Annotated in this window: 94 protein-coding genes and 3 tRNA genes (2 of these 97 running past the window's edge); 33 read left to right on the top strand and 64 right to left on the bottom strand. The window is 65.6% G+C overall.

The window, feature by feature from the left end; all coding sequences use genetic code 11:
• Positions 1–6,572, top strand: the 3' portion of a protein-coding gene (locus ACAG21_RS07370) for a BTAD domain-containing putative transcriptional regulator (RefSeq protein ID WP_370495489.1). The gene continues 4,117 nt to the left of window position 1, outside the view; only the last 6,572 of its 10,689 coding nucleotides appear in the window; its start codon lies beyond the left edge, outside the window; it ends in the stop codon at positions 6,570–6,572.
• Between the two features lie 39 nt (positions 6,573–6,611).
• Here the strand turns inward: ACAG21_RS07370 and ACAG21_RS07365 are convergent, their stop codons facing one another.
• Positions 6,612–6,794, bottom strand: coding sequence for a hypothetical protein (locus tag ACAG21_RS07365; protein WP_370495289.1), 183 nt, complete (start codon positions 6,792–6,794; stop codon positions 6,612–6,614).
• A gap of 260 nt (positions 6,795–7,054) precedes the next feature.
• Here ACAG21_RS07365 and ACAG21_RS07360 point away from each other — a divergent pair, with 260 nt between their 5' ends.
• Entirely contained in the window at positions 7,055–7,216 is a 162-nt protein-coding gene (locus tag ACAG21_RS07360; RefSeq protein WP_165796427.1) for a hypothetical protein, read from the top strand.
• A gap of 261 nt (positions 7,217–7,477) precedes the next feature.
• A complete protein-coding gene (locus tag ACAG21_RS07355) occupies positions 7,478–8,017 on the top strand; it encodes an N-acetyltransferase family protein (RefSeq protein WP_370495288.1) in 540 nt (179 codons plus the stop codon).
• Between the two features lie 37 nt (positions 8,018–8,054).
• Here ACAG21_RS07355 and ACAG21_RS07350 read toward each other — a convergent pair whose 3' ends face one another.
• Complete coding sequence (locus ACAG21_RS07350) at positions 8,055–9,656, bottom strand: MFS transporter (RefSeq protein ID WP_370495287.1); 1,602 nt, start codon at positions 9,654–9,656, stop codon at positions 8,055–8,057.
• 298 nt (positions 9,657–9,954) lie between these two features.
• Here ACAG21_RS07350 and ACAG21_RS07345 point away from each other — a divergent pair, with 298 nt between their 5' ends.
• Complete coding sequence (locus ACAG21_RS07345; protein ID WP_370495286.1) at positions 9,955–10,665, top strand: Type 1 glutamine amidotransferase-like domain-containing protein; 711 nt, start codon at positions 9,955–9,957, stop codon at positions 10,663–10,665.
• A gap of 47 nt (positions 10,666–10,712) precedes the next feature.
• On the opposite strand, the gene ACAG21_RS07340 is transcribed toward ACAG21_RS07345, so the two are convergent.
• From ACAG21_RS07340 to ACAG21_RS07330, 3 genes are all read right to left on the bottom strand, one after another.
• A complete protein-coding gene (locus tag ACAG21_RS07340; RefSeq protein WP_370495285.1) occupies positions 10,713–11,042 on the bottom strand; it encodes an STAS domain-containing protein in 330 nt (109 codons plus the stop codon).
• Positions 11,042–15,178 (bottom strand): SpoIIE family protein phosphatase, encoded by a 4,137-nt coding sequence (locus ACAG21_RS07335; protein WP_370495284.1) that lies wholly within the window; start codon positions 15,176–15,178, stop codon positions 11,042–11,044. Before ACAG21_RS07335 ends, ACAG21_RS07340 begins: the two co-directional genes overlap by 1 nt.
• A 177-nt stretch (positions 15,179–15,355) precedes the next feature.
• Positions 15,356–16,252: a transglycosylase SLT domain-containing protein gene (locus ACAG21_RS07330; protein WP_370495283.1), complete on the bottom strand. Its 897-nt coding sequence runs from the start codon at positions 16,250–16,252 to the stop codon at positions 15,356–15,358.
• Positions 16,253–16,394: 142 nt separating this feature from the next.
• Here ACAG21_RS07330 and ACAG21_RS07325 point away from each other — a divergent pair, with 142 nt between their 5' ends.
• Positions 16,395–17,402: a LacI family DNA-binding transcriptional regulator gene (locus ACAG21_RS07325; protein WP_370495488.1), complete on the top strand. Its 1,008-nt coding sequence runs from the start codon at positions 16,395–16,397 to the stop codon at positions 17,400–17,402.
• Between the two features lie 138 nt (positions 17,403–17,540).
• Positions 17,541–18,947, top strand: coding sequence for an aldehyde dehydrogenase family protein (locus ACAG21_RS07320; RefSeq protein WP_370495282.1), 1,407 nt, complete (start codon positions 17,541–17,543; stop codon positions 18,945–18,947).
• An 86-nt stretch (positions 18,948–19,033) separates the two neighbouring features.
• Here the strand turns inward: ACAG21_RS07320 and ACAG21_RS07315 are convergent, their stop codons facing one another.
• Positions 19,034–20,089 carry an alpha/beta hydrolase fold domain-containing protein gene (locus tag ACAG21_RS07315; RefSeq protein WP_370495281.1) on the bottom strand — a complete coding sequence of 352 codons (1,056 nt, stop codon included), beginning with the start codon at positions 20,087–20,089 and terminating at the stop codon, positions 19,034–19,036.
• Positions 20,090–20,193: 104 nt separating this feature from the next.
• Between ACAG21_RS07315 and ACAG21_RS07310 the strand changes: the two genes are divergently transcribed.
• Positions 20,194–20,267: transfer RNA gene (locus ACAG21_RS07310), tRNA-Cys, on the top strand.
• Between the two features lie 5 nt (positions 20,268–20,272).
• Here the strand turns inward: ACAG21_RS07310 and ACAG21_RS07305 are convergent.
• The 12 genes from ACAG21_RS07305 to ACAG21_RS07250 form a co-directional block, all read right to left on the bottom strand.
• Entirely contained in the window at positions 20,273–21,418 is a 1,146-nt protein-coding gene (locus ACAG21_RS07305) for a zinc-binding dehydrogenase (protein ID WP_370495280.1), read from the bottom strand.
• 58 nt (positions 21,419–21,476) lie between these two features.
• Positions 21,477–21,878, bottom strand: coding sequence for a YchJ family protein (locus ACAG21_RS07300; RefSeq protein WP_370495487.1), 402 nt, complete (start codon positions 21,876–21,878; stop codon positions 21,477–21,479).
• A 29-nt stretch (positions 21,879–21,907) separates the two neighbouring features.
• Positions 21,908–22,636 (bottom strand): hypothetical protein, encoded by a 729-nt coding sequence (locus ACAG21_RS07295; protein ID WP_370495486.1) that lies wholly within the window; start codon positions 22,634–22,636, stop codon positions 21,908–21,910.
• Positions 22,636–23,556, bottom strand: a complete 921-nt coding sequence (locus ACAG21_RS07290) for a hypothetical protein (RefSeq protein WP_370495279.1) — start codon at positions 23,554–23,556, stop codon at positions 22,636–22,638. Before ACAG21_RS07290 ends, ACAG21_RS07295 begins: the two co-directional genes overlap by 1 nt.
• Positions 23,553–24,419, bottom strand: a complete 867-nt coding sequence (locus tag ACAG21_RS07285) for a hypothetical protein (protein ID WP_370495278.1) — start codon at positions 24,417–24,419, stop codon at positions 23,553–23,555. Before ACAG21_RS07285 ends, ACAG21_RS07290 begins: the two co-directional genes overlap by 4 nt.
• A 101-nt stretch (positions 24,420–24,520) precedes the next feature.
• Positions 24,521–24,994 (bottom strand): hypothetical protein, encoded by a 474-nt coding sequence (locus ACAG21_RS07280; protein WP_370495277.1) that lies wholly within the window; start codon positions 24,992–24,994, stop codon positions 24,521–24,523.
• Positions 24,984–25,850 carry a DUF58 domain-containing protein gene (locus ACAG21_RS07275; protein ID WP_370495276.1) on the bottom strand — a complete coding sequence of 289 codons (867 nt, stop codon included), beginning with the start codon at positions 25,848–25,850 and terminating at the stop codon, positions 24,984–24,986. Before ACAG21_RS07275 ends, ACAG21_RS07280 begins: the two co-directional genes overlap by 11 nt.
• Before the next feature lie 14 nt (positions 25,851–25,864).
• Entirely contained in the window at positions 25,865–26,866 is a 1,002-nt protein-coding gene (locus ACAG21_RS07270; RefSeq protein ID WP_370495275.1) for an AAA family ATPase, read from the bottom strand.
• Between the two features lie 291 nt (positions 26,867–27,157).
• Complete coding sequence (locus ACAG21_RS07265) at positions 27,158–28,381, bottom strand: hypothetical protein (protein WP_370495274.1); 1,224 nt, start codon at positions 28,379–28,381, stop codon at positions 27,158–27,160.
• Positions 28,382–28,442: 61 nt separating this feature from the next.
• A complete protein-coding gene (locus ACAG21_RS07260; protein WP_370495273.1) occupies positions 28,443–28,934 on the bottom strand; it encodes a hypothetical protein in 492 nt (163 codons plus the stop codon).
• Between the two features lie 19 nt (positions 28,935–28,953).
• Positions 28,954–30,657, bottom strand: a complete 1,704-nt coding sequence (locus tag ACAG21_RS07255; protein WP_370495272.1) for a serine/threonine-protein kinase PknH/PknJ — start codon at positions 30,655–30,657, stop codon at positions 28,954–28,956.
• Between the two features lie 68 nt (positions 30,658–30,725).
• Positions 30,726–31,658 carry a TPM domain-containing protein gene (locus ACAG21_RS07250; protein ID WP_370495271.1) on the bottom strand — a complete coding sequence of 311 codons (933 nt, stop codon included), beginning with the start codon at positions 31,656–31,658 and terminating at the stop codon, positions 30,726–30,728.
• A gap of 734 nt (positions 31,659–32,392) precedes the next feature.
• On the opposite strand from ACAG21_RS07250, the gene ACAG21_RS07245 reads away from it, so the two are divergent.
• Positions 32,393–32,866 (top strand): hypothetical protein, encoded by a 474-nt coding sequence (locus ACAG21_RS07245; protein WP_370495270.1) that lies wholly within the window; start codon positions 32,393–32,395, stop codon positions 32,864–32,866.
• Between the two features lies 1 nt (position 32,867).
• Here ACAG21_RS07245 and ACAG21_RS07240 read toward each other — a convergent pair whose 3' ends face one another.
• Positions 32,868–33,518 (bottom strand): HAD-IA family hydrolase, encoded by a 651-nt coding sequence (locus ACAG21_RS07240; RefSeq protein ID WP_370495269.1) that lies wholly within the window; start codon positions 33,516–33,518, stop codon positions 32,868–32,870.
• Positions 33,519–33,980: 462 nt separating this feature from the next.
• Here ACAG21_RS07240 and ACAG21_RS07235 point away from each other — a divergent pair, with 462 nt between their 5' ends.
• On the top strand, positions 33,981–34,901 hold the full coding sequence (locus ACAG21_RS07235; RefSeq protein ID WP_370495268.1) for a class I SAM-dependent methyltransferase: 921 nt from the start codon (positions 33,981–33,983) through the stop codon (positions 34,899–34,901).
• 14 nt (positions 34,902–34,915) lie between these two features.
• Here the strand turns inward: ACAG21_RS07235 and ACAG21_RS07230 are convergent, their stop codons facing one another.
• The 3 genes from ACAG21_RS07230 to ACAG21_RS07220 form a co-directional block, all read right to left on the bottom strand.
• Positions 34,916–36,229, bottom strand: coding sequence for an NtaA/DmoA family FMN-dependent monooxygenase (locus ACAG21_RS07230; protein WP_370495267.1), 1,314 nt, complete (start codon positions 36,227–36,229; stop codon positions 34,916–34,918).
• 118 nt (positions 36,230–36,347) lie between these two features.
• Entirely contained in the window at positions 36,348–37,436 is a 1,089-nt protein-coding gene (locus ACAG21_RS07225) for a BTAD domain-containing putative transcriptional regulator (RefSeq protein WP_370495485.1), read from the bottom strand.
• 51 nt (positions 37,437–37,487) lie between these two features.
• On the bottom strand, positions 37,488–38,897 hold the full coding sequence (locus tag ACAG21_RS07220) for a serine/threonine-protein kinase (RefSeq protein ID WP_370495266.1): 1,410 nt from the start codon (positions 38,895–38,897) through the stop codon (positions 37,488–37,490).
• Positions 38,898–39,117: 220 nt separating this feature from the next.
• Here ACAG21_RS07220 and ACAG21_RS07215 point away from each other — a divergent pair, with 220 nt between their 5' ends.
• Genes ACAG21_RS07215 through ACAG21_RS07200 form a run of 4 tightly spaced genes read left to right on the top strand, consistent with a single transcriptional unit; the run spans position 39,118 to position 43,450 of the window.
• A complete protein-coding gene (locus ACAG21_RS07215) occupies positions 39,118–40,377 on the top strand; it encodes a hypothetical protein (protein WP_370495265.1) in 1,260 nt (419 codons plus the stop codon).
• 15 nt (positions 40,378–40,392) lie between these two features.
• On the top strand, positions 40,393–41,820 hold the full coding sequence (locus ACAG21_RS07210; protein ID WP_370495264.1) for an NHL repeat-containing protein: 1,428 nt from the start codon (positions 40,393–40,395) through the stop codon (positions 41,818–41,820).
• Complete coding sequence (locus ACAG21_RS07205) at positions 41,820–42,710, top strand: NHL repeat-containing protein (protein WP_370495263.1); 891 nt, start codon at positions 41,820–41,822, stop codon at positions 42,708–42,710. The genes ACAG21_RS07210 and ACAG21_RS07205 overlap by 1 nt, the downstream gene beginning before the upstream one ends.
• Entirely contained in the window at positions 42,710–43,450 is a 741-nt protein-coding gene (locus ACAG21_RS07200; protein WP_370495262.1) for an esterase, read from the top strand. Before ACAG21_RS07205 ends, ACAG21_RS07200 begins: the two co-directional genes overlap by 1 nt.
• A gap of 25 nt (positions 43,451–43,475) precedes the next feature.
• Here ACAG21_RS07200 and pstS read toward each other — a convergent pair whose 3' ends face one another.
• The 3 genes from pstS to ACAG21_RS07185 form a co-directional block, all read right to left on the bottom strand.
• Positions 43,476–44,591: a phosphate ABC transporter substrate-binding protein PstS gene (gene pstS, locus ACAG21_RS07195; RefSeq protein ID WP_370495261.1), complete on the bottom strand. Its 1,116-nt coding sequence runs from the start codon at positions 44,589–44,591 to the stop codon at positions 43,476–43,478.
• 188 nt (positions 44,592–44,779) lie between these two features.
• Positions 44,780–45,322 carry a hypothetical protein gene (locus ACAG21_RS07190; RefSeq protein ID WP_370495484.1) on the bottom strand — a complete coding sequence of 181 codons (543 nt, stop codon included), beginning with the start codon at positions 45,320–45,322 and terminating at the stop codon, positions 44,780–44,782.
• 109 nt (positions 45,323–45,431) lie between these two features.
• A complete protein-coding gene (locus ACAG21_RS07185) occupies positions 45,432–45,638 on the bottom strand; it encodes a hypothetical protein (RefSeq protein ID WP_370495260.1) in 207 nt (68 codons plus the stop codon).
• Between the two features lie 233 nt (positions 45,639–45,871).
• Between ACAG21_RS07185 and ACAG21_RS07180 the strand changes: the two genes are divergently transcribed.
• Positions 45,872–47,140, top strand: a complete 1,269-nt coding sequence (locus tag ACAG21_RS07180) for a sensor histidine kinase (RefSeq protein ID WP_370495259.1) — start codon at positions 45,872–45,874, stop codon at positions 47,138–47,140.
• Positions 47,141–47,228: 88 nt separating this feature from the next.
• Here the strand turns inward: ACAG21_RS07180 and ACAG21_RS07175 are convergent, their stop codons facing one another.
• A complete protein-coding gene (locus tag ACAG21_RS07175; protein ID WP_370495258.1) occupies positions 47,229–48,467 on the bottom strand; it encodes a hypothetical protein in 1,239 nt (412 codons plus the stop codon).
• A gap of 346 nt (positions 48,468–48,813) precedes the next feature.
• On the opposite strand from ACAG21_RS07175, the gene ACAG21_RS07170 reads away from it, so the two are divergent.
• Positions 48,814–48,987, top strand: a complete 174-nt coding sequence (locus ACAG21_RS07170; protein ID WP_370495257.1) for a hypothetical protein — start codon at positions 48,814–48,816, stop codon at positions 48,985–48,987.
• A 59-nt stretch (positions 48,988–49,046) separates the two neighbouring features.
• On the opposite strand, the gene ACAG21_RS07165 is transcribed toward ACAG21_RS07170, so the two are convergent.
• The 9 genes from ACAG21_RS07165 to ACAG21_RS07125 form a co-directional block, all read right to left on the bottom strand.
• The gene (locus tag ACAG21_RS07165) at positions 49,047–51,980 is read right to left on the bottom strand and encodes an RND family transporter (protein WP_370495256.1); all 2,934 of its coding nucleotides are present in this window, start codon (positions 51,978–51,980) and stop codon (positions 49,047–49,049) included.
• Entirely contained in the window at positions 51,977–52,522 is a 546-nt protein-coding gene (locus tag ACAG21_RS07160) for an MmpS family transport accessory protein (protein ID WP_370495255.1), read from the bottom strand. Before ACAG21_RS07160 ends, ACAG21_RS07165 begins: the two co-directional genes overlap by 4 nt.
• Before the next feature lie 208 nt (positions 52,523–52,730).
• Entirely contained in the window at positions 52,731–54,917 is a 2,187-nt protein-coding gene (locus ACAG21_RS07155) for an arylsulfatase (protein WP_370495254.1), read from the bottom strand.
• Positions 54,918–55,088: 171 nt separating this feature from the next.
• Positions 55,089–56,549: a hypothetical protein gene (locus tag ACAG21_RS07150; protein ID WP_370495253.1), complete on the bottom strand. Its 1,461-nt coding sequence runs from the start codon at positions 56,547–56,549 to the stop codon at positions 55,089–55,091.
• A gap of 151 nt (positions 56,550–56,700) precedes the next feature.
• Positions 56,701–56,774, bottom strand: a tRNA-Ile gene (locus ACAG21_RS07145).
• A gap of 58 nt (positions 56,775–56,832) precedes the next feature.
• Entirely contained in the window at positions 56,833–57,048 is a 216-nt protein-coding gene (locus ACAG21_RS07140) for a DUF3072 domain-containing protein (protein ID WP_370495252.1), read from the bottom strand.
• A gap of 38 nt (positions 57,049–57,086) precedes the next feature.
• Complete coding sequence (locus tag ACAG21_RS07135; protein WP_370495251.1) at positions 57,087–57,944, bottom strand: carboxymuconolactone decarboxylase family protein; 858 nt, start codon at positions 57,942–57,944, stop codon at positions 57,087–57,089.
• A 16-nt stretch (positions 57,945–57,960) separates the two neighbouring features.
• On the bottom strand, positions 57,961–59,334 hold the full coding sequence (locus tag ACAG21_RS07130; protein WP_370495250.1) for a metallopeptidase TldD-related protein: 1,374 nt from the start codon (positions 59,332–59,334) through the stop codon (positions 57,961–57,963).
• A complete protein-coding gene (locus tag ACAG21_RS07125) occupies positions 59,331–60,848 on the bottom strand; it encodes a TldD/PmbA family protein (protein ID WP_370495249.1) in 1,518 nt (505 codons plus the stop codon). Before ACAG21_RS07125 ends, ACAG21_RS07130 begins: the two co-directional genes overlap by 4 nt.
• A gap of 60 nt (positions 60,849–60,908) precedes the next feature.
• Here ACAG21_RS07125 and ACAG21_RS07120 point away from each other — a divergent pair, with 60 nt between their 5' ends.
• Genes ACAG21_RS07120 through ACAG21_RS07110 form a run of 3 tightly spaced genes read left to right on the top strand, consistent with a single transcriptional unit; the run spans position 60,909 to position 63,929 of the window.
• Complete coding sequence (locus tag ACAG21_RS07120; protein ID WP_370495248.1) at positions 60,909–61,784, top strand: carbohydrate ABC transporter permease; 876 nt, start codon at positions 60,909–60,911, stop codon at positions 61,782–61,784.
• Positions 61,771–62,595, top strand: a complete 825-nt coding sequence (locus ACAG21_RS07115) for a carbohydrate ABC transporter permease (RefSeq protein WP_370495247.1) — start codon at positions 61,771–61,773, stop codon at positions 62,593–62,595. Before ACAG21_RS07120 ends, ACAG21_RS07115 begins: the two co-directional genes overlap by 14 nt.
• Complete coding sequence (locus ACAG21_RS07110; protein WP_370495246.1) at positions 62,592–63,929, top strand: sugar ABC transporter substrate-binding protein; 1,338 nt, start codon at positions 62,592–62,594, stop codon at positions 63,927–63,929. The genes ACAG21_RS07115 and ACAG21_RS07110 overlap by 4 nt, the downstream gene beginning before the upstream one ends.
• Before the next feature lie 69 nt (positions 63,930–63,998).
• On the opposite strand, the gene ACAG21_RS07105 is transcribed toward ACAG21_RS07110, so the two are convergent.
• The 3 genes from ACAG21_RS07105 to ddaH are packed head-to-tail and all read right to left on the bottom strand — an operon-like array spanning position 63,999 to position 67,569.
• The gene (locus ACAG21_RS07105) at positions 63,999–65,429 is read right to left on the bottom strand and encodes an APC family permease (protein ID WP_370495245.1); all 1,431 of its coding nucleotides are present in this window, start codon (positions 65,427–65,429) and stop codon (positions 63,999–64,001) included.
• Positions 65,430–65,458: 29 nt separating this feature from the next.
• Complete coding sequence (gene rocD / locus ACAG21_RS07100; RefSeq protein WP_370495244.1) at positions 65,459–66,694, bottom strand: ornithine--oxo-acid transaminase; 1,236 nt, start codon at positions 66,692–66,694, stop codon at positions 65,459–65,461.
• Positions 66,691–67,569: a dimethylargininase gene (gene ddaH / locus ACAG21_RS07095; protein WP_370495243.1), complete on the bottom strand. Its 879-nt coding sequence runs from the start codon at positions 67,567–67,569 to the stop codon at positions 66,691–66,693. Before ddaH ends, rocD begins: the two co-directional genes overlap by 4 nt.
• Before the next feature lie 121 nt (positions 67,570–67,690).
• Here ddaH and ACAG21_RS07090 point away from each other — a divergent pair, with 121 nt between their 5' ends.
• Positions 67,691–68,137 (top strand): Lrp/AsnC family transcriptional regulator, encoded by a 447-nt coding sequence (locus ACAG21_RS07090; RefSeq protein ID WP_342928035.1) that lies wholly within the window; start codon positions 67,691–67,693, stop codon positions 68,135–68,137.
• Between the two features lie 86 nt (positions 68,138–68,223).
• On the opposite strand, the gene ACAG21_RS07085 is transcribed toward ACAG21_RS07090, so the two are convergent.
• From ACAG21_RS07085 to ACAG21_RS07070, 4 genes are read right to left on the bottom strand one after another with little or no spacing between them, the layout of a single operon-like run.
• Positions 68,224–70,020: a sulfatase-like hydrolase/transferase gene (locus tag ACAG21_RS07085; RefSeq protein ID WP_370495242.1), complete on the bottom strand. Its 1,797-nt coding sequence runs from the start codon at positions 70,018–70,020 to the stop codon at positions 68,224–68,226.
• Positions 70,013–70,465, bottom strand: coding sequence for an SRPBCC family protein (locus tag ACAG21_RS07080; RefSeq protein WP_370495241.1), 453 nt, complete (start codon positions 70,463–70,465; stop codon positions 70,013–70,015). Before ACAG21_RS07080 ends, ACAG21_RS07085 begins: the two co-directional genes overlap by 8 nt.
• A gap of 23 nt (positions 70,466–70,488) precedes the next feature.
• Complete coding sequence (locus ACAG21_RS07075) at positions 70,489–71,352, bottom strand: CbiQ family ECF transporter T component (RefSeq protein ID WP_370495240.1); 864 nt, start codon at positions 71,350–71,352, stop codon at positions 70,489–70,491.
• Entirely contained in the window at positions 71,349–73,391 is a 2,043-nt protein-coding gene (locus ACAG21_RS07070; RefSeq protein ID WP_370495239.1) for an ABC transporter ATP-binding protein, read from the bottom strand. The genes ACAG21_RS07075 and ACAG21_RS07070 overlap by 4 nt, the downstream gene beginning before the upstream one ends.
• Positions 73,392–73,520: 129 nt before the next feature.
• On the opposite strand from ACAG21_RS07070, the gene ACAG21_RS07065 reads away from it, so the two are divergent.
• Together ACAG21_RS07065 and ACAG21_RS07060 are read left to right on the top strand one after the other, a co-directional pair.
• Positions 73,521–73,997 (top strand): MarR family winged helix-turn-helix transcriptional regulator, encoded by a 477-nt coding sequence (locus ACAG21_RS07065; protein ID WP_370495238.1) that lies wholly within the window; start codon positions 73,521–73,523, stop codon positions 73,995–73,997.
• Between the two features lie 101 nt (positions 73,998–74,098).
• On the top strand, positions 74,099–76,678 hold the full coding sequence (locus ACAG21_RS07060; protein ID WP_370495482.1) for an ATP-binding cassette domain-containing protein: 2,580 nt from the start codon (positions 74,099–74,101) through the stop codon (positions 76,676–76,678).
• Here ACAG21_RS07060 and ACAG21_RS07055 read toward each other — a convergent pair.
• Positions 76,637–77,758 carry an esterase-like activity of phytase family protein gene (locus ACAG21_RS07055; protein ID WP_370495237.1) on the bottom strand — a complete coding sequence of 374 codons (1,122 nt, stop codon included), beginning with the start codon at positions 77,756–77,758 and terminating at the stop codon, positions 76,637–76,639. The two genes, ACAG21_RS07060 and ACAG21_RS07055, sit on opposite strands and share 42 nt — an antisense overlap.
• A gap of 190 nt (positions 77,759–77,948) precedes the next feature.
• Between ACAG21_RS07055 and ACAG21_RS07050 the strand changes: the two genes are divergently transcribed.
• Complete coding sequence (locus tag ACAG21_RS07050; protein ID WP_370495236.1) at positions 77,949–79,895, top strand: acyl-CoA dehydrogenase; 1,947 nt, start codon at positions 77,949–77,951, stop codon at positions 79,893–79,895.
• A 9-nt stretch (positions 79,896–79,904) separates the two neighbouring features.
• Here ACAG21_RS07050 and ACAG21_RS07045 read toward each other — a convergent pair whose 3' ends face one another.
• Positions 79,905–81,410, bottom strand: coding sequence for a nitrate/nitrite transporter (locus ACAG21_RS07045; RefSeq protein ID WP_370495235.1), 1,506 nt, complete (start codon positions 81,408–81,410; stop codon positions 79,905–79,907).
• Positions 81,411–81,599: 189 nt separating this feature from the next.
• Entirely contained in the window at positions 81,600–82,088 is a 489-nt protein-coding gene (locus ACAG21_RS07040) for an LppP/LprE family lipoprotein (RefSeq protein WP_370495234.1), read from the bottom strand.
• Between the two features lie 321 nt (positions 82,089–82,409).
• Here ACAG21_RS07040 and ACAG21_RS07035 point away from each other — a divergent pair, with 321 nt between their 5' ends.
• The 5 genes from ACAG21_RS07035 to ACAG21_RS07015 all read left to right on the top strand — a co-directional run bounded on the left by ACAG21_RS07035 (position 82,410) and on the right by ACAG21_RS07015 (position 90,808).
• Entirely contained in the window at positions 82,410–86,606 is a 4,197-nt protein-coding gene (locus ACAG21_RS07035) for a molybdopterin-dependent oxidoreductase (protein WP_370495481.1), read from the top strand.
• A 101-nt stretch (positions 86,607–86,707) separates the two neighbouring features.
• Positions 86,708–86,974 (top strand): hypothetical protein, encoded by a 267-nt coding sequence (locus ACAG21_RS07030; protein WP_370495233.1) that lies wholly within the window; start codon positions 86,708–86,710, stop codon positions 86,972–86,974.
• Between the two features lie 478 nt (positions 86,975–87,452).
• Positions 87,453–88,385 (top strand): cysteine synthase A, encoded by a 933-nt coding sequence (gene cysK / locus ACAG21_RS07025; protein ID WP_370495232.1) that lies wholly within the window; start codon positions 87,453–87,455, stop codon positions 88,383–88,385.
• A gap of 2 nt (positions 88,386–88,387) precedes the next feature.
• On the top strand, positions 88,388–89,074 hold the full coding sequence (gene cysE / locus ACAG21_RS07020) for a serine O-acetyltransferase (protein WP_370495231.1): 687 nt from the start codon (positions 88,388–88,390) through the stop codon (positions 89,072–89,074).
• A gap of 87 nt (positions 89,075–89,161) precedes the next feature.
• The gene (locus ACAG21_RS07015) at positions 89,162–90,808 is read left to right on the top strand and encodes an NAD-dependent malic enzyme (RefSeq protein WP_370495230.1); all 1,647 of its coding nucleotides are present in this window, start codon (positions 89,162–89,164) and stop codon (positions 90,806–90,808) included.
• 8 nt (positions 90,809–90,816) lie between these two features.
• Here ACAG21_RS07015 and ACAG21_RS07010 read toward each other — a convergent pair whose 3' ends face one another.
• The gene (locus tag ACAG21_RS07010; RefSeq protein ID WP_370495229.1) at positions 90,817–91,140 is read right to left on the bottom strand and encodes a DUF3349 domain-containing protein; all 324 of its coding nucleotides are present in this window, start codon (positions 91,138–91,140) and stop codon (positions 90,817–90,819) included.
• A 168-nt stretch (positions 91,141–91,308) separates the two neighbouring features.
• Positions 91,309–91,381: transfer RNA gene (locus ACAG21_RS07005), tRNA-Asn, on the bottom strand.
• A 176-nt stretch (positions 91,382–91,557) separates the two neighbouring features.
• On the opposite strand from ACAG21_RS07005, the gene ACAG21_RS07000 reads away from it, so the two are divergent.
• Entirely contained in the window at positions 91,558–91,836 is a 279-nt protein-coding gene (locus ACAG21_RS07000) for a hypothetical protein (RefSeq protein ID WP_342928062.1), read from the top strand.
• Here the strand turns inward: ACAG21_RS07000 and dnaG are convergent.
• From dnaG to ACAG21_RS06985, 3 genes are read right to left on the bottom strand one after another with little or no spacing between them, the layout of a single operon-like run.
• Positions 91,811–93,736: a DNA primase gene (gene dnaG, locus ACAG21_RS06995; RefSeq protein ID WP_370495228.1), complete on the bottom strand. Its 1,926-nt coding sequence runs from the start codon at positions 93,734–93,736 to the stop codon at positions 91,811–91,813. The genes ACAG21_RS07000 and dnaG overlap by 26 nt on opposite strands.
• A 55-nt stretch (positions 93,737–93,791) precedes the next feature.
• The gene (locus ACAG21_RS06990) at positions 93,792–94,400 is read right to left on the bottom strand and encodes a superoxide dismutase family protein (protein ID WP_096289087.1); all 609 of its coding nucleotides are present in this window, start codon (positions 94,398–94,400) and stop codon (positions 93,792–93,794) included.
• A 30-nt stretch (positions 94,401–94,430) separates the two neighbouring features.
• Entirely contained in the window at positions 94,431–95,708 is a 1,278-nt protein-coding gene (locus tag ACAG21_RS06985) for a deoxyguanosinetriphosphate triphosphohydrolase (RefSeq protein ID WP_370495227.1), read from the bottom strand.
• Between the two features lie 65 nt (positions 95,709–95,773).
• On the opposite strand from ACAG21_RS06985, the gene ACAG21_RS06980 reads away from it, so the two are divergent.
• Complete coding sequence (locus ACAG21_RS06980) at positions 95,774–97,756, top strand: TPM domain-containing protein (RefSeq protein WP_370495226.1); 1,983 nt, start codon at positions 95,774–95,776, stop codon at positions 97,754–97,756.
• 108 nt (positions 97,757–97,864) lie between these two features.
• Here ACAG21_RS06980 and ACAG21_RS06975 read toward each other — a convergent pair whose 3' ends face one another.
• The 3 genes from ACAG21_RS06975 to ACAG21_RS06965 all read right to left on the bottom strand — a co-directional run bounded on the left by ACAG21_RS06975 (position 97,865) and on the right by ACAG21_RS06965 (position 101,491).
• Positions 97,865–98,125: a hypothetical protein gene (locus ACAG21_RS06975; RefSeq protein WP_370495225.1), complete on the bottom strand. Its 261-nt coding sequence runs from the start codon at positions 98,123–98,125 to the stop codon at positions 97,865–97,867.
• A gap of 644 nt (positions 98,126–98,769) precedes the next feature.
• Positions 98,770–99,945 (bottom strand): PPE family protein, encoded by a 1,176-nt coding sequence (locus ACAG21_RS06970; RefSeq protein WP_370495224.1) that lies wholly within the window; start codon positions 99,943–99,945, stop codon positions 98,770–98,772.
• 154 nt (positions 99,946–100,099) lie between these two features.
• Positions 100,100–101,491 carry a glycine--tRNA ligase gene (locus ACAG21_RS06965; RefSeq protein ID WP_370495223.1) on the bottom strand — a complete coding sequence of 464 codons (1,392 nt, stop codon included), beginning with the start codon at positions 101,489–101,491 and terminating at the stop codon, positions 100,100–100,102.
• Between the two features lie 180 nt (positions 101,492–101,671).
• Here ACAG21_RS06965 and ACAG21_RS06960 point away from each other — a divergent pair, with 180 nt between their 5' ends.
• Positions 101,672–102,076 carry an ArsR/SmtB family transcription factor gene (locus tag ACAG21_RS06960; RefSeq protein WP_370495479.1) on the top strand — a complete coding sequence of 135 codons (405 nt, stop codon included), beginning with the start codon at positions 101,672–101,674 and terminating at the stop codon, positions 102,074–102,076.
• Positions 102,073–102,465 (top strand): Fur family transcriptional regulator, encoded by a 393-nt coding sequence (locus ACAG21_RS06955; RefSeq protein WP_370495222.1) that lies wholly within the window; start codon positions 102,073–102,075, stop codon positions 102,463–102,465. The genes ACAG21_RS06960 and ACAG21_RS06955 overlap by 4 nt, the downstream gene beginning before the upstream one ends.
• 40 nt (positions 102,466–102,505) lie before the next feature.
• Here the strand turns inward: ACAG21_RS06955 and ACAG21_RS06950 are convergent, their stop codons facing one another.
• The 3 genes from ACAG21_RS06950 to recO all read right to left on the bottom strand — a co-directional run bounded on the left by ACAG21_RS06950 (position 102,506) and on the right by recO (position 104,787).
• A complete protein-coding gene (locus tag ACAG21_RS06950; protein ID WP_370495221.1) occupies positions 102,506–102,934 on the bottom strand; it encodes a hypothetical protein in 429 nt (142 codons plus the stop codon).
• Complete coding sequence (locus tag ACAG21_RS06945; RefSeq protein WP_370495220.1) at positions 102,934–103,803, bottom strand: decaprenyl diphosphate synthase; 870 nt, start codon at positions 103,801–103,803, stop codon at positions 102,934–102,936. Before ACAG21_RS06945 ends, ACAG21_RS06950 begins: the two co-directional genes overlap by 1 nt.
• A gap of 162 nt (positions 103,804–103,965) precedes the next feature.
• Complete coding sequence (gene recO, locus ACAG21_RS06940) at positions 103,966–104,787, bottom strand: DNA repair protein RecO (RefSeq protein WP_370495219.1); 822 nt, start codon at positions 104,785–104,787, stop codon at positions 103,966–103,968.
• A gap of 61 nt (positions 104,788–104,848) precedes the next feature.
• On the opposite strand from recO, the gene ACAG21_RS06935 reads away from it, so the two are divergent.
• Together ACAG21_RS06935 and ACAG21_RS06930 are read left to right on the top strand one after the other, a co-directional pair.
• A complete protein-coding gene (locus ACAG21_RS06935) occupies positions 104,849–106,324 on the top strand; it encodes an amidase (RefSeq protein WP_370495218.1) in 1,476 nt (491 codons plus the stop codon).
• A 227-nt stretch (positions 106,325–106,551) separates the two neighbouring features.
• Positions 106,552–107,448 (top strand): manganese catalase family protein, encoded by an 897-nt coding sequence (locus ACAG21_RS06930; protein ID WP_370495217.1) that lies wholly within the window; start codon positions 106,552–106,554, stop codon positions 107,446–107,448.
• 61 nt (positions 107,449–107,509) lie between these two features.
• Here the strand turns inward: ACAG21_RS06930 and ACAG21_RS06925 are convergent, their stop codons facing one another.
• From ACAG21_RS06925 to ACAG21_RS06890, 8 genes are all read right to left on the bottom strand, one after another.
• The gene (locus ACAG21_RS06925) at positions 107,510–108,088 is read right to left on the bottom strand and encodes a hemerythrin domain-containing protein (protein WP_370495216.1); all 579 of its coding nucleotides are present in this window, start codon (positions 108,086–108,088) and stop codon (positions 107,510–107,512) included.
• A 115-nt stretch (positions 108,089–108,203) separates the two neighbouring features.
• A complete protein-coding gene (locus tag ACAG21_RS06920; protein WP_370495215.1) occupies positions 108,204–108,518 on the bottom strand; it encodes an ESX-1 secretion-associated protein in 315 nt (104 codons plus the stop codon).
• A gap of 66 nt (positions 108,519–108,584) precedes the next feature.
• Entirely contained in the window at positions 108,585–109,706 is a 1,122-nt protein-coding gene (locus ACAG21_RS06915) for an EspA/EspE family type VII secretion system effector (protein WP_370495214.1), read from the bottom strand.
• A 248-nt stretch (positions 109,707–109,954) separates the two neighbouring features.
• A complete protein-coding gene (locus ACAG21_RS06910) occupies positions 109,955–111,916 on the bottom strand; it encodes a secretion protein EspK (protein WP_370495213.1) in 1,962 nt (653 codons plus the stop codon).
• Complete coding sequence (locus ACAG21_RS06905) at positions 111,913–113,382, bottom strand: hypothetical protein (RefSeq protein ID WP_370495212.1); 1,470 nt, start codon at positions 113,380–113,382, stop codon at positions 111,913–111,915. The genes ACAG21_RS06910 and ACAG21_RS06905 overlap by 4 nt, the downstream gene beginning before the upstream one ends.
• A gap of 159 nt (positions 113,383–113,541) precedes the next feature.
• On the bottom strand, positions 113,542–114,441 hold the full coding sequence (era, locus tag ACAG21_RS06900) for a GTPase Era (protein ID WP_096289121.1): 900 nt from the start codon (positions 114,439–114,441) through the stop codon (positions 113,542–113,544).
• Positions 114,438–114,758: a cytidine deaminase gene (locus ACAG21_RS06895; protein ID WP_370495211.1), complete on the bottom strand. Its 321-nt coding sequence runs from the start codon at positions 114,756–114,758 to the stop codon at positions 114,438–114,440. Before ACAG21_RS06895 ends, era begins: the two co-directional genes overlap by 4 nt.
• On the bottom strand, positions 114,751–115,343 hold the final stretch of the coding sequence (locus tag ACAG21_RS06890) for a hemolysin family protein (RefSeq protein ID WP_370495210.1). Its footprint extends 712 nt past the window's final position; the window shows 593 of its 1,305 coding nt (coding positions 713–1,305); the start codon falls outside the window, past its right edge — the gene reads right to left on this strand; the stop codon is at positions 114,751–114,753. Before ACAG21_RS06890 ends, ACAG21_RS06895 begins: the two co-directional genes overlap by 8 nt.

The following is a 115,343-nucleotide window of genomic DNA, read 5'->3' as shown; positions in this document are numbered from 1 at the left end:
TTTGGTTCGACGTCGAAGACATCGACGTCGCGCTTGCCGAACTTGATGCCATGCAGGCGCAATTCGAGCGCGATGCGCAGCCGCAAGCACCGAGACCTGAAAATGCGGCCGCACGCGCATTCCGGGATGTCTGGTCGCACATGGCGACTCGTGACTGGGACGCGATGGCCCAAAGCGTGGCCGATAACTACGTCGGCATCGATCACCGGCGAGTCGTGAGCGCCGAGACACAACACAGTCGCGACGTGGTGATCAGAGACCTGCAGGCGGCCAGCGAGGTTGGCTTCACGATCTCGATGGTGAACGCCGTCGCTGTTCGCGGGGAGCGCCTCGTCTTGGCACAAACTCGCGCCTGCGGCAACGACCCGGAAGCGGCGCAAAACGATGCTCTCAACGTCGTCGAAATCGACGCCGACGACCGGATCGCAACCGTCGTAACGTACGACCTCGAAGACTTCGACGCCGCCATTGCCGAGCTCGATGCGCGCTACGTTGCGGGAGACGCTGCCCCCTATGGGCACACGTGGTCAACAATCGCGGAATCCTTTGCCTCGATCCGCCGCGGGGACATGCCCGCAACCACACCTGACTGCGCCAGCGTGGATCACCGCCGTGCCGCGGCGTTCGCGCCCGGCGAGCTGGTCGAATATGTCCGCGCCGGATGGGAACTCGACCAACACATCAATCCCTACTTCGAGTCTGTGCAGCGGATTAACAGCCTCGGAGCGGTGGTCACTTTTTCCGCTCACGGTGGCTCGCGAGAGGGCTTCGACGCCGAATGGCGAGGTGTCAGCCTTTCGACGGTCGACGGTGACAAGATCAACCGCTGCGAAATATTCGATGAGACAGACCTAGATGCCGCACTCGCGCGGTTCGAACAACTCACCCGGCCAGCGCCACGGCTAGAAAACGCGGCAACACTCGCATTCGAGCGCTTCCGGTCGCAGTTCGCCGCACGCGACTGGGAAGCCATCGCTGAAACCTTGGCCGAGAACGCTTTCCACGACGATCGTCGGCTGGTGGTGGGCGTCGGAGTCCGAGCGGGCCGCGATGCCGTGATCGCCGAGATGTCGGCACTTGCCGAAATCGGGGTAAAGCGTCTTGACTCAAATATCACTGCTATCCGCGGCGGCCGGCTCCTCCTCAACCGTTCGCATGCTTCAGGCCATGACCAGCGGCCCGATTCATTCCGCACCGATGTCCTCAATATCGTCGAGATCAACGCCGACGGACGGATCACGGCCCTCATCACGTTCGACCCCGACAATATTGAGGCTGCGGTTACGGAGCTCGAATCCCGTTACCTCGCCGGCGAAGCGGCATCGTATTCAACGACGTGGTCGACCATCGCACGCAGTTACACATCGCTCAACCGAGGCGGACCTCCGGTGACGACGGAGGATTGGGTCAACATCGACCACCGGCGCGGATCGTCGTTTCCGTCCGGCGAACTGCCCGCGCTACTCGACTTGTGGAAGTCCTCGACCGCAGTGACCAACTTTTCGTTCATCGAGGCTGCGCATCGACTCAGCAATCTAGGGGCCGTGATCAGCTCCGTGTCGCACGAGATTTCGGCACAGGGCGTCGATGCCGAGTGGCGGACGGTTGACGTCTTCACGGTCGAAGGCACCCTGATCGACCGCCTAGAGGTCTTCGACGAAGCAGACCTTGCTGCCGCGATCGCACGATTCGAACAGCTCAGCCGACCCGCGACGCGACCTGAAAACGCGGCAAGCCAAGTGGCAGAGCGCTTCCTAGCGCGGTTCGCCGCGCACGACTGGGATGCGCTCGCGGGACTCATAGCAGATGACTTTTTCACTGAGGATCGTCGTCGACTAGTAGGAGTAGCAGCCCGACGGGGTCGAGAGGCCGAGATCGCGAGCATGCGCGTCGTCGCCGAACTCGGCGGGACGAACATGACATCGACCGTCGTTGCGACACGCGGTACGCGGCTCATCCTCACCCGTTTGCGCTATGCCGATTGGGACCAGGCTCCCGGCGCCTTCCACACCGATGTTCTTGACGTCATCGAAATCGACGCCGACGACCGGATATCGAGGCGGATCGTGTTCGACGCCGACGATATCGAGGGCGCGCTCGCAGAGCTCGATGCCCGGTACCTCGCCGGCGAGGCAGCCGCCCACGCACTCACGTGGTCGGTGATTGCAAGGGAGCAAGCGGGGTTCAATCGGCACGAGCTCGCCGCGACGACGCCCGACGTGGTTTACGTCGACCGTCGACCAGTCGTAGCGATCGAGGGGGTCGACTTGGCCGCGGCTCAGCGCGCCGCGTGGGATGTCACCCCGGAGGCCAACGTCTACGTCGAGGCTGTGCATCGGCTAAGCGAACTTGGAGCGGTCATCACGCAGGCAGTCGCGGCAACCTCGCCAGAGGGCTTTGACGCCGAGTGGCGGATAGTGGTCATCTGCACGGTCCAGGGTGGCCTGATATGCCGCTACGAAGTCTTCGACGAGACAGACCTTGACGCGGCGCTCGCCCGCTTTGACGAACTGCACCCACCGGCGCGCCGACTAGAAAACGCGGCAAGTCGAATGGCCGACCAATTCCTTGCGCATTTCGCCGCCCGCGACTGGTCCGGTCTTTACGAGGCGCTCGCCGACAACTTCTGCAGTGACGACCGCCGTCGAGTGGTAGGCGCGGGAGTCCGGCACGGTCGAGACGCCCAGATGGCGGACATCCGGTCGATTGCCGACGTCGGAACCACGCACATCATGTCGAAACCCATTGCGCTGCGGGGTCAGCGCCTTGTCCTCACCCGCGGCCAGCTCACGTTCCGCGATCACGGAGCCGACGCCTACTTCACAGAGTCGTTCTCCATCGTCGAGATTGACGCCGAGGACCGGATCGTCGCACTAGTCTCGTTCGATCTCGAAGACCTCGACGCCGCCTACGAAGAGCTCGAACGTCGATACCTGGCCGGCGAGGCGGCACCATATGCGCGCGTATGGCAGATGGGAATCGACACTCTGGGCGAGGCCAATCGTCACCAGCCGGGGCCGATGATGAGGCAAATCGCGTACACGGATCATCGACGAGTTCCCTTCGCGCCCGGGGATTTCGCGCACGCTGTCGAAGAGCTATGGTCTCTCGTGCCCGACGCTCGCTACCGTACGACGGTGGCCCATGCGCTCGATACCCATGGGATCGTGTCCGGTCTCGTCATCGAAGGCAGCGACGAACATGGGAACCAATTGCAGTGGGCGCGAACGCTTTTGTTTGTTGCCGACGGACCACAGCTGGAAGTGTACGAAGAAGACGATATCGACGCCGCGCTCGCGCGGTTTGAGGAGCTGCGTCCAACAGCGCGAAGGCTGGAAAACGCGGCAACCCGAGCGGACAAGCGCTTCGTAACAAATTTGGGGCAACGCAACTGGTCGGCAGTAGCCAATGCGTTGGCCGCCGATAGTTTGGTCGAGGATCGTCGGCACGTGGTGAACGCGGGGATTTGGCACGGTCGCGAAGAAGTGGTCGAGAAAATGAAAGCCCTGGCGGTAGACGGCGGGGCGAATACGACATTGACCGTTATCGCAACCCGCGGCGAGCGGCTCGCGCTCTCCCGCTTCTGCTCTTCCAACCGCGAACTGCGGCACGGCGAGTTCGGTGTTGAGCTGCTCAGCATCACGGAGATCGACTCCGACGAAAGGATATTGGCATGCGTCGCCTTCGACCCCGACAACATGGATGCCGCCTTCGCTGAACTCGATGCTCGCTACCTCGCCGGTGAGGCGGCCAGCCACTCCAGCACGTGGTCGACCATCGCACGGATTTATGCCGGATTCAACACGCACGAATTGCCGCCAACCACACGGAATTGGGTCTACGCCGACCATCGATCATTGGTATCGACTGATACCAGCGATCTACCGGCGTCCACCCGCGCCGGGTGGGACCTGATGCCGCATGTGGGCATATACATCGAAGTGGTGCACCAGCTGGACGATCTAGGAGCTGTTGTCACGGCGCGCAACGTGTCGCGGACGGACATCGACGCCGAGTGGCGGACCGTCAACATCTTCACGATCGACGGCAGCCTGATGACCCGCTGCGAGCTGTTCGACGAGGCAGACCTCGACGCGGCACTCGCGAGGCTCGAGGAACTGCAGACGCCGACACGGCGACTCGATAACATGGCGAGCCCATTGGTCGAGCACTTTCAGACGCACTACGCGGCGCGCGACTGGCACTCGATGAGTGAGATCCTCGCGGCTGACATTTCCGTCGACGATCGTCGCCGTGGTGTCAATGCTGGAATACAACTTGGCCGAGACGCCGCGATCGACGATTTACGAGCCAGCGTGCAGGCCGGGTTCAACAACTCAACCTCTACCATCGTGGCGACCCGCGGTGAGCATCTGGCGCTGACGCGCGTTCGCATGTCCGACGGCAACCAGCGACCTGAAGCATTCCAGATCAACGTATTTCATGTCCTGCAGGTCAACGCACAAGGCCGGACGGGAGCAGTCGTGATCTTCGACGTCGAAGACATCGACGCGGCCTTCGCCGAACTCGACGCCCGCTATCTCGCCGGTGAGGCGGCCTCCCAGTCGCGTACGTGGTCTGCCATCACACGGGTGTTCGAGGTACTCAACCGAGGCGAATTGCCAACGACGGCACAGGCCTTCGAAGATGTCGACCATCGACGCGGGGTAATGCTAGCGCCCGGCGACCTGATGGAGTTTCTCCATGCCGCGATGGGTGAGACAAAGCAAAGCATCGTCTACGTTGAGGCCGTTCACCGGCTGACCGGTCGCGGCGCCGTTGTCACCCACGTTGCTCAGTCGACGACACCGGACGGCTTCTACGCCGAGTGGCGCATGGCCGATATTTTTATGGTTGAAGGCGATCTGATCAACCGTTACGAATTCTTCGAAGAGACAGACCTCGACGCGGCACTCGCGAGGTTCGAGGAGCTGCAGGAACCGACACAGCAACCCGAAAACGAGGCGACCCGGATAGCCAAGCGCTTTCCGGTGTACATGACAACACGTGACTGGGACGGCATGGCGGACATCCTGGCCGCCGACGTTTCCATCGAAGATCGCCGTCCTGGCGCGAATGCCGGAATTCGACGCGGCCGGAAAAACTCGATTGACGATATGCGGGCGGCTGTCGAGGTCGGGTTCACCCACATAACGTCGAAAGTTGTTGCGACCCGGGGCAACGATATCGCGCTGATGCTCGTCCACGCATCGGGGTCAGGACCCCAAGATCCCGACGCGTTCCGGCTCGACATCTATCACGTCGTCGAGATCGATTCCGACGGCCGGACGAAAGCAGTCGTGGTCTTCGATTCCGACGACATCGATGCTGCCTTCGCCGAACTCGACGCCCGGTACCTCGCCGGGGAAGGCGCAGCGCACGCCCATACGTGGTCGATTGTCGCGGAGGGATATGCCGCGCTTAATCGGGGTGACATCCCGCCAACAACAGCGGATTTCGCGGACACCGATCACCGCAGTGGGGCAACGATGGCACCTGGCGACCTGATCGACTACCTCCGTGTCGCCTTCGACGAGACGGAGAACAACTCCCTCCGTATTGTCACCGTTCACCGGCTGAATGACCACGGCGCGGTCGTAACCCATGTGGCGAAAGGGACGACACCAGAGGGCTTGGACGCCGAATGGCGCGTCACCAACGTCATCACCATCGACGGCAACTTGCTGAACCGCGTCGAGATGTTCGACGAGTCCGATCTCGACGCTGCCCTCGCCCGTTTCGACGAGCTCGCCAGATCAGTGCCAATGCTGGTGAACGACGCAACAAAGGCCTTAGCGCAATTCGCCGTTGCGTTCAACCGGCGCGACATGGCCGGGATGCTCGCGCTCGCCAGCGCGGAGGGCCGAGTCGACGACCGTCGAGAGGATCTGCGAGCTGTCCTCGAGGTTCGTGCGTGGCAGACGGCCGCCGAATCGATTTTCGAGACCGTATCCAGTAGCTGGCAAATGGAGCATGAGGCCATCGCTGTCAGAGGGTCCCGCCTCTCGTTGAGCCGCGAACATTACCGCGACCTTGATCAAGCCGATCGACCGGTCGTCAACGAACTTCTGCGCCTCGTGGACTTAGCCGGGAACGACTTATTGCACGACAGCGTGGTCTTCGATTCCGACGACATGGCCGCCGCCTTCGCCGAACTCGACGCCCGGTACCTCGCGGGGGAAGGCGCAGCGCACGCCCATACGTGGTCGATTGTCGCGGAGGGATATGCCGCGCTTAATCGAGGGGAAATGCCGTTGACCACGAATGATTTTGTCGACATTGACCATCGGCGTCTCACCACGATGGGCCCCGGCGACCTGATGCCGTACCTTCGCGCCGCGCTGGCGGACTCGGTGGGCAACCGTCTCGACATATTGGCCGTTCACCGCCTGACCGAGCTCGGCGCGGTCGTCACCCATGTGGCTAAGGGAACGTCACGAGAGGGCTTCTACGCCGAGTGGCGCATGACAAGCCTTTATACGGTCGCCGGCGATCTGATCAACCACTGCGAGATGTTCGACGAGTCCGATCTCGACGCCGCCCTCGCCCGTTTCGACGAACTCGCCCGGTAAGCCACCGGGCCGAGCCCGATTAACGATCGCCTTTGCCAATCAGCTGCCCGCAGGTGCCATCCCGTCGGAGCCGCCGGCGCCCAGCAGATCAGTCAGGGTCAATCGGCCGAACAACCTGGGCGTGGGCACGAACAGCAGATCGTGCCCTGAGTCACCGACGACCTGGTACGCGAGGTTGACGTCGCCATCTCGCGCGTAGACGGTTTGAGGGGTGGCCGCCATGTCCAAGAGCATGACAGCAAACCGCGTCGATCGCCTGATTTCCGTCTCGGGTCTCCCATTTGGTCCCCGCGGCCTGTGAACTGTCGGCTCGCCCAACCCGGGTTCACCGGGCCCGAGCAACCCGAAACAGTGGGCGTCGCCAACGCCCCGAAACCTTTTTGTTCAACCGAATTGTGGTCTCTGTTCACCTGCCGATCGAGCGCGATGCGCGCAGTGAATCGTATTGCCGCCATGCCTGATTCGGCGATAGGGTGAGGGTCATGATCAACAACAGCATCGAGACAATGTTCATCGGCCACGGCGGTGGCGCCGGCGGCGGCCGTGGTGGTGGCGCTGGTGGTGGCCGCGGCGGCGGTGCTGGCGGCGGCCGTGGTGGTGGCGCTGGTGGTGGCCGCGGCGGCGGTGCCGGCGGCGGCCGCTAAACCTAATACTTTTCCTCTGCGCCCCTTCAATTCTCACGATGCAATCGTGGGGCGCCAAGAGTTGCACTGCGTTCGTCCCGTCCAGGCGATTGAGCCGACGCGGACACCGCCGTCGCAAGCACACCGCGGTAACGTGATACGGCCGTCGGGTCCATGACCCGACGGCCGTTTGCGTGATCGCAAGCTCGTGCGCCAACGACGACGCAGCGAAATTTGGACCCGCGATTCGCAGGCAAACCGGGCGGCTGGAAGACTGCTGGCATGCAAGCGATCAGCGGCACTGTGCGTTCGGCTACGCCACAGGATGCAGCCGCCTGCGTTGCGATCTACCGCCCGTACGTCGAGAACACGCTGATCAGTTGGGAACTCGAGGCACCGAGCCCCGACGAGATGGCGTCGCGTATCGCCAACGCCCAACGGGCGCACGAATGGCTCGTCCTCGAACATGACGATCAGGTCATCGGCTTCGCCTACGGCCACGCATTGATCAGCCTGCCTTCCTTCAAATGGTCGGCCGAGACCGGCATCTACATCAGCGGCGACCGTCACCGCGCGGGTTGGGGCCGCCGACTTTATGCCGAAGTGCTGCACCGGCTCGCCGAGCGCGGATACCGGCGAATCTTCGCCGGTATCACCCAACCCAACGAGGCCAGCAACGCGTTTCACCGATCCTTCGGCTTCGAAGATATCGGCGCCTGGCCGCGTGTCTATTTCAAGAACGACCGCTGGCACGACGTCGCGTGGATGCAACTCGATCTAGGCCCGGGCGACCCGCTGGGACCGCCTCAGGCAGTCGGCTAATTGCCGATTATGTTGTGGCGCAGTCGTATAGCTGCTCTTACTTGCGTGTGCGTAACGCGACGTAGTACTCGTGTCGCCGGGTGTTGTCGACGGTGTAGCTGACCGCCCTGGTGACGCCGTCATGGTCGACATCCACCCATCGCTCGGTGCGTTGGCGCTCAAATTCGCTCCAGGACGTCACCGTGAACCGCTCGAGGAACGAGTTGGGTTCCTCGACACTGTGATAAAGCCGCCAACTATGGCCGCCTGTGCGCAGCCGTGACTGCCGGACATCGCGCATCGCTTCGATGAACTCATCGAGATTCTCGGGCGGCACCTGATAGCGGACCGCCACGAGCACCGGTCCATCTTGTGGGCACGGTTCGAACACGAGCGTCGGTGTCGGCCAGGCGCTGGAAACCTCGACACTCTCCGTCCCGGTGCACGGCCGCAGCGGCAGCACGGCAACGCTGAGGGCAGCAACGCCCAGTACTGCAGCCGACCACAGCATTGCGACGTCAAGTCCCCACCGGGTGGCAAGCAGGCCCCAGATATAGGCGCCGAGCGCCTGAGATCCGGTCGAGACCAACAGATACACCGACAGTCCGCGGGCCCGAACCCATCGCGGCAGTGACAGTTGCGCTGCGGCGTTCAACGTCGTCAAAGTGATCAGCCATGCCGTTCCCGACAACACCAGAAACGGAATCGCGGCCCCAAACGGCAGCCAGACCACCGCTACCGGCGCGAGGCCGTACGCCGCGGCAGAGATCGCCAGCAGCCGGTTGTCCGAAATTCGTGCGTGCAACGGTTCGGCAGCTATCACGGCGAGTATGGCACCAAAACCAATGGCCCCGAGCGCCACACCATAGCCACCGGCTCCGAGGTGCCACGTATGGGCGGCGGCAACCGGCAAAAGTGCGAGTATGGCCGACGCGGGAAACAGGAAAAGGGCTGTGCGCAACAGGATCCTGCGAAAGATCGGACTGTTCTCGACATATTGCAGCCCGGTGATGATGGCCTGGCCGATGCGTTCTCGCTCGATCGGCACGATTTGCTTCGGCCGGTTCCACGCCCGCAAAGCGAAGATGATCGCCGAGAACGACACCGCGTTGATCGCGAAGACCGCCGCGGGCCCGAGCCAGGCCACGACGATACCGCCGATCGCCGGCCCAATCGCTCGGGTCGAGTTCGCCGAGACGCTGCCCAAAACCGAGACCGCCGGGATCTGCTCGCGCGGAACAACCTCAGGCTGAATCGCCTGCCAGGCCGGTCCGGTCAATGCGGAAGCGAACCCGATGGCCAAGGTAAACATCAACAGTGCGGTCGGGGTGAGGCGGCCAAGGTTCGTCAGCAGCGCCAGCGCGAGGGCCACCAGCACGGCATACGTCTGCAGAAATATCAGGAGACGACGCCGGTCGAACAGATCGGCGAGCACGCCGGCGAACAACCCTAAAAGCAGCGTCGGCCCCAGACTCGCCGTCTGAACCAGCGCCACAATGACGTCCGGACTGTGGTTTTCCACCAGGAACCATTGCGCGGCCACCGCCTGCATCCACGTTCCGATATTGGAGATGAATTGGGCGATGAACAGGCCTCGGTACACGCGGTTGCGCAAGGGCGCCCACGTCGACGGTTTACGCTCCTGGCCCTGAATCACCACACAGTCGATGGTCGACAGCCCCTCTGTTCGGCCAGTGCCCGGCGACGAACCTGACTGGCGCGTTCCATCAAGGATTAGAAGTTTAAGACACCTGCACCTAACGCTCCCATCATGGATCCACCCCTGAAACCATGCACGGGCAGACGTCGGACGGCCGAACCTGACCAACAAGGATTGGCCCGTGCCGTATTCCCTGTGAGACAACGATTCTGGTCGTGGCCGCGCAGCCGAGCACGCACACAAGCGGTGCCCGGAAACCGGGCTGAGCGCAGAGGTATTTCGCCGATAGGGTGACGTCATGTCCGGGGCCGATCGGAAACCGCGCCAACCGCTGTATCTGCTCGCGGACAGTCAGCTGCTGTTCTGGCGGCAGCGTGGTCGCCCGCTGCTGGAGGCGGCACTTCACGGGTTGGCTCGCGACACACGACTTTGCGCGGCGTACATCGGAGCCTCCAACGGTGACCGTCCGGAGTTCTACGACATCTTCGAGGCGGCGATGGATGCGATTGGAATCACGGACCGCCGCATGATCCATTCGTCGTTCGGCCCAGACGACCGCGCCTTCCTGGCAGGCGCGCAGTTGATCGTCCTGGCCGGCGGCGATGTGCGACTCGGCTGGCTGACGTTCGAGAAATCCGGAATGAAAGATGTGCTGCTGGACCGGCATACCCATGGTGCGATCCTGGTGGGCATATCAGCCGGCGCGGTCCAGCTCGGACAGTACGCAATCGTCGAGACTCCGAAATCCGCTGCACCCGAATTTCTCGACGTGTTCAACCTCGTCCCCGCGGTCATCGACACTCACGACGAGCAGGCCGATTGGGCGCGGTTGTCACGCGCGATTGCCTCGCTGGAAGGTGCGGCCACCGGGCTGGGAATTCCTTCCGGGGGCGGAGTCATCGTGCACACCGACAACACCATCGAGCCGCTACGGCGTCCCGTCCACCAATTCCGTGTCGAGGGCCCACGCGTTGAGCACTCACTGCTTCCTGCCGACGCGGCCGAGTGACGCTGCTTTCCCGATACGGCTGACTGAGCAGTGCGAGGACTCGGTTCCTAACCGTCGTCGCCTGCCGGTGCGGCGGCCTCCAGGGTCGCTACCTTGTCCAGGCCGGTGATGGTAAGAACCCGAATCAGCAAGCGGTGGACGATGACATGCAACCCGTCCACCTTGTCGGCATGGTCGAAAAGCGCGTTGATCCCCGCACTGTCGAGGTACTTGACGGTGCTGAGATCGATGATGATCGGACTTCGGGACCCCGCGCTCGCGGTGTTGAGTGCCTCGATGAGCTGGGCGACGTTGCTGAGATCGATCTCCCCCGTCGCGGTCACCCGGGGCGTCCCGTCGGGGCCGTGGTCGGTGTTCAGCGTGAGCTCTGCGGGCATTAGTCGATCCTCGCGTACAAGTGAACTGTGGTGCCGGCCTCGGTGGAGCGAATCGTGATGTCCTCCACCAGACCTCGCATCAAGGCGATGCCGCGGCCCCGGTTGGCTCCAGGGATGGTGCGGGGTGTTTTCCAGGTGCCGCCGTCGGAGACGGTCACGTGCAGTGCATCGACGACGGCGGTCGCGCGCAACGAGACGGTGCCCTCGCGTTGATCGCGGTAACCGTGTTCGATGGCGTTGGCGACGGCTTCACCAACAGCGGTGAGCAGATACGTGATTTGGTCGGGCTCGACACCCGCCTGGGTCAGCCAGCCGCGCAACGCTTCACGGCTCGGCGCGAGGTGATCGACTTCGGCGGCGAAGTTCATCGCCAAGGGTGCAGGCTGCCGATAGAGCAACATGGCCACGTCGTCGGAATAACCGCCGCCAGGTTCGAGCCGGACCATGAGATCGTCAGCCACCTCGTCGAGCGACTGGGACCGGCCGACCTGAATCAGATCGGTCGCGCTGGCGATGCCTTCGTCGATCGAATGGCCGCGGCGTTCGACCAGCCCGTCGGTGTAGAGCAACAACGTCGACCGCGGTGGCATCGTCACGCGAACTTCGGGTCGCGACCACTCCGGACGCAGCGCGAGGGGAAGCCCATGTTCACCATCAAGCTGCTCGCTAGTTCCATTGGCATGCACCATGATCGGCGGCGGGTGACCCGCATTGGAGTACACCAACTCTCCCGTGTCGAGGGTGAGCACCGCGCAAAATGCGGTGGTGCAGCGGGCACCGGGCAGACGCGCGGCAAAGCGGTCCAAGCCGGCAAGGACAGCGCTGGGACCGGGCTGGTCAAGCAGCAGCGCACGACACGCGCTGCGGAGCTGACCCATCACCGTCGCTGCTGCCAGCCCGTGGCCGACGCAGTCGCCGACAATCAACGCAACCCGCCCGTCGTCGAGATCGACCACGTCGTACCAGTCACCGCCAACCTGCAGTGGATGGCTGGCCGGGTGATACCGCACCGCAAAGCCTCCCGGCAATTTCGTCGGACCGAGCATCGCGTGTTGCAGCGCCAAAGCGGTCTCGCGTTGCTCGTCCAGCTGATAGACGCGGTGCAGACCTTGGCTGAGCCGCCCGCCCAACACCTTCAGCAGGTTGTGATCCTCTGAGGTGAATGGGCGTTGCTCCGCCAAGTCGATCCACACGACGAGCACGCCGCGGGGATGTTGCAGCGAGATGCCCGCTGTACCAGGCTCTCCGGCGACCGTGGTCAGCAGATCGGAATCACGCAGCGACTCGATCAACAGCCGGTGACCCGGCGGCAGTTCGTCCCAACCGCACGGTTCGCCGGCGCACACGAGCGCCGGCGTGTCCCCCATGGGAGCGTCACGGGCAAATGTCGCAGCCAGAACGCGGCGTGCATTCCACGTCTGGCGTAGCTCTGCGACCGCGCCACGCAACGTGTCGTCAAGCGTATCCGCTTGTGCCAGTTGCTGGTTCAGCGCAGCCAAGGCGAGCTGAGTCTGCACGATGTAGTGCTCGGTCGTGATGTCGCGCAGGGTGCCAACCATGATTCGGCGGCCGGTGTCCGGGTCGTCGACGTGGTTGAAGTTCGCCGCGACCCACAGCCGGTGCCCGTCCCGGTGGACCACCGGCGCGGTGAACGCGCCTTGGGTTTCGTTCAGCAGCTGCTCGAAGACCCCCTCAACTTGGCGGTGGGCTTCGGGGCTGGTCACGGCGTCCGGCCACCACGGGTGGGGCGGGTCATAGGGCAGCTGTTCGGGGCCGTAGCCCATGAGCTCGCTGAACGCGGCGTTGATCTCGATAACGGCACCCTGTTCGTCGCAGACGAAGAACCCTTCCTGCAGCGAATCCACCAGGGCGGTGCGCCACCGGCTGTGGTGGCTGCGCAATCGCGACAGCTCGACGTTGGCGCGCACCCTGGCCAGCAGCTCGGCGGCGGCGAACGGCTTGACGAGATAGTCGTCGGCGCCGGCCAGCAAGCCTTCGATCGAGGCTTCTTGCCCGGCGCGCGCCGATAGCAACAACACCGGTAAAGCCGCGGTGCGGGGGTCACCACGCAGCGCCGAGAGCAGTTGCAGACCATCCAGCCCGGGCATCATCACGTCGCTGATGACGAGGTCAGGAACCTGCGCACGGATGGCGTCAAGCGCGTGGCGCCCATCGGTGACGGCAGTGACCTGGTAACCGGACGTCTGCATCAGGCTGATCAGGTATTCACGCATATCGGCGTTGTCGTCGGCGATCAACACGTGTGTTCGTTCGCCGTCTTTCCCGGCGGGCGCGACTGCGGTCATCATCGCTGTGCTGCCGGCGTCGGACGCGGCGGCGCTGGTATCACCGGGCAGCCAGCGCAACGCTTCTTGTACAAACGGCTCGGCGATCACCCCGGATGCGGTACGTGCTGCCGGTGGTGTCGAGACTTCCTCGGTCGGCAGATGGGCCGAGCCGAACGCCAGGCGGATGGTGAAGGTGGTGCCGACACCCTCCTGACTGTCGACCGAGATGGTGCCGCCGTGCAGCCCGACGAGCTCTTTGACCAGAGCCAGCCCGATTCCGCTGCCCTCGGTGGAGCGGGTACGTGCGTTCTCGACGCGATGGAAACGCTCGAAGAGCCGGGGCATTTCGGCGGCAGGCACCCCGACGCCGGTGTCGGACACCGTGACGATGGCATGGGTGTCATCGCGACTCACCGCGACCCTGATGGTCCCCTCGAAGGTGAACTTCAACGCATTGGAGAGCAGGTTGAGGATCACCTTCTCCCACATCTCGTGATCCAGATAGACCGGTTCGTCGAGCGGCGGACAGTCCACCGTGAACGCCACGCCGGCCCGGTCGATCGCCGAGCGGAACACGCTGGCCAAATCGGCTGTGACGGTTGACAAGTCGACGGACTCGAACCGAGCGCGCATCCGCCCCGCCTCGATGCGGGAAAAGTCCAGCAGCGTGTTGACGAGCTTGGCCAGCCGTAAACCGTTGCGGTGCACCAGTTCCAGCTCCTGGCGGGCCTGCTCGTCCAACCCGGTTGCCCGGCCGCGCAACTCGTCGACCGGTCCCAGGATCAACGCGAGCGGGGTGCGGAATTCGTGGCTGACGTTGGAGAAGAACGCCGTCTTCGCCCGGTCGAGTTCTGCCAGCTCCTCGGCCCGCTGTTGCTGAGCCCGATAGCTGCGTGCGCTGCCAATCCCGCCGGCGATGTAGCCGGCCACGAGCTCGACGAAGCCGCGGTAGCCGTCGTCGAACTGGCGGTACCGATTCAGCCCGGCCACGAGGAAGCCGACCGGATCCCCGCCCTGCTGTAGCAGCGGCACCACGAGCGCCTGGGCGGGTGGTTCCGTCCAGGCGCCGGTGGGCAGCTCCTGTGCTTCGTTGTCGAGGTCGATCAGTTGGGTTGTGCCCTGCACCAACATTGCGGTGGGCCAGTCGGAAAGGCCCCCGGCAGGAAGTACTTGCGGCGCCACGGGATGCCCGGGCTCGATTCCGCTGACCCCGGCCAGCAGTGCCTCACCGTGCTCACCGAACAGATAGGTCATCGTGAAGGGAAGGTCGTACGGGTTGTTCGCGAGTTGTCGGGCCGCGTGGTCCAGCATCTGACGTTCGGTGCGCACGACGCTGGGATCCGAGCCCAGGTCGCGCAGCGTTGCCATCCGACGCTGAGCAATCACCCGATCGGTGTCTTCCCGCACCACGCAGAGCATCCCGACGATGCTGGCGTCCTCGTCGCGCAGCGCGCTGTAGGAGAACGTGTGATACGACTCCTCGGGGTATCCCGACCGCTCGATGATCAGCAGCAAACCCTCGTCCCAGGTGGGCTCTCCGGTCACCAACACGCTCGCGATCCGCGGACCGATGTCGTCCCAGATCTCGGCCCACACCTCGCTGGCGGGGCGGCCCAGCGCCCACGGGTACTTGCGGCCCAGGGTGTCGCGGCGATAGGCGGCGTTGCAGAAGAAGGTCAACTCCGGGCCCCACGCCATCCACATCGAGAATCGGGATGACAGCAGGATGTTGACGGCGGTACGGAGGCTTTGCGGCCAATCTTCGACTGGCCCGAGCGGGGTAGTCGCCCAGTCGACGGCGGCCAGGTCGAGGCCGATCTCCTGGTCTGCCCGGAAAACCACTGACATCCTTTCCGAATGTGCTCAGACCCAGAGACGGTCGCTTACCGCTGCCCGTAGCGGCTCCCTCAAGACAACCATTCCCCGACGTCTCATCGCCACTTTTTCGCTGGATAGCCCACAATTGTGACGTTTGCCCGGGCGGGCGGGTTCGGTAAGTCGACTATCCGGTTTGCACTCGCGCCGCTACTGCGCGTGGGCGGCCAGATAGTCCGCGACGGGGATCGGTGCCGACGCGGCGTAACCGATGGGCAGCAACACGTCGCCGGCGGTCGTGACGTAGTAAACGTCCCAGCGATAGAAGGTGGCAAACGCCGCGGGATCGGCCCCGATCAACGCGGCGTAGTCGTCGACCGCCTGCACGTACTGGTGTGCATGGTTGTAGCTGTAGATGGCGCGATCGCGGTCGTTGGCAAATCCGTTGGCGTTGAGCATGCGGGCCGCCGCCATGACGCTGTCGTGCGGCGAATTCACGTCGCCGCCCTGGCCATACGAGGCGAACGTCGACGGCAAGAACTGCATGGGGCCTTGCGCGCCGGCGGTGCTTATCCCATTGATGCTGCCGAAACGCGTCTCGACCAGGTTGATCGCGGCCAGGTAGTTCCAGCCCACACCCGATTCCGCCTCGGCCGCGTGGTAGTAACCCATCAGCTCGTCGGGCGGAGCCGGCGGGTCGATCCGCCAAGCCGGCACCGTGTCCCGCACTTGCGCCATCGCCTGAAGCTGTCGACGGGCGTCGACATTGCGGTCGTAGACGTCGATCAACGACGCCGGGACTAGTGGTCGGACGGTCGCATCCCATTCCGGATGCCGTCCGATGGCCCGGTAGGCCGCTTGCTCGCGATGCGCCGCCGCGGCCAGCGCTGACTCCGGCGTCGACGGGTCGCGCAGCGTGAGTTCGTCAGCGACAAGGTCTTTGGCCAGCTGGGTGGGGTCGGATGCCAGCTGCGGCTGCGCGCCGAGGGGCATGCCCGGCGCCTCGGCGAACATCGCCGGTGACGCCGCCGAGCGCCCACACGCGACGACTGCGACCACGATCATCGCGAGGGCCAGCGGCACGGCGCACACGTGTTTACGGTTCATTGCGTCCACCACCAACGATTACGTGAAGTCCGGCGACTGGTTGGCCCGCACCGAGTCTTTCGCATCCAACCCGATGACTTCAATGGGTGTCCGAAGCCACGCGCAGATTGAAGGCGCAGAAACGCTCCAGGAGCGACGTAATCTGACGTCACACGAGACGACTGGTTGGGAGGCCGATCCGAGCGTGAAGGGCAGACCCACCAAGGCAGACGTCGCACGCATGGCGAACGTGTCGACCGCGACGGTCAGCTACGTGCTGAATAACTCGGTCGGGCGGACCATCTCGGCGCCGACGCGCGCCGCGGTCCTCAGTGCCGCCGCCGAACTGGGGTACCGGCCCAACCTTGCGGCCCGCAACCTCGCCCGCGGGAAAAGCGGGGTGATCTTGTACATCGTGCCGCAGCTCGCCGGCGGCGAGATGCCCATGCAGGTGGGCACGCACATGACCACCGAGTTGACCCGCCGCGGCATCATGCAGGTTCAGCTGTTCGAGACCGAGCACGACGACGCGGTCGCCGACGCCATCACTCATCTCCAGCCGATCGCGGTGACGAGCCTTTTCCCTTTGGGCCGCAAGGCATCTGGCGCTGTGAAGAATGCAGCCATCCCCCACATCTGCGTGCACACCCTGCCGGGGCTCGGCAACCCGCAGTATTCGGTCGGACAGATGCGTGTCGACCATCTCGTCTCTCGGGACCATCGCAACATCGGATTTGTCTACTCCGGCGATCGTCGATGGCGCGCTCTCGGCGACTACTGGATCGACGGCGTCCGGCGCGCGGCACACCAGCACGGTCTGCCCGACGTCGTCGTGACCGCGTTGACGCCGGACGACAGTGCCACCCCGGTCCGCGAATTGCACGACGCGGGCGTCACCGCGGTCTGCGCACAGAGCGACGAAGTGGCCTTCGTGGTGCTCGACGGCATTCGGCGCGCCGGACTGCGCTGCCCGGACGATCTCGCGGTCATAGGTGTCGACGCCACGGCCCTGTCGCCCTTCAGCGTCCCCGCGCTGACGACGGTCGTGTTCGACCGCACGGCGATCGCCGAAGTGGCGCTGTCAGCGGTCTTGACCGAGCTCGGCTTGCCGGACGAACCCCGTCCGGCTGCCCGGGACATCGCGACGCTGGTCGTGCGCGAATCCACCTGAGCCACACTAGACACTCACTAGTTACGCGCGTAACCTCTGTCGGGCAACGAACCCACTCGGGCAAGTGAACGTCGTTTCCCCTGCCTGCCCAGCACACAGTTCACGCATTGGAGTGGCTCGCCGAAAGGATGAAGGACATTGGCTGACGCGATCGCGGTCTACAACCCCTCCAACGAAGAGCTGATCACGGAGGTCCCCGATTCCGACCAAGCCGCCGTCGACGCGGCGGTGGCCCGCGCGCGCGAGACGTTCGAGTCGGGGGTGTGGCGCAAGGCGCCCGCGTCGCACCGCGCGAACGTGCTCTTCCGCGCCGCCCGCATCATCGAGGAGCGCACCGACGAACTGGCTGCGCTCGAGGGCCAAGACAACGGGATGAACCTGACCGCCGCGCGTCACATCATCCCGGTCTCGGTCGACATGCTGAAGTACTACGCCGGCTGGGTCGGCAAGATCCACGGCGAGTCGGCCAACCTGGTGTCCGACGGCCTGCTCGGCACCTGGGAGACCTACCACACGTTCACCCAGCTCGAGCCGGTCGGCGTCGTCGGCCTGATCATTCCGTGGAATGGGCCCTTCTTCGTCGCGATGCTCAAGGTCGCGCCCGCCCTGGCGGCGGGTTGCAGCGCGGTCCTCAAGCCCGCCGAGGAGACGCCGCTCACCGCGCTGAAGCTCGAGGAGATCTTCCGCGAGGCGGGTCTGCCGGACGGCGTCCTCAACGTCATCACCGGATACGGCGAGACCACGGGTGCGGCGATGACCGCACACCCGGACATCGACAAGATCTCGTTCACCGGATCGACGGAGGTCGGACGGCTGATCGTGAAGGCGGCCGCGGGCAACCTCAAGCGGCTGACGTTGGAGCTCGGCGGCAAGTCACCGCTGATCATGTTCGACGACGCCAATCTCGACAAGGCGATCATGGGAGCCGGCATGGGCCTGCTGGCCGGTTCGGGGCAGAACTGCTCGTGCACCTCGCGCATCTACGTGCAGCGCGGCATCTACGACCAGGTGGTCGAAGGGCTGGCCGGGTTCGCCAAAATGCTGCCGATGGGCGGCAGCGACGATCCCGACTCGGTGCTCGGGCCGCTGATCAGTGACAAGCAGCGCAAGCGCGTGGAGGGCATCGTCAACGACGGCGTCGCCGGCGGCGCGCAGGTGATCACCGGCGGCAAGCCGATGGACCGCAAGGGCTACTTCTATGAGGCGACGATCGTCACCAACACCACGCCCGACATGCGGCTCATCAAGGAGGAGATCTTCGGGCCGGTCGGTTGTGTGATCCCGTTCGACGACGAGGACGAGGTGCTCGCCGCCGCGAACGACACGCACTACGGGCTGGCCGGCTCGATTTGGACCGAGAACCTCAGCCGGGCCCACCGCGTCGTGAATGAGCTTCGCGCAGGCCAGATTTGGGTGAACTCCTCGCTCGCGGCCGACCCGTCGATGCCGATCAGCGGCCACAAGCAATCGGGCTGGGGCGGCGAGCGTGGCCGCAAGGGCATCGAGGCCTACTTCAACACCAAGGCGGTCTACATCGGGCTCTGAGGGCCTTTTCCGGGCCGCGAGCGTAAGGGCACTGCGAGCTTTGGGCTGATTCTTCGCAACGGGCTTACGCTCGCGAAGATCCAGCGCTAAGCAAGGCTTTTGGCGAAGCCGCTGAGATCGCGGATGCTGGACACGAAAACCTCGGGCATCGCGCCCGCAAATATCAGATCGCCCCCGTGACAGGTACCCGCGACCAACCGACCCACGGTGGGTACACCCGCGCGCACCAGACGGCGGTAGTAATCCAGCCCCTCGTCGCGCAACGGGTCGAGTTCATTCACCGAGATCACATGTGGCGGAAGGCCATTCAGATCCTCGTCGGTCGCGACGCCGGCAAAACAGGTGGGGTCGTTCGAGTTTTCACTGTCAGGGTCGTACAGCGACCCCAGCAGCTCCAGCTGTTGAAGACTGATGAAGTAGCCGTCGCATTCTCGCAGCGACGGCAACTCATCGGGGGGTTCGTGCCATCGGTTGGAGATGAACGGGCATTGCGCATAGAAGCCCGCGATTTCGTGCAGCCACCCCTCGCGTTTCGCTTTGTGCGCCACGGTCAAAGTGAGATTGCCGCCACCGGACTCGCCTGCGACGACCAGGTGGCTGACGCCGAGTTCTGCGCGATGCGATGCAACCCAGCGAACGCCGGCCGCGCAGTCGTTCAATCCGGCGGGAAAGGGGTGTGGGCCGAGTTTTCCACCGGAATTGCGGAACTCAACGCCGACGACGACCAGACCGGTGCCCGCGATGTACTCGCGTAACCGCGTGTACGTCGCGTCGGCGGCGCTGGCGATGGCCATGCCACCACCGTGCAGGTGCACCACGGCGGGTAATGGGCCATCGGCATCGGGGCGGCTGACGTAGAGCGTCACATCGTTGCCGTCTTCGCCGGTGATCGTCGTGGCCGTGGTGGTCACCCCGTCGGCGTCCGGAACACCTGCCGCGAACAAACCGAGAACGGCGCCCATCCCCTCCTCGGCCATCGCGGCGTATGCCAGCAGATCCTCGAGTGGCGCGTTGCGAGTGAGTGCCACCGTCGGCGCATTGCCGTCGAGACCCACCGGCGCAAGAGCGTCGACCATTCGCGGGTCCGCCCGAGAATCGGTTCGCAGACAACAATCCGGATCAGCAAGGCGACCGTGGGCCATTTTGCGACCTTACTGTCGTACGCCGCGCCGCCGCTAGACCGAAATGATCGGGGCGAGCGAAACACTGGGCCCCAGCCGCCTGCGCTGGCATTGTGACGACTCATGCGGGTGTGGCTGAGCGGCTAGGCAGCGGCCTGCAAAGCCGTACACACGGGTTCGAATCCCGTCACTCGCTCCACAGATTCACGGCCGCGCGTGCGGCGTCACGAGGAACTTCTCACCCGTCGCTCGCTTGAGGTATTCGTTGAACGCGTCAGGCTGCAGCATCCCGGCGAGCGACACCTCTCGGGTGTAATGGCTGGCGAACGTCGTCGTGAGCTCCGCGGCCACCCGTGCGCGCAACCGGCCAAGGGTCTGCGCGCCTGCGCTCTGAATGAACGGCGTCAGCAGCCAACCTCCGACGCCCCACGCCATGCCGAAGCGCCTCGTGAGAACCGTGGGACTGGTATCGAGCGCGCCGTAGATATACACCTGCTTGTGGACGCTCGATCCGTAGCGCGAATACTCCGCCGCGGTCGCATTGGCTGCCGTCTCCATGCCGTTGAGGATCTGGCTGGCCAACGTGCCCCCGCCGGTGGCATCGAACGCCAGTGTCGCGGACGTCTCTTTGAGGGCCTCGACGAGATCGGCGTCGAATGAGGGCGAGGACGAGTTGAGGACATGGGTAGCGCCCAGTGAGCGCAGCAGCTCCTCTTGCTCGGGTTTGCGAACGATATTGACCAGCGGTATCCCGTCTTTGCGGCAGAGCTTGACCAGCATTTGTCCCAGGTTCGACGCGGCAGCGGTGTGCACGAGGCCCGAATGTCCTTCGCGGCGCATGGTTTCCGTCATTCCCAGTGCCGTCATCGGGTTGACGAACGATGACGCGCCGTCGCGGGCGGTGGCCCCCTCGGGCAGGACCAGACAGGCCGACGCGTCGACCGCTCGGTATTGCGAGTACATCGCGCCGCCCGCGATCGCCACGGTCTTCCCGACGAGCGCCTGGGCCGCGTCCGAGGAGCCCGCGGCCACGACGGTGCCCGCGCCTTCGTTGCCCACCGGAAGCGACTTGTCCAGGCGCGCCGACAGCGCCCCCAGCGCACCGTCGTCGAGGGAGGCGGTGACCACCGGGCGTTCGGGCGTGCCGGTCACCGTCGCCTTCGCCATGTCGGCACTGGCAACCAGAAGACCCAGATCCGACGGGTTGATCGGCGAGGCCTCCACTCGCACCAGCACCTCGTTGGCGCCGGGCGTCGGCACCGGAACCTCCTGCAACGAAAGTTCGAGCGTGCCATCGGAGGTCAGCAGCGAACGCAGCTCCAGTGCTTCGCCGGGTAGATCTGCGGTCATGGGCGGTGCCTCGTTTCTGTTGTCGGTCTGCCTCACAGCGTGTCAACGCGAAAGGCAGCTACACATCTTCCGCCGCGCGGTCTGGGATGGCGTCGAGGTAAAACCATCGGCCGGCGCGGCGTTCGAAGCGACTGCGCTCATGCAGCCGGCCGGCGCGGCCGCCGGACTCGAACCGGGCGTCGAATTCGACCTCCCCGCGATCGTCGTCAGGACCACCCGCGACGGTATCGATCACCTCGAGACCCGTCCAGGTGATGCCCGGGTCGACGGTCACGTCGGCCGGCCGCGTTCGCGGGTGCCACGTGCGAAACAGATAGGCGGCGTCCCCAAAGGCGAATGCCGAATAGCGCGACCGCATCAGTTCTTCTGCCGATCGGGCCTGCGACGCGCCATCGTGTAGCGGCCCACAACAAGCGCGATAGTTATCGCCGCTGCCGCACGGACAGGGTGGCCCGAGGATTTCGTCCACGTCAACAGCCTGACAGACGCTTACGGTCCTGCGGTGGCCGCCGCGTCCTGCAGCACCTGCTGCAACTTGTCGAACGGATCGGCGCCGGCGGGGTCGAGCCGAAGCGGCATTGTCTCCCGGCCATCGGGTGTGACGGTGGCCGGCGCCGGCGGCGGCGGCGGTGCGGGGGGCGGCGCCGGGGGTGGCGGTGGCGGGGGCGGTTGGACCGCGGGCGGCGAGGCGTTGAGCTTCGTCGCCAGCCGGTTCGCGGTGTCCTGCCGAATGGCCCGCCGCTGCAGGTCCGAGTCGTTGTTGCCCGAGAAACAGTCTTGCGGCGCGGTGTCGACGACCGCCAGTGCGCTCCGATAGCGTTCGTCGGCGTGGGCTCGGTCCCCCGCCGCCACGGCCTGGTCGCCCTGGGTTTCGCGAACCAGCTCGAGGTTGACCCGCACGGGACAAGAACCGGCCGCGTCGGTGTGGGCGAGGGCGGCCGAGAAGTGAACGTCAGCAGCGTCGAGCCGGCCGTCCAGAACGGCGGCCGCGCCGGCGGCGAACCAAGCCTTCGCCGGTTCCACCACATTGGCGGTGCCGAGGACCTCGGCATCAGCTTGTACCGCGCTGGCGTCACCGTGGCCGAACGATGTCGCGGCCGAATTACCGGCTACCACAACCGAAACCAGCTTCACGATCACCAATAGCGCCGCCGCCGTCAGCGGCGACGAGTAGATCACCAACCGTCGTCGTAGCCGCAGCCTTGCCGGTCTATGCATCACGATGCCAAGTCTCGTCGGGCAATACGGCCGCGCCGGAACTCGCGCACCGAAAGGTAGGTCTCGGCCAGCAGCAGTCCCGCCGCAAGCAACGCCGGCAGCCAGTAGAGCTCAACCCGTCCGACCCCCACGTCAAACCCGCGCGCTGCATCGGGAAGATCCAGCCGCAACGGCTGACCGGGGTCCCGGTGTACGTATTGCACCTCGAGTTGTCCTGCAATTTGCCGCAATTCGGTCTCGTCGATCGCATCGGTGCGGCCGTAGCCGAGCACCGCTCCGCTATTTACCGACCCCGGCGTGAGGTTGAGCTCGCCCTGCCTCGCCGGCGATCCCGGCGCACCGGAACCGAAGTACAGCACTACGTTGCGCGAACCCGGATACTGTTGCATCGCCTGCGTCAGCTGGTATCGCAGGACGTTGCCCGGCGCGGAGGCGTCGACATCGGCATCGTTTTGGGCGGCGCCGAGGGCCGCGATGGTCGGACGTAGACTCCAGACATCTTCGGACAGCGGCCAATTCAGCGACGCTTTCGCGGCGAAGCTGACGAGTGCATACCGTGCCGCCGGATACTGCTTGAGTAATTCCGCGATGTCGTCGCGTATCCCGGCGATGCGGGGATTGTCGCCGTAGTCCTCGACACCCGAGGCGGCCGACCGATCGACGACGAGGAATACGTTGAGGTTCGCACCCGCTGCGGCCGTTGTCCCCGTGCGATTTTGGTCGTCGAGGATCGTTGGACGCGTGGTTGCTGCAGTCAATAGCAGCACCGCCAAAGTCACGCCGCTCCATCGCAGCACCGCAGGCAGACGCCGGCTTCCCGCCGACTGCAGCACCCGCCACAGCGCTACCAGCCGCGCCAGGGCAAGCGCGGCTGCTACGACCGCGAGGATCGGCCAGGGCAGCACGGGCTGATACGTCATCGGCGCAATACCAGTAGGGCCACCGACAGCACGGCTGCCGACAACAAGGCGATCGCCAGCGGTACCACCGGCGCATCACGGAAATCCGCAGTCACGACGGTGCCGTCGGCGAGACGCGCCGCTGGAGTGTGCGTGCGAATCTCGTTGAGTGCCGCGGTGACTGGTTTCGCCCCCGTTCTGACGTACCGGCCGTCGGACTGCTGCGCGAGCGCGACCAGCGCACCGCTCGCAGGCGACGGGGTCATGTCGACCACATTGACTTGGGCCTTCGTACGTTTGGCCAGTTCGCGCACAGAGTCGGCGGCGAATAGCGAGGCACGCGACTCCCCCGCCGCGCGAAGCTGCGAGGGCCCGAGATAAATCACCGAACGCCGATGCGAGCCCTGCTGCTCTTCAGCGGGGAAGCCTGAGAGACACAGCGCGATAACATCATTCACGCTAGGGGCGTAGTCGATGTAAGGAACCGGAGCGGAGAACGAGGTCAACTGCCTGTCCTGTGCCCCGACGTATCCGCTGAATTGCCCGGCGGCGTATTGGTGATCGCGCGTCAACGGCACCAGACGCCGGTTCACCGAGGTCAGGCCGATGCGTTGGGTCTGCGGCGCAGCGGTGGTCTGCCGCGCGAAGTAGTCGAGCAGTTCACTCGTCGCAGGATCGGTCACCGGCTGCGCGACACACAGCATGATGTCCTCGGGGTGAAGGGCGTCAAAATCATTGCCGGCCTTGCTTGGCCGGGCCGCGGCCCACGTCGCAGCGCTGAACATGACCGCGAGCACCACCAGTTTCACGATCGTCGACAGCGAACGGAGCCGCGCCACTCTCGCGTACTCGGGCAGACGAGTCAGCCGCGCGATGTTGGCCAACGGCCGTAACCGTCTGCGGGCAGCGGTCATGGGCAACAACGCGGCCAGTGCCACGGCTACGAGGAGGCAGGACGATCCAATGGCCGCTACCGGCCACCACTTCAGGTCCACGAGCGGATCAACTCCTGCGCCGAGGTACTCACCTCACCGACGTCGACTCGCGTCTCGGCGTTGAACTGCGCGTCACCGAGGCGGGTCAGCAGGGGCGCGGCCGCGGCCAGAGCCCCGTCGGCTACCGCGTCGATGTGCAGGTACTGAGCGCGTTCACCCGTCGCCTGATGCAGGAAACTGCGTACCGTCCGACTGATAGCCGCGCACGCCTGCGCGGCCGACGTTCGTCCCGCGTCGTACTCGGCGGCGACACGCTGTACACCGCGAGCGAACCGGTTGCGGATGAGCCGGGAGTGCATCCGTCGCACGACGGGGATGCGTCGTAACCGGTACGACGGCAGCGTCCATACGAAAACTGCTAAGTACCAAGCCGTTACGGCAAGAATCAACAGGACGGACCAGATCAGCCACCACGCCGAGTACGGCTGCGGCCCGAACACATGGCGCAGCAGGTCATCCGGCACGAGCGGCTACCTCGGTCAGGCCGACCAGTTCCCGCCGGATGTCAGTGCTGGCACCGACGATTGCGTGGGGAATCGCGTGGTCGGTCAGAAACGCACCCAGACGGGCGCGGCGAGACCGCTCGGCTCGGCGGTAGGCGGCAACGACCCGCGGGCCGAGGTCGGCTCCGTTCAGAACGAAGCGACCGGTGGCGACGTCATACCCGTCCGTGTCGTCGGGCCCCACTGCGGGCATGTCCGACACCATTGCCCACATGATGTCGTGGCGTGCGCGCAGCCGAGTGAGCACCGCGCTGAGCCGGTCATCGATTTCGGGTTCGTCGGACACCACGATGATCAGCACGCTGTGCCGGTAATGCGTTGCGACGTACTCGAGTTGGCCGCAGATATGGCTGACTCCGGGTTCGGTCGCGCTGTGCTGATACCAGCGATGCAGTAGTCCCTCGACGTGCGACTCGCCGCGCTGCTGCGCAATGTTGACGCAGCCGCGACGGTCGCCGTAGACCATGCCGATCTGATCGGAGCGCCGTAGCCCGATCAACCCCACCGCACCCATGATGTGTGCGGCGATGTCGCGCTTGCACTCCCCACTCGGGGCGAGTGCCGACATATTGCGACCGGCGTCGGCGACGAGCAGTATCTTGTGGTGCATTTCGGAGACGAACCGTTTGATGAGCACGCTGCCCGACCGTGCAGAGGCCTTCCAATCGATGTCGCGGACGTCGTCACCGGGAACATACGGGCGTAGGTCGTCGAATTCCATACTGCGCGTGTGCAACAGCGCGTAGCGGCCACCTTCGAGCAGGCCACGGGTGTCGGTGCCGAAGTGGGCCTTCGCCCGGTTGAGGTGCTTACCCACGGCCGTCTGGCACCTCAGGGCACCCTGACGGACCGCAGCGCGGCGTCCACGACGACCTCGGGGGTGATATCGGCACTGGCCGCTTCGAAGCCGAGGATGAGCCGGTGCCGCAACACCCGGTGAGCGAGCTTCGCGATGTCCTCGGGCAGCACGTGCGCACGCCCGGATAACACCGCCTGCGCCCGGGCCGCCTTGCAGAACGCGATCGTCGCGCGTGGGCTGGCACCGTAGTCGACCAGCCGCGCGATCTGCTTGGGCAACGCGCGCGCCGGATTGCGGGTCGCGTCGACGAGTCGGCTGGCATAGAGCATCAGCGCACGATCCATGTGGACGTGACGCACCACGTGCTGCACTCGCAGCACGTCGTCGAGGCTGACCACCGGCGGGGTGGGATGATCCTTGTCGTAGACGCCGGCGTCGATTCGCGACATCACTTCCACCTCCTCCTCCGGGGAGGGGTAGCGCACGATCTCCTTGAGCAGGAAGCGGTCGGTCTGTGCCTCCGAGAGCGGATACGTGCCTTCCTGGTCGACGGGGTTTTGGGTGGCGATGACGAGGAACGGATCCGCAATCGGGTGTTCCTGTCCGGCGATGGTGGTCTGCCGCTCCTCCATCGCCTCGAGCATCGCGCTCTGGGTCTTCGCACTTGACCGGTTGATCTCGTCGAGCAGCAGGATGTTGGCGTGCACCGGACCCAGGCGGGTGACGAACGAGTTGGTCGCCGAGTCGTAGATCTGCGTGCCGATGATGTCGCTGGGCAGCAGGTCGGGTGTGCACTGGATGCGGTGGAATCGGCCGTGAACCGACTCGGCGAGCACCTTGGCCGCGGTGGTCTTAGCCAGGCCCGGCACGCTTTCGAGCAGGATGTGGCCGCCCGCAAGCAGGCCGATCAGCAGCGACTCCCTGAGTTCTCGCTGCCCGACGATCTTGGCTGTGAACGCCTCCGAGATGGCGGCTACGATCCCCCGCACGCTGTCGAGTTCGCCCTGATCCGGTTGCGTCCGTGCTGTACTCATACGCACGACGGGATACCCGGACACCGAATTTCCACACGTCGGTCCGCCTGTGGTTCGGACGCGCGACGGACCGCGGCGGGCTGGGGGCGCTCGCCGCGCGGCTCGAGTCCACCGCCGCCGGCTGCTCCGCCCAGGTTTCGGGGATGACCGGGCGATGGAGACATCGGCCCACTGCCCGTGGACTTCGCCTGAGGAAGCGCGGCGCCGGCATCACGAAACCCGGCGACGGTAACTCGCGAACAGCGCATACGCGGCAATAATCCGACGCGCCACAGTTCACCGCCCGTTGCCTCAACTCCCCGTCAGGATGCGATACTGGGCAGCCATCTCCTGCTGCACGTTGTCGAGTTGGCGGGCAACGGTTTTGATCGTGTAGCGGCCCGCCGCGGCCAGACACCAGTAGCGGGGCACCAGACCATTGGATCCGGCGACTCGCGTGCAGTGGCTGTCCGGAAGGCCGGGAACTGATGAAGCCGCCTGCGCAGCAGGGGTTTTAGCAGCGAGATCGCTGTAAGCCTGGGCGAGTGTCTGGGCGGCCGAGGGGTCTTTCGTTTGGTAGACGGTGGTCAGGTTCACCGAAACGAAGTCGACACCGGCCGCGGAAAGCAGCGGCCCGGTCTGCACCGGGTCGTCTTCGAGGTGCAGCGCGCCCGTCGGCGGGTAGGCGGCCCCGGACATCGAGGTGGTCTGGTCGTCCGGCGACGGCAAGGTGCGCGCGACAAGGCCGCTGGGATCCAGGGCAAGCGTGGGAAACTCGACGGCTTCGGTTGGCACGAAGGTGTCGATGAGCGGAATCTGACGATCCAGTGTGCGCCCAGCGAGCTGGGTTTCACAGTCCGGGCCGGCCGCACACCGCACCACCTGAACGAGTACGTAGGGACCACGCGCGGTAAGCGCCGTCAGTTCGCGAACAGATTCGGTGCCCTCCTGGAAAGTCAGCACCGTGCCGTTGGCGTCGGGATGCCCTGGAATGGGCAGTGGACTTTCCGGCTCGGTCACGATCGGGGTGGCGGTGGGATCTCGGGGCATATGCCTGGCCGCCGTGGTCATGTTCTGCGCCGCTTGCGCGGCCTCCGCGGGGCTGGCGAATCGCAGCACGGAATTGCGCAGCGCCAGCTGCGGATTGGGACCCGGGCTTTGCCGCTCGGTAACGAACCCGACCACCAACGACAAGTTGTAGGCGCCGCCGGCGATCGGCGCCCAGACCGCGCGCGTCAGCCCCTTGGATTCGGCGATGACAGCCGGACCGGAAGAATTCAGGCCGACCAGCGTGGGCTCGACTTCCCAGGGACCGACGACATAGGCCGCCATCCGACGGCCCTCGACCAGTCGCCCCGCGTGGTCGGAGCCGGCATTGCCCAGCGGCGGCTGCGGCGTGACGGGATAGCTCCCAGGGTCAAGCATGGAAGCGTTCACCGACGCCGTGGAGGATGAGCTCGACGCGGGCGCGCGGGCGGCTTCTCCGCCGGTGGTGTGGCTGCAGCCCGCCAGCACCAGCGCGAGCAGCACGCTCACAACCCGCGGGTCTAGTTGCGGCAGAATACGTTTCATATCGTTGCAGGCCTTGAGTGACTGGTCACGACGTCTTGCAGATCTTCCATCCGTCTTCGAGTTTCAACGGCAAGCTGACGGTGCGAGTGCCCAAAGTTTCGTTCTGCCCCTCGAACGTGGCATCGGCGGTGTTGCCGGTGATCGCGATGTTGCTGATGTTCTTGATCGTGGTGACGCCGTTTTGTGCGCGGCCTTTCTTCACGTAATTCATTGCAGTGCCGCTGAATTGATTCCTCATGGCGGTGCACATCAATTGCAGGTAGGCGTCCCAGTTTTGGGTGTTGTACGCGTCTTGAAACGCCATCAGGGTCTCGCGGATCTGATCCTCGGCCGAAGGGCTGGATGAGGGGGCCGGCGGCGCCGGGCGACCGGACGGGGCGGCGACGGTCGGCGAGGCCGCGGTACCCGTCTTCTGTGGCAGCGCCGAGCCCCCGGTCACCGTCGTACACGAGGTCGCCAGCGCAGCGGCAACACCGATGGCCCACAGGCGGGCAATGACCGGCGCGAAACTACTCATCGCTGTGCCCCTTGTTGCCTCATTGTCGAGGCACTTTGTTGGCGGTGGCACTGACCAACGCGGCGATGTCGGCCCCGCCCGCGGCACGGCATTGGCGAATGTCGACTAAGACGTTGCCGCGCACCATCATTCCGTGGACGCACGATCCGCCGCCGCGTAGGGTCGCCGCCAGGGTCAGCACACCGGCGGTGGTCTGCGGCTGGCCGAAGTCCCAGGTTTTTGCGGGCGTGCCCGGTTCGGTCACGGTGATGGATTTCCCGCCACACAGGGACCACTGCCCCTCCTGAGCGGTAAGGGCGGGGACGGCCTTGTCGCTGGCGAAGGCGATTGCCGCTTGGGTGACGCTGTCCTGCCAGGCCTGTTCGTTCATGCCGCGCAACGTTTGTACGGCCACACCGGTGTAACCCTTTTGTCCGTAGACGCTCTGCTGCGCGGGGGCCCACGCGCCGAGGCATTGCTGGTTATCGACCGTCGCGGAATCGTCGAGCAGGCTCGCGCTGTCTTGCTCGAGGACCAGCCGATCGCCATTGGCCGTAACCGGAAGCTGCGCCGCGGACAGCAAAATGGCGCGCAATTGCGCGGGGGCGACGTTGGTGGCCGGCGGCCCGGGCGGCGACATCGGCGCACCGGCACCCTGGCGGGAGTCAGCGCTTGGTACCGCGGCGTCGGGCCAGACCAGCACGGTGACCGTGGCGACCAACAGCACCGCACCGGCCAGCGCGGCGGCGATCAGACCGCGCCGGCGCTTGGGAGCCGGACCGGGTGGCGGGAATGGTCCGGGTGGCGGGGAGCCCGGCCACGCGGACATCGTCGGCGGCGGCTGCGAGGTGTGCGGGTAGGAGTTGACGGCGCCGCGGGGTATCGGCGGCAGTGGCGCGTAGCGGTTGCGATCGTGCAGCGCCGACACGGCAGCATCGGCGAGTGCGCCCGCCGTCGGGAACCGGGCGGCAGGATCTTTTGCCATCGCGACCGCGATCACGTGGTCGAGGGCGGGAGGAAGCGAAGGCACCGCGTCGGTGACTCGCGGCGGCGGCTGGAACAAGTGGGCCGTCATCACGGCTGCAGCCCCGTTGGTTGCCGCGAAAGGTGTATTGCCGGTAAGCAACCGATACAGCGTGCAGCCCAGTGAATAAATGTCGACCCGCCCGTCGATGCGCCCATTGGACAGCACCTCGGGTGCGGCGTAGCCGACGGTGGCCAGCACCGCCCCGGTGGCGGTCAGCCCCACGTCGTCCAGGGCCCGCGCAATCCCGAAGTCGCCCAGCAGAACTCGCTCGTTGGGGCCGACTGGACCGGACAGCATGAAGTTGCCTGGTTTGACGTCACGGTGAATGACGTAGTTGGCGTGGGCGAAATCGAGCGCCTGGGCGACCTGCGTGATGATGTGTACCGCGCGGTGCGGGGTCATGGTTCCGTCACACAGCGCGGCCTCAGCGTCCGTGCCGTCCACGAACTGCATCGCGATCCACAGCTGGCCTTCGTCGGTTTGTCCCCGGGTGTAGACCGACACGATCTGAGGGTGCGCCAGGGCGGCCGCGGTGTCGGCCTCGCGGATGAAACGTGCCCGAAAATCCCGATCGCGCGACAGCTCGGCGGACAACACTTTGAGCGCGACTTTGCGAGGCAATGCCGGGTCGGCGGCCAAGTACACAGTCCCCATGCCCCCGCTGCCCAGCACCGCCTGGATGCGGTAACCGCAGACCAGGGACCCATTTGCCAGCACCCATCAACCCTACGGTCCGGCGGCCCTCATCCGGGTCAGAACCGGCCGACGCCCAGCTATCCCCACGCTCATCGTGCCGATGTGCTGCCCCGGCGTCGTGGTGCGCGGTGCGCCGCGAGCACGTCGGCATTTGCCAACGTTTGCGCCTGCGCGGCCAGCGTCGATGCCCCGTTGGCATGCGCGATGGCCTCAGCCTCGTTGCTCGCTTCCTTGCCGCGTGCGGCCGCCAAATGGCGCTTCGCCTCGCCGAATCGGCTCTGGGTCTCGACACCGATGTTGTCGCGATGCGTGGCGATGTAGTCGGAGACTTGCCGCAGCCGCGCGTCCGCGATGGGCAATGCCTGCACCAACGACTCGACGCGTTGCCCATCGCGATGGTCGACCGGGCGTGCGGCGTGCCGACGCCGGGCGCGATAGACCAGAAGAACCACCACGACGATGACCACGACGACGATGACGCCGATCCCGATCCACAGCCAGATCCGGTTCGACGGGCCGGGCGCCTTATTCGGTGCCGGCGGTTTGGTCGCCGGCGCCGACTGGTCCAACCCGCCGGCCGCGGCGACCGCAGCACCGCTCCAGTCCTTGGCGCTTATCGCCGGTTCAATCTTGTTGCTGCGCAGACTATTCAAGTCGGCAGCAGTGAGACCCCGCACCTTCCCCGGCACCGAGAACGCATACGCCTTGGTATTGGTGGCCACTGCCAGCAGCGCGTCGTGGTCGTCCATCCCGCTGGCGGTGCGGGTCTTGTCGGCCCAGTTCTCGGGTTTATACCTTGAGAAGTTGTCGACGTAGACCACCCACAGTTGAACGTGCTGATCCTGATAGAGCCGGTCGATCGCCGAGCTGATCGTCGCCCGATCGGAATCCGTCAACACCTGGGTGTTGTCGGTGATGTGATCGGTGAGCTTGGTCGGCGGTTGCGCGCCGGCCGGCGTTGCCAGCAGCAGGGCCACCAGCAGGGTCGTCAGGACTACACCGACCGGGCGAACAATTCGCATACGGGTAATCTAGCCCGCCGCCGCCCGATAGCCCAGATCGTGCCCCTAAGCGGTGGAGTACGCCTGGTCGGACCGTGACCGGCAGGCCACTGCCCGAATCACACTGGCCACCAACCATTTACAGCTCATGAATTCCGGCAGCCCACCTTATCGCCCGGCACGCGGATGAGCGTCCCGAGGCAGGTGTTCACCCGGGCAGGATCTCCCTCCAGGATGTGCGCACCGACGGGAATGCCGCCCGCGGTTCCCGGCTGGCCGAGACTGCCGCGGTAGTAGTGGTGGCACATATCCATGTCCCAAACCACATCCCGCTGCGGCAGAGGACTGCCGGGACACCAAACGTGGCTGCACATCCCCAATCGGTTGCAGATGTGCGTTGACGGGTCGGCCTGGGCGCTGCCGGGCCCAAGCCCCGAACTGGCCGATGCCATGGCGCTCAAGACCAATGCTCCGACAATGATTCGATGCATCATGTGTTGTCCTGATCGGAGTGTCGCCGGTGTGGGCATTGTTGGCAATGGCACCGTCGAGAACCGAGTATCGGATTTCCGATCGCCATTGGTCACGAGTAGTGGACTACTCGATTTCGGCTCAAAGCCGGTGCAGCGTCCATAACGCCTGGCGCCACCCCAAACCTCTTGGAAGACTGTTTGACTCGTGCAGGTGTTGAACTCGCTGCAGATGTCGCCTCGATTAGGACTCGAAACCTCGTGCCCGTCATGCAAGATGTGCAAATGCAGCGCGACCTTGTCCGGCGTCGGCTCGACTACCTCCTGCTCCCAGCCTTCGTGCTCGGCATCATCAACGCCGCCTTGTTGAGTTTGCCGGAAGCCCTCGGAGTTCCCGTCGCCACTGACAGCCCGTGGCCACCATTGCGTGCCTTACACACCTGGGCTGTCGAGCAAGAACCGCAGCACCTCGTCATGCCGCCCGCCTTGAAGGCCTCACTTTTGTACGACGGTTTCGTTCAACTTCCGCTGCTTGTTGTGCTGACCATCGGTGTCTGGAAGCTCAAATCCTGGCCGTGGCTGGGCACGCTGGCCCTGGCGTACGCCGTCAGCGCCGTGATGAACATGTACTTCTACTTCATGCAGACATTTCTCGGACCTGACAGTCCCCCACACCTGACGACCTATCTGCCACTCAACCTGCCCTGGCTGATCGTGCCGATGCTGGTGGCGTACCGCTTCTGGCCGCGGACACCCTGAGTCAGGCGATCAGCAAGGCGACACCACTGTCGGTGACGTCGATACTGACGCAGGATAGGTCGGTTACGACGACGTCAGCGTCCGCCAGTTCGGCCGCGCGGTGAGTCGTCGTGACGGCTAGCACTTGCGCGCCCGCGGCTCGGCCGGCACCGACGCCGGCGGGCGCGTCCTCCACCACCAGACACTCGCGTGCCTCGAAGCCCAGCGCGGCGGCCGCCTTGAGGTAGCTCTCGGGGTCTGGTTTGCCGAACGACACATCCTCCGCGCCGATCAGCAACGTCGGGGCCGGGAGCCGCGCCGCCGCCAGTCGAGCAGCCATCAACGAGCGGGGCCCAGACGTCACCGCGGCCCAATGACCGGGGGGCAGGGCATCGAGCAACCGATGCGCTCCCGGTAGCGCCAAGACACCATCGAGATCAGCGGATTCTTGCAGCGCCAGTAGCCGGGCCGTGGCCGCGGCCCGCTGCTGTGGCGCGACGAATTGCGCGACAGTGTCTTCGGTTCGCCGGCCGTGACAGACCTTGAGTACCTCGTCATAGTCGACGCCGTATTCGTCAGCCCAGGTGCCCCAGGAGCGTTCGACCGTGGCGGTTGAGTCAACCAAGGTGCCATCGATGTCGAACAAGACTCGCTTGCCGTGCAGAACCGCCATCGACCGCAACCCTAATGTGGGCAGCGCCCGCGCAGCCGTGAGTGTGTCCTAGGAAACAGGCGCGGTTAGCGGGTCGCTCACTCGGCTCGGATCCGGCGCCCAGAGGTTTCGACGGACGGATACGGTCGATCCGGGGTTTGCCGTCGCCGATGGCGATCGGCGATGTTCAGACCGGTGCCACTCGACCGTCCCGGGCAGAAAAGCGCACGTCAACGGGTTCTTGGGAGACCCGTTGTGGCGAGCGCGATGCACCGTCTCGTGAGGTCGGTCGTCGTTGCTAATACGCGAGTTACTGGCTTTTGTAAAGGCGAATCAAAGGAAATTTAACTACCTTTATCCTAATACGTTCAATTTGCAGTGTCCTGATATCATGCGTTTAATCAACCACTTGGCCCTCTGCCTGCCGCTACCCAACGACGCAGCGTCAGGCATTTGCAGCGTGGGCGACGAAAGGATTTCTTGGTGCCAACAGCCACCAAACGAGCTCAATACGAGTTGATCCACGAGACTTTGCAGCATGGAACGGCGGCACTCGACTTCGCGACGTCACTGTTCGAAAATAGTTACAAATCTCACTTCCCTGACCACGTCAGCGAGGTGAGCACCCTACTGCAGAACGCGTGGAAGTATCTGCTCGCAGCCAGCGACGGGCACGATTTATACCAAGTATGCACCGAAGTGCATGAGCAGTTCTTCACGTCCGAAGGATCCGGGTCGTGGTTCAGCGAGGGGTACTCGAGGTATAAGTCACTGCGCAAACCGATACAAGATTTCAACAACCTGGCGGACGCCATCAAAGGCCGCACAGTGCTCGACTTCGGCTGTGGCCGAGGTCATTTGGCGGCACTGATCGCACGTGCCGGCTTTGACTGCTACACCACAGACGTCATGGACTACCGCGGCGAGGACGCTGCTGTGCTGCCTTTCCGGCAGATGGCGTCGCCCGTAGATGTGCCCTACCCGGACGACTCGTTCGACAGTGCGATTGTTAAAACGGTGCTCCATCACGTTGATGAGCCCGATCTGATTCCGCTGCTGAGAAATCTGCGGCGTGTTGCGCGGCGGTTGATTATCGAAGAGGACACCTACGCTGTCCCGCCAACGCGACTGGGGGCTGTAAGAAAACAGGCCGAACTAGCCGAATTCAATAAATTGAATGAGCAAGATCAATTCCGGACGCTGATGCTCATTGATTTCTTCGGCAATGCTGTTGCGCAGGGCCTCGTCGATATGAATTTCGGCTTTCAGTTCAAGCGGGTCAGCGAATGGCATTCGATATTCAGTAACCTTGGCTTCCGTACCGCGGAAACGGAAATCGTTGGGTTCCGCCCTGGCAACATTCACAAATGCTGCCAGGTTCGCTTCGTCGTTGATCGCGAGTAACGGTAAGGAAGCCGCTATTTGGCCGGCCGCTCAAGCCCAAGATGATCGCGCAAGGTGGAACCGGTGTACTCGGTGCGGAATCGGCCCCGGCGCTGCAGGATAGGCACGACATGGTCGACGAACGTCGTAAGCTCATGCGGCAGTGTCGATCCCATGATCGTGAACCCGTCGACCGCGCCGGCATCCTGCCATGCGATCACGTGATCAGCCAGCTGCTCGGGCGTGCCGACGAAATGCGTCTGCCCCGCCAGCCCGCCAGTCACCTCCGTGGCGATCTCCCGGAGAGATGCCTGGGGCCGCGCACGCGAAGCCGCGAAGAGCTGCTCGGCCCGGCTGGACGGCGCCGACCGCTGCGCCCAGAGCTCGGCAGGCAGCGGAGCATCGGGGTCGAAGCCATCCGGATCAAGCCCCGCCGTGTAAAGAGTGTTCTGCCAACGAAACTCAGGATTCTCCAGGTCTTCGAGGAGCTGTGCCCGCGCCCGCGCTTCAGCCTCGGTGCCGCCGAGCGTGATCATCAACGCGGGTAGCACCAGCATCTGATCGGGCTTTCGGCCGATGGCCGCGGCCTGCTCGTGGAGGTTGGCCCGGAAAGCCACCGCCGCCCCAAGCGAGGGAGGCCCGGAGAAGACCACCTCGGCGTAACGCGCGGCGAGCCCGACCCCCGCGGCGGACTGTCCCGCCTGGACGAGCACCGGGTGTCCCTGCGGGCTGCGCGGAAATGGCTGGACGCCCTCGACGTCGTAGTACTTGCCGTGGAAGCGCGGGGCATGCAATTTGGCGCGGTCTGCCCATACGCCGCGTTCGCGGTCACCGACGACGGCGTCGTCCTCCCAGCTGTCCCATACGTGGGTGACAGCGTCGACGAATTCGTGGGCCTGCGCGTAGCGATCGGCGTGCTCCGGGTGGAACCGCTCCCCGAACGCGGCTGCGGCCAGCGGTGTCACGGTGGTGACGATGTTCCAGCCGGCGCGCCCGCCACTGAGGTGATCCAGCGTCGCGAATCGACGGGCCAGCTCCCACGGCTTGCTGTAGGTCGTCGACCCCGTCCCGATCAGCCCGATGCGTTCGGTGACCGCCGCCTGCGCCGAGAGCACCGATATCGGATCGAACTGCGTCTGAGGCAGGTACGTGGCGCGATATTCAGCGATGGCGATGTTGTCGGCCAAGAAGATCGAGTCCATCAATCCGCGTTCAGCGATCCGCGCGATATCCGTGTAATAGGACAGGCCCAGGACATTGCGCACATCGTCTTCGACGACGCGCCACGCGGCCTCGTGATAGCCGTTCGGCCAGATGAAAGCGTTGAAGTGCAAAGGGCCCGTGCTCATGAGTTCGACTCCTTCGTGCGCGTGAACGGCCTGCCAGGTGCCGTTCTTCCCGACACGGCCGCAGCCCTGGGCATTCTGATGAGGCAACGTGGCGTGGGGTTGAAATAGTCCTGCTACATCAACGGCCGCACATTTCGAAGATGAATTCGTGACCGCAGATCCGGATGCGATCGCCATCGGTCAGCGTCGCGCTGGCGCGAACGCGCTGATCCGCGACGTCGATCCCGTTGGCCGACCGGAGATCGGTGATGACGAAGCTGTTTCCGGTGTCGACGATCACCGCGTGGTGGCGGCTGACGGTGTCGTCGTCGATCACGATCTCGTTGTCGGACAGGCGGCCGATCCTCGTGACCGTCCCTCGCAGCGGATGACGACTTCCGCGGGCGTCGCGCAGGTGTGCAACGACCGACCCGGGGTCGACTTCGGTCAGCCGCCGACGAGTCTCGGCAGCACGTTTGGCCGTGGCGCGCGCTGCCTGTTGAACGTCCAGCGGCTCTTGGCGAAGGATCCGCTGATGAAGACGTTGCACTGCGGGGCCGGGGTCGATTCCCAAATCGTCGGCGAGCGCGGCCTTCAGCCGGCCGTAGGCGCCTAGCGCATCGTACTGGCGTTCGGCCCGATAGTAGGCGGTCATCAACTGTGCCCACAGCGGTTCTCGGTAGGGGTGCTCGACCACGAGTGCTTCCAGCTCCCCGATTATGGAATGCGTTCGTCCGCAGGCTATTTCGGATTCCGCTCGTGCGGTCAGTGCCACCAGCTTGTCCTCTGCCAGCGCCGCGGCGAAGGCCTCCACGAATTCAAAGTCACCCAAATCCTCGAGCACCGGTCCGCGCCACTGCGCCAGCGCGGCCGACAAATGGCCGCTGGCTTCTTCGAACCGACCGGCGGCAGCGTCCTCGATTCCTGCTTTCTGTTCGATCGCGAAGCGGCCGAAGTCGCAATCCTCTTCGGGCACGCCCAGCCGATATCCCGGCGGCGCGCTGGCCAGGATCACGGCGGGATCCACGCCGGCGCTGCCTATCAAGCGGCGAATCCTGGAGACGTGTGCATGCAGGCTCGCTCGAGCCTCGGGCGGTGGATGGTGTTGCCACGCAGCGTCGATCAACGAGTCGATCGCAACCGTGCGGTTTCGATTGATCAGCAGCAAGGCCAGCACCGCCCGCTGTTTTGCCGCGCCCAATGGCAGGTCGGTACCTGCGGCGCTCATCTGCAATGGCCCCAACAGCCCAAACCGCAGCGCACTATGGTTCACCGGCACTCACCACAGGTACACACGCGCACTGCTTCCGCCGATACAGGTGATCCAGCTGTTCCCCGGCTGTTGCTGGCAGTGCATGAGGAAGTTGGAGCCGTTGCACAGTGCGCCCGGGACCGACTTGCAGTCAACGGCGCCGGGCGCCGATACCGCCCGTGGTAACGGGCTGGCGTTGCCGTATTCAGCCCAGTAGGTGTCCAACACGCTGTTGGCGAACAGGCATGACGTCTCGGGTGTCCCGCGGCCGGCGCGGGTGCCGAAACCCGTGGCGTTCGGCAACGAGAAGCCCTGATCGCAGGACTGGTGCAGGCTGCTCAGGTCGGGACCCGTCACCAACGGGGGCTGCGCAGCACGAGCGGCCGGCGTCTCCTGCTGTCCGGCCGGTCCGCGGGCGAACAGGCCGATGTCCAAGGCGATGCCCCCGAGAACCAGCGCCGCCGTGGCCGCGATTACCGCGGGCAGCACCCATCGGCGCTTGCCTGGATCCGCGTCGCGCGGTCCCGCGTGCATTGACGCAACGTCCGCGGCGAACGGCCGAGTCTCGTCTGTCGATGCGCCGACTGCCGAGGCCATGACGTCGGTCAGGTCGTCTCCACTTCCCAACGCGCGCTGCGCCGCACGGGCCAGAGCGCCCGCCGTCCCATAGCGGTCGTCGGGGTGTTTGGCCATCCCACGGGCGACGACGCCGTCGAGCGCGACCGGAACTTGCGGATTCGCCACGCTCGGCCGCGGCGGCGGCAGCGCCAGATGGGCCGCCACCAGATGCTCAAGGCTGTCACCGGCGAACGGGGCGTCGGCGGTCAGCGCCTCGTACAACACGCACGCCAGTGAATAGACATCGACCGCGGGCGTGGTGATCTCGTCGCGGAAGCGTTCGGGCGCCATGTAATTCAAGGTGCCGATCTGGGTCCCGACCGTCGTCAGCCGCGGATCGCCCTTGCCCTCGGCGATTCCGAAGTCGACGAGATACACGAAATCGGCAGGGGTGACGATGATGTTCTGCGGCTTGATGTCTCGATGGATCAATCCCTCGGCGTGTGCCGCATCCAGAGCGGCGGCGACCTGACTGATAATGGCCACCGCGCGCGAGGGAGGCAGCGGGCCGTTGTCGATCAGCTCGAGAAGCGTCTGCCCCTGCACCAAGCGCATCTCGATGTAGAGACTGCCGTCGATCTCGCCCCAGTCGTGGATCGGAATGACGTGTGGTTCCTGCAGAATCGCCGCCGCCTGGGACTCTCGCTGAAAACGGGTGCGAAACGTGGGATTGGTCGAAAGCTCATCGGCCAGGATCTTGACCGCGACGGTTCGCTGTTTGCCGGTGTCGAAGGCTTCGTAGACCGCCCCGCCCCCGCCCTTGCCGAGCAGGCGCGTGAGGTTGTATTTGCCGAACGTCATACCGACGCGCGAGTCCACGGCTATCCCCTTGGTTCCTTTGGGTACCGACGCAGTATCTCGCTCGCAGCCCGCCAATGCACCCATTTGCTGCGCAAGCCCCGGTTGCGGGTCGCCGACCCGGCGCAAGAAACACGCAAGGCATGCGGCGCAGCCTCTACGTGACCGGGCACCGCGGCCCGCCAGCAAATTACCCGCCCGCCGGAGCCCAGATCCGGCCACGGTTTTGAAGGACACCAATATGATCACCACATCGCATCAACCACACCCCGCGACACGAGACGATGCCCTGCGTAAGGCCCGTTCGCGCAGCGGGTTCCGGCGACGGACGGAGATGACGACGCTCGCGCTGACGGCGATGGCGACGCTCGCGGCGGGTATCACACCGTCGCCGACCGCACATGCCGAGCCCGCTGCGGCAATGGCCGCCCACGGCATCGAGGCCCCCCTCGAGACCGTTCCGTGGTCGCAGGTCGGTCCGGGGTGGATGCTCGCGATGTGGAGCCCGGTTCCAGGCTTGCACCCTGGCGAAATGCCGCCTCCCGGCTCACCGACCTGGGAAACAGCCAGCACGACGCTGTACCTGGTCGATCCCGCGGGTGGCCGCTACCCGATTACCACCTTCCCGCCCCCGGGCAAGGGTTGGAGCCCGACGTTGGTCGACTGGTCGGGTGACGGGACGCGTGCTCTGTTCGTCACCGGCGAGAAGGGCCACCGGGCTATCACCGAAGTCGACCTGCGCACCGGCGCGAAGAATACGTTCACCGTCGAAGGCAACAACGTGTCCGCCCGCTACACGCGCCCCGACGGCAAGGCAATCCTGCTCGACAGGTGGAACGCCTCGGAGCCTGAATTGCTCGAGCGCGTCGACCTGGCGGGCAACCACCAGCTGACGTACCCCTTGGACCAACACGTCCAGGGGGTCCTGGCTACCCCGGACGGCACCCAGTTGGTGCTGGGCACGGCTTCTGGCCTCACTCTGATGGGCAACGACGGGACACCCGGCGGCGCGCTGCCGCTCGCCGGCCAGAAGGACTGCACACCGATGCGGTGGTGGGACACGGACTCGAAAGTCGCCCTCACCCGCTGCGGTAGCTCCAAGGGGTCACAGCTGTGGCTGGTCCCGATCGACGGCCGCACACCGACCGCCCTCACCGCGCCCAACGACGGCCACGGCCCCGACTACGGCGACTTGAACGCTTGGCAGCTCCCGGCGGGGACCTTCCTGCAGGCCGCCGGGGCGTGCGGTGTCGTATACGTCGCCAAGCTCAACGACGACGGCACCACCTCACCGGTGGCGGTGCCTGACGTGAAAAGCGGCAGCGTCGTCGTCCTCGGCGTCAACGGGGGCGACCTGGACCTCCAAGCCCGGGCCGGCTGCGGGAGCGGGCAGTCATTGATCGACTACAACCCCACCGCCGGCACCTCGACGGTGCTGCTCGGGCCGACGGTCAACGGTGGCGGCGTCATCAATGCGGTGCCCTACCCGGGCCAGCGGTAGTAGGCGGATACCGACATGACGAAAACTGTTCGCCACCAACGGATTAGACGGATCGCGTTGACGACCATCGCAGCCGTGATCTGCCTGGCCGCATGCTCGACACGCACTGCGCCGCAGACGATTTCGAGTACCCCGGCGACCGGTCAACCCAGCAGTTGCGAGGTCAACCCCTCGTCGGCACCGATGCCGAGTGCCGAACCCCTGCGACCGGTGCCGGCGGTGGGCAGGATCTCTGTCGCGCTGACCGGCATCGCATCGGGCATCGTCAAGCCGGGCGAGGGGCCCGCGGAGGTCGACGTGACGCTGTGCAACAACTCGCCGGTCGACTACCCGAAGGTCGGTGTCGTGCTGGTGCTCGAGCGCTGCAGCTGCGCCATCTCGCCGATGGGGCTCCCTAGCGGCACGGTCGAGCGCTTCGACCCGGCCACCGGATCCTGGGTCAAGGTCGAGCACCCGGTCATCACCACGGGCATGGATTACCTCGGCACCTTCGCGAACGTCCAGGCATTACCCAAGGGCAAGGCCGTCACACTGCGGTATCGCGTTGCGCTCGGCCATTCGATGACCGCCGGCAAGGGCGGCGTGGAAGCGACGGTCGTCACGCCGGATCCCCTTGTCCAGATTGGGAAAGCGAGCCTGCCCTTCACCGTCTTGAAGGACTCGACCACTCCGCCGCCTGCCCCCATACCGGCCGGCAGACAAACGCTGCTGCCCTTCCCGGGTCTCACCTACCCGCGCAACATCGCGGCGGACGCGCAGGGCAACGTCTACGTCGCCGACTCGTGGAACGACCGCGTGCTGAAGTTGGCGACCGGGTCAAGCGCCCCGACGGTGTTGCCGTTCAACGGTCTCAAAAAACCCGGCGGTGTGGCGATAGACGGCGCCGGTGATGTGTTCGTCGCCGATGCGGACGCCAACCGGGTCCTAGAGCTAACGGCCGGATCCAACCAACAGACGGTGCTGCCCTTCATCGGCCTGGACAATCCCGGTGATGTGGCGGTGGACGGCCACGGCAATGTCTACGTCACCGACAACAAGCGGCGAGTCATCAAGCTGGCGACCGGATCCAACGAACAGACCGTGCTCCCCTTCACCGGCCTGACGTGGCCCGGCGGCTTGGCGGTAGACGGCGCGGAGACCGTTTTCCTCTTCGACCCCAGCAACAAGCGGGTTCTCAAGCTGCCGAGCGGCTCCGAACACCAGATCGTGATCTCCGTCGGTAGCCAGGGCGGCTCCATTGCGGTGGACTCTTCGGGTGCGGTATATCTCGCCGACACCGAGAACAAGCGAGTGCTGAAGTTGCCCGCCGGAGCCAAGGACTGGGCCGAGCTGCCGTTCACCGGTCTCAACGGACCCAACGCGGTAGCGGTCGATGGCGCCGGCAATGTGTACGTCCTCGACCGCAGCGGCTTCGGCCAGGTCGTCAAGTTGGCGGCGGGCTGATGCGCGGCCTGGTCGCCCTGGTCGTGGCGGTCGCAATCGCCGCGGCGGCAGCGACGGCGGGGTGTTCCACTACCGGCCCCGGCGTGCCGGCCGCCGCGCCGTCGATGAGCACTACCCAAGCACCGCAACCCAAAACCTATGCGCCCCAAGTGGTACTGCCGTTCGGGGAATTGATCAACCATCCCGCCGGCGTGGTCGTGGACGCCGCGGACAATGTGTACGTGCTCGACTCACACTACGGCCAGGTCTGGGAGATGGCGGCGGGCACCAGCAGCCCGAAGCCGCTGCCATTCACCGGCCTTGGCCGAGCTGTCGATGCCGCGGTGGACACGGCGGGCAACCTGTATATCGCCGACGACGACAAGCATCGGGTGCTGAAGTTGACACCCGGGACCGCGAGCCCGACCGTGCTGCCGTTCATCGACCTCAATGTGATCGCCGGCGTCGCGGTCGACAACGTGGGCAATGTCTACGTCAGCGACTCGGGCAGCAGGCGGGTACTGCGGCTCGCGCCCGGTTCTGCTAGCCCGACGGTGTTGCCGCTCAACGACATTGCCCCCGATGGCGTTGCGGTGGACGGCAGCGACAACGTTTACGTCGTCGACTCGGGCGGCAAGCGGGTAGTGAAGCTGGCACCCGGCGCGGCCACCCCGACGGTCCTGGGGTTCGGCGACCTCCAGCGGCCCACCGACGTGGCGGTCGACGGTGGCGGCAATGTCTACGTCATCGATACCAACCGGGTGTTGCGGTTGGATCGGGGGGCGATCGGTCCAATGGTGTTGCCGTTCAACGACCTCAAAGACCCGTCCAGCCTGGCTGTCGGCACCACGGGCAATGTGTACGTCAACGACGGCCTGCACTTCCGCATCCTCGAACTGCCGGCCCGGTGATGGCGATGTCGTATCGGCGCGCGCTGATCGCCGTCGTGGTCGCGGCCATGCTTGTGAGCGCTGGGTGCGGCACGTCACGAGTCACCCCACAGACCACCTCCATGCCGTCGACCACATCGGTTGTGGTGCAAGGGCAATCGACGTGCTCGGAGTTGCACGGAACCATTGGCGCCGACCGGAGCTGCCATGTCCACACTGCGACCTCGGGCTACACGATCGAGATGGGTTTCCCTGTTGACTACCCGGACATGTCGGCGGTGACCGACTTCCTGAAGCGTGACCGCGACGAATTCCTGGACTGGGTCGCAAAATTCGGGCCGTCGGACAAACGTGGCCGGCCATACGAGTACAGCGTGACCGCGACGGCGTTCCGTTCGGGCCCAGCGGACTCAGGCACCCGAAGCCTGGTGCTTAAAATCGACAACGACACTGGTTTCGCGCACGAAGGCCACCCCAACACCACATTCCGGTCGTTCAACTTCGACCTCGCCAAGCAGGTTCCGATCACATTCGACACGCTGTTCAAGCCAGGGACGAAACCTCTGGAGGTGCTCAACCCGCTCGTCGCGCGCCAATTCAACGCGCCGACAGCCGATCTCGACGAGACGATATACCAAAACTTCGCGATGACGAACGAAGCGGTCATCTTCTTCTTCGGTCAAGACCAACTGGTGCAGGACAACGGCGGGCCACACCACATCACGGTGCCCCGGTCCGAACTGGCCTCGCTACTTGCCTAGCCGGAGCGTCGTCGGAGTCCGCCGGCTAGCTGCTGATGGTCGCGATCTGGGCGTCAGACAGCTTCGCCACGGCTCCCGGCAGCGGCTGAGCGTAGAGGTGCGGCCGGCGCAGGTACCTTGGGGAACTCCCCGCGGTGACCGCCCAGTGCAGGAAAGCCCGGATCGTCTGCGCGACAGCGGGATCCTTCTGCTTGCTGTAGACCACCGCGTATTCGTAACCGACGATCGGGTATCCGTCCGGGACGGGTCCGTTGACCAGTGATATGGCCTGGTTGGCTGGGGTCTGCGAGACGAAGCCCGACGCCGCGGTGTCAACGCTTTCAGCGTTCGCTAGCACGAAATTGCCTGACGCATTGCCCAACTGGGCGTCACCGAGTCCCTTCTCGACAGCGCCGTCGTAGTATCGGGTGCCGATGTAGGCCACGCAGCCAGGAGACTTTACACAGCCACCCAACATGCCTGATTGGCCCGCGGCGCCTACGGCGTTCGGCACCGCGGGAAAGCTGACGGTGGTGCCGGATCCGGGCGACTTGCCCCAGCCGTCGGGGTCTTGCTTGGCCAAGTACTGGGTGAAAAGGAATGTGTCGCTGCTCTGATCGTCGGAGCGGTGTAGCGGGACTACCGGGATGGCGGGCAGTTTCACCTCAGGGTTGATCGCGGCGATCTGCGGGTCATCCCAGGATCTGATTGTTCCCTGGTACATGGCCGCCAGTACTTTGCCGTCGAGTTTGAGGTGCCCGGTGACACCGGGCAGGTTGTAGTGCACGTGCACCGAGGAAACCGCCATCGCGATGTTCATCAGGCCCTGGTGCGCGGCGATGTCCGCGTCGGACAGGTAGGCGTCGGAGGCGCCGATGTTGACTGCGCCCGCAGCCGCTTGGGCGATCCCGACGCCGGATAGAGCGCTCTCGGTATTGATCGTGACGTTGGGGTATCTCGAGTGAAAGACGCCGGCCCACGAGCTCATCAGGGGGTACAGATTGTTGGAACCGGTCTCCGACAAGGTCACGTCCGACGTGGGCGGCGCGGTGGCCAGATTGCCGGAGGTGGCCCTGGTGCTGCCTGAACCGCCTGTCGAGTTCGAACCGCATGCCGCCGCGACCAGCATCGCCGCCGCGGCAATCAGCACACGAACCTTCATCCATCCTCCCCGCGCTTCCCCGGTGTGCGACTGCCTTCGATCCCACCGAGCCAGCGAACATTATCGCTTTGGTTCAGGCTTGGGTGGCAGAAATGAGCCAATTAGTCGTGAGTATGGTGGCCCGAGCCAATGTGTTTGTGCGTCAACGCTTCACCGACACCCGCATATGGGAGTCAGCGGGGTTGACGCTAGGTGTGCACTTTCCAGCCGGCCAATGGAGTCGGTGCCGCTGGAGCGTTGGGATCGTTGAACTCGACATAAAAATCGCCCTGTTTCACATTGCTGTCGTAGGCGATGAAGCCGTGGGCAGTTTGGCCGTTGGTAACGGTGCCCGAACGCAGCGGCGGGGTCTTGCCGATTGTCTGGTAATCGACCATGGACGAGCCGCCCTGGATATCCCGATAGGGGTCTTGCCGCCACGGGGTCGAGGCGGCGGTGATGGACCTCTCGCCGTAGCTGAAGGGCGCATCGGACTTACCGACGATGGTGAGTTCGATGACATTGCAGCCTCCCCCGCCGAGGCTGGTGCAGCCCGACGAAACCCAGGTCGCGTTGTTGAGCGTGACGTCGGCGGTCGCGGTGCTGTACTCCGTGACATGGATGGTCGTGCCGGACTTGCCGGTCGGAAACGGCGACTGCTGGGTCGTCGGGTCGGCGTTGCCGACGGGCGCCGTCGCGCATGCCGTTATCGCCAGCACTGTCGTAAGCGCTGCGCTGATGGGCGAAGGTATGGCCACCAGCAGACGATAGCGCGCTTTGGACGTGGCTTTTTCTCGTGCCGGTCGGCCGGCCCCCATGCCGGGAGGTATGTCGAATCGCGGGCAGGCCTTGCGGACCCTACTATTCGGCTAGCGCGGTGCTACGGCTGGTGTCACCGCTGGAACCCGGGGCGGCAATACCGTCGTCTTCGACGAAAAGGAATCCCAGTATGAAGACGAGAGTATTGATGGCCACCGTCGGCGCCGCATCGGCAGCCTTGGCCGCTGGTGTGGTGTGGACGGCATCTCCTGCTTCGGCCGGCACCCCGTATTGCGATTCGCTTGGCAACCCGCAGCAAGCTCATGAGTGCAACTGCGGCTTCGACTTCGCGCCGGCTAGTCCTGAGTTTCAGGATTGCATGCGTGGAACGGCGGCTGCGCCCGCTGCCCCGCGTCCTTAACCTTCCGGCCCCACCCCCGAGCTGGGGCCTTGGCCGGCGCCCAATCCGTTTGCCGCAGAGTCCATTTTTGCCGGTAGTCGGCGGTTATGATCTCGCCATCGCGAGACGACAGGAGCCGTCCATGCCCGGAGATCAGCAGCGTGTGGTCGACCAGCGCGCCCAACAGGTTGTACCGGACGTCGGGCGGACGTTGTGGCTAGGCACTTTGCTGCAGTTTGGACTGCGCTCGGTGCTGATCGTCTTAGTCGTCGCGACGTTGTTGCTGGAGCCGCCGGACCATTACGAGTGGGTCTGTGTGTCCATCCCGGTGCTGTACATGGTCGTCCTCGGATGCTGGACGGCGTGGGCGCTGCGACGTCGGGCGCCCGCGACAACGTCCACCAGGACGGTGGTACCGCTGCTCATGCTGACCGCCGACGTCACGATGGTTTCTGTCCTGTCGATACTCGCCGGCGTGACGTCGCCGCAGGACTGGACATCGGACGTGATGAGGAATGGCTTCTTCCTGATTCCTTTGATCGCGGCGGCGCAGCTGGATCCCAAGATCAGTGCGGCCGTGGCGATTCCGACTCTGTCTGTATTCGTTCTGACATGCTGGATCACGAGGTCGGCCAACCAGGAGCCATGGGCGTCGATCCTGCTGAGTTCCTTCGTCTTGGCCGCGCTGGCCGGCGGGTCGGTTGTCCTGTCGTTCATCCAGCGGTCCAGAGTGGACATGATCGCAGACTTGGCGCGGCAACGGCGCCAGCTGCTAGAAGAGTTGCTGGAAGTGGAAAGGCATGAGCGGCAGGCAATTTCAGAACGTCTGCACGATGGCGCCCTGCAGTACATCCTGGTGGCGCGCCACGACATCGAGGATGTGCGCGAAGGTTCGGCCGATGCCGCGGACCGGGTCGCATCCGCGCTCGCCGAATGTTCGGGCTTGCTGCGCGACGTGGTACGTGAACTGCACCCAGACGTTCTCGTGCGCATGGGATTGAAATCAGCGCTGTCCGCACTCGCGGAAAGTCTTGGTTCCCGCGCGGGGCTCACCGTCGAATTTGACGCGTCGAGTTGGCCCGACGGCCTGCGCACCGAGGCCGACGACGTGTTGTACAACGCCGCGCGTGAGGCGTCGAACAATGTCATCAAACATGCACGGGCGCAAAATGTTCGGATCGAGTTACAACACTGCGATGGGTTAGCCTCGCTGCGTGTCGCCGACGACGGAGTGGGCATCACGGAGGCGGCCATGGCGCGAAAGGCTGACGAAGGTCACATCGGCATGACCTCGATGCGCGCGAGAGTGCTCGCGTCGGGCGGACAGTTCGACGTGCGCTCGACATCCCCCGGGACCGAACTCGCCATCTCCGTACCGCTGCGGACGGCACGGCATCTCACGGCGGCGTGATCGGCCGATGGTGACGTGAGGGCAAGTCACCCCTTTGCAGATCGACTGACAGCCCTGGTGTGCTAACACATCGATTTGCACACTGCGCTCAGGCCGTATCTCTTGTGGACGCGGGTGCTATTGCCTCCAGGATTGAGTTTGCACGTTGGTCGACGTACCGCGTAACTGCCTGCTGGGCCGCTCCGAACACCACGGCGACCAGCAGGAGTGCCGGCCATGTCTTCGGCACCACTGAGTGCTGCGTGTCAAAACTGAGTATTGCGATGCCGATTACCGCAACGAGTTGGCCGAACACGATTTTGAGCATTGCCTGTTGGTAGGGCAAGTTGAATGCGCTGAAATCCGACGGAATCTTGGCCATCGCTGGGATGGTCGTAAACAAAGCGCCCACACTGCCGAAAATCATGACGGTGATGAGGAACGCCCAGGCCGGGCCATGCCAGTCGGCCGGCGGGTATAGCAACCGGGCATTGTCGCCGAGGCGCCACTGGACAATGACGAGTACGACCGCGAACAAGAGGCTGACGACGGAGGCGATCAGGAGCCGGTTCCGGAAGTAACGCGCCTCCTGGTTGGTACGGTCAGACGCGGCCTGCGTTGCACGCATGACCTCTACGATGGCCGGGCGCAGCTGCTCCGGTGTTGCATCAGCCTGTACCCGCAAAGTCTCGAGATGTTGTAGCCGCTTGTCGCCATCCCGCAGATAGCGGCGTCCGCGTTCCGCGGCGAAGTTCGCTCGAGCCGCGACGTCCTCGTTGGGGAGGATTTCGACGAGGCGTTGTCCAACCTCATGGAGGTTCCTCCATGCACGTTCGATCTCCGTGCCGAACCACCACTTCCGGAAGTTTACTCTCGCCCTTGATGCGCGGCTGGCGTCTTCGAGGAGCGCGTAAAGAAGCACGCGCTCACGTTTGCGGTCTTGATTCGGGTTGAGGCGCAATAGATCGCCGAGGAGCATGATTCGCGTTCGTTGAACGTCTTGCCGCCAAGGCGCGCTCAGATGTGACCAGTTTTGGTGCAGGTACAGCCTGAACCCAATCCATTTAACAGGAGGGGTCGGCCCCCCAGCCTGGGCCGTGGAAGTGCCACTAAATCGGTTCCATGCACGCCGGAAGCAGCAACTCTTGGCATGCCCATCCGCATCAGGATCTGCCGGATCTGTTGCGACAGGCTCGATCTCGGGCAATGGTTCGGTTTCTACACCTGCGGACTCCGACTCCTCGGTCGCAGCCGTTTCGGTCTGATCGGGATCGTCGTTGTCGGCGCGGCCATTACCTTGAACGCCGTGCTCAACACGCAGCGGAATTTCGGTGTCTGACTCGGCCATAGTCGCCTCCATTGGCGATGCCCCTTCTCGGGACTCTGAGCGAAATATGGATGAAAGTATATTGCGACACATGCGAGGGTGAAAACATTTTAGTGAATAACGCCCAAACGGTGAAAAATCTTCAATGTCCGGCGTTCAAAGAAGAGTGACCAGGGACAGATACAAAGAGGGTCACTCCCCTAGCGAATAGCCCCTCTTCTTGTTTCGCGGCCGGCCGCAGCGGCATAGCTGGTATGCCCACCATCGCCGCGTTGGCCCGCTTGGACCCGACCACGCTTCACCGAACAAGCGCGCACTGCTCACCGGCTCGAGTGGCGAGCAAAAAACGTACTCGGATGACACGTCTTTGGGCACCCTCGACCAGGCGACGCCGCCGACGGCGTTCACCACGGCCGAGTCGGCGGCGCTGACTCAATACGGCGGATACTCCCCGAAGCTGTTGCCGCAAATAGGCGTTCCCGTCAGAGCAACCGTGATCGACAAGATGTCGGACCATGTCGGCCCGCAGTGCGATGGTTGACAGCCCAGGACGGGCTACGTTCCCAGCTCCCAGCTCGAATCAGGTTGTCGACAAAGCTTTTAGCGCTTTGTGACCAGTCCGCCCGGCGGCGTTTCGTCGACATCCTTGAGGATCAGCTCGCGCACGGCGGGACGCGGCCCGTACGGGCGCAGCATGGTGCTGGCCGGCCGCGGACGCACGTGCTGCGGCCACCAGAACCAGCGCCCGAGCAAGGTGGCCAGCGCCGGCGTCATGAATGACCGCACGATCAAGGTGTCGAACAACAGACCCAGCGCGATCGTCGTACCCACCTGGGCCATCACCCGCAGGGGGCTGAAGGCGAACGTGGCCATGGTAGCGGCGAATACCAGACCGGCGGCAGTCACGACCGAGCCCGAACCGGCAACCGCGCGGATCGTCCCCGTCTTGAGTCCGGCGCCGATTTCCTCCTTGAACCGCGAAATCAGCAGCAGGTTGTAGTCCGAGCCGACCGCCAGCAGCAGGATGACCGCCATCGCCAGCACCATCCAGTGCAGCTTGATCCCCAGGATGTACTGCCATAGCAGCACGGAGAGTCCGAACGAGGCGCCCAGCGACAGCAACACCGTGCCGACGATCACGAAAGCCGCTACGACGCTTCGGGTGATCACCAGCATGATGATGAAAATCAGTGTGGCTGCGGAGATTCCGGCGATCAACAGGTCGATGTTCGAGCCGTCGTGCATGTCCTTATACGTCGCGGCGGTACCGCCGAGGTAGACGTGGGCACCCTCCCAGGGCGTGCCCTTGATCGCCTCGTGCACGGCCTGCTTGATTGGCCCGATGTGGCTGACGCCTTCAGGGGTCGCGGGGTCGCCCTCATGCGAGATGATCAACCGGACAGAGTGCCCGTCCGGCGAGATGAACTGTTTGAGACCCCTCGCGAAGTCGGGGCTCTTGAACGCCTCCGGCGGAAGGTAGAACGTGTCGTCGTTCTTGGATTTGTCGAAGGCATCGCCCTGCGCGGTAGCGTTGTCCGCCTGGGCTTTCGCCTGGTCGTTGAGACCCTTTGTGATCGCGTAGTTCGACATGATGGTGTCGAGGTTGTGCTGTTGGCTCTCGATCTGCGGCGGTATCAGTGCCACCAACTTCGGCTGAATCTGGTCCAGCTTGTCGAGATTCGCGCTGAGGTTCACGATGTTCTCGGCGACCTGGTCGATGCCGTCGAGCGCGTTGAAGACCGAACGGATTGCCCAGCAGACCGGGATGTCGTAACAGTGCTTCTCCCAGTAGAAGTAGCTCCGGATCGGGCGCAGGAAATCGTCGAAGTTCGCGATGTCGTCGCGCAACTTCTCGGTGATCTGCACGGTTTGCTTGGTGAGCCTGGTGGTTTCGTGCGTGGTGTTGCTCAGATCCTGGGTGACCTGCATCTGCTCATGCAACGTCGCCATCGTCTTCTTGAGCTCTTCGGCCTGGTTCAGCAGGTTGCCCGCCTGCTCTTCCTGATAGTGCTGCGTCTGCAGCCGGCCTGCGGCTTGCGCGCCCATCTGGAAACCGAGGGTGCTGTGGTCGAGCGGGGTGCCCAACGGCCGGGTGATGGTCTGGACTCGGCCGATGCCGGGGATATGGAAGACGGCCTTGGCGACCTTGTCCAGGATGATGAAGTCGGCCGGGTTACGCAGGTCGTGATCGGTCGAGATCATCAACAGCTCGGGATTGAGCCGAGCCTGGTCGAAGTGCCGGTCGGCGGCCGCATATCCGACATTGGCCGGGGTGTCTTCCGGTAGAAAGTGACGGGTGTCGTAGTCCGTCTTGTAGCCGGGCAGAGCGAGCAGGCCGACCAATGCGGCGGCGATGGTCACCGCGAGAATCGGTGCGGGCCAGCGGACGATGGCGGTGCCGATGCGTCGCCAGCCCCGGGTCTGCAGCTTTCGCTTCGGGTCCAGCAGCTTGAAGAACGTCGCCACGGTCAGGATCGCCGGGGCCAAAGTCAAGGCCGCGAGGACCGCCACCAGCATGCCGACCGCGCAGGGTATGCCGAGGGAGGAAAAATAGGGCAGCCGGCAGAAGCTCAGGCAATACATCGCGCCGGCGATGGTGAGCCCCGATCCCAACACGACGTGCGCCGTGCTGTGGAACATCGTGTAGAACGCCTGGGTGCGGTCTTCGCCCTGACCGCGGGCCTCGTGATAGCGGCCGACCACAAAGATCGCGTAGTCCGTTCCGGCGGCGATCGCCATCAGCACGAGCATGTTGTTGGCGAACGTCGAAAGCCCCATGATGCCGTAGTTGCCGAGCGTCGCGACGACACCGCGGGCCGCGGCCAATTCGATGAAGACCATGACCAGCATGATCAGCATGGTGACCACCGACCGATAGACCCACAGCAGCATCACGATAATCACCAGGAAGGTGATCATGGTGACTGTCGCGACGCCCTTCTCACCCGCGTGCGACTGATCGGCAAATAGCGGACCCGCCCCGGTGACATAGGCCTTGATCCCCGGCGGCGCGGGCACCGATTCGACGATCTTGCGGACGGCGTCCGTGGATTCGCCAGACTGGGCGCTGCCCATATTGCCGGCGAGGTAGACCTGGACGTACGCGGCCTTTTGATCGTGACTCTGGGAGCCCGCGGCGGTCAGCGGGTCGCTCCAAAAGTCCTGGATATGCTCAACATGTTTCTTGTCCTGCTCGAGTCGCTTGACGATCTCGTCGTAGTAGCGGTGAGCCTCCGCCCCCAGCGGCTTGTCGCCCTCCAGCAGGATCATCGCCGAGCTGTCGGTATCGAACTCCTTGAACGTCGATCCGACGTGCATCATCGACTGGAACGACACGGCGTCCCTGGGGCTCTGCGACACCGATTGGCGCTTGGAGACGACCTCGAGCTGCGGGGAAATCGTGTTGGTGACGAAGACGATGCCCAACCACACCAGGACGATCGGCAGCGCAAGCCGATGGATCATCCGCGGCAGGAACGGCGGGATCAGTGGCTGATCGACGCGGGGCGCGGGTGCCTCGGTGGTCTCGCTCATGCGGACTTGTCCAGGCAGTAGACCATGGCATTGACGTTTTCGTTGGCGGGCGATCGGTTAGCACCCTTGATCACTGCACCGCGCCCGTCGTGGTTGTCCACGACGAATTGGCAGGCAATCCAACTCCCGTCTCCTTGCGCTACCAGGTTTGCCGGGATGCCGGGCTTCGTTGAACTCAAGACTGTGCTCCAGGGCAAGGTGACGTTGAGGGCCTGCTGCGGATGGGAGTTTTCATCTAGGTAGTTAATGGTCGCCGTGCTGCCCGGTGCGCCCCAGACCTGAAGCGTGATGGTCTTGGCGTTGAACTGGTCGAGGACCTCGCCCGACGTGCCGCCACCGAACGAACCGGCGTGGACCCCGAAGACTCCGTGCAGTCGGTAGACCATGAAACCCGAGAGAGCGACGACGGCCGTAATGGTGAGGACGAGCCAGAACCGGCTGAACAGGCCCTTTTTCCTGGGGCGCTGTGGATCGGGCTTTTCCTCGCTGCTTGGCGGAGCCTTATGATCTCGCGACTCTGTCCATGGCTTGGTGGTCGTCATGGGCGCTTTCCTAACCAGGGACGAAGGCTACTCGGAGTGCTAGCTAAGAGTAAGCTTAGACGCTCTAACCTACACCGAGATGACCCGGGCTTCATGTTGTGACACAAGTGCTGTGACATGACAGTATCCACTGTTCGTCGGTAGCTGCGCGACCGGCCGGGCCGCCGGGAGTGGCCCCGTGAGTTCCTTAAGATATTGGCTGCGCCACTTATCGCAGCTGGATCGTCACCACATTGATGGTGCTGTTGAACGGGAACGTGCCGTCATAGCTATCGGCGGCTGGTGTCCCGCCATCGATGCCGATGTCGACTCCCTCGTCCGCGCTGAACCCAAAGGGCACCGTGCGTTCGATGCGCGCGTCACCGACGTGGCGACCGTCGAGCAGCAGATTCGCCACCCCGCCTTTGCCTAAACCGCCACCGTCGTAGTCGAATTCGATCGAGACGGTGGCTTCGCCGGCAGGCAGGATTTCCGATGCGGTGATGGTGGTGTACGTCGAGCCGAAATAGTTGTAGGTGAACTTGGGCCGCCCGTTCTGCACATAGAGCGACAGTCCCGCGAAATAGCCGCCGGCCGCGAGCAGAACGCCTTCCACGGCTGTGCCGCCCGGCGTGTCGATCGCCGCGGTGATCGAGTACGACCGGTTGAACGTGCTGCGAATGATGTCCTCGGGCATGCGAATCGCGCCTTGACTCAACGAGATGGAAGACCGCTCCCCCAGGATTGTGGGACGGGCACCGATCGCGCGGATCGGCCCGCGGTCATCAAGGGGAAAGACGTCGTTCTTCTCGGCTTCGGCTTCGAATAGTGCCTTGAGTTCGGCGAGTTTGTCCGGCTGTTCGGCGGAAAGGTCGACCGCCTGGCTGTAGTCGCGGCTCAGGTCGTAGAGCTCCCAGCGGTCATCGCTGAACTCCGGCAGCGGGCTCTTCTTCCACTGGATTTTGCCGTGGTAGGTGCACGCGATCCAATCCTCGTGATAGATCCCGCGAGTGCCTTGGATCTCGAAGTACTGCGTGCGGCGACGGTCTTCGGCATTGGCATGGTCGAACGTGTACGTCACGCTGATGCCGTCGTGGGGCCTTTGAACCACCCCGTTCACGACCGTCGGTGCCGGGATGCCGGCGGCTTCCAGGATGGTGGGGGCGATGTCGATGACGTGGTGAAACTGGGAACGCAGCCCGCCCCTGTCGGTGATGCGCTCGGGCCAGGTCACAATCATCGGGTTGCGGGTGCCGCCGAAGTGGCTGGCGAACTGCTTGGTGAACTGGAAGGGCGTGCAGGTAGCCCAGGCGAACCCGACCGGATACTCGTTACTGGCCTTCGGCCCGCCGAATTCGTCCATCTTCGACAGCACAACCGCGACATCCTCTTGGAGTCCGTTCAGTGCCACCATTTCGTTGAAGACACCATCAATTCCGCCCGCCGGCGCGGCTCCGTTGTCGCCGATGATGTAGAAGAACAGCGTGTTCTCCCATTCGGACATGTCCTTGAGCGCCGAGACAATTCGCCCGATCTCGTAATCGGTGTGGGCCAGGAATCCCGCGTAGACCTCCATGAGCCGTGATGCGATGCGCCGGCGGTCCGGCGAGATCGAGTCCCATGCGGGAATGGACTCGTGGCGAGGTGTCAACTCCGCGTCCGCGGGGATCACCCCCAGCTGTTTCTGGCGCGCGAAGATCTGCTCGCGTAGCGCGTCCCAGCCTTGGTCGAACTGACCTCGGAAGGGCTCGCTCCACTCGGGTGCGACGTGGTGCGGCGCGTGGGTCGCGCCGGGAGCCCAATAGGCGAAAAAGGGCCGGTCCGGTGAGATGGACCGCTGTCGATGAACCCACTCGATCATCCGATCGGCGAGATCGGTTGTCAGGTGGTAGTTCTCGACGTTTTCGGGACGTTCGATCGGTGTGGTCCCGTGATAGAGGCCGGGGTTGTATTGGTGCGCTTCACCGCCCATGAACCCGTAAAACTCTTCGAAACCCATGCCGGTCGGCCACCGATCGAACGGGCCGCTCGGACTCACCTCCCATACCGGGGTGTTATGCCATTTGCCGAACGCCGCGGTGCTGTAGCCGTTGAGCCGCAACGTCTCCGCGACGGTGGCGGCCGATTTCGGGATCATGCTGTTGTAGCCGTCGTATCCGGTAGCCCACTCGGTGATGTTGCCGGTGTTCACCGCATGATGGTTCCGTCCCGTGAGCAATGCAGCCCGCGTGGGCGAACACAGCGCGGTGGTGTGAAATCGGTTGTACCGCAAACCTTCCTGCGCCAACGCGTCACCGGTTGGCGATGGAACCGGACCGCCGAATGTCGCGGTGGCCCCGAACCCCACATCGTCAAGCAGCACGATGACGACGTTCGGTCCACCCTGCGGGGGCCGGATGGGGGTGATGGCGGGCATGACCGACTCGGAAATTGTCCGTCCCGCGTGGCCACCGGTCGGCGTGTCAGGGAGCGGCAGCCTGGTGCGATCGAGCTTTGTTGTCACCTCTTGCGCCATAGGACCGCACCCTATAGCTGAACCGCGACGCGTTGCCCGGTGAACGTGCTTTCACCGGCACGGGACGAACAGTCACATACTGCGCTGCCACGACCGATACACCGTCCGACCGACCGTCGCGGGATCGGGCTCCGGTGCGGTCATCGAGGCGTCGAGGCCCGAATGATCGTCGAGGCGAAGAACTTCGCGGAGATGGAACGCCACGTCGCCCTCGGCGTCGCGATCGGGGTGGTTGAAGTACTGGGTGTGCGCCGTCCCCGGGCGAAGCCGTTCGGGCCGGTTGCCGCTGACCGCGATCTCGCGGATGCCCGGTCCGAACAACGGGCGAAGCACACCGCCGAACCAGTCACCGCGGACGCTGCCTCGGCGCACCGGAAACCAGATGTTGGTCCAGCGGGTCACGGCGAACGCGGACTGCGCCCCCAGCACACCGGGCGCACCGTAGCTCGCTGGGCCGTCCCCGACAGCATCGACGGATAACGCCTCCGACCGAGGCGGGCAACTGACCACCACACCCCTGCGGGTCAGCCCGTCGAACAACTCGCGCCGCCGCCCGTCGGAGGAGCTGAGACCGCCGAGGATCGGCGGTCGGGCTACGAAAAGATCGGCCAGCGCCATCGGTGTGCCGACTGTAACGAAATCTGTTATTCGCCAGGGGTTTCCCTGCGCCCTCACGTCCTGCCACAAGCCGAACTGCATGGCCCGGAAATCGTCGAGTGCGGCCTGCGAGTCGGTGTCGGCCGCCAGCCGGTCGGCAGCTTTCTCGAGGCCGTCCAACGACGTGAGGCCACCGGGACTCTCGGCCGGTGCCGCGCGGAGTTCATGCGTTTCGTCCCACAACGTGGTTAGCGCGTCATAGGCGATATAGCCGCCGATGCCGTGTCCGACCACGACGATGCGTGCATAGCGGCCTTGGTGCAGCGTGTTCAACAGGTCGACGAGCCCACCCCGGATCGCCCGCCGGGCCGCGTGAGATTCGGGCAAGGGATCGAAGTAACGGGCGACGTTGACGAACCCGGTCGTGAGAAAGCTGCGGGTCAACGCACGCGGCGCGATGCGGAGCAAGGCCAGCCCGATGGTCACGACCACGACGCTGGTGGCAAGGCCGATAATCCATCCAGCCACCCCGGTGTGTAGGAAGTAGCCGCCCACCACAAAAAGCAGCGCCAGCACGGTGAGCGGGAAGAGCAGAGCCAGCCAGACCAGGCGCCAGATACCGAACAACTGGTCGGGCACGTGGCGGGGCCGGCGCAGGAACACCCGCGCGAGCGCGGCCATGAATCCGGCATACCGGGCGCTCGTCATCAGAAACGACCAGTCGTACTCGAAGAGTTCGACTCCAATCGACGGCGCGACGTAGCGGCGCGCCTCGTAGGAATCCGTGATCTCGATGGGATGGGAGTAGTACTCCCAACCTTCGTCGCGCGGGCGTAGCACCGTCTTGGCGAAGTCGTCGAAAATGTCCATGGGCCGGCGCTCACGCAGACCGTGCACGAAGACCACGGCGGTACGTACTGCGGTGTCGGTGCTCATCGTCCTCCCAGGACAGTGCACCGAGCAGGCTAACAGTTTGCTGAGCACTTAGTAGTGGAAGCACAACGGTGAGAACGAGCCGGACACCCCGACCTCGACCAGCGCCGCGTTCACTTCGGCGAGGTGCGCATGGCGCGTTGATAAACGGCTGTGGGGCGGGCGGGGCTCGAACCCGCGACCAACGGATTATGAGTCCGCGGCTCTAACCAACTGAGCTACCGCCCCAGGTATTCAACGGGTAAGACCTTAGCCCCAGCTCCCACTCCCGGCGATGCAGTGGTGCTTAGTCCGCGCCTCGTCCCGTCGCTTGCTGCAGCTCATCGATGAGCTCAGACGCTTGAGCTTTCGTCAGATCGTCGGGAACATCCCGGCCGGCCTCCTGAGCCAGCGTGTGCAGGTAACTGCGCTGCGGCCCGGTCATCGGTTCGTCGCCGGTCACCCATTCCGACGTGTCCTTCTCGGGAGTCTCTTGCGGTGCGGCTTGCATGTTGTTTGTCATGGACGACCGAATATCCATCGCACATGCGTTCGAAACATTCAGCTGAAGACCGTCTGCCCGTCGACGTCGAGCAGGTAGGTCTCGGTTCCTTCCGACACCCGGGGCGCATCCCCACCCAGCGACACCGCGATTTTGTTGCTGGCATTGCGCATCACATCAAGGGTGATCTCGACCGCCTCGGCCTCGGAAAACCGAGCGCGCACCTCGGCGACAACGTCGGCGTCGAGGTGCGCCGGCGTCCAAATTAACCCATCGACATACCGCAGCGCGGCTTTTGCGCGATCGTCGATCAGCTCCGACTGCTCGAACCGCCCGATGTCGTCGTACAGCGTCTCCGAGCCCCCGGCATCCAGCGCCCTGCTCTCCCGCACCGACTTACACAGCCGGCAGTTGTGCGCGGCCGCCCCGCGCAGCCGCACCAGTTCGGACGTCACCGGGTCCAGCGAACGCATCCGACCCACCGAGGGCAGGAACTCGTTGAACACCTCACCGGAGGGGTCGGTGGCGTGATCCCACTCGATCGGCCCGCTTGTCCAATCCAAAAAGCTCGAACCGACGCCCAGCGCTTCGAATCCGGCCCGCACCCGCGGCACCAGGTCAGCGATGTACATCGCCACCACGACACCAAAGGTGTTGTCCCCCAACGCCTGGAACAACCGCGTCCGCTGCTCGACGGTGATCGCCGACACGTCGGCGCTGAACTGCTCGGCGAATTCGGCGACCACGGCCTCAACGTCGGACACCGGCTCGGAAACCGAGACCTCGACCGGCAGCGGCGGCAACGACATCGTCTGCGCACACACCCGCCGCACCAGGCCCACCAGACGGCCATCGGGCGCCGCCAGCGACACCAACCGCGTCAGTTGACCATTTCGAACCGTAGCCGGAACCACCATGCCCGATACGTTACGACTACTGCGCCTGGCTCACCGAGGACATATGGAAATCCGGGATCCGCAGCGTCGGCATCGCCGCCCGGGTCGCCCAGTCGCCCCACTCGCGCGGCAAAGTCTTCTCGCTGACGCCCGCCTCGGTCGCGCGCCGCAGCAGATCCAGCGGGCTCTCGTTGAAGCGGAAGTTGTTGACCGCCGCGGTGACCTCACCATCCTCGATCAGGTACACCCCGTCGCGGGTCAGCCCGGTGAGCAACAGCGTGGTGGGATCGACCTCGCGGATGTACCACAGCGTGGTCAGCAGCAGCCCGTGCTCGGTGCCCGCGATCATGTCGGCAAGGTCCTTGTCCCCTCCAGTCATCACCAGGTTGTCCGCCGCGACGGCCACCGGAGCGTCGAATTTCGCGGCGGAGGCGCGCGGGTAGGCCAGCGCGTTGATCACCCCGTCGCGGATCCAGTCGACCTGGCTGATCTCCATGCCGTTGTCGAACACCGAGACCGTCTCCGAGGAACTGCTCGCCATCACGAACGGCGTGCACGCCAGCCCCGGCGCCATCGGATCGGAGAACAACGTCAACGGCAGATCGGTGAGCCGCTCCCCCACCCGGGTACCGCCACCCGGCGCCGAAAACGCGGTCCGCCCCTCCTGCGCGCCCCGGCCGGCCATCGACCAGCCCAGGTAGATCATCATGTCGGACACCGTCGACGGCGGCATGAGCGTCTCGTACCGTCCCGCCGGCAGCGCCACCGTGCGCTCGGCCCAGCCCAATCGCAGCGACAAGTCCTCGAGCAGCGAATCCGTCTGCACACCAACGAAATCGGGCGTCCCGACACCGGCCCAGGCGCTCGCGTCGCCGCGCTTGCCGGTGATCTCCACCGCGCCGGTCGGCTGGGTGTAACGCCGCCGCAGCCCCGTCGAGGACGCCAGGAATGTCGTCGAAACATTATGGTGCGCAAAGCCATACAGCCGGTCGGTGCCGGCGAACCCGCGGCTCAACGAAGCGGCCACATCGGCGAACACCTCGGCCCCGGTGCCGGGCACCGGCGCGTCCCAGTCGGCGGGCACCCCGGTATCGGCCAGCAGCGGTGCGGCGTCACCGGCCTCCGGCGCGGCGGCGGCCGCATCCTGGGAGGCCGCCACCAGACTCGGGATCACCCGCGGGTCCACCTCGGCGGACGTCACCGTACCCAACGACGCGCTGTCGCCCTTGCGCACGATCGAAATGACCGTGACCGTTCGGCTGTGCGAAAGCCCATTGGTGGTCATCGAATTACCGGCCCACCGCAACGTCGCTTCGACCTTCTCGGTGACCAGCACCATGGTCTCGTCGGCGCGGCCCAGTTTCGCCGCCTCGTCCAAGACAATGTTGACGACGTGTTGCGGTGTGATCATCGGCCACCCTCGGTCCGGGTGTTGAGCACGTTGACGCCCCGGAACAACGCCGACGGGCAGCCGTGGCTGACCGCGGCGACCTGCCCGGGCTGCGCCTTGCCGCAGTTGAACGCGCCGCCGAGCCGCCACGTCGACTGCCCGCCCACGGCTTCCATCGAATTCCAGAAATCGGTCGTGGTGGCCTGGTAGGCCACGTCGCGCAGCTGGCCGTCCAGCCGGCCGTCGCGGATCCGGAAGAACCGCTGTCCGGTGAACTGGAAGTTGTAGCGCTGCATATCGATTGACCACGATTTGTCGCCGACGATGTAGATGCCGTCCTGAACCCGGGCGATCAGATCGTCGGTGGAAAGGTCGTCGGGACTGGGCTGCAGCGACACGTTGGCCATCCGCTGGATGGGCACGTGATGCGGCGAGTCGGCATACGAGCAGCCGTTGGAGCGCGATTGCCCCAGCCGCGGCGCGAACACCCGGTCGAGCTGGTAGCCGACGAACATGCCGTCGCGCACCAGGTCCCAACTCTGGGCGGCCACGCCCTCGTCGTCGTAACCGATAGTGGCCAAACCGAATTCGACGGTGCGGTCGGCGGTCACGTTCATCACCGGCGAGCCGTAGCGCATGGTGCCGAGTTTGTCCGGAGTCGCGAACGACGTGCCCGCGTATGCGGCTTCGTAGCCGATGGCACGGTCGTATTCGGTTGCGTGGCCGATCGATTCGTGAATGGTCAGCCACAGGTTGGTCGGATCGATCACCAGGTCGGTGGGCCCCGCGGTCACGCTGGGCGACTTGACCTTCTCGGCCAGCAGCGCCGGCAACTGGGCGAGCTCGTCGGTCCAGTTCCACACCTCGTCGCCGGCCAGCACCTCCCAGCCGCGTCCCATCGGCGGGGCCAGCGTGCGCATCGAGTCGAAGCTGCCCGCCGCGGGATCGACCGTCACCGCCTCCAGCGACGGCATCACCCGCACCCGCTGCTGGGTGATCGCCGACCCGAAGGTGTCGGCGTAGAACGTCTGCTCCTTGACCGCGGTCAGCCCCGCCGAGACGTGGTCGATACCGTCGGCGCTCAGCAGCCGCCCGGAGTACTCCTCCAGCGCGCCGATCTTGTCGGCCGCGGGAATGTCGAACGGGTCGATCCGGTAGTTCGACACCCAGCTGGCGTCGGCGTAGACCGGCTCGGCCGCCAGCTCGACGCGCTCGGTGTTCAGCGCGGCCAGCGTGGTGGCCACGTGCACCGCGCGCCGCGCCGTGTCGGCCGCGACCGCGGGCGCCAGCTCGGCGTGCGAGGCGAACCCCCAGGTGCCGTCGACGATGACCCGCACCGCCAACCCCACCTCACGGCTGACGACCGCGGTCTCGAGTTCACCGTCGCGCAGCTGGATGATCTCGGTGTTGATGCGATGAATGCGCAGGTCCGCGTAGCTGGCCCCGGCCGTCGTGGCCGCCGACAGCGCGGCCTCGGCGAGCTCGTGTCGCGGCAAGCCGAGGAAGTCGGCATCGATCCCCCGATTCGGTGTCACGGCTCCCACCGTAACGACTGTGCACTCCAAACCCCGGCAGCGCCCGCTTTAATTAGCTGCATGGCCAGCCGGAGTCAGCCGCGATCCAGCGTGCTGGCCTATGGGCTGCTCGCGCCGAGCCTGTTCGGCGTCGTCACCTTCCTGCTGCTGCCCATCCTGGTGGTGATCTGGCTCAGTCTGTACCGGTGGGACTTGCTGGGTCCGCTGCGCTTCGTCGGCCTGGCCAACTGGCGCTCGGTGCTGACCGACTCCGGCTTCGGGCACTCGCTGTTCGTCACGGCGATCTTCATCGCGATCGTGGTCCCGACCCAGACCGTGCTGGGCTTGGCTGTCGCCTCGATGCTGGCCCGGCTGCTGCCGGGGACCGGCTTTTTCCGGACAGTGTTCGTGCTGCCGTGGATCTGCGCCCCGCTGGCGATCGCGGTGCTGTGGCGCTGGATCCTGGCGCCCACCGACGGCGCGATCGCGACCCTGCTCGGGCATAGCATCGAGTGGCTTTCCGATCCCACCTTCGCACTGCCGCTGGTGTCGGCGGTGGTCGTCTGGATGAACGTCGGCTACAACTCGCTGTCCTTCCTGGCGGGCCTGCTGGCCATTCCCAACGACATCCACGCCGCCGCGCGCACCGACGGCGCCAACGCGTGGCAGCGGTTCTGGCGCATCACCCTGCCGATGCTGCGCCCGACGATGTTCTTCGTGCTGGTAACCGGGATCGTCAGCACCGCACAGGTTTTCGACACCGTGTACGCGTTGACCGACGGCGGGCCGGGCGGCAGCACCGACCTGGTGGCCCACCGCATCTACGCCGAAGCGTTCGGTTCGGCGGCCATCGGCCGGGCCTCGGTGATGGCGGTGGTGCTGTTCGTGATCCTGATCGGCGTCACGATCGTTCAGCATCTGTACTTCCGGCGGCGGATCACCTATGACCTCGTCTAGCCGCGTCGTCAACGCGCTGATCTACGCCGGCATGATCGTCGGTGCGCTGATCACGTTGCTGCCGTTTGCACTTGGCCTACTGACCTCGTTCACCTCGGCACACCAATTCGCGACGGGCACGCCGCTGCAGCTGCCGCACCCACCCACGCTGGCCAACTACGGCGATCTGGCCGGTGCCGGATTCGGGCGGGCCGCGGCGGTGACGGCGTTGATGACGGCGGTGATCCTGGTCGGTCAGATGACCTTCTCGGTGCTGGCCGGCTACGCCTTCGCGCGCCTGGAGTTTCCCGGGCGCGACGTGTTGTTCTGGGTGTACATCGCGACGTTGATGGTGCCCGCGACGGTCACCGTGGTGCCGATGTATCTGATGTTGGCCGAAGCGGGTCTGCGCAACACGTTCTGGGCGTTGGTGCTGCCGTTCATGTTCGGCTCCCCGTACGCGATCTTCTTGCTGCGCGAGCACTTTCGCCTGATCCCCAACGACTTGGTCAACGCCGCACGCCTGGACGGCGCCAACACCCTCGACGTCATCACCCACGTCGTCGTTCCGTCCAGTCGGTCGGTGTTGGCGACGCTGACGCTGATCACCGTGGTCTCGCAATGGAACAACTTCATGTGGCCGTTGGTGATCACCAGCGGCCACAAATGGCGGGTGCTCACCGTGGCGACCGCCGAACTGCAGTCCCGCTTCAACGCGCAGTGGACGCTGGTGATGGCGGCGACCACGATCGCGATCGTCCCGCTGGCCCTGCTGTTCATCGCTTCCCAGCGACACATCGTGTCCTCGATCGTGCTCTCGGGTGTCAAGTGAGAAGGCCACGCTCCTCCACACTGGCCGCCGGCGCGCTGGGACTGGTCGCGGTGCTGTTGGCCGCCATCGCCGTGCTGCTGAACTACTCCGGCGATCCCCACGGCAACAAGATCGTTGTGCGCGTGCGAGTCTGGGGCACGCCGATCGCCGACGCCTACCGGCAGTCATTCGCGGAATTCAACCGCACGCATCCCGATATCGAGGTGCGCGTCGACCTGGTGGCCTACGCGACGTATTTCAACACGCTGCGCACCGACGTCGCGGGCGGCAGCGCCGACGACATCTTCTGGCTGTCCAACGCCTACTTCGCCGGCTACGCCGACAACGGCCGGCTACTGAACATCAGCAAAACCTTTAGCCCGGAAGCGATTTCGGAGTGGGAACCGGCGGTGGTCGACCAGTTCACCCGCAACGGCTCGCTGTGGGGCGTGCCGCAGCTGACCGACGGCGGTATCGCGGTGTACTACAACGCGGACCTGCTCGCCGCCGCGGGCATCGATCCCGGCCAGCTGAACAGCCTGCGCTGGAATCCCGACGGCGACGACACCCTGCGCCCGACCGCGGCCCGCCTCACCGTCGATGCCGGCGGAAAGACCGCGGGTACACCGGGTTTCGACCCCGGCCGGATCCGGCAGTGGGGCTACAACGCGGCCAACGACGCCCAGGCGATCTACCTCAACTACATCGGCTCGGCGGGCGGGGTGTTCCAGCGCGGTGACGAGTTCGCGTTCGACAATCCCCAAGCCGTCGCAGCCTTCCGCTACGTGGTCGGTCTGATCAACGACGACCACGTCGCGCCGCCGGCCTCGGACACCAACACCAACGGCGACTTCTCCCGCAACCAATTCCTCGCCGGCAAGATGGCGCTGTTCCAGTCCGGCACCTATAACCTGGCGGCGATCGCGCGGGACGCCCAATTCCGCTGGGGCATCGCGATGCTGCCGACCGGACCCGCAGGCCGGATCAGCGTCACCAATGGCATTGCCGCGGCTGGCAATTCGGCTACCAAGCATCCCGACGCGGTGCGTCAGGTGCTGGCCTGGATGGCCAGCAGCGAAGGCAATGCCTATCTGGGCAATCAGGGCGCGGCGATCCCCGCGGTGCGCTCGGCCCAGCAGGTGTACTTCAAGTACTGGGCGGCGCGCGGCGTCGACGTCCAGCCCTTCTTCTCCGTCCTGGCGGGCCCGCGCATCCCCGCGCCGGGTGGTCCGGGCTTCGCGGCCGGAGACGCCGCGCTGCAGAGCTATTTCGACGAGATGTTCCTCGGCCGTGGCGATGTCGCGACCACCCTCAGGCAGGCACAGGCCGCGGCCAACGCCGCCGCCCGCCGCTAGCGCCTGCGCCGGCCGTCACGCCAGCGTGACGCTCGACGGCGACAGCCACGCTGGCGTGTCCCTCGGCGATCACGACGAGGCGTCGTTGAGCGCGCTGTGGTGGCGGCCCCACACGAAGTAAAAGATCAACGCCACAAAGATCCAGCCGCTGAACGCGATCCAGGTGTACCAGTGCAGGCTGGACAGGATATAGCCGCAGGCCAGCACCGAAAGTACCGGCGTGACAGGGTAAAAGGGCACTTTGAACGCGCGGGGCAGGTCCGGCTCGCGCACCCGCAGAATGATCACGCCGACCCCGACGACGATGAACGCGACCAGCGTGCCGATCGAAACCATGTCCGCCAGCTTGTCCAGCGGGACGAGGCCACCCAATGTTCCGGTGACGACAGCGACGATCACCGTGTTCGACACCGGAGTCAACGTGCGTCTGTTGATCGACGCGAAGCGCGACGGCAACAGCCCGTCGCGGGCCATCGCGTACAAGATGCGGGTTTGGCCGTACATCGTGATCAGGGTGACGGTGAAAATCGAGATGACGGCGCCCGCGCACAGAATCGTGCTGGCCCAGCGTTGGTGTGTGACGTTGTCGAGGATGGTCGCCAACCCGGCGTCCTCCTGCCCGGCGAAATCCTGCCAGGGCTGGGTGCCCAGTGCGGCAAGCGCGACGAGGACGTAGACGGTGGTGACGGTGGTCAGCGCCGCGATCAGGGCGCGCGGCATGGTCTTTTGCGGGTCCTTCACCTCTTCGCCCGCGGTGGACACGGCGTCCAGGCCGATGAACGAGAAGAAGATCGTGCCCGCCGCCGAGCCGATGCCGGCCACGCCCAATGGGGCAAAGTCCTTGAGCTGGTTGGCGTCGAATGCGGTGAACGCAATGATCACGAACATGCCCAGCACGCCGAGCTTGATCATCACCATGATCGCGTTCACCCGCGCCGATTCGCTGGCGCCGCGGATCAGCAAGAGCGCACACATGGCGATCAGGATGACCGCCGGCAGATTCACATAGCCGGGGTCGGAATCCCACGGTGCCTCCGACAACGCATGCGGGAGCTCGAACCCGAACAAGTTGTGCAGCAGCTTGTTGACGTAGCCGCTCCAGCCCACCGACACCGCCGCGGTGGCCACGCCGTACTCCAGCAGCAGGCAGGCCGCGACCGCCATCGCGACAACCTCGCCCAGCGTCGCGTAGGCATACGAATACGACGACCCGGAAACCGGTACGGCCGAAGCCAATTCGGCGTAGCAGATGGCGGCCAGCCCGGCCGCGACGCCGGCGATGATGAACGAGACGATCACCCCGGGGCCGGCTTCCGGAACCGCCTGCGACAGCACGAAGAAAATGCCGGTGCCGATCGTCGAGCCGACCCCGAACATGGTCAGCTGGAACGCGGTGATGCCGCGTTTGAGGTGTTCGGCGGCCCCGGCTGCGACGGGCGCGCCGGATACCGGGCGGCGCCGCAGCATCTGTGCTGTCAGGCTGATCGAGCTGGCTGGCAAATGGCGCCCCCTCGTGCTGGATCAGCTGATTATGCCCGCAAGACGGCGACAAACTGGTCGATGGCCCAATCGATTTCTTGCTCGGTTATCACCAGGGGCGGCGCGAACCGCAGCGTCGAGCCGTGGGTGTCTTTGACCAGCACACCGCGCTCGGCCAGTCGCAGGCTCATTTCCTTGCCGGTGGCCAGGGTGGGCTCGATGTCGACGCCGGCCCACAAGCCGAAGCCACGCACCGCGACGATCCCGTCGCCGATCAAGTTCCGCAACCGTCCGTGCAGATGGGCACCCAATTCGGCCGAGCGGGCCTGGAATTCGCCCCGCGCCAGCATCGCGACCACCGTGGTGCCGACCGCGGCGGCCAGCGGGTTGCCCCCGAACGTCGAGCCGTGCTCGCCCGGGTGCAGCACGCCGAGGATGTCGCGGTCGGCGACCACCGCCGACAGCGGAACGACGCCCCCACCCAGCGCCTTGCCGAGCAGATAGACGTCGGGAACGACACCCCAGCGGTCGCAGGCGAACGTGTAGCCGGTGCGCGCCAGGCCCGATTGGATCTCGTCGGCGATCATCAGCACGTTGTGTCCGGTGCACAGCGCACGAACCGCCGGTAGGTAGTCGTCGGGCGGCACGATGATGCCGGCCTCGCCCTGGATCGGCTCGAGCAGCACCGCGACGGTGTTCTCGTCGATCGCGTCGGCCAAGGCCGCAGCGTCGCCGAACGGCACCGCACGAAAGCCGGGGGTGAACGGACCGAAGCCGCCCCGAGCTGTCGGGTCCGACGAGAAGCTGACGATGCTGATCGTGCGGCCGTGGAAATTGTTCTCGGCCACGACGATGTTGGCGCGGCCCTCGGGCACACCCTTGACGTCAGCGCCCCATTTACGGGCGACCTTGAGGCCGCTCTCGACGGCCTCGGCACCTGAGTTCATCGGCAGCACCATGTCTTTGCCGCACAACTCGGCAAGCCCAGCGCAGAACGGGCCCAGGCTCGCGGCGTGAAATGCGCGACTGACCAGCGTGACGGTGTCGAGCTGGGCGTGCGCTGTCGCGGTGATCTCCGGGTTACGGTGCCCGAAGTTGACCGCCGAATACGCGGCCAGGCAATCCAGATAGCGTCGGCCCTCGACGTCGGTGATCCAAGCCCCGTCGGCGCTTGCCGCCACCACGGGCAACGGCGAATAGTTGTGCGCTGCATGCTTTTCGACGAGTCCGATCGCGTTCTCGGTTTCGTCGCCGGCCAACGAAGTCGGGTGGTCCAGAATCGTCATTCAAACACCTCCAATGTGCAGCACTTGACTGAACCGCCCCCCTTGAGCAGCTCGCAGAGATCGACGCCGACGGGCTCGAAGCCCGCCTCCCGCAACTGGTTAGCGAAAACCGTTGCGGCGCAAGGATGCACGACATGCAGGCCGTCGGATACCACGTTGAGGCCAAGCACGTAGGCGTCCGCGCTTCCCACCACGATAGCGTCGGGAAACAGCGCGTGCAGTTGATCCTGAGCCGCTGCGCTGAACGCCGGAGGGTAGTAAGCGATCGTGTGGTCGTCAAGCACGGCCAGCGCGGTGTCGAGGTGATAGAACCGCGGGTCCACCAGCTCGAGTGAGACCACCGGCATGCGCAACGCCGCCGAGACCTCGGCATGTGCGCGCCGGTCGGTGCGAAAACCGTAGCCCGCCAACACCATTTCGCCGACCAGCAGCAGGTCGCCCTGCCCCTCGTTGACGTGGCGGGTCGTGACGGGCTGATAGCCCATCGACGACATCCACTCGCCGTACGCCACCGCCTCACCGGCCCGTTCCTGGTAGCGGAATCGGGCGACGATGGCGACCTCACCGGCGACGAAGCCACCGTTGGCGGCGTAGACCATATCCGGCAGACCAGCTACCGGCTCGACGATGTCCACGCGATGGCCGAGCCCGAGGTAGGTCTGCCGAAGGCCTTCCCACTGCGCGTGTGCGACGTCGACGTCCACGGGCGCGCTGGTGTCCATCCACGGGTTGATCGCGTACTCGACGGCGAAGTGCGTCGGCGGCGTCATCGCATACCGACGAGTCCGAGCTGATCTGGGCCGCTTGGGGGCGGCGTCTTGCCATGCCTCGGGCCGGGCGTGCGGGGCCGGGTCGGCGACGTAGTAATCCGTCATAGATCAAGGGTATTTGGGCGTCTGTACACAATCAAACGCCGATTATTGCGTGTCCATGAACGATTTATTGCGCTAGAGTGCTGTAGATAGCGATTTATTGCGCGGGCTTGAATGGAGGGCGATGGACCGCCTGGATGACACCGACGAGCGCATCCTGGCCGAGCTCACCGAGCATGCGCGGGCAACCTTCGCCGAGATCGGCGAGAAGGTGAATTTGTCCGCGCCGGCGGTGAAACGGCGCGTCGACCGGATGCTCGACAACGGCGTGATCAGGGGCTTCACCACGATCGTCGACCGCAATGCGCTCGGCTGGAACACCGAGGCCTATGTCCAGGTGTACTGCCACGGCACGATCGCGCCCGATCAGTTACGGGCGGCCTGGGTGGAGATGCCCGAGGTGGTCAGCGCCGCGACGGTAACCGGGACGTCGGATGCGATCCTGCATGTGCTGGCCCGCGATATGCGCCACCTGGAGTCCGCACTCGAACGCATCCGGGAAAGTGCCGACATCGAGCGCAGCGAGAGCATCGTTGTGCTGTCAAACCTGATCGACCGAATGCGCACGTAAGGCCACTGGCTCGCGAGCGTAAGTGCACTGCGATTTTCGGATCGATTTTTCGCAGTGTGCTTACGCTCGCGGGAAAGAGGGAAACCTCAGGCTCGCGGCTTAAACGTCAGCAGCCGGCGCCGCGCGGGCCGGGCCGCCGGCCGGCGAGTTGCGTAGGGCCAGGGCTGATTTCGTTCCGGCACCGAACTCGCCCGGGCCCCCTTGAGCTGCATCCGCAGGTGCTGCCGCAGGTCGTGCAGATCGGGATCGGTCCAGCGGTTGTTTGCTTCGATCGGGTCGGCGGTCAGGTCGTAGAGCTCCCACTGATCGTCGAGCGGAGACGTCCGATACGCCTCTCCCCCAAGGCCATTGGCGGCCAGATGACGAACGCCGGGCTCGGTCCAGGTGCCCGGGTCGTCGAAGGTGCGAACCAGCTTCCACAGATGTCCGTCGCCGCCGGCCTCGTCAACCCGCAGAACCAGACCCTCGAAATTCGAGGCGGTGTGCGCGGGAACCCGAATCCGCAGTGGCGCGGGCGGATTCACCGTCTGCTTCAGGCGTCGCGCCAGACCCGACGCACCGCTATCCCCTTCGAGCATGTTGTCGCGGGTCATCAGGTATACGGCCCGGGTGTCGTCGGCGGGTGCGCCGTCGACGACCGGCATGAGATCGCGACCCGGCAGCTCATGCACCTCCGAGAACGACTCCGCCAGTGTGGCAGCCACTTCCGCGACGTCGACACCAGCGGCACCGAGCAGCGTCGGGACCAGGTCGACATGCGATGTCGGCGCCGTGATTACCCGGGGCTGCGTCGCGCGCGCACCGATGCGGGCGATGACGAACGGAACACGAGTGGCCTCGTCGTAGAGGTTGAACCATTTTTGATGCAGCCCGCCGTGGGCGCCCAGCAGGTCGCCGTGATCGGCGGTGCGCACCAAAACGGCGTCCTGCGAACCACCTTCGGTGACGGCCCGTCTGACGCGATCGATCGGCCCGTCCACCTCGGCATGCAGGCGGTAGTACAGATCACGGTAGCGCTGCGCACCGCGCTCGTAGGTCCGGTCGATCGCGGGTGCCGGACCGTAGCCGGAGTAGTACGCCTCGCGGAAGGCGATTTGCGCCGCGGGCTTGGTCGACAGGTCTTCGTCGGCGGTGGGTGCCGGGGCGACCGGTGGCGGGTCCAGCGGCGACGGCTTGACCGGACTGCGCCGCGACCACAGCGGGAACAGCACGATGTCGTGGGGGTTGACGAAACTGGCGACCAGCAGGAACGGGCGCAGCGCGGACGCGTCGCCGGCGCGACGGCGCGCGTAGCGGTCGGTGAGCCACGCGACGACGCGATCGGCGATCAGCGGATCGCGTCGAATTCCGGCATTGCCCAGCAGCGCCCCGTGCGGCTCCGGGCCGACCCATCCGGAAAAGCCATACGGCCCAAGCGGATCCGCGTCGAGATAGCGTTGCACTGCAACCGGGTCGACGACGCCGTCGTCGTCATTGGTCGCCAGCGAACGGCCGGTGTTGCGGTCTTCGAGATCCGCGTGCGAGATGTGCCACTTCCCGTCATAGTGCGTGTCGTATCCGGCTGCGCGAAACCAGTTGCCCAGGGTGGGCACCTCGCCGGGACGAAGCCAGCGCATCCGGGAATCGTCTGCTGTCTTCCCGATGCCGTCGGTCTGGGTGACGCCGTGCAGATCGGGGTACTGCCCGGTGAAAACGGTCGGGCGGCTCGGCACGCAGGCGAGCGACCCGGTGTAGTGGCGGCCGAAACTGACGCCGTGGTCGTCGAACCACTTGCGTCCCGTCAGTACTCGATCGCGCCACGCCAGCACACCGGGCGTCTCGTACGGCGGCACCGCACGTTCCTCGTCGGTCATCAGGATGACGATGTCGGGGCGATCAGACACGCGCATTCTCCAATCGGTTGGCAAGCCCGGCGAGCATCGAATCAGACTGTCGCGCAGCGACTTGGCACACGACACGTTCGGCAAGCTGTTGCGGTGGCCAGGGCCCGATCTCGACGGTGGTGGTCAGCGTCACCACGGTCGAATCGTCCGACCCGGGCGCCAGCGTCCAGCGGTTGACCACCCGGCGCAGCAGCCGGGGCAGGCCCTCGATCTCGTAGGCGAGCGCGTGTGGCGGGTCGAACTCGGTGATGCGCTCGACCAGTGTGTCGCGTTTGACCTGGACTCGTCTCGTGGTGCCAACGGGTGCTCCGTTGGCCCCCGACGCCAATATGCATGAGTGGTCGACGTTGTCGGCCCAGGAAACGATGGCGCCGAAATCCGCCAGGACATCCCAGACCTCTTGCGGGCGCGCGGCAATGACACGAGTGCGCTGGATGTCGGCCACGCGCTTACGCTACGCGACAAGCCTTAAATCGGAGTGATGTGCAGCATTGTCTCGATCACCACCGAGGCGGACCCCGCCGCGACAAACAGCGCCAGCGCCACCCAGTCCGCCCGTTTCGGCCGGGCCGGAGATGCCGACAGCTGACCCGCGCCGCCGCGAGCGGTGATGGCGTCGCCCATCTCGTCGGCGCGCCGCAACGTCACGACCATGGCCGTCGCGAGCAAGTCGATCAGCTCCCGGCCCTGTTGCTTGCGCCGGGCCCTGCGGGTGGCAGGCAGCTCCTTGGGACGCAGCCGGCGGGCGGCGTAGAGCACCTGAAACTCCTCGATCAGCATCGGGAAGGCGCGCAACGCCAGCGCCAACGTCACGGCCCATTCGTCGACCGGGATCCGGAATACCTTCAACGGGCGGCCCAAAGCCGCCAGTGCGGGCCCGATTTCGGCGACATTGGTTGTCCAGGAAACGATCGCCCCGAGCGCTATCAACAGGATCGTCAATGCGGTCACCCGCAGGAAATGCAGTGACCCACCGAGGCCGACATGAAGCCCGCCCGCCGATACCACCGGACTACCGCCGGCGACCGCGGCGGTGATAAAGCCCAGCGCGATCATGAACCACATCCAGCGCGGTACCGATGGCATGGCACCGCGCGGAATGTGCGCCAACCACACCGCCGCGGTCGTCAGGGCCCCGAGCAGTCCGATGGTCACCCAACCCGGATAGAAGGTCAGCAGCACCGCGGTGCCGACAACGACCAGAAGTTTGGTGCCGGCCCACAACTTGTGGATGACGGTGTCTCCGGGAACCGGAACCAACAGCACGACCGGACGACGGGGTTTCTTGGTGGCGCCCTTGGCGGGTCGCGGTGATGATGCTGTCTCGGTCACGCCGCACCCCCAGTCGCGGTGGGCACCGTTTCCAGCACCCCGTCACGCAAATGCAACGTGCGCGGGCAAATTCCTTCCAGGCCGATGCTGTCGTGCGAGATCACCACCAGTGTCAGACCCTGCTCACGGCGCAGGCGCTCCAGCAGTGTCAGCAACCCGCGCTGGCTGGCGACATCCAATCCCGCCAGCGGCTCGTCGAGAATGAGCGCTCGCGGCGAACGCGCCAACATCCCGGCCAGCACCACGCGGCGCATTTGGCCACCGCTGAGCTGGTCGATGCGACGTTGCGCCAGCGCGGGCTGCAACCCGACCAAACCCAATGCCGCGGCCACCCGGTCTTCGTCTTCATGCGAAAAGCCCGCTGCCGAAGCCACTTCCAGGTTGACGTGGCTGCGCATCAATTGCAGCCGGGCCGACTGAAATGCCAACGCCACCACGCCGACATGCTCATGGGTGGGCTCGCCGTCGATCAGGCAGGCGCCCGTGGTGGGGACCGTCAGCCCGGCCATGATCCACCCGAGTGTCGACTTGCCCGAGCCGTTGTCGCCGTGGATCAACACACCGTCACCCTGCTCGGCGACGAAGTTGATATCGCGCAGCGCGGTCTTGGCCCACGGTGTGCCACTGGCGTATTCGTGCCCGACGCCGATGAGTTCGATGGCTCCGGCGTCGTGCCGCCGCGCCGGCGCGGCGCTCGACACCAACGCTTCGTCGAATCCGGTCGTGACGGTGTTATCCGACGATTCGCTGAGATTGATCGTGCGGTTTGCCGACGCGGCCTCGTCGTCGAAGTGGGTGATGTGCACCAGGGCAGTCCGGTGCCGTTTGGTGAGGCCCGACATCACGTCCAGCAAGGCGTCGCGGCCCCGCTGATCGATCATCGAGGTGACCTCGTCGGCGATGAGCAATGCGGGCTCTCGGGCGAGTGCCCCGGCGATCGCCAGACGCTGCAATTGCCCGCCCGACAGGCTTGACGTGTCGCTTTCGGCAAGGTCGTCCAGACCCACCTCATGCAGTAGCCGGCTCACGTCGACCTTCGCGTCCGGGGGTAAGCCCCACACCACATCGTCGGCAACCCGGGTGCCCAGCACTTGGCTCTTCGGGTGTTGCAGCACAAGCGCGGTGCCGCCCAGTCGGCCCAAACCCACCGCGCCGGGCCGGTGCACGGTTCCCGATGTCGGGCGCCGGCCGGCCAAGATCAGCATCAGCGTGGTCTTGCCGGAGCCGTTGGCGCCGGTGATCGCGACGTGCTCCCCGCTTCGCACCTCCAGGCTGACTTCGCGCAGTGCGTCCTTGGCCGCCTTGGGGTAACGGAACCGGACCCGGTCCAGCCGCACGGGCACCGGACCGATTCCGGCATCCGCAGGCATTTCGAGGTCGGGCGGGTCCAATTTGTGCACATCGGGGATGTCGCCCATCCGTTCCAGCAGCCGCGACAGCCCCGACCAGCCGATCAGCGTCACCAGCACGACGACGAACATCAAGTACGGCAGCACCAACCACGGCCAGTACTGCAGCCCCTCCGCGACGTAGCGCTGCAGCGCCGCGGCAACATTCGGCAGGTGTACCCAGCGCAAGAATGCGGCGACGCCGTTGACGTTCGCGGTCAGGACGCCAAAGATCAACTGCCGCAACCGAGTCAGCACCGCGAACACGCCGACCCAGGCAGCGCCCCAGAGGAATCCGGCAACCAGGGACGAGACGATCACCGTGGGTACGCCGCGGCCCTTGCGCTTGACGATGCCGCATATCCCGCCGACCCAGGCGGCGTCGACGACCATCGCCGAACTGCCCATTCCGGAGATCAAGAAAGCGATCACCGTCGCGGCGACGGCCGAGGCGATCAGCACCCGAGGACGGAAGCGGTAGGCGAGCAACCCCATCGGTACCGTGCCCAGCACGCCGAAGCCCTGAGCGAACGGGATGACCGCGGCGATGATTGCGGTCACCGCACAGAGCGCCCCCATCACAGCGGCCTGAGCTAATTCGTTCGGCTGCAGCGGTCCGCTCGTGCTGTGCCGAAGAGGGCGCAAGGTCACTTTCTCGATTGTGCCAGGCCGACACACCGGGCGCCGTTCGTTAGCGGCCCTTTGCTGGCCGGTGACGATTCGGTGTGTCAGGGCGGCAGCGGTTGGTCTCGCATAGCCAAGCTATGCAAGCATGAAGAGATGGACAACGTTGTCGACACCGCAAACGTCGCGGTTCAGCAGGGGCTGGGCGCAGACTTGCTCGCTGTGGTCGCGCGGCTGAACCGACTGGCTACCCAACGTATCCAGATGCCCCTGCCTTCGGCGCAGGCCAGACTACTTGCGACTGTCGAGGTTCACGGAGAAGCGCGCATCGGCGACCTCGCCGCCGTCGACCACTGCTCGCAACCCACGATGACCACCCAGGTGCGTCGACTCGAAGACGCGGGCCTGGTTAGCCGAACCGTCGACCCCGGCGATGCCCGTGCGGTCCGGATCCGCATCACCGACGAAGGGCGACGCACCCTGAACGCCGTCCGGGCCGACCGCGCGGCCGCGATCGAACCGCAACTGGCGATGCTCGAGCCCGCCGACCGCGAGGTGCTCGCGGAGGCGGTCCAGGTGCTGCGCCGCCTGCTCGACAATGCCGCGGCGACGCCGCGCCGCAACACACTGTGACCGGCGTGCACCCCTTGTGGGGCGATGACGGCCAGCGGGTAGACACTTAGTCAGTGGCTTCCGCCTTCCCAGCCTCACCGCTCACCGTTTTCGTCGGCTCGATGCGGTACGTGTTTGCCCCGGGCCGCGACGTGATCGTGGCGTACGGGGACTGGTGTGACATCCCGCTAGATCGGCTGGGTTTCGCCGCCCCGCCGCCGCCGATTCCGCAGCCAGATGTGCTGCTGCGCTTTGCCGAAACGCGCTGGGTCGCCATCGATAGGAGCCGCGGCGGCATCTTCGTCGACGGCTCTCGGGTGCCGACCGTCGACATCCGCGACGGCCTCGCGATCGCGCTCGGGGATCCCCAGCACGGGCCACGGCTGGTATTTCGGCTTGGCTCGCCCGCCAACCCGCCGGGGCCACCGCCCGGTGGGCCGCACCGGGCGCCTCAGCCGCCACCCATGCCGCGACCGCCGATGCCACCACCACCGCCGCAACAGCCGCCGATACAGCCACCGCCCGTCGCACCGCCGCCGCCGCGGCCACCGATGCCGCCTCCGCCGCAGCAGCCCCCGCCCGTCGCGCCGCAGATTCCGACGCAGCGGGAAACCCAGCGCATGCAGATCGGGCCGACGCGACAGCCGACGGTCGAGCAGCGCATTCCTCCGACGCCTCCGCCCGCGGTCGGGCCGCCGCCACCCCCGCCGCCGGCCGCACCACCACCCCCGCCGGCCGCGCCACCACCAGCACCCCCTCCACCGGCCGCGCCCCCGCCGCCCGCGGTTGGGCCGCCTCCGCCGGCCGCACCGCCTCCACCGCCCGCGCCACGAGAGCCAGCCGTCGCGCCGGAGGAACAGCCCAAGGGCCGTGGCCTGATCGAGCGGATGACCGATGCGACCCGCAAGCTGCGCGCAAGCCGTCCCGCCGAGGCCACCACCAACTTCCCTGCCGAGGAGCCGAACACGACCTATCGGCTGCCGCTGGCGACCGGTGCTCGCACGGTCGGCGTCAACGCCTACCGGCTGGGACTGGGCACCGACGGCCACGACCTGCTCACGGACGTGTCGTTCACGGCACGTCCGGGCACGCTCACCGCGGTCACGGGCCCGTCGGCCGCGCGCAATTCGGCGCTGCTGGGGCTGCTCGCTGGCACCCTGGCGCCCAGCACCGGGCGGCTCACCGTCGACAGCCACGACGTCTACGCCGAACCCGGCTCGATGCGCACCCGCATCGGGATCGTCGGGCGCAGCGAAACAATGCACCGGCGGCTGACCGTCGACCGAGCCCTGAGCTACACCGCCGAGCTGCGACTGCCGCCCGACACCACGCCCGAGCATCGCGATCGGGTGGTCGACCAGGTGCTCGAAGAGCTGGAGCTGACTGCGCACCGCACTACCCGGATCGGCAAGCTCGCACCGGAACTACGCCGGTGTGCATCGGTGGCGATTGAACTGATCACCCGGCCGAGCCTGCTTGTCGTCGACGAACCGGGCATCGGACTCGATGAGGAGCAAGAGGATCACGTGATGGCCGTGCTGCGACGGCAGGCCAACCTTGGTTGTGTCGTCGTGGTGGCCACCACCACACCGACCCACCTCACTATCTGCGACCAGGTACTGGTGCTCACGGCCGCCGGGACGATGGCCTTCGCCGGAGCGCCCCCGCAGATCCAGTCCGCGCTGGGCACCGCGGACTGGTCCGAAGCTCTCGCGCGGATAAGCGCCGATCCCGACGGGGCGCACCGTGCGTTCACCGCACGGCAACAGGCACAAGGTCCGACGGAACCGCCCGAGGTCGCCGCACCCTGGCCACCGCAGCAAGCGCCCACCCTGACCCGCCAGGCCTGGTTGGTCACGCGTCGCCAAACTCGGCTGCTGGTCGCGGACCCGCTCTATACCTTGTTCTTGCTGGCGCTGCCGTTCGCGTTGGCGGGGTTGGCCTTACTCATTCCCGGTGACTCCGGCCTGGGCCGGCCCGGCCCGACGAGCCGCAACCCCCATGAAGCCGTCGAGATCCTGGCCGCACTCAACATCGCCGCGGTAATTCTGGGTATCGCACTGACCATTCGCGAACTGGCCGGCGAGCGGCGCGTTTTCCGGCGCGAGCAAGCCGTCGGGCTTTCGACATCGGCATACCTGGCGGCCAAGATCGTCTTCTTCGGCGTGGCCGCGGCCGCGCTGGCAGGCATCGTGTTCGCGATCGTCATCGCCGACAAGGGCCAACCGACGCGCGGCGCCGTGTTGCTGAACAACGCCACCGCCGAGCTGTACGTCGGCGTGGCGCTGACGGCCATCGTCTCGGCGATCGTGGGTCTGGCGCTGTCGACCCTGGGCACGTCGCTGCGCGAGGTTCTGCCACTGGTGATCCCGGCAATTCTGGCCTCGGCGCTGTTCGCCGGCGGCCTGATCACACTGGTGGGCACCTGGGGCTACGACCAAATCTCCTGGTTCGTCCCGGCGCAGTGGGGCTTCGCGGCGTCCGCCTCGACCGTCGACCTACACAAGGTCGACCCCCAGGCCGCCGACATCCTGGTCTGGACGCACTATGCCGGCTGGTGGGTCTTCGACATGATCGTGCTCGCCAGCTTCGGCGCGCTGTGGGCCGGTTTTGCCCGGTACCGGCTTCGGCCGCCTGCCCGCGACACCGGCACGCGGCCGCTACATCGCGAACAGCAGAAACTGAGTGATACCCCTCGGTGAGAAATTGTTGTCGCTGACAAATACGACCGATTGACGGCCATCGGCCAATTTCGGTCCCAGGGTGATGCCTTCGATGTTGCCCAGCGGCGACAGGCCTGGTGTCGCCGTCATGTCGACCGCCAACGACTTCGTCATCGGCGTCAACATCACGTCCGTCATCGACGGCATGTCCAATACGTTTGTGGCAGAACCGATCTCGGCCCGATAGACGCGGATCGTCTGCGGCATGGAATCGGTCCGCTCGATCACCAGAAACGTCGTGTCCGTCAGCGCGACCAGATCCGAGACACCGTTCTCCTCGGCCGGCGGTGTGGGCGGCTCCATCGGGTAGGCGTACTGAGCCGTGGGCTTTCCGGTGGCGACGTCGAATTTGGTGAACCGGGTCAGCACCCGGTGCCCGTCACCGGTCTCGGGGCCGTCGTTGTAGCCCGGGTCCTCCATCGAGGCGAACACCGATCGACCGTCGGGTGTCAGCGTCACACCCTCGAGCGCCCGGTTGCGCCGCGGACCGGTCTGCTGGGCGGACATGGCCAGATTGGCCGGCAAGGTGAACTGTCCCAGATAGGCGCCGTCAAGTCCCGCGGTCCTGACCCACGGGTCCAGCAGCACCGGGCCCTCAGCCAGCCGCTCGCCTTCCGAACTCCAATACAACCGTTGCCGGACGCGGTCGAACGCGATGCCCTCCGGGTCGGGAGGAACCACCGGCGGCGTCGTGTTCAGCGCCAGCGGCCGAAACGGCTGACCCGACTGGTCCATCAGCGGGTGGGTGTCGGTGAACGTTACCCCGTCAATTCCTTTGTCGGACAGGGGCAATTGCACAACGTAGAACCGGACGGGGTTCTTCTCCGAACGGTCGTCGCTGATCACGTAGTAGAGTCGGCGCTCCGGGTCATAGCTGATTGCGGACAAGCCGCCGATCGCGGTGTCGCCGAAGGTGGTGCCGAAGGCGACCTGTGCCTGACCGAGATAGGCCAGCACCGGCCGCGGCGGGCTCGGCGGAGCCGACGGGCGCGCGGCGTCGCAACCGGTGAGCAACCAGGCGACACATAACCCGACCAGCGCCAGCAACCGGCCCCGCATCAAACGACTGCCGCCGCGAGCAGACCGTGCAGGCAGCCGACCTCTGACGCCGGGTTCTCCGAACAACGTCGCGGCCTGGGACATGACGCCATCTAATCGCATGGTGCCGCCTCCGCAACGCCGATTCACCGCCACACGATCGACACCGGCGGGTTGTTCCCGCGGAGCGTGCGGCAGGTTACCGTCGGGTATGGCGCCAGACACGACAAACACGGCCGAGCACCTGCGCGACGCGTTGGACGGACGTTTCCGGGACGCGAAGAACGAGACCCGCAAATGGCTAACCCAGGATCAGTTCCGGCCGCACTACACGCCGAACACGGTCCTGGCCCGCACCAAGGTGTTCGAGCAGATGAAGCTCATCGCCGCCGCGGGAATCCCCGGCGAGGGGTTCCGCAAGGAGCACGGCGGCACCGGCGACGTCGGCGCGGCGATCATGATGATCGAGATGCTGGCGATGTCGGATCTGTCCCTGATGGTCAAGGCCGGGGTGCAGTGGGGCCTGTTCGGCGGGGCCGTCGAAAACCTGGGCACCGAGCGCCATCACGAACCGTATGTGAAGAAGGTCATCAACCTCGAGCTGCGCGGGTGCTTCGCGATGACCGAAACCGGGCACGGCAGCGACGTGCAGTCGCTGGAGACGACAGCGACCTACGACGCGGAAACCGAAGAGTTCATCATCGACTCCCCCACCCCGACTGCCCGTAAGGACTACATCGGCGGGGCCGCCGAGACAGCAACGGTCGCAGCGGTTTTCGCGCAGCTGATCACCCCCGAGGACGGCGAGCCGGTCAACCACGGCGTGCACTGTGTCCTGGTCCCGATCCGCGACGCCGACGGCAACGATCTGCCTGGTGTGACGACGTCGGACTGTCACTACAAGGGCGGCCTGCCCGGTGTGGACAACGGCCGCATCATGTTCGACCATGTCCGCGTTCCGCGGGTGAACCTGTTGAACAAGTATGGCGACGTCGCGCCAGACGGCACGTACAGCTCCCCGATCGACAACCCGAACCGCCGGTTCTTCACGATGATCGGCACGCTGATCCGTGGCCGGATCACCGTCGGCGGCAGTGCCGGTAACGCCGCCCGCGTCGCGTTGGACATCGCTACTCGATACGCGTTGCAGCGCAGGCAGTTCAGCGCTCCCGGCGATGAGGGCGAAGTCCTGATCATGGACTACCTGGTGCACCAGCGGCGGCTGTTTCCGTTGATTGCCAAGTCGTATGCGCTGCAGTTCGCCCAGAACGAGCTGGTGTCCAAGTGCCACGACCTGCAGACGTCGGACTTTCCCGACGCCGAGGAGCAGCGCGAGCTGGAATCGCGTGCCGCCGGCCTCAAGGCGGCCAACACCTGGCATGCCAGCCGTGCCATTCAGGAGGCGCGCGAAGCGTGTGGCGGCGCGGGCTACATGGCCGAGAACCGGCTGATCGCCCTGCGGGCCGACACCGACGTGTTCACCACCTTCGAGGGTGACAACCACGTGCTGACCCAGCTGGTGGCCAAGGAACTGCTGACCGCCTACGCCGACGACATCAAGAGTATGAGCCCGGTCGATTGGGTTAGGTTCGCCGCCAACACCGTTGGCGAGCGGGTGCTGAAACGTACTGCGGCCGAAGCGATTATGCAAACCATCGTCGACTCTCGCCAGGACAGCGAAGAAGAGGGCAGCCTGTTCAACCGCGGCACCCAGGTGAACATGTTCGAAGAGCGCGAGGAATACCTGCTGTCGTCGGTCGCGCGCCGCCTCCAGGGCAAGTCCAAGGAGATGTCGGAGTTCGACGCGTTCAACGCCGTGCAGGATCATGTGCTGCACGCCGCGAGCGCACACATCGACCGGATCGTCTTGGAAGCATTCGTCGCCGGTATCGACGCCTGCGAAAACGACGCAGCGCGTGAGCTACTGGGGGTCGTCTGCGACCTGTACGCGCTGTCGGTGATCGAAGAAGACAAGGCCTGGTACATCGAGCATGGCTACCTGTCCACCGGGCGGGCCAAGGCGGTGACCCGCGGCATCAACGATCGGTGCCGGGCCCTGCGCCCGCATGCCAAGACACTGGTTGACGGCTTCGGCATCCCGGAGCCGTTGCGCTACGCCGAGATGCTGCACCCGGAAAACCTGCCCGAAGCCGACTGAACTCCCGGCTCAACCGGCGTCGACCGCATCGGCAAGGCTGCGCACGCTCAGCGGGCGACGCACGTATCTGCCCCAGGTCAGCAGTGCGGCAGCGACGTAGACGGCCAGGAAGACCCAGAACGCCGACGTCATCGTGCCGGTGCTGACATAGGACTGGCGCAACGCGAGGTTGATCCCGACGCCACCCAGGGATCCGGCGCCGGCGACGAAACCGATGACGATGCCCGAGATCACGCGGGACCACTGTCGCTGGTCGGCCTCGTCCATATTCAGGTTCCGGCTGCACGTTTCGAAGATGGTCGGGATCATCTTGTAGACCGATCCATTGCCCAACCCGGCCAGCGTGAACAGGGCGATGAAGCAGGTGACGTAGCCCGCCATCGCCGAGCGGCTGACCGGCCCGGCGTGCGGATCCTCGATGGTGCCGACCGTGATCAGCAGCCCGGCGGCCACGACCATGCTGACGAACACCACGAATGTGACGCGGCCCCCGCCGAGGCGGTCGGCCAGCCGGCCGCCGTAGATGCGGGACACCGCGGCCAGCAGCGGTCCGATGAAGGCCAGTTCGGCGGCATGCAGGGCGGCCTGGGAGTTGGTCTGCCCGCCGGCCACGAAGCTGGTCTGCAGTACCTGGGCGAAGGCGAACGAGAACCCGATGAACGTCCCGAAGGTGCCGAGATAGAGCAGCGAGAGCAGCCAGGTGTCGCGGGTGGAAAGCACCGCGGACAGCATCGATCGCAGCCGGCCGGGCTCCACCCGGTGCTGGGCGACGTTGTTCATGAAGAACGTGGCGCCGATGCCGGCGACCATCAACAGGACCACGTACAGGCCGCACACCCAGTACGGTTGCCGGTCACCGGCGGCGGCGATGACCACCAGCCCGACGATCTGGATCACCGGCACGCCCAGGTTGCCGATCCCGCCGGCGACCCCCAGTGCGGCGCCCTTGAGCCGGTGTGGATAGAAGGAGTTGGCGTTGCTCGCCGAGGCCGCGAAATTGCCGCCACCCATGCCGGACAGGGCCGCGCACACCAGGTACGGCCACAACGGCAGCCCCGGATGAGCCAGCAGCACCATGGCGCCGATGACCGGAACCACCAGGATGAAGGCCGAGAACATGGCCAGGTTGCGGCCCCCAAAGATCGCCGTTGCCACCGCGTACGTCGGCCGCAGGCACGCCCCGACCAGCGTGGCGGTGACACCGAGCATCAGCTTGTCGCCGGCGGAGAAGCCGTAGACGTCTCGGGGCATGAACAATGCCATCACCGGCCAGAGCGCCCATATCGCATAACCCAGGTGGACGATCGCCGCGGACCAGAACAGGTTGCGTCGCGCGATGGTCTTGCCGCCTGCCTCCCATGCCTCGAGATCTTCTGCGTCCCAATGCGAGAGGTGACGCGACCTAACCACTCGCTTGACCGTTCGAAGGAGGTTGGCTCTCGAATTGGATTGCGGGACTGTCGCAACCGCAGCTGGGCGAGAAGCTTCCCCGCTGTCCAGCACCTGCTGTTCCATCACCCTCCTGCGGCCCGGCGTCGGCCTTCCAGGGTGCCAGGCCGATGCCCGCGCGGCTGTCATTGCCGGCCCGAAGTCGCTGGTGAATTCCTGTAGAAATACTGGATGCATCGCCTCGTGCGGGCACCGTAATCCCTTCGATACCAAGACCTAATGCGGCGGAATGTCGGAACATGATGTGCGGTAGACCTATTGGTGCGGAATCTTGCCGAGTGCTTGCAGTGTGCCGTCAGACCCGATGTGGAACTTAACGGTGCCGATTCCCTTGGGACAACAAGGCTCTTCGTTCCCGGTCTGCCATTGGTACTGAACCGTGACCGCATCGTTGTCGCCGCCGGGCAACACCGTGATGTAAGGCTTGGGATTGGGCGTCGGTGTACCCAGTGGCCTGTCCTGGTCGAAGAACACCAGTTGCTGGGGAGTCGACTCACTGGCAATGGTCGGGATGATCTGCACCCAGTACAACCGGCAATTCTTGGTATGCCCGCGACCGATCTCGACCCAACTCGACCCGGCGACCTCGATGGGAACGGCGGCGATGGCCTGGCGCACGGTCGCCGCGCTCGGCCCGTCGGACTCCTTGCACGTGTCCGCTCGCGACGACGCCGGCGGTGGCGTTGGTTTTCCGCCGCAAGACGCGGCCAAGAAAGCCAGAAAAATCACAAAGTGACGACGCACATTGTGAGCTTAGCGAAAACTGTGAATGTGCCATTTGTTTGGTCGGAACCCCTGTTCTGAGGGGAAATTCCGAAGGATCGGTGGGTAATCTGGCCTCAGTCGCGGATCAATGCTGACCTGCGACTACGTGCTTGGCGGCGGATTTTCCGGACATCTCACATTTGCGTCCGGAGCCGGTGAGATCAAGCCGTAAAACGGCGGAAACATCGGACGCCCGATGCCGAAACATCCTTGTCGCACGATTTAGCGGATAGACCCTTGCGCGCCCGGAAGGAGGTCGTAGGCGTGGCTGCAGACCACGGTCAGGACACCGTGAACAGCATGTGCGCCTACTGTGGCGTGGGCTGCGGCATGGTGCTGCAGATCACAACCGACCCCGGCAGCGACGACCGTCACGTTGCGAAATCTGTTGGAAACAAAAGCCACCCGGCCAACTTCGGCCGCCTGTGCACCAAAGGCACAACGACCGCGGACATGCTGGCCGCACCGGGCCGGATGGATTCGGCGTATTGGCGCGCCGACCGTGGCGAATCCTTGGCGCGGATCGACATCGACGCCGCGATCACCCGCTCCGCCACGCAGCTGCGGGCCATCATCGACGAGCACGGCCCGGATGCCTTCGCCCTGTACGTATCCGGGCAGATGTCGCTGGAGGCGCAGTACCTCGCGAACAAGTTGACCAAGGGTTTCATCGGCACCAACCAGATCGAGTCGAACTCGCGACTGTGCATGGCCAGCGCGGGGTCCGGCTACAAGCTGTCGCTGGGCGCGGACGGACCGCCCGGGTCCTATCAGGATTTCGAGAAGGCCGACGTCTTCTTCGTCATCGGCGCCAATATGGCCGACTGCCATCCGATTCTGTTCCTGCGGATGATGGACCGGGTCAAGGCCGGCGCCAAGCTTATCGTCGTCGACCCGCGCCGCACCGCGACCGCGGAAAAAGCCGACCTCTTCCTGCAGATCTCGTCTGGCACAGACCTGGCTCTGCTCAACGGACTGCTGCACCTGATCGTCGAAAACGGCCACACCGACCCGGAATTCATCGCCGAGTTCACCGAGGGCTGGGATGAGATGCCGAGTTTCCTCGAACATTTCACGCCGGAGCGGGTCAGCAAGACCACGGGCATCCCCGCCGACGACATCCGGACCGCGGCCCGCTGGATCGGCGAAGCCGAGAACTTCGTGACCTGCTGGACGATGGGGCTCAACCAGAGCACCCACGGCACCTGGAACACCAATGCGATCTGCAACCTGCACTTGGCGACCGGGGCGATCTGCAAGCCGGGCAGCGGCCCGTTCTCGCTCACCGGGCAACCCAATGCGATGGGCGGGCGCGAAATGGGTTACATGGGACCCGGTCTGCCGGGCCAGCGGGTGGTGACATCGGCGGCAGATCGCGACTTTGTCGAGGACCAGTGGGGAATCCCCCGCGGAACGCTGCGCACCGAGGTCGGTACCGGCACCGTCGACATGTTCTCCCGCATGGCCAACGGAGAGATCAAGGCCTGCTGGATCATCTGCACCAATCCCGTTGCCAGCGTTGCCAATCGGAAGACGGTACTGGCCGGTCTGGAGAACGCCGAGCTGGTGATCGCCCAGGACGCCTTCCTCGAGACCGAGACCAACGGCTACGCCGACGTGTTGCTGCCCGCCGCGTTGTGGACAGAGTCCGAAGGCGTGATGATCAACTCCGAGCGCAACCTAACGCTGTTCCAGCCGGCCGTGCAAGCGCCCGGACAGGCGATGCCGGACTGGCAGATCATCGCCCGAATCGCTTGCGAGATGGGCTTTTCGGATGCCTTCAGCTATGACTGCGCCGAGGAGGTTTTCGAGGAGATCAAGCGGTTCTGGAATCCCAAGACGGGCTACGACCTGCGCGGTGCGAGCTATGACCGGCTGCGGCAGACTCCGCTGCAGTGGCCGTGTCCGCCCGATGGCGCCGATGACCGCAACCCGATCCGCTACCGCAACGACGGCGTCAGCCAGACTCAGCTGGTCCGCGAGGACGGCACGGTGCCACGGTTGGCCTTCCCCACCGCGAACGGTCGGGCGATGTTCTTCGCCCGACCGCACCTGTCGCCCGACGAGATGCCGGATGACGACTACCCGTTCCTGCTCAACACCGGTCGCCTCCCGCACCAATGGCACACGATGACCAAGACCGGCAAGGTGGCCAAACTCAACAAACTCAACTCGGGACCGTTCGTCGAAATCCACCCGGACGACGCCGCGCGGCTCGAGATCGCCGATGGCGATCAGGTCGAAATCGCTTCGCGCCGTGGGCGAGCCGTGCTTCCCGCCGCCCTCACCGACCGGGTGCGGCCGGGCAACTGTTTTGCGCCCTTCCACTGGAACGACGCGTTCGGCGAATACTTGTCGATCAACGCGGTCACCAATGACGCCGTGGACCCGGTGTCTTTCCAGCCCGAGTTCAAGGCGTGCGCGATCACCGTCACCAAGATCGCCTCCGCCACAACCGAATCCGACATGGAGCCCGAGCCTTCGTTGGCCACCGGCACAGCAGAGCCCGCTGCTACGGAAGTTATGGAAATCAGCGTGTCACAGGTTGACGCCCTCGCCGAAATCCTCGGTATCGCAAACGAACCTGCCCCCCAACTGGGTCCACTGGGCCGCACTTATCTGGCCGGGGTGCTGGCTGGATTGCGGTCGGAGGCCGGCCGCCGCACGGCCGGGGTCCCCACCCTGCCGCTCAACGCCCCACTCGACGCCAACACCCGGCTGTGGGTCGACGGTCTGCTCGCGGGGATGTTCGCGCGCACCGAGGCGCCGGCGCCGATGCCGGCTTTCACCCCGGCCTCCCCCGCCGCGCAGGCGCCGGCCGGCCCGCCCGCGGCCCCGGTGACCGCGGCAGAACCGAATCAAGCTCCGGTCGTGGTGTTGTGGGCGTCGCAGACCGGCAACGCCGAAGAACTCGCCGCCGACTGCGTTGCCCAGCTCGCAGAGGCGTCGCTACAGGTTGCGTCGCACAGCATGGGTGAGTTCCCGGTGGCCGACCTGGCCACCACGCGAGAACTGCTGGTGATCACCAGCACCACCGGTGACGGCGACGCACCCGATAACGGTGCCGCGCTGTGGCGCGCGCTGACCGGCGACGGCGCACCGCCGCTGTCCGGCACCCGCTATGCCGTATTGGCCCTGGGCGATTCGAACTATGACGACTTCTGCGGTTTCGGGCGCAAGCTCGACGAGCGGCTGGCGGAGCTGGGCGCGACCCGGATCGTCAACCGCGTCGACTGCGAACCCGACTACGAGGAGGCCGCCGCCGGCTGGATGAGCGGGGTGATCGAGGCGCTGCGGCGCACCCCCACCCGCGTCGGCGCCCCTTCGCCGTCCCCCGCCACGTCCGCGCCCCGTCCGGCGGCCCGCCCCCAGGCGCCCGCGTACAACAAGAAGCGCCCGCTGGTCACCAACATGATCAGCAACATCACCCTCAGCGGGCCGAACTCCGCAAAAGACGTACGGCAGATCGTCTTCGACGTTTCCGATGAGGCTGCCAGCTACGAAGCGGGCGACGCGCTCGGGGTGTGGCCGCGCAACAACGACCAGCTGGTCGACGAATGGCTGTCGGTCACCGGACTGAACGGGCAGACGCCGGTCGAGGTCGGCGAGCACGGCCTGATGTCGCTGCGTTCCGCGCTCACCGAGCGAATCGAGATCGCCCACATCAGCCGGGACCTGGTGCGGTTCGTGCAGGAGCGCACCGGCGACCCGAAACTCGCGGAACTGCTGAGGCCGGAAAACAAAGCCGCCCTGAGCAATTGGACCTGGGGACGCCAGTCAATCGACCTGCTGGCGCAGCTGCCGGTGTACGCGTCGGCCCACGAGTGGCTGCGGGTCCTCAAACGCCTGCAACCGCGGCTGTACTCGATCTCGTCGAGCCCCAAGGAGTGCCCGGGCGAAGCTCACCTGACCGTCTCTCCGGTGCGCTACAACTTCCAGGGCGTCCCCCGCCGCGGGGTATGTTCGACCTACCTTGCCGACCGCTCCCCCGGCGATCGCGTGGCCGTCTACCTGCAGCCGTCGAGCAACTTCCGGCCGCCGCGTGAGTCAGAGACGCCGATGATCATGATCGGCCCCGGAACCGGTATCGCGCCGTTTCGCGGCTTCCTGCAGGAGCGCCGCGCCCTCGGCCACACCGGGCCCAACTGGCTGTTCTTCGGCGAACAACACGCCGAGACGGACTACTACTACCGCGACGAGATCGAGAAGATGCACGCCGACGGGCTCCTGACCGAGCTGGACCTGGCGTTCTCCCGGGACCAGCAGGAGAAGGTCTACGTCCAGCACCTGATGCGCAAGCGTGGCGCCGAGCTGTGGAGCTGGTTGCAGGACGGCGCCCAGCTGTATGTCTGTGGCAGTGCCGACCCCATGGCCAAAGACGTCGACCGCGCGCTGTGCGACATCGCGGCCGAGCACGGCAACCTCGACCTGGACGAGGCGAAAGAATACGTCCAATCGCTCAGCGCGGACAAGCGCTACCACCGCGACGTCTACTAGGACTTCGTAATACGGCGGAAACGCCGGACAAGCGTGGCTGAAACATCGCTGTCGCACCATGTGCTCAACAACAGGTGCGTACGCGATGAAGGGGTGCCTGCATGACGACTGACGAACACCTCGGTGACCAGGAATTACCGACGGGTGAAGTTGCGTGGGCGGGACTGCCGATCAACCTGGATTTTGCGTTCTCCTACGCCCAGCGTGACAAGGTCTACATGCAGCACCTCACCCGCAAGCGCTGGTGCGCGCTACGCCCGCACGCACATGACTCCGACGTCGACCGGGCCGACTCCCAGACCGACGATGCCGACGTGGAGCAGTCGCATGTCGAGTGGCTGAGCGACGATCGGCGCCACGCCGGGTAGCACACCGAACGACCTGCGCCGACGCAAGTCGGCTCCCCCGGCCCCACGCCGTGATCGGTCAGATCGCTTGTCGCCGTTGATATTTCATCGGTGGAAGGTACTGCCCGCATACCAATAGCGCGGGCGGTAGGCGCCACGAAGTAGCCCGACGCCAGCGACCTGAACTGGGCCTATAGGCCGTGCCCTATAGTGGTGCCTATGCACCAGGCCATACAGCCGCGCCTTGTCCTCACGCGCTGCCTAGCTGTGGACTGTTGTTGTTGCTGCTGTCGTTGATTTCCCGGCGCATTCTTCTCATTCGAAATCACAGCACGCGAGGCCTTTGCGATCACCGACGAACCCCTACCATCGCCAACCAGGCAACCGCCGTATCCGGACTCATAGGACTATTCCAAGTGCCAATAACGTTGATGTGCAGCATATCCGACATCACCTGCCCGGCTGACGAATCTTACATCGATATCGTGGAGGAAGTTTCATGAGCATCGCCGAGGACATCACCCAGCTCGTTGGACGGACGCCGCTGGTCCGGTTGAACCGGGTCACCGCCGGCGCAGGTGCGGACGTCGTTGCCAAGCTGGAATCGTTCAACCCGGCGAATAGCGTGAAGGACCGCTTGGGCGTGGCGATGATCGACGCCGCCGAGGAGGCGGGCTTGATCAAGCCAGACACCATCATTCTCGAGCCGACGAGCGGTAACACCGGGATCGCATTGGCTATGGTGGCCGCGGCGCGCGGCTACAAGCTGGTGCTGACGATGCCGGAGACGATGAGTATCGAACGCCGCAAGGTGTTGCGCGCCTACGGCGCCGAGATCATCCTCACTCCCGGTTCGGACGGCATGCCCGGAGCCATCGCAAAGGCGGAGGAACTGGCCAAAACCGACCAGCGCTATTTCGTGCCTCAGCAGTTCGAGAACCCGGCCAACCCGGCGATACACCGCAAGACCACCGCCGAAGAGGTCTGGCGCGACACCGACGGCAAAATCGATTTCTTCGTAGCGGGTGTCGGCACCGGCGGCACCCTCACCGGTGTCGCCCAGATCATCAAGGAACGCAAACCCTCGGTGCAATTCGTGGCCGTCGAGCCGGCCGCGTCGCCGGTCCTGTCCGGTGGCCAGAAGGGACCGCACCCCATTCAGGGCATCGGCGCCGGATTCATCCCGCCGGTGCTCGACCTCGATCTGGTAGACGAGATCATCGCCGTCGGCAACGACGATTCGATCAACCTGGCCCGGCGACTGGCCCGCGAGGAGGGGCTGCTGGTCGGCATCTCGTCCGGTGCGGCTGTGGTGGCGGCGCTTCAAGTCGCCCGTCGGCCGGAGAATGCCGGCAAGCTGATCGTCGTCGTGTTGCCGTCCTTCGGTGAACGGTATTTGAGTACGCCGCTTTTCGCCGACCTGGCGGACTAGTCATGTTCGAGACCATGCGGCGCGACATCCGGGCGGCCAAGGACCGAGACCCGGCCAGGCCGACGACGCTGCAGGTCATCTTCGCCTACCCCGGCGTGCACGCGATCTGGGGTCATCGGATCAGCCACCGACTATGGAACCGCGGCGCCCGGCTGGCCGCACGCGTACTGGCGGAACTCACCCGCATCCTGACCGGGGTTGAGATCCATCCGGGCGCGACTCTGGGCTCAGGGCTGTTCATCGACCACGCCACCGGCATCGTGATCGGCGAAACCGCGGAGGTGGGCGACGACGTCACGATCTATCACGGCGTCACGCTCGGCGGCACGGGCGCGGATCTCGGCAAACGCCATCCCACGATCGGTGACCGCGTCATTATCGGCGCCGGCGCCAAGGTCCTGGGCCCGATCAAAATCGGCGACGACAGCCGGATCGGCGCCAACGCCGTCGTCGTCAAAGAGGTACCGACCAGCTCCGTCGTCGTCGGCGTTCCCGGTCAGGTCGTCACCCGCCTGGCCCGCGGCCACGAGGACGACGCGCTGATGCCCGATCTGGTCGGCGTCAGCCTGCAGTCCCTGCTCACCCGGGTGGCGCGGCTCGAAGCCGCAAGCGGGGACGACACCGAGAACGGCCGGCTAATCAGGCCGCCCGAAGCCGGGGTGTGGCACGGCGAGGACTTCTCCATCTGACGCGGCTTTCAGTTGCTCTTCAAGATCCGTTTACCGCGATCAGCGCTACCGTGACTTGACGTACCGACTCGACAACGGAGGCTTCCGATGAGCGACGGCCACGTGCCACGGATTCCGACAGCGATGTCCTCGCCCAGCCTCAACCGCGGCGTCGGCTTCACTCACGAAGAGCGGCGGCGGCTCGGGCTGACCGGGCGGCTTCCGTCGGCGGTGCTCACACTGGAACAGCAAGCCGACCGAGTTTGGCACCAATTACAAAGCATGTCAACGGATCTCGGGCGCAATCTGCTTCTTGAGCAGCTGCACTACCGCCACGAGTTGCTGTATTACAAAGTGCTCGAAGATCACCTACCCGAGCTGATGCCGGTGGTCTACACACCCACGGTCGGCGAGGCCATTCAACGCTTCTCCGACGAATACCGCGGTCAGCGCGGCCTGTTTCTGAGCATCGACGAACCCGACGAGATCGCCGACGCATTCCAGACGTTCGGCTTGGGATCCGACGATGTCGACCTGATCGTGTGCACCGACGCCGAAGCCATCCTGGGCATCGGCGACTGGGGCGTCGGCGGCATTCAAATCGCGGTAGGCAAGTTGGCGCTCTACACCGCCGGCGGCGGTATCGACCCACGCCGCTGTATCGCGGTGTCACTCGATGTCGGCACGAATAACGAACAGCTGCTGCAGGATCCGTACTATCTGGGCAATCGCCACCCGCGGCGCCAGGGCGCCGAATACGACGACTTCATTAAGCGCTACATCGAGACCGCCAACCGGTTGTTCCCCAAGGCCATCCTGCATTTCGAGGACTTCGGGCCGATCAACGCGCGCAAGATCCTGCGGACCTACGGCGACGACTACTGCGTGTTCAACGATGACGTGCAGGGTACCGGCGCCGTGGTGGTGGCCGCCGCGCACGGCGGAGCGCATGTCACCGGGGTGCCCCTTCGAAAGCAGAAGACGATCGTGTTCGGCGCCGGAACCGCCGGAATCGGTGTCGCGGACCAGATCCGCGACGCGATGGTCGACGACGGCGCCAGCATCGAGCAGGCCACGTCTGCGATATGGGCGATCGACAAGCAGGGGTTGCTTTTCGACGACATGGACGACCTGCGCGATTTCCAGGTGCCCTACGCCAAGAATCGTCAACAGTTGGGGGTGGCGGCCGACGAACGAATCGGTCTGGTCGACGCCATCCAATTGGCCTCCCCCACGCTGCTGCTGGGATGCTCAACCGTTTTCGGCGCATTCACCCGCGAGGTCGTGGAGGCGATGACAGCGTCCTGCGAACGCCCGATGATCTTCCCGCTGTCCAACCCGACCTCACGGATGGAAGCCATGCCGGCCGACGTGCTGGCGTGGTCGAACGGCCGGGCGCTGGTAGCGACCGGAACCCCGGTCGCCCCAACCGAATACAACGGCCTCACCTACACCATCGGCCAGGCCAACAACGTGCTGGTGTTCCCCGGGCTCGGGCTGGGCATCATCGTAGCCGGAGCACGGAGGCTAACCCCGGCCATGTTGCACGCGGCCGCGAAAGCCATTGCGGGACAGGCCAGCCCAACGAAAATCGGGGACTCACTGCTGCCGGATGTGCAGAACTTGTGCGCGATCTCGTCTGCGGTCGCCGAGGCCGTCTATCATGCCGCCGTCGCGGACGGGGTCGCCACCCGAACCCACGACGACCCTCGCCAAGTCGCCCTCGACACGATGTGGCGCCCCAGCTATGACTAGGCGCGTGATTACGCGGGCTGTTGGGTCAATTCGACGATCGCCGCGAGCCGGCCCTGGACACGTTCGAGATCGGCCGCGCAGGGCAGTTCGGCCGCGACGCGGGTGATAGCGGCCTGGATGTCGGAGGCGTCGATGTTGAGCTCACCGCAGGCCGCGACGTGGGTCGCCACCGCGGCCACCGCGTTGTCGGGCATGCGCCGGCGCAGCAGCGCCAGCAGCGGGACGTAGTCGGCGTACGGCACGCCATGCGGGTAGCCGGCGCGAATGACAGCGTCGAATGTGGTCACCAATCCGGTCAACGGCACCGCCCGACACCACCCTCCTGCCGTCATGTGCGGGCACACACGAGTGAGACGGGCCAACCGTACGCATCGCGATTTAACTGACGGTGACGTAAACGCACCATGCTCTGTACACAGGTCAAATTTCGAACCATGGATCTCGAGCCCCCTGTTGCTGGCGCTCTCGAGCACGCTGGACTAAAGATGCGCCGTTGCCTGCTCCCCCGGGTGGACTCGAACCACCAACCCTTCGGTTAACAGCCGAATGCTCTGCCAATTGAGCTACAGGGGATTAACCCGGCCCGCGCGAAATCTGGCGCGGATCGCTGGACGACTCTAGCGTACTGGCACGGCCGCGCCCAAGTTCGCCGGCTGGCCGTGCGCGTCCCGCTACACCGATCGGGCGCGCACGCACTGCGCCGAGTGAGGCAGGATGGACCCATCCGCACCGTCGTGGGGAGGGACCCTTTGATCCGATATGTCGTCGTGCTCGGACTGGGCTACGTGCTGGGCTCGAAAGCCGGCCGTCGCCGGTACGAGCAGCTCGTCGGTACCTATCGCGCGCTGACCAGTAGTCCGATGGCCCGTTCGATGATCGAGGGGGGACGGCGCAAGATCGCGAACACGATCTCGCCCGACGCGGGTTTTGTCACCGTGGCCGAGATCGACAACGAGACGGCCGTCGTGCAGCGCGAGGTCGAGCGGCCGGCCGACGAGGCCCTTACACCGTCAGATCGTCGCCGCTAGCCTGCTCGAGCAGGCTGCGCCGGTATGCCTCCATGGCAACCAGGTCGCCGAACAACGCGTGGTACTCGTCGCCCTGGTCGATCGGTGACATGCGCTGCAGCTTGGACTTGACCTCGGCGATCTGGCGGCCCATCCACACCTCCTGCAGCCGCGCCATGACCCCGCCGATGTAGCGCGGCAGCTTTTCGTCGTCGACGGTGACAGCCTCCACGCCGAGTTCGGTGATCAGTGCGGCGGTCAGGGTCGAGGTGGTCTGACGGCGCACCGTGTCGATCCACTGCGCGCCGGTGATGCCGGTCGACGTGCCGCCGGCCGCATCGATGGCCGCGCGCACTGCCGCGTACCCCGGGTGGGTGAAGCTCTCGACGGTCAGCGTGTCGAACACCGGGCCGGCCAACGCCGGATACTGCAATGCCGACTTGAGCGCCTCGCGCTGGGGCCACAACGTCGGGTCGCGCGGGTCGGGGCGGCCGGCGGCGCGGTCGACCGGAGCACTCGGCGCCGGCGCGTCGGCGCCGCGGCGCGGACTCGGCGCCGAACCAGGCCGGGCCGTTGGGACCTTGGATTTCTTGGCCTCGGTCCGCACCCGGTCGATGACCTGTGCGACGTCGTCCCAACCCACCCAGCCGGCGAGCTGGCGGGCGTATTCGTCGCGCAGCGTGGAGTCCTTGATCTGGCCCACCATCGGCACACAGCGACGCAGCGCGGCGACTCTTCCTTCGGCGTTGTCGAGGTCGAACTCGGCGATCGCCGTGCGAATGGCGAACTCGAACAACGGAGTTCGTCGCGCCACCAGGTCACGCAGCGCGCCGTCACCGGACGCCAGCCGTAGATCGCAGGGATCCATTCCGTCGGGGGCGACCGCGACGAACGACTGCCCCGCGAGATTCTGCTCGCCGCCGAAGGCCTTGAGCGCGGCCGCCCGGCCGGCCGCGTCGCCGTCGAAAACGTAGATCAATTCGCCGCGGAAGAAACTGTCGTCCATCATCAGCCGGCGCAGCATGGACAGATGCTCGTCGCCGAACGCGGTGCCGCACGACGCGACCGCCGTGGTGACCCCGGCCAGATGCATCGCCATCACGTCGGTGTAGCCCTCGACGACGACGGCCTGGTGTCCCCGGGCGATGTCGCGCTTGGCCAGGTCGATGCCGAACATCACCGACGACTTCTTGTACAGCAGTGTCTCGGGCGTGTTGACGTACTTGGCTTCCATCGGGTCGTCGTCGAACAACCGCCGGGCCCCGAACCCGATCACCTCACCGGCCGAGCTGCGGATCGGCCACAGCAGCCTGCGATGGAAGCGGTCCATCGGCCCCCGGCGCCCCTCCCGGGACAGGCCCGCGGCCTCGAGCTCCTTGAACTCGAAACCCTTGCGCTGCAAATGCTTTGTCAGCTTCTCCCAGCCCGACGGCGCGAATCCGCAGCCGAAGCGACGGGCGGCCTCGGCGTCGAAGTTGCGCTCCTTCAGATACTGGCGCGCCGGCGCCGCTTCGTCGGACTCCAGCTCCGCCGCGTAGAACTCGGCCGCGGCGGCGTTGGCCGCGATCAGCCTGCTGCGACTGCCGCGATCGCGCTGCACGTTGGTGGCCGCGGCGCCGGTGTAGGTGATGGTGTGGCCGATCCGGTCGGCGAGCAGTTCGACGGCTTCGACAAAGCTGACGTGTTCGATCTTCTGGATGAACGCGTACACGTCGCCGCCCTCACCGCAGCCGAAGCAGTGGAAGTGGCCGTGGTTGGGGCGGACGTGAAACGACGGGGACTTCTCGTTGTGGAAGGGGCACAACCCCTTCAGCGAGTCCGCTCCCGCCCGGCGCAGCTGGACGTAATCGCCGACGACTTCCTCGATGCGGGCGCGTTCACGGATGGCGGCGATATCACGATCGGAGATCCGGCCAGCCATCGGCTCAGTCTAGGACGCCGGATACGGCTGTCCCATCAAACCCGTGACGACCAGCTCAGCTGGCCGGACCGATCACGCCGCACGCCACCCGCTCCATCGCCATGTCGCTGTCCTGCACGCCGTGCAGCATCAGGGCCGTCCTGTTGCCCGCCAGCAGCTCGTCCCTGGTGAACGCGTCGGTGGTGGTCACCAGGTAAGCCGAGCCGTCCTTGCGCACATCCAGGGACGACAGGTCGCCGCTTTCGGGCTTCCCGGTGTGTCCCGGCGCCTGGTAGTGGCCACCCGCCGACAAGAAGTTCCCGGGCGCACCGCCGCTGGGGGCCACCGAGTTCGGCTCGCACTTGCCGATCTCATGCACGTGCATGCCGTGTAGACCGGGCGCCAGGATGCCCGGGGTGTCCGTCTTGACGGTGATCGTGACGTATCCGTCGGTGAAGTCGAAGGTGGCGGTGGCGACCTGTTTGCCGTCGGGCGATTTGAGTTGAGCCGAAAGGGCCTGGCCGCTGGGCGCCGGACCCGATGTCGTCGACGAGCTCGGGGACCCGCTGAGCACCGGCGGCGTCGTACCCGGCTGAGTGCTCGCGTGCTGAGGCGAACTGCACGCGGTCATGACCACGACCGGCATCGAGAACAGGGCGGCGGCAACAACGGTGTTTCTGCTCATGCCCGCAGCCTAACGGGTGCCACAAGCCCGTTACGGGCTCGCCGGGCTGGCATCGATTCGCTCCAGCCGGCCTTCGGTGAACGAGGCGATCTGATCGATGATCACCCGCAAGCGGGCGGCGTCGTCAGCGGCGGTGGTGAATGCCGAGGCGAAGAAGGGGTCAAGCGTGCGCGGAGCTCCGGCGTACAACCACTGCGCCACTTGATGAATGCGGTCGCGCTGCCGAGCCTGAGTTTCCAGATGCCGCGGGTCGGACATGATGAATTGCAACGCCAGAATCTTCAGCAGCGCGACCTCGGCCCGCACCAAGTCGGGCACCTGCAAGTCGGCCTGGAAGCGCACCAGCGGCCCAGTACCCGCCGCCGCGTGCGTAGTCGCGATCGCGGCCGAGGCGAATCTGCCCACCAGTTCACTGGTCAACTGCTTGAGGGCGACCGACGCGGCCAGCGTCGCGTCGTACTTGCCGACCGCGGCGACCACCGGCAGCCCCGACAGCCGGCGCGCGGCCGCCATGAAATCGTCGGCGCTCACCCGGGAGAACTCGCTCTCCCCCAGCTTCGCCAGCGCCGCGGCCTCGTCGTCGTCGGCGAGTACCCGCAAATCGATGCGCTGTGAGACGACACCGTCCTCGACGTCGTGCACCGAGTAGGCGACGTCGTCTGCCCAGTCCATCACCTGCGCTTCCAGACACACTCGGTCCCGCGGCGCCCCCGCGCGCATCCAGTCCGCAACCTCGCGGTCCTCTTCGTAGAACCCGAATTTGCGGACACCGTCACGACGTGTCCACGGATATTTGGTGACCGCATCCAGCGAAGCACGGGTCAGGTTCAACCCCGCGCTATTACCTTGGCCGTCAAGCACTTTGGGCTCAAGACCGTTGAGAATGCGAAAGTTCTGGGCATTGCCTTCGAATCCGCCGTACTGGTCGGCGATCTCGTTGAGTGCGCGCTCGCCGTTGTGACCGTAGGGCGGATGACCGATATCGTGAGCCAACCCGGCGAGCTCGACGAGGTCGAGATCGCAACCCAGCCCGATCGCCATGCCGCGGCCGATCTGCGCGACCTCGAGCGAGTGTGTCAGCCGGGTGCGCGGGGTGTCCCCTTCGCGGGGCCCGACGACTTGTGTCTTGTCCGCCAACCGGCGCAGCGCGGCGCTGTGCAACACCCGCGCCCGGTCCCGGGCGAAGTCGGTGCGGTGCTGACCTTCCGTGCCCGGCAGACCCGCGGTCTTCGGCGCTTCGGCTACCCGCCGTTGACGGTCGAAGTCGTCGTATGGGTCTTGCACGTTCGTGATCACCTTCTTAGTCACCGCAGCACAGTCTGCCAGGCAATGCCGCGACACGGCCCCGGTCTCCCCCGGCGCTAAATTGACCTATGCGCATTGCCCGCTTCCTCGGCATGATCCTGACGATGCTCGCCACCGCGCTGTTGGTGGCACCGGCCGGCGGCGCACAGCCCCCGTTCCGGCTGTCGGGGTATGTCACCGACAACGCGAGCGCATTGTCGCCGTCGGGCCGCACCGATGTAAGCGAAGCCATCGACAACCTGTACAACAACCGCCACATCCGGCTGTGGGTGGTCTATGTCGACGACTTCTCTGGAGAGAACTCGGTGGCCTGGGCACAACGCACCATCCGCGAAAGTGATCTGGGTACCTACGACGCGCTGCTCGCGGTGGCCACCACCGGGCGCGCGTATGCCTTCCTGGTGCCGTCCGGGGTGAAAGGCGTGACCCAAACTCAGGTGGACGAGCTGCGCCGCAACGAAATCGAACCCGCTCTGCGCGAAGGGGACTGGCGTGGAGCTGCGATTTCTGCAGCGAATGGCCTTGATGCACAGCCGAATTCGTCGAGCCGCTTCTGGCTGTTGGCCACCCTGGGTTTGGTCATCGTCGCGGTAGTGGCCTTGGTGTTGGTCATGCGTTATCGCCGCCGCCGACGCCGCCGCGCCGAGCTGGCCGCCGCACGCCGGGTGGACCCCACCAATCCGACCGCGCTGGCAGCCGTGCCATTGACCGCCCTCGACGACCTGTCGCGCTCGATGGTGGTGGAGGTCGACAACGCGGTGCGCACCAGCGCCAACGAGCTCGCCTTGGCCGTCGACGAGTTCGGCGCCGAGCGCACCGAGCCCTTCACCCGGGCCGTCAACAACGCCAAAGCCGCGCTGGCCCAAGCCTTTACGGTCCGTCAGCAACTCGACGACGTCACGCCCGAGACGCCCGAGCAGCAGCGCAATCTGCTCACCCAGGTAATCGTGTCGGCGGCCACCGCCGACCGCGAACTGGACGCACAGACCGCGGCGTTCGAGCAGCTTCGCGATTTGGTGGTCAACGCCGCCACGCGCCTGGATGCGCTCACCCAGCAAGTCGTCGAACTGACCAGCCGCGTCGAGCCGGCCGAACGGCGGCTGGCCGAGTTGAACAAGGAATTCGGCCCCGCGGCACTGACTTCGGTTTCGGGCAATGCCGCCACCACCAAGGAGCGGCTGGCGTTCGCCGACCGCAACATCAGCGCGGCGCGTGCGCTGGCCGGCAATGCGGTCAGTGGCCAGCAGAGCGGTTTGGTCGATGCGGTGCGAGCCGCCGAGTCGGCGCTCGGCCAAGCTCGCGCGCTGCTCGATGCGGTGGACAACGCGGCCGGCGACATCCGGCGTGCCGTTGAGCGGCTGCCCGCGGTGATGAGCGACATCCAGGCCGGCATCCAGCACGCCGGCACGCAACTGCAAGGGCAGAACGCGAAAGCCCCGCATGCCGGCGAACTCGCCGCGGCCCGTAATGCCGCCATTCGAGCCGTCGACGCCGCCGGCGGTGGATCGGCCGATCCGCTGGGCACTTTCGCACAACTGGCCAAGGCAGACTCCGACCTCAACCGGCTGCTGGCCACGGTGGCCAAGGAACAGGCGGACGCCGATCGGCTCAACCGTTCACTCGAACAGGCGTTGTTCACCGCGGAATCGCGGGTGCGGGGAGTCTCGGAGTACATCGACACCCGCCGGGGCAGCATCGGGCCCGAAGCTCGCACCCGCCTCGCCGAGGCCCAGCGGCATCTCGACGCCGCACACGCCCAGCGGTCGACCAACCCGGCCGAGGCGATCTCGCACGCCAACGCGGCGTCAACACTGGCGGCCAATGCGCAGTCGCTGGCCAACTCCGACGTGGCCTCCGCCCAGCGCGCCTACACCCGCGGCCGCGGGGGCGACGCCGGCGCGATGCTGGGCGGGATCATCATCGGCGACCTGCTCAGCGCAGGAATGCGGGGCGGATTCGGCGGCTGGAGCCCGACGTCGTTCGGCGGCTCGTCGAACTCGTCGCCGGGCGGCTTTGACGGCGGCTTCATGGGCGGCGGCGGGCGGTTCTGAGCCTTGCACAGTAGTAGGGGCGCACCGATTGCTCGGTACGCCCCTACTACTCGAAAGCTGTCAGGCCCGGCTGGAGCCTGCCGACCCGTTGGCCGACCGTCTTCCGCTCTAACCGGCCCACGGAGAATGCGGGACAACGCGGCCGGTTCGTGGCGCTTCGAAACGAGGTTCGGCGTCGCCTCCCCATTCGTTCCAATGCCCCCATTCCTTCTTCTCACTCATGCCGTCGGCAGCTGCCTCTGAATCCGGCCCGTCGGTCGCCTTGCCAGCGGCATCGGAGAGCTCCTCGCGCTCCGGTGCCCAGTGGTCATAGTCGTCCGGCGGAACGGCCACGCCCCAACTGAGCGGAACCGTCAAGCGACCGAGCATGCCTGACTCACCCCGAACTGCCGCGACCGAATCGTCCGGCAGAGGTGAACCAAGAGGCAAAAGCATGATGCCCCCTTCCACACCCGAAACTCTGTTCACACAGACCCCAACGGCGCACAATTCGCCGCCGAGTGTTTTTCATACTAAAGCAAAGCTAAGGACAATTGTTGGAAATTTACGGTTGTTGTCGACGTTAATCATGAAAATTCGGCCACGCGCCAACCCGGAAGTGCGGTCGGCTGGAGCCGCGTAGTCGGGTCATTGCCGGATGGGACCGGGCGGGGTGGCATGCGGCACCCGGCAGGCCGGCCGTCATGAGCGCGAAAACCGTTGCTCGACAGGGATTCTGCGAGTAGGCGACAGGCCCATTCGTGGCCGTGGCCGCCGGCGCGACAGCCACCGACTCAGGCCCGTCAGACTCGACAAACAGGACCAGCGCCCGACCGCGGGGGTGGTTGCGCTACGCCCCCTTCCGGCGAACATTGCGCGCCCGGAATCATTCACGGCCACAAACCGTACCTAATAGTTTGATTAAGCGGGTAACCGATGAATAGAAGTTGGCTGCATGCCGAGAAATTTGCGACACACTCGATTCATTCGTATGACCGCCGCGGCAATTGCGCCCGGCCCCGCTGCGACCTCGTTCACGCGCCCTTTCTCGGTACCACCTTCGGCCGGGACTGCACCACATGGGTCGCACTGGTTCCGGCCTTGCCCACCATTTCGGCCGGTTTGTCATGATCCGCGGCCACCCGCGCGGGCATCGGCATGCCGCTGGTCGATCCGACCGGCTCGGCCACGGCGCCGGACGCTCCCGCACCCGCCATCGCGGAAGTGGCGATCGGGGCCGGCGTCGAGCCCTGCCACACCGGGGGCACCGATATCGCGCCCACCAACCGCGCCCGGCCCAGACTGGCCGAGATGGACGAGCCCCAGCTCCCGTCGCCGCTCATCATTCGCATCGCCGGTGCGGTCGAACCGACGGTCTGCGATGCACCCGTGGCCGCCATGTTCGTCGCACCGGCCAGCGACGTCACCGGCGCGGTGCCCTGGGCCATCGCCATCATCGGTGGCAACGTGGTCGCCGGATACACCCCGATCTGGGCCACCGACATCAGCGAGGAAACCGGCGTCGAGGTGACTATCGAGCCCACCTGGGTCAACGCGGACTGGATCGCGGTCACCGCCGAGGAGAAGCCCGGGCCGAATATCTGACCGCCCACCGACGACAACGCCCCGGCGAATTGCGACGCCAGCGTGCTCAGCGGCGTCGTGAACAGGCCGGCCAGGCTCGACGGTGCCGATGTGATCGACGGCAATGCCGCCATGACGGATTGCGCCCCGGCGTGATACCCGAACATCGCCATCACGTCCTGAAGCCACATCTCCATGTATTCGAATTCGGTGGCCGCGATCGCCGCCGTGTTCTGGCCCAGAATGTTCGTCGCGATCAACACCATCAGCTGGATACGGTTCGCGGCGATCGCCGCGGGAGGCACCGTCGCGGCGAATGCCGACTCGTACGACGTCGCCGCCACCCGGGCCTGCACGGCCGACATCGAGGCGTGCGCCGCCGCGGTGTGCAACCACTGCAAATACGGTGCGGCAGCCTGCGCCATCGACTCCGACGACGGACCCGTCCACTGCCCATTCGACGCCAGGCCCGAAACGACGGAGTCGAAGGACGACGCCGAGGCCCACATGTCAGCGGCCAGGCCGTCCCAGGCAGCGGCCGCAGCCAACAGCGGCCCTGAGCCTGCACCTCCGTACATCAGGGCCGAGTTGATCTCCGGCGGCAAAAACGCGAAATCCAGAACCATCTACTACCTCGACACGACCAGCCGTTTCTACGGCCTTACCACTGCACCCCGACAGTCACCAGCGACTGGACACTGCGTATAAGACTAAGGCCGGATCGTAGGGCAGCACTACACCCAAATGGCCCGGTTTGCCGAAATAGCCGCTTGCCGGCCGCTAGGCGCCCTTGAGCCGAACCGCCAGGTAGTCGGCGACAGCATCCATCGCCACCCGCTCCTGCGTCATGGCGTCGCGCTCGCGCACGGTGACGGCGTTGTCCTCGAGCGAGTCGAAATCCACCGTCACACAGAACGGCGTGCCGACCTCGTCCTGGCGCCGGTAGCGGCGCCCGATCGCGCCGGCATCGTCGAAATCGATGTTCCACGACTTGCGCAATTCGGCGGCCAGGTCCCGGGCCTTGGGGCTCAGGTCGGTGTGCCGGGACAGCGGCAGCACCGCCGCCTTGACCGGGGCCAGCCGGTGGTCCAGGCGAAGCACGGTGCGCTTGTCCACGCCGCCCTTGGCATTGGGGGCCTCGTCCTCGGCATAGGCATCGATCAAAAACGCCATAAACGACCGGGTCAGGCCGGCCGCGGGTTCAATCACGTACGGTGTGTACCGGGTGTCGCTGGCCTGATCATAGAAGGACAGGTCGGCACCGGAATGCTTTGCGTGCGTTGACAAGTCGAAATCAGTCCGGTTGGCGACGCCCTCCAGCTCACCCCACGGGTTGCCCTGGAATCCGAACTTGTACTCGATGTCGACGGTGCGGTCGGAGTAGTGCGACAGCTTGTCTTTGGGGTGTTCGTACAGGCGCAGGTTCTCGGGGTTGATGCCGAGGTCGGTGTACCACTGGTGGCGGGTGTCGATCCAATACTGGTGCCACTCTTTGGCGGTCGACGGCTCGACGAAGAACTCCATCTCCATCTGCTCGAACTCGCGGGTGCGGAAGATGAAGTTGCCCGGGGTGATCTCGTTGCGAAAACTCTTGCCGATCTGCCCGATGCCGAACGGCGGCTTGCGCCGCGCTGTCGTCACCACGTTGGCGAAGTTGATGAAGATCCCCTGCGCGGTCTCGGGCCGTAGGTAGTGCAGCCCTTCCTCGGTCTCGATCGGGCCGAGGTAGGTCTTGAGCATCATGTTGAATTCACGCGGCTCGGTCCATTGACCCGGCTCGCCGGTCTCGGGGTCGCGGATGTCGGCCAGTCCGTTGGGCGGCGGATGCCCGTGTTTGGCCTCGTAGGCCTCGATCAGGTGGTCGGCGCGGTAGCGCTTGTGGGTGATCAGCGACTCCACCAGCGGGTCGTGGAACACCTCGACGTGGCCGGAGGCCACCCAGACCTGGCGCGGCAGGATGATTGAGGAGTCGAGCCCCACGACGTCGTCGCGGCCGGTGACCACGGCGCGCCACCACTGCCGCTTGATGTTCTCCTTGAGCTCCACGCCCAGCGGCCCGTAGTCCCACGCCGACTTGGTGCCGCCATAGATCTCTCCCGAGGGATAGACGAATCCACGCCGTTTGGCCAGGTTGACGACGGTGTCGATGACGGACGCCACGGGGTGGTCCACTTCCCTTCGGATAACTGACGGAGGCGGGGCGGCGAACCGTCGCCCGCGAAACACCAGCAATCGTATCGACCGGGCCGCGGTCTTTGACATGCGTCATCATGCATGTGACAGTGGAAGTCGTTCTCTATAGTGGGCACTCCACGTACCCGGCCCTTTCGAGGAGATGACGCACGCATGGTGATGCCCTCCTCATCACCGACCGCCGCTACTGGCTCGTCGTCGGATCTGGTCGCCCACCGGCACGGCGAGGCGAGCGCCGCCGAGCACGCTCCGTTCGCCGAGTATCCCGAGCCGCCGTCGCGGGAAATCCTGGATGCCGCCGGTGAGCTGCTGCGGGCCCTGGCCGCACCGGTACGGATCGCCATCGTGCTGCAACTGCGCGAATCCCAGCGCTGCGTGCACGAGCTGGTCGACGCGCTGAGCGTGCCACAACCGTTGGTCAGCCAGCATTTGAAGATTCTCAAGGCGGCGGGAGTGGTCGCCGGGGAGCGATCCGGCCGCGAGGTGCTGTACCGACTGGCCGACCACCACCTGGCGCACATCGTCGTCGACGCTGTCGCCCACGCCAGCGAGGACACGCCATGACGCAACCCAGCGTTCGTTCCACCCGGCAGCGGGCGGCGATCTCCACGCTGCTGGAAACCCTCGACGAATTCCGCTCGGCCCAGGAGCTGCACGACGAGCTGCGCCGTCGCGGCGAGAACATCGGTCTGACCACGGTCTACCGGACGCTGCAGTCGATGGCATCGGCGGGAATGGTGGACACGCTGCGCACCGACACCGGCGAGTCCGTCTACCGGCGCTGTTCGGAGCACCATCACCACCATCTGGTGTGCCGCCACTGCGGGTCCACCATCGAGGTGGGCGACCACGAGGTCGAGGAATGGGCGTCGCAGGTGGCCGCCAAGCATGGCTACTCCGAGGTCAGCCACACCATCGAGATCTTCGGGACCTGCTCGGACTGCGGCCGCTAGCCCTGCCGAATGTGCCGCTGACCGCCCACTCGGCGAGAACTCAGGCCGTCAGGACGCGCCGCATCTGAGCGCCCGAATCGAGCACCAACAGGATCAGCGTGCGCAGAGCGTCGTCGGCCAGGCCCGCGCCGGGAAAGTTGTAGCGCAGCATCACGTCGGCAGTTTTGGCCGCGCCCTTGCCGGAGTTGCGCTGCGCGGCCTTGTCGCTGACCTTCTCGACCACGGTCACATTGCCGAAGTTGCTGTTGTGCGCCTGCTTGGCCACCTGATCGCTGAGTTTCTTGGTCAGCGGCAGATCCCACGCCACGACCTGGGTCAGCGACACCAGGTCGAGTCCCTCGGCGATGTTCACCACCCGCAGCGACGCGAAGGTGCCGTCATGGTGCACCGTCAGCCCGCCGTCGGGTTCGGCGTCGACCGTCAGCACGTCGCGGAGGATCGGCCCGAGGCGCTCTTGTAGAGATGGCATCAGGCGCTCCCAAACCGTCGGTTGCGGTCCGCGTATTCCTCGCAGGCCGCCCATAGGTCGCGACGGTCGTAGTCGGGCCACAGCTTGTCCTGAAAAATGTATTCGGCGTAGGCCGCCTGCCACAGCATGAAATTGCTGGAGCGCTGCTCCCCCGAGGTCCGCAGAAACAAATCCACGTCGGGGATGTCGGGCCGCTGCAGGTGATGGGCCACCGTCGCCTCGGTGATGCGCTCGGGGTTCAGCCGGCCGGCTGCCGCCAAGCGTGCGATTTCCTTTGCGGAGTCCGCGATTTCGGCGCGGCCGCCATAGTTGACGCAGTAGTTGACGGTGATGACGTCGTTGTCTTTCGTCATCTCCTCAGCGACCGCCAATTCATTGATCACGCTGCGCCACAAGCGAGGCCGCGAACCCACCCAGCGGATCTTGACCCCGATCGCCTTGAGGTTCACCCGGCGCATGCGCACCACGTCGCGGTTAAATCCCATCAGGAAGCGGACCTCCTCGGGAGACCGCTTCCAGTTTTCGGTGGAGAAGGCATAGAGGCTAAGCCACTTGATCCCGATTTCGATTGCGCCGCAGACGACGTCGATGACGACGGCCTCCCCCGCCTTGTGGCCGTCGGTGCGAGTCAGGCCTTGTTGGGTGGCCCAGCGGCCGTTGCCGTCCATCACGATGGCCACGTGGTTGGGCAGGCGATCCGCCGGGATCCGCGGAGCGACGGCCTTCGAAATGTGCTGCGGCGGCCGGCTCGGTCCGCCGTCGGGAGACGGCGGCAACTCGGGGAACACCACCGGCCACGTCGACCTGTCCGGAAAAGTCGGATAGTCCACGGGCGCGGCGGGCAGTTGCGGGAAGTTGCGGTTTGTCACGTCCGCCCCACTGGCCTCGGCAGGGGCCGGACGGCGTTTTGCCCGCCTCCGAGCGACAAAGATCGGCGTACAGCGTTTGTCGCTCGGAGGCGGGCAAAACGCATGTCTACCGGCGGAGGTTCTGATGTGACGGATGTGTTCACGGGCCGGTCAGCCATCCGATTAGCCACAGGCCTCATCCTGCCCGATCGGCGCGGCGCGCTGATCGGCGATGCTGGGAGCACCCCCGGCTTGCGGGGGACGGTCGGCCCGATAATTGCGCTCCACCAGCGGCAACGTCTTGAGCTGGCGTTCCAGATGCCACTGCAGGTGGGCAGCCACCAATCCGCTGACATGGCTGCGGTGGGATTGCGGCGTCGCCTCGGCGGCCTCCCAATGGCCATCGTGCAGCGCGGACATCAGTTCCAGCACGCCCAGCGGTGGTGTCGTCGAGCCCGCGGGACGGCAGTGCGGGCAGACGCTGCCCCCGGCGGCGATGTGGAATGCCCGGTGCGGGCCGGGCGTGGCGCAGCGGGCACACTCCGTCAGCGCCGGCGCCCAGCCGGCGATGCCCATGGCCCGCAGCAGGTAGGCGTCCAGCAGCAGGTCACGAGGGCGGCGCCCGTCGGCCACCGCCCGCAGCGCGCCCACCGTGAGCCGGTGCAGCGCCGGGACAGGCGCGCGCTCCTCGCCGGCGAGCCGCTCGGCGGTTTCCAGCATCGCGCACCCGCAGGTGTACCGGCCGTAGTCGCTGACGATGTCGGTGGCGAACGCGTCGATGGAAACGACCTGAGTGACGATGTCCAGATTGCGGCCGGGATGCAGCTGCACATCGATGTGCGCGAACGGCTCCAGCCGTGCGCCGAATTTGCTGCGGGTGCGGCGCACCCCCTTGGCCACCGCGCGGACCAACCCGTGATCACGGGTCAGCAGGGTCACGATTCGGTCTGCTTCGCCGAGCTTGTGCTGGCGCAGCACTACCGCTCGGTCTCGATACAGCCGCATATCAATAGTTTTGCACCCCGCCGCGACATCGCGGGGATCCGCGCCGATAGTCTCGTACCCCGTGATTGGCGCTTCCGAGTCGGCTTCTGGGTCCGTTTCCGGGTCCCGCGGCACGCGCCTGCCCACACTCACTGACCTGCTGTATCAGCTGAACAGCCGCGCGGTGACCTCCGACACATTGGTGCGACGTTCGCTGCATGCGATCGATGCCTGCCAGTCCACGCTGAACGCGTTCCGGGTGGTCCTGACGGAGTCGGCGCTGGCCGACGCGGCCGAGGCCGACCGGCGACGAGCCGCCGGTGAAACGGCGCCGTTGCTGGGCGTCCCGATCGCGGTGAAGGACGACGTCGATGTTGCTGGCGTGCCCACCGCCTTCGGCACCGACGGCTATGTGGCCCCGGCCACCCAGGACTCCGAGGTGGTACGCCGCCTCAAGGCCGCCGGAGCGGTGATCGTCGGCAAGACCAACACCTGCGAGCTGGGACAGTGGCCGTTCACCAGCGGGCCGGCGTTCGGGCACACCCGCAATCCGTGGTCACGGCGGCACACCCCGGGCGGCTCGTCCGGCGGTAGCGCCGCCGCGGTGGCCGCCGGTCTGGTGACCGCGGCTATCGGCTCCGACGGTGCCGGCAGCATCCGCATCCCGGCGGCGTGGACGCATCTGGTCGGCATCAAGCCGCAGCGCGGCCGCATCTCGACCTGGCCGCTGCCGGAGTCGTTCAACGGGATCACGGTCAACGGCGTGCTGGCCCGCACGGTCGCCGACGCGGCACTGGTGCTCGACGCGGCGTCGGGCAATGTCGAGGGTGACCGGCACAAGCCGCCGCCGCTGCGGGCGTCCGACTATGTCAGCATCGCCCCCGGTCCGCTGAACATCGCGCTGTCAACCCGGTTCGCGTACACCTTCTTTCGGGCCAAGCTGCATCCGGAGATACTGGCCGCGACCCGAGCGGTGGGCGAGCAGCTGCAATTGCTCGGCCATACGGTGGTCAACGGTAATCCGGACTACGGCGTGCGGCTGGGATGGGATTTTCTGGCCAGATCGACTGCGGGACTTCGGGACTGGGAGGAACGGTTGGGCGACGGCGTCGTCCTGGACCCCCGCACCCTGTCCAACCTGCGGATGGGCCATGTGCTGGGACAGGCGATCCTGCGCAACGCGCGGGTGCACGAAGCCGCGCTGCAGCGGCGGGTGGGCTCGATCTTCGACATCGTCGACGTGGTGGTGGCCCCGACGACCGCGCAGCCACCGCCGCTGGCCCGATCCTTCGACCGGCTCGGCGGGTTGGGCACCGACCGGGCCATGATCAAGGCCTGCCCGGCGACTTGGCCGTGGAATGTGTTGGGCTGGCCGTCAATCAACGTGCCGGCCGGGTTCACCTCGGACGGCTTGCCGATCGGTGTGCAGTTGATGGGCCCAGCGAACAGCGAGGGCATGCTGATCTCGCTGGCCGCCGAGTTGGAGGCCGTCTGCGGCTGGGCCGCCAAGCAGCCGAAAGTATGGTGGGAGCACGATCATTTCCGTCCACACGATTAGGCTGCAGCGTTAAAAGTCCAGGCACCCAACATATTTCTCGCTTCTAGCGACTGATCGGTATCGAAATCAGGCTCGAAACAGCTTTGCTTGCGTCATGCGCGTCGGCTACCCGCGGCCGGCATGCGCAAACGGTCTCTATGGGTACCTGGATAACCGCGTTTGGCGGCCAATGCCCCGGGTACCCGGCTGCGCACACCAGCCGTGCCGACATCCCCAGGAGGCAATCAATGTTCATGCATAACAAAGATCTTCAGTTCGAGGTACGGGTCACCGAACCCGATCCGCGATTTGCGTCGCTGCTCATGGAGCAATTCGGCGGCGCCAACGGCGAACTCACCGCGGCGCTGCAGTACTTCACCCAGGCATTCGTGCTGCGCCAAAAGAACCCCAAGATGTACGACCTGTTCATGGACATCGCGACCGAAGAGCTCAGCCATCTCGAGATGGTCGGATCGATGATCACCATGTTGCTCGACGGACTCAGCGACGATCTCAAGATCGCGAATCAACGGTGCGACTGGATGCCGGCGGTCGCCAGTACGAATGGGCGCGACAACATCATTCATCAGGTCGCCGTCAACCCGATGTTCCTCGTGCTCAGCGGCGGCGGACCCGACGTCAAGGATTCCGGGGGCAACAACTGGACCGGGGCATTCATCGATGCCAACGGCGATCCCACCGTCGACCTGCGAAACAACGTCGCGGCCGAGTCCCGGGCGAAAGTCGTCTACGAGTACCTCAAGCAGTTCACCGATGACCCGGGCGTGCAGGAAACCCTGACGTTCTTGATGACGCGTGAGGTCGCGCACTACCAGCAGTTCACCGCCGCGCTCAACGAGCTTCCGGTCAACTTCCCGCCCGGGCAGTTGGCGGGCGATCCCCGTTTCCAAAATGTGGCGTTCAACATGTCGAACGGCGGCGGCGAATCGATCCGCGGGCCGTGGAACCAGGGACAGGGTCCGTGGCCGCAGGGCATCGAATGGGACTACGTGGAAAAGCCCGAACAGCAATGGCTGGGTACGGACTCGCGCCAAAACAAGGGAGCCGAACAGAACCCTCAGGGCTCGCCAGCGGTCGAGGCCGAAAAGCCGTTCACGCACGAACAGCACTCGCCCACAACCTGATCGGGTAACAACGAAGACTGGGCATCGGATGCTCCGATGCCCAGTCTTCGCGTTGGTCCGTCTAGTGGGCCTGTGGGTCCGGCGGGTTATCTTGGCTGCGGCCGGTGACCGCATCGCGCACGTGGTCCACAATCGCCGCGCCGACTCCCATCGTCTTCTGCACCGCAGCGTTCGGCGGAGTGTCGGGGTGCGGCCTGGTGGGCGCGATTTTCTTTGCGGCTTCTAGCTTTTCGCCGATCTTCTCCAGCTCCTCGCGACTCATCACCTGTTCGACCTGGGGCCACACCACCTCTTGCTCGTAGGCGATGTGTTCCCGGCCGGCGTCGACGAATTGCTGCAACGCTTCGTGGTAGTCCGGGTCGCCGGGCTTGCCGTCTTCCAGTCGCTGCAGCAGCTTCTTGCCGGTCTGCTCCTGTTCGATCGCCTTGTCGGCCAACGCATCACCGAGCGCCTCACGCACCGCGGGCCAGAAGAACTGTTCTTCGATCGCTTCGTGTTGCGACTCGGCGATGATCAGGTTGTTCACCGTGGTTTCCAGGCCGCTGGCTTCGGCGCCGGAGCCCGACGGGGCACCATCGAGGGTCTCGAACAAGCCGAGCACGCTTTTGTGGTCTTGGCGGAGAAAAGTTAATGCATCCATGTCCTGCCTTCCGATTGGGGCTGTATCGGTCGGTCAGTGGTACCCGGCGCCTGGATGTTGAAACGATTGCGCGGACGACGAGGCCCTCCCACCGGGCGTGGGAGGGCCTCGTCTTTCAGCGATCAATCAGTTGCTTGTCGATGTTGCCGGCCGCCAGCTCGTCGGTGCTGGCGTAGGCGGCGGCGGCGGTGCCCAGCTTGGCGGCGAGGTCCTGGCAGACACTTTGCATCGCCTCGACCGCGCAACGGCGCGCGGCCTCGACACGAGTCAACGCAATATTGGAGGGCTCGCTGCCCACACCGTGGGTAAGCCAGACGGCGGAGCTGATCCCTTTGGTCACCTCGGCCGCCGATCCGATCTTCGCGGATGTTTGGTTCTCAATTGCGGCCAGCTGGTCGAGGTAGTTCGGTGTGACGACCAAATCGGACATGGGTTGTTCTCCTTTTCAGGTATGTATTAGTTTGTCTGACAACAGCTTTGACTGCAGAGTGGGCTTTTACCCGGCGCGTCGTATGGTGGCCTCGGGCACTGCGAACTCGATCGGTGCGCGCTCGGCGCTCTGGGCACCCGGTGCCGCTGCGCCGTCATCGACGTCATCGGCAAACCCCTCATCCTCGGACAGACCCGCCTTCTGGCCCGTTCGGGGCACGGGGTAAATCGGGCGCGGCCCCGGACTCTGACTGAGTTGTGCAGCTCTGCCTGGCATTTGAGCGATTGGAGCCAAGGTAGGCGCGCCCGATGACGACGTGGCCGCAGCCGCCTCCTCGCGCGCGTCCAACACGCGCCGTCGCAGCGAGGTCTCACCCGCGCCGGCGGGGGTGCTTTGCTTCGTCGAAGCATCCGGGTGTGCCGGCGTGGCGAGCTCGACCGCGCTGCACACGTCAGTCATCCTCCTCGAGACCTCACCGAAGTCGGGCGTGGTGGACTCCAGCGCGGGGGCCACGTACGACTCGGCAGACGTGGTACTCGGTGAAACCGGGGCCAGCTTTTGGTATTTGGAGATTATTTCGTTGGCCTTGCCCGCGTTGTCTTGCGAGTAGCGGAACAGCGTGAAAACGAAGGAGCTGGCAGCACCGATCCCCATGACGGCAACGGTGGTGGCGAATGTTTCGGCGAGGGCGAGGCCGGCCGGCGCAGGCACCGAGATCTTCAGGGCCAACTCAATGCCAAATGCTGCCATCAGGAGATCCTTCAAAATGCCGAAGGCCAACCGCATATGGGTGACCCACTCGGCCTGATTCTTGGTGATGTCGGCAAGCTGGCGGTCCAGCTCAGCCATCCCTTGCGCGAGGGTCCTCAGCGCCGTCACCTGTTGGGCATAGGCCTGCGACGCATCACCCTGCCAGTCGTCATCCGGGAGCGCCGACATCAGCTGGTCCGAGATTTCGATCAGCTGTTGAGATCCTGCGGCGAAATCCCCGCCTTCGCAGGGCGGCCCGAATCCGGTCATCAGCTCCACGACGTCGACGACGGTGAGTGTCTTGAGGATGAGACTGGTGCTGTCCTTCATCCCCTTGTTCATCTCCTCCAATTCTTCGCCAGACATATTCCGGGACAGTCGATATTGCTGAACCATCTTGTAGCCGACAAGGCCGCCGGACAGCGCGTCCGCGCTCATGCTGGTCACACTCGACGCGATGTATTCGGCGCCGTAACTCGCGCTGCCTGAGCCGTTGAATTGTGCGCCTAAGCCACCTAGGTTGGCGATCAGCCGGGCGGCGTCTACAAATACGTTCATCTGAGTTTCCCTGCCAATCAGTGAGTTTAGTGAGGTTCGGCGGTGAACCCATCGGCCGGCGCCAGTTGCGACCGTCGAAGATATATTCGGTGATTGCCCTGCACGGATTCTTGGAGCGAAAACCGGGCTTACGCCGCCTCGGCCTGCGTGTTGCCGAGTCGCGACACCAGGTGGTTCCAATACAGCCAGTCGGCGACGGCGTCGCGCCGGGCAACCGGGTCCGCCGCGTTGTGGGCCCGGTGGAGCTGGGCGTCTCGGGTTAGGCCGGCGTAGGCGTGCATGGCACGCAGGTGTGCGTCTTGGCGACCGGCAAGGGTGCTGGCCAGGGGCTGCATTACCGCGAGCCACAATGTGGCGCGCTGACCGGCCGTCGGGCTGCCGACCTGCGCCGCGGGTATCAGGTCGAGCAGTTCCCGATCCGGGGTCGCCGTCAACCGGTCGGCAGCTTCGGCGTCCACGACTTCGAGCCGGGTGCGCCCGACCATCACGCCAGTGTCCGGGATGTCCTCCGGCGTCAGCAGGATCGTGGCCACGCCGGGATCGGAATCGGCCAGCTGCTCCTTAGTGCCGATGACCGCTCTCAGCTCGGTGTCGTGATGGCGCGCCCAGGCCTGTACGGCCAGCACCGGATAGGTGGCCCAGCGCGCCCGCTCGCCGGCCGGGATCGCCTCGTCGGCGCTTGCCATGTGCACCTTTTCGGGCAACTGCACGCCGTCGGGGATGTAGGCCAGGCCGTAACTGTTTGCCACCACGATTTCCCCGTCGGTGGTCACCGCGGTCACCCAGAAGAAGCCCATATCCTGTGTGCGAACGGCGACCGGCGCATTCAAGGCAGCCGCGACGTGGCGCGCCATCCACAGCGCGTCGGTCCTGGTACCACCCGCGGCGTTGCCGACGGTGGCATTGGCGATGGCATCGCGGGCAGCCCGCGCCAGTGAGACCGAAACCAGCGGCGCTGCAACACCATCGGATGCCCGACTGGGGTTAGCCGACTCCGCGCGCGCAGCGGACCGATGCCGTAGCGACTGCTTGTCGGCCGCTGCCGGTCGCACCGCGGACGGCTTGCGCGGCGACGCCTGCCCGGCGGGGGCACGCGACCCCGACCGCGCTCGTGGAGCACCGCCCGGTGCGGCCGGCGTCATGGGTGCCGGGGCTGCCAAGGGCATCCCCGGCATACCGGGGTCAGCGGCCGGCCCGGCTGACGAGTCTCCCGACCACGGCCGGACGGAGACCACACCCTTGCTGCGGACGCCGCCATGCGAACTCGGCAGAGTCGCCGAAGCGTGCACGGCCGCCGGTTGGGGGTCGGGTGCGCTAGGTCCCCGGCCGGCGGCCGCGGGAATCGCGCTCGCGTGGGCGGCATCCGGGGCCTCCGGCGAAACCGGTTCCGGCGCGGGTGTCGTCGCGGGCAACGGAGGCGGAGTCGACCGTGGACCGACACCTGCGGCCGAAGCCGACGGCAACAGCGTTGCCGGTGCAACGCGGGCCGGCGCCGACGACGCCGGCAGATCGGGAACGTCTGCCGGGGAATCGTGGTCGGACGCTAATGCCTGCTGGCCGAGCAGGATTCGCCGTTCATTGGCCGAGGACGTTCCCTGCTTGATTGCCTGAATCTGCTCGGCGGTGTCGCTGACCACTCTGACATTGGCCGCGAGCGTCGCACGCACCATCGTCTCGATCGCGTCGTCTCGCTCGGCCGCCTCGAGGCGGAAGTCTTTCTCCAGTTCGTTGATCCGCCGGTGAGCGAGTTCCACGTTGTCGCCGATCTCCGACTTCGCTCGACCGACCGATCCCGCGATATCCCAATGCCAGGCAATCACTCTCGCCAGATGACGCTGCAGCGTTGTCAGGTCGTTGATACGTGTTGCCAGCTCGTCGTCGGCGGCGCCGGCTGCCCCGCCCGTCCACACACCGGTCTCGAAGATCGAAATCTGCTCGTGCTGGCAGGCTTCCAGGACTGCGGTGACGCCCGACATCACCCCCGTGTACTCCCGAGCCCGGTCATATAAGGCGTCCTCATCGACCTGGGGCCACCCGTTAGGCGCCAACATCTGCTCGGCGTAGCGACCCGTCGGCCTCACGATGCTCACGGCTTCTGACCTCTCAGGTCGGTAGCGCTCTTCGGCACCGGGAGTCGCCCGATGATCCCTTCGGTCCATGCGCGATTCTCGGTATAGATCGCGTCATCGTCGCGTTGCAGGCGCTTGCCCTTGCCGGTACCGCGGTCGCCCTGGGCGCCCAGTGGAGCCGCGCCCATGCCGCCTCCGCCCATCGCGCCGCCCGTAGTCCGCCCGGGGACCCCGAAGCCAGCCCCCTCGGCACCCTTTGCCGCGGCGCCCGGCGACGCCGCGGCGTAGCGCGGATCCTGCAACGGTGTCGACGGCATTCCGAGCCCGCCGAGGCCGACCGACGCCGGCTTGAGCCCGGGCGCACCCACTTTGGGCAAGCCCGCGGCCTTGGTGCTGTTGACGCCCGCTAAGGCGGGGCTGGGCTGCGGCGGCGCCTTTGGGGTGTTGCCCATCGGCAGACTCGGGATGCTGGGGACGCTGGGTACCGCGGTCGGCGCGTCGCCGGGTGCGCCATCCGGATACCGGGACCCGGCGCCATCAGGAAGGTTGTCGTCCGACGGCGGCTGGATTCCGGTGGCCGCCGGCGGCGTCGGGGGGTTGATCGGAGCCAACGGCAGGCTCGCCTTCTGCTGGTACTGCGCAACGAGCTCGTCCGACTTTTCCTGAGCTTTCTGGAAAAACTCGATGTAGGACTGCTTGTATGCGGCCTGGGTGGGGTCGTCCCAAATTCGTTCCCAGGTTTGTTCGCAACGCAGAATTTCCGCGTAGTCGAGGACGTAGTCACCGCCGGCGGGATTCAGATCCGGAAATACGATGTGCGCACCGCGCATCCAGCGATGCGCATCTACGACGGTGTGGGCCTGAGTGACCAACTGGTTGCACAGTTCCGCCATCCCGGTCAACCACGATCGCTGTTGATCGAAGTTCGCCTCAACCGCCGCGCACGCCGTGCCCGACCATTCGGTGAACGGCCGAAAGCGAACGACGGCTTGCAGCAGCGCGACCCGATGAGCCGCCCACGCATCCGCGAAGGCGAGAAATGCGGCACCTTGGTCGGGTTGCTCCAAGTCGAACGCCCGTTGTTTGACCGCCTGAAACTCGATCGGCAACGGGTCGGCCGCCAGACGCGTGTCCTTCAGCGAGGCTCGGTCCACCACCTGAGCGGCGTGCTGCACCGGCCGGTTCGACACGGAAGTTCCGTTGTGCAGAGCCTGTGTGGCGCCCTCGTCCGCATCCTCGTACGCCGCGGCCGCGTTGCGCAGCGACTCCGCCAGATTTGTCCGCTCCTTTTCGCCCACCGCCAGATAGATCCGCATGTTGTTGGCGGACAAGACAAGTTGTTCGGCCGCCGCGACGATCGGCGCGAGGTTGCACGGCGCCTGCAGCGCTAGCAATTCCGCGGGCAGCCCGGGGATCGGCTGCTCCAGCTCGGCGGCCCGGGCCAGAAGTTCTTGCTTCTCGACGTTGACCGCCAACGGTTGCGTCATCGCCAGCGACCCTCCTTCTACCGTGATCGGCTTCGGTGCGTTCCGAATTCGCCGGTCCGCATCGACCGTTAGAGAAACCTTCTGGGAAAGCCCTCAAAAGATTCTTGGAACGGATCCGCCCATCACGGCACGTCGCCTGTGATCGCGCCGCCGGTTTAGCTAAAAGCCCAGTCGCCCAAGCTGTTTGGGGTCGCTTTGCCAGTTCTTGGCAACCTTCACGCGCAGGTCGAGATACACCTTGGTGCCCAGCAGCTTCTCGATTTGCCCGCGCGCTGCCGTGCCCACTTCGCGCAGCCGGGCCCCGCCCTTGCCGATGATGATGCCCTTCTGGCTGTCCCGCTCGACATAGAGCAGCGCGTGCACGTCGATCAGGTCGTCGCGGTCCTCGCGCGGGTTGACCTCGTCGATCACCACGGCCAGCGAATGCGGAAGCTCGTCGCGGACACCTTCGAGTGCGGCCTCGCGAATCAACTCGGCCATCAGGATCTCTTCGGGCTCGTCGGTCAGCTCGCCGTCGGGGTAATACGCCGGGCCGGGGGGCAGCGCGGCGGCCAGCACGTCGATCAGCACGTCGACCTGGGTGCCGGCCACCGCTGACACCGGAACGATTTCGGCCGCACCGTCGACGAGTTCACTGACCGCGAGAAGCTGGGCGGCCACCCGGTCCTTGGGCACCTTGTCGATTTTGGTGACGATCACCACGAGGGTGGTCTTCGGAGCGACCGAGCGAATCTGGTCGAGGATCCAGCGGTCTCCGGGCCCGATGGCCTCGTCGGCCGGGATGCACAACCCGATCACGTCGACTTCGGTGTAGGTGTCCCGGACCAATTCGTTGAGCCGCTTGCCCAGCAGCGTGCGCGGCCGGTGCAGGCCCGGCGTGTCGACCAGAATGATCTGAAAGTTCTCGCGGTGCACGATGCCGCGGATGGTGTGGCGGGTGGTCTGCGGGCGCTTCGAGGTGATCGCCACCTTGGTGCCGACCAGAGCGTTCGTCAGCGTCGACTTGCCGGTGTTCGGCCGGCCCACCAAACACACGAAGCCCGAACGGAATTCGCTCATAGCGGGGCACCGGCGCGATCGGTGAGGATGACCGCAGCGGTGGGGCTGAGCTCGCGCACCGCGGCGATGCCGGGGTCGTCGGCCGACCCCGCCACCAGCACGGCGGCCTGAAGGCCCGTCGCCCCGCTCGATACGGCCGCGGCCACCGCGGCCTGCAGCCCGGTGAGCCGCAACGCCGACAACTCCACGGGCGCGGCCGCATAGGTGCGGCCGTCGACGTCGCGCACCGAGGCCGCGCTGGCGGCCTCCGCCCGGGCCATCGCCGACCGGGCCAGCGCCACCAGCGTGACATCCTCGGAGTCGAGTTGCTCAGCCATGATGCGTGCCCTCGAGCTCGTGGTCCTCCGACTCGGCCGGGCTCAGCAACACGGTGCCGATCCGCACCCGCCCGCGATGGTCGGGCCCACCCTCGGCGCGCAGCCGCAGGCCGTGCGAGACCACCTCGGCGCCGGGCAGCGGAACCCGGCCCAACTCCAATGCCAGCAGGCCGCCCACCGTGTCGACGTCGAGGTCGTCGTCGAATTCGACGTCGTAGAGTTCGCCGACGTCTTCGATCGGCAGCCGCGACGACACCCGAAAGTGCTTGTCGCCCAAGTCTTCTATCGGCGCGACCTCGGCCTCGTCGTATTCGTCGGCGATCTCACCGACGATCTCCTCCAGCACGTCTTCGATGCTGACCAGCCCGGCGATCGCGCCGTACTCGTCGACGAGCAGCGCCATGTGGTTGCGGTCGCGCTGCATTTCGCGCAACAGCGCATCCAGCGGCTTGGAGTCGGGCACGAACACGGCCGGGCGCATCACCTGCGCCACCTTGATGTCACGACCACCGTCAGGAGCCAAGAACGTCTGCTCGACAAGATCTTTCAGATAGACCACGCCGACGATGTCGTCGACGTTCTCGC

Origin of the sequence: Mycobacterium sp. pR1184 (assembly GCF_041287235.1) — a bacterium.
Taxonomy (GTDB): domain Bacteria; phylum Actinomycetota; class Actinomycetes; order Mycobacteriales; family Mycobacteriaceae; genus Mycobacterium.
This window is presented reverse-complemented; position numbering and strand designations above follow the sequence as displayed.

Bases quoted from the DNA above. Each gene is read 5' to 3' on its own strand.
- ACAG21_RS07050 (WP_370495236.1), top strand. From the start codon at position 77,949: ATGGCGCCAGACACGACAAACACGGCCGAGCACCTGCGCGACGCGTTG.
- ACAG21_RS06970 (WP_370495224.1), bottom strand. From the start codon at position 99,945: ATGGTTCTGGATTTCGCGTTTTTGCCGCCGGAGATCAACTCGGCCCTG.
- ACAG21_RS07225 (WP_370495485.1), bottom strand. From the start codon at position 37,436: ATGAGCGCCGCAGGTACCGACCTGCCATTGGGCGCGGCAAAACAGCGG.
- ACAG21_RS06955 (WP_370495222.1), top strand. From the start codon at position 102,073: ATGACGCAACCCAGCGTTCGTTCCACCCGGCAGCGGGCGGCGATCTCC.
- ACAG21_RS07010 (WP_370495229.1), bottom strand. From the start codon at position 91,140: ATGACGGCAGGAGGGTGGTGTCGGGCGGTGCCGTTGACCGGATTGGTG.
- ACAG21_RS06915 (WP_370495214.1), bottom strand. From the start codon at position 109,706: ATGAGCGCGGACGCGCTGTCCGGCGGCCTTGTCGGCTACAAGATGGTT.
- ACAG21_RS07160 (WP_370495255.1), bottom strand. From the start codon at position 52,522: ATGACGACCACCAAGCCATGGACAGAGTCGCGAGATCATAAGGCTCCG.
- ACAG21_RS06950 (WP_370495221.1), bottom strand. From the start codon at position 102,934: ATGCCATCTCTACAAGAGCGCCTCGGGCCGATCCTCCGCGACGTGCTG.
- ddaH (WP_370495243.1), bottom strand. From the start codon at position 67,569: ATGACGGATTACTACGTCGCCGACCCGGCCCCGCACGCCCGGCCCGAG.
- pstS (WP_370495261.1), bottom strand. From the start codon at position 44,591: ATGAAGGTTCGTGTGCTGATTGCCGCGGCGGCGATGCTGGTCGCGGCG.
- ACAG21_RS07335 (WP_370495284.1), bottom strand. From the start codon at position 15,178: ATGTCAGTGGTTTTCCGGGCAGACCAGGAGATCGGCCTCGACCTGGCC.
- ACAG21_RS06920 (WP_370495215.1), bottom strand. From the start codon at position 108,518: ATGTCCGATTTGGTCGTCACACCGAACTACCTCGACCAGCTGGCCGCA.
- ACAG21_RS07045 (WP_370495235.1), bottom strand. From the start codon at position 81,410: ATGGAACAGCAGGTGCTGGACAGCGGGGAAGCTTCTCGCCCAGCTGCG.
- ACAG21_RS07015 (WP_370495230.1), top strand. From the start codon at position 89,162: ATGAGCGACGGCCACGTGCCACGGATTCCGACAGCGATGTCCTCGCCC.
- ACAG21_RS07245 (WP_370495270.1), top strand. From the start codon at position 32,393: ATGCAGCGCGACCTTGTCCGGCGTCGGCTCGACTACCTCCTGCTCCCA.
- ACAG21_RS07270 (WP_370495275.1), bottom strand. From the start codon at position 26,866: ATGAGTACAGCACGGACGCAACCGGATCAGGGCGAACTCGACAGCGTG.
- ACAG21_RS07345 (WP_370495286.1), top strand. From the start codon at position 9,955: ATGTCCGGGGCCGATCGGAAACCGCGCCAACCGCTGTATCTGCTCGCG.
- ACAG21_RS06975 (WP_370495225.1), bottom strand. From the start codon at position 98,125: ATGCTCGGTCGCTTGACGGTTCCGCTCAGTTGGGGCGTGGCCGTTCCG.
- ACAG21_RS07365 (WP_370495289.1), bottom strand. From the start codon at position 6,794: ATGGCGGCCACCCCTCAAACCGTCTACGCGCGAGATGGCGACGTCAAC.
- ACAG21_RS06990 (WP_096289087.1), bottom strand. From the start codon at position 94,400: ATGAGCAGAAACACCGTTGTTGCCGCCGCCCTGTTCTCGATGCCGGTC.
- dnaG (WP_370495228.1), bottom strand. From the start codon at position 93,736: ATGGCTGGCCGGATCTCCGATCGTGATATCGCCGCCATCCGTGAACGC.
- ACAG21_RS07115 (WP_370495247.1), top strand. From the start codon at position 61,771: ATGACCTCGTCTAGCCGCGTCGTCAACGCGCTGATCTACGCCGGCATG.
- recO (WP_370495219.1), bottom strand. From the start codon at position 104,787: ATGCGGCTGTATCGAGACCGAGCGGTAGTGCTGCGCCAGCACAAGCTC.
- ACAG21_RS07055 (WP_370495237.1), bottom strand. From the start codon at position 77,758: ATGCGGGGCCGGTTGCTGGCGCTGGTCGGGTTATGTGTCGCCTGGTTG.
- ACAG21_RS07180 (WP_370495259.1), top strand. From the start codon at position 45,872: ATGCCCGGAGATCAGCAGCGTGTGGTCGACCAGCGCGCCCAACAGGTT.
- ACAG21_RS07305 (WP_370495280.1), bottom strand. From the start codon at position 21,418: ATGACCGCAGATCTACCCGGCGAAGCACTGGAGCTGCGTTCGCTGCTG.
- ACAG21_RS07060 (WP_370495482.1), top strand. From the start codon at position 74,099: ATGCGGTACGTGTTTGCCCCGGGCCGCGACGTGATCGTGGCGTACGGG.
- ACAG21_RS07140 (WP_370495252.1), bottom strand. From the start codon at position 57,048: ATGACAAACAACATGCAAGCCGCACCGCAAGAGACTCCCGAGAAGGAC.
- ACAG21_RS07250 (WP_370495271.1), bottom strand. From the start codon at position 31,658: ATGCGAATTGTTCGCCCGGTCGGTGTAGTCCTGACGACCCTGCTGGTG.
- ACAG21_RS06925 (WP_370495216.1), bottom strand. From the start codon at position 108,088: ATGGATGCATTAACTTTTCTCCGCCAAGACCACAAAAGCGTGCTCGGC.
- ACAG21_RS07065 (WP_370495238.1), top strand. From the start codon at position 73,521: ATGGACAACGTTGTCGACACCGCAAACGTCGCGGTTCAGCAGGGGCTG.
- ACAG21_RS06905 (WP_370495212.1), bottom strand. From the start codon at position 113,382: ATGACGCAACCGTTGGCGGTCAACGTCGAGAAGCAAGAACTTCTGGCC.
- ACAG21_RS07135 (WP_370495251.1), bottom strand. From the start codon at position 57,944: ATGGTGGTTCCGGCTACGGTTCGAAATGGTCAACTGACGCGGTTGGTG.
- ACAG21_RS07120 (WP_370495248.1), top strand. From the start codon at position 60,909: ATGGCCAGCCGGAGTCAGCCGCGATCCAGCGTGCTGGCCTATGGGCTG.
- ACAG21_RS07230 (WP_370495267.1), bottom strand. From the start codon at position 36,229: ATGAGCACGGGCCCTTTGCACTTCAACGCTTTCATCTGGCCGAACGGC.
- ACAG21_RS07155 (WP_370495254.1), bottom strand. From the start codon at position 54,917: ATGCCCGCCATCACCCCCATCCGGCCCCCGCAGGGTGGACCGAACGTC.
- ACAG21_RS07210 (WP_370495264.1), top strand. From the start codon at position 40,393: ATGACGAAAACTGTTCGCCACCAACGGATTAGACGGATCGCGTTGACG.
- ACAG21_RS07330 (WP_370495283.1), bottom strand. From the start codon at position 16,252: ATGAACCGTAAACACGTGTGCGCCGTGCCGCTGGCCCTCGCGATGATC.
- era (WP_096289121.1), bottom strand. From the start codon at position 114,441: ATGAGCGAATTCCGTTCGGGCTTCGTGTGTTTGGTGGGCCGGCCGAAC.
- ACAG21_RS06930 (WP_370495217.1), top strand. From the start codon at position 106,552: ATGTTCATGCATAACAAAGATCTTCAGTTCGAGGTACGGGTCACCGAA.
- ACAG21_RS06960 (WP_370495479.1), top strand. From the start codon at position 101,672: ATGCCCTCCTCATCACCGACCGCCGCTACTGGCTCGTCGTCGGATCTG.
- ACAG21_RS07260 (WP_370495273.1), bottom strand. From the start codon at position 28,934: ATGAGTAGTTTCGCGCCGGTCATTGCCCGCCTGTGGGCCATCGGTGTT.
- ACAG21_RS07290 (WP_370495279.1), bottom strand. From the start codon at position 23,556: ATGACGTATCAGCCCGTGCTGCCCTGGCCGATCCTCGCGGTCGTAGCA.
- ACAG21_RS07205 (WP_370495263.1), top strand. From the start codon at position 41,820: ATGCGCGGCCTGGTCGCCCTGGTCGTGGCGGTCGCAATCGCCGCGGCG.
- ACAG21_RS07200 (WP_370495262.1), top strand. From the start codon at position 42,710: ATGGCGATGTCGTATCGGCGCGCGCTGATCGCCGTCGTGGTCGCGGCC.
- ACAG21_RS07165 (WP_370495256.1), bottom strand. From the start codon at position 51,980: ATGAGCGAGACCACCGAGGCACCCGCGCCCCGCGTCGATCAGCCACTG.
- ACAG21_RS07030 (WP_370495233.1), top strand. From the start codon at position 86,708: ATGACGACTGACGAACACCTCGGTGACCAGGAATTACCGACGGGTGAA.
- ACAG21_RS06980 (WP_370495226.1), top strand. From the start codon at position 95,774: ATGCGCATTGCCCGCTTCCTCGGCATGATCCTGACGATGCTCGCCACC.
- ACAG21_RS07175 (WP_370495258.1), bottom strand. From the start codon at position 48,467: ATGGCCGAGTCAGACACCGAAATTCCGCTGCGTGTTGAGCACGGCGTT.
- ACAG21_RS06895 (WP_370495211.1), bottom strand. From the start codon at position 114,758: ATGGCTGAGCAACTCGACTCCGAGGATGTCACGCTGGTGGCGCTGGCC.
- ACAG21_RS07355 (WP_370495288.1), top strand. From the start codon at position 7,478: ATGCAAGCGATCAGCGGCACTGTGCGTTCGGCTACGCCACAGGATGCA.
- ACAG21_RS07340 (WP_370495285.1), bottom strand. From the start codon at position 11,042: ATGCCCGCAGAGCTCACGCTGAACACCGACCACGGCCCCGACGGGACG.
- ACAG21_RS07295 (WP_370495486.1), bottom strand. From the start codon at position 22,636: ATGCATAGACCGGCAAGGCTGCGGCTACGACGACGGTTGGTGATCTAC.
- ACAG21_RS07150 (WP_370495253.1), bottom strand. From the start codon at position 56,549: ATGAGCACCGACACCGCAGTACGTACCGCCGTGGTCTTCGTGCACGGT.
- ACAG21_RS07090 (WP_342928035.1), top strand. From the start codon at position 67,691: ATGGACCGCCTGGATGACACCGACGAGCGCATCCTGGCCGAGCTCACC.
- ACAG21_RS07130 (WP_370495250.1), bottom strand. From the start codon at position 59,334: ATGATCACACCGCAACACGTCGTCAACATTGTCTTGGACGAGGCGGCG.
- ACAG21_RS07035 (WP_370495481.1), top strand. From the start codon at position 82,410: ATGTGCGCCTACTGTGGCGTGGGCTGCGGCATGGTGCTGCAGATCACA.
- ACAG21_RS07315 (WP_370495281.1), bottom strand. From the start codon at position 20,089: ATGGCCCACGGTCGCCTTGCTGATCCGGATTGTTGTCTGCGAACCGAT.
- ACAG21_RS07360 (WP_165796427.1), top strand. From the start codon at position 7,055: ATGATCAACAACAGCATCGAGACAATGTTCATCGGCCACGGCGGTGGC.
- ACAG21_RS07240 (WP_370495269.1), bottom strand. From the start codon at position 33,518: ATGGCGGTTCTGCACGGCAAGCGAGTCTTGTTCGACATCGATGGCACC.
- ACAG21_RS07215 (WP_370495265.1), top strand. From the start codon at position 39,118: ATGATCACCACATCGCATCAACCACACCCCGCGACACGAGACGATGCC.
- cysE (WP_370495231.1), top strand. From the start codon at position 88,388: ATGTTCGAGACCATGCGGCGCGACATCCGGGCGGCCAAGGACCGAGAC.
- rocD (WP_370495244.1), bottom strand. From the start codon at position 66,694: ATGACGATTCTGGACCACCCGACTTCGTTGGCCGGCGACGAAACCGAG.
- cysK (WP_370495232.1), top strand. From the start codon at position 87,453: ATGAGCATCGCCGAGGACATCACCCAGCTCGTTGGACGGACGCCGCTG.